This window comes from Echinimonas agarilytica (genome assembly GCF_023703465.1).
In the GTDB taxonomy this organism is placed as follows: Bacteria; Pseudomonadota; Gammaproteobacteria; order Enterobacterales; family Neiellaceae; genus Echinimonas; species Echinimonas agarilytica.
Map to the genome: position 1 here is coordinate 519,044 of NZ_JAMQGP010000002.1, position 115,343 is coordinate 634,386.

At 45.4% G+C, this 115,343-nt stretch carries 88 protein-coding genes and 1 riboswitch (2 of these 89 running past the window's edge); of the genes, 56 read left to right on the top strand and 32 right to left on the bottom strand.

Features of this window, described 5'->3' with window-relative positions; genetic code table 11:
- Together NAF29_RS06580 and NAF29_RS06585 are read right to left on the bottom strand one after the other, a co-directional pair.
- Window positions 1-774, bottom strand: the 5' portion of a protein-coding gene (locus NAF29_RS06580) for a sulfatase family protein (protein ID WP_251260685.1). The gene continues 657 nt to the left of window position 1, outside the view; only the first 774 of its 1,431 coding nucleotides appear in the window; the start codon lies at window positions 772-774; its stop codon lies beyond the left edge, outside the window.
- Between the two features lie 233 nt (window positions 775-1,007).
- Window positions 1,008-1,298 carry an ArsR/SmtB family transcription factor gene (locus NAF29_RS06585; protein WP_251260916.1) on the bottom strand — a complete coding sequence of 97 codons (291 nt, stop codon included), beginning with the start codon at window positions 1,296-1,298 and terminating at the stop codon, window positions 1,008-1,010.
- A gap of 154 nt (window positions 1,299-1,452) precedes the next feature.
- Between NAF29_RS06585 and NAF29_RS06590 the strand changes: the two genes are divergently transcribed.
- From NAF29_RS06590 to NAF29_RS06605, 4 genes are all read left to right on the top strand, one after another.
- Window positions 1,453-2,328 (top strand): permease, encoded by an 876-nt coding sequence (locus tag NAF29_RS06590; protein ID WP_251260918.1) that lies wholly within the window; start codon window positions 1,453-1,455, stop codon window positions 2,326-2,328.
- Window positions 2,329-2,473: 145 nt separating this feature from the next.
- Window positions 2,474-2,791 carry a hypothetical protein gene (locus NAF29_RS06595; RefSeq protein ID WP_251260686.1) on the top strand — a complete coding sequence of 106 codons (318 nt, stop codon included), beginning with the start codon at window positions 2,474-2,476 and terminating at the stop codon, window positions 2,789-2,791.
- 215 nt (window positions 2,792-3,006) lie between these two features.
- Window positions 3,007-4,413, top strand: coding sequence for an exonuclease domain-containing protein (locus tag NAF29_RS06600; protein ID WP_251260687.1), 1,407 nt, complete (start codon window positions 3,007-3,009; stop codon window positions 4,411-4,413).
- Window positions 4,414-4,562: 149 nt separating this feature from the next.
- Window positions 4,563-6,053, top strand: a complete 1,491-nt coding sequence (locus tag NAF29_RS06605; RefSeq protein ID WP_251260688.1) for a glycoside hydrolase family 27 protein — start codon at window positions 4,563-4,565, stop codon at window positions 6,051-6,053.
- Between the two features lie 38 nt (window positions 6,054-6,091).
- Here the strand turns inward: NAF29_RS06605 and NAF29_RS06610 are convergent, their stop codons facing one another.
- Together NAF29_RS06610 and NAF29_RS06615 are read right to left on the bottom strand one after the other, a co-directional pair.
- Complete coding sequence (locus NAF29_RS06610) at window positions 6,092-9,910, bottom strand: translocation/assembly module TamB domain-containing protein (protein ID WP_251260689.1); 3,819 nt, start codon at window positions 9,908-9,910, stop codon at window positions 6,092-6,094.
- Window positions 9,907-11,655, bottom strand: a complete 1,749-nt coding sequence (locus tag NAF29_RS06615; RefSeq protein ID WP_251260690.1) for an autotransporter assembly complex protein TamA — start codon at window positions 11,653-11,655, stop codon at window positions 9,907-9,909. The genes NAF29_RS06610 and NAF29_RS06615 overlap by 4 nt, the downstream gene beginning before the upstream one ends.
- A gap of 288 nt (window positions 11,656-11,943) precedes the next feature.
- Here NAF29_RS06615 and NAF29_RS06620 point away from each other — a divergent pair, with 288 nt between their 5' ends.
- The 3 genes from NAF29_RS06620 (at window position 11,944) to NAF29_RS06630 (ending at window position 14,961) form a co-directional block, all read left to right on the top strand.
- A complete protein-coding gene (locus NAF29_RS06620; protein ID WP_251260691.1) occupies window positions 11,944-12,537 on the top strand; it encodes an outer membrane protein in 594 nt (197 codons plus the stop codon).
- A gap of 403 nt (window positions 12,538-12,940) precedes the next feature.
- Complete coding sequence (locus tag NAF29_RS06625; protein WP_251260692.1) at window positions 12,941-13,609, top strand: response regulator; 669 nt, start codon at window positions 12,941-12,943, stop codon at window positions 13,607-13,609.
- Between the two features lie 41 nt (window positions 13,610-13,650).
- Window positions 13,651-14,961, top strand: coding sequence for an ATP-binding protein (locus tag NAF29_RS06630; RefSeq protein WP_251260693.1), 1,311 nt, complete (start codon window positions 13,651-13,653; stop codon window positions 14,959-14,961).
- Window positions 14,962-15,020: 59 nt separating this feature from the next.
- Here NAF29_RS06630 and NAF29_RS06635 read toward each other — a convergent pair whose 3' ends face one another.
- Window positions 15,021-18,275, bottom strand: coding sequence for an amidohydrolase family protein (locus tag NAF29_RS06635; RefSeq protein ID WP_251260694.1), 3,255 nt, complete (start codon window positions 18,273-18,275; stop codon window positions 15,021-15,023).
- A gap of 465 nt (window positions 18,276-18,740) precedes the next feature.
- Between NAF29_RS06635 and gyrA the strand changes: the two genes are divergently transcribed.
- The 10 genes from gyrA to pyrF all read left to right on the top strand — a co-directional run bounded on the left by gyrA (window position 18,741) and on the right by pyrF (window position 30,549).
- Window positions 18,741-21,434: a DNA topoisomerase (ATP-hydrolyzing) subunit A gene (gyrA, locus tag NAF29_RS06640; protein ID WP_251260695.1), complete on the top strand. Its 2,694-nt coding sequence runs from the start codon at window positions 18,741-18,743 to the stop codon at window positions 21,432-21,434.
- Window positions 21,435-21,442: 8 nt separating this feature from the next.
- On the top strand, window positions 21,443-22,534 hold the full coding sequence (serC, locus tag NAF29_RS06645) for a 3-phosphoserine/phosphohydroxythreonine transaminase (RefSeq protein ID WP_349665555.1): 1,092 nt from the start codon (window positions 21,443-21,445) through the stop codon (window positions 22,532-22,534).
- A gap of 28 nt (window positions 22,535-22,562) precedes the next feature.
- Window positions 22,563-23,669 carry a histidinol-phosphate transaminase gene (hisC, locus tag NAF29_RS06650; protein ID WP_251260696.1) on the top strand — a complete coding sequence of 369 codons (1,107 nt, stop codon included), beginning with the start codon at window positions 22,563-22,565 and terminating at the stop codon, window positions 23,667-23,669.
- 196 nt (window positions 23,670-23,865) lie between these two features.
- Window positions 23,866-25,146 (top strand): 3-phosphoshikimate 1-carboxyvinyltransferase, encoded by a 1,281-nt coding sequence (aroA, locus tag NAF29_RS06655; protein WP_251260697.1) that lies wholly within the window; start codon window positions 23,866-23,868, stop codon window positions 25,144-25,146.
- Between the two features lie 305 nt (window positions 25,147-25,451).
- Window positions 25,452-26,126, top strand: coding sequence for a (d)CMP kinase (cmk, locus tag NAF29_RS06660; RefSeq protein ID WP_251260921.1), 675 nt, complete (start codon window positions 25,452-25,454; stop codon window positions 26,124-26,126).
- Window positions 26,127-26,240: 114 nt separating this feature from the next.
- On the top strand, window positions 26,241-27,917 hold the full coding sequence (gene rpsA, locus NAF29_RS06665; protein ID WP_251260698.1) for a 30S ribosomal protein S1: 1,677 nt from the start codon (window positions 26,241-26,243) through the stop codon (window positions 27,915-27,917).
- Window positions 27,918-28,000: 83 nt separating this feature from the next.
- Complete coding sequence (gene ihfB, locus NAF29_RS06670; RefSeq protein WP_251260699.1) at window positions 28,001-28,285, top strand: integration host factor subunit beta; 285 nt, start codon at window positions 28,001-28,003, stop codon at window positions 28,283-28,285.
- 109 nt (window positions 28,286-28,394) lie between these two features.
- A complete protein-coding gene (locus NAF29_RS06675) occupies window positions 28,395-28,667 on the top strand; it encodes a LapA family protein (RefSeq protein ID WP_251260700.1) in 273 nt (90 codons plus the stop codon).
- 2 nt (window positions 28,668-28,669) lie between these two features.
- The gene (gene lapB, locus NAF29_RS06680; RefSeq protein WP_251260701.1) at window positions 28,670-29,830 is read left to right on the top strand and encodes a lipopolysaccharide assembly protein LapB; all 1,161 of its coding nucleotides are present in this window, start codon (window positions 28,670-28,672) and stop codon (window positions 29,828-29,830) included.
- A gap of 17 nt (window positions 29,831-29,847) precedes the next feature.
- The gene (gene pyrF / locus NAF29_RS06685; RefSeq protein WP_251260702.1) at window positions 29,848-30,549 is read left to right on the top strand and encodes an orotidine-5'-phosphate decarboxylase; all 702 of its coding nucleotides are present in this window, start codon (window positions 29,848-29,850) and stop codon (window positions 30,547-30,549) included.
- 8 nt (window positions 30,550-30,557) lie between these two features.
- Here the strand turns inward: pyrF and rrtA are convergent, their stop codons facing one another.
- A complete protein-coding gene (rrtA, locus tag NAF29_RS06690; protein ID WP_251260703.1) occupies window positions 30,558-31,160 on the bottom strand; it encodes a rhombosortase in 603 nt (200 codons plus the stop codon).
- A 23-nt stretch (window positions 31,161-31,183) separates the two neighbouring features.
- Here rrtA and NAF29_RS06695 point away from each other — a divergent pair, with 23 nt between their 5' ends.
- The 4 genes from NAF29_RS06695 to NAF29_RS06710 all read left to right on the top strand — a co-directional run bounded on the left by NAF29_RS06695 (window position 31,184) and on the right by NAF29_RS06710 (window position 34,557).
- Window positions 31,184-31,780: a tRNA-uridine aminocarboxypropyltransferase gene (locus NAF29_RS06695; protein WP_251260704.1), complete on the top strand. Its 597-nt coding sequence runs from the start codon at window positions 31,184-31,186 to the stop codon at window positions 31,778-31,780.
- 95 nt (window positions 31,781-31,875) lie between these two features.
- Window positions 31,876-32,100, top strand: coding sequence for a FeoA family protein (locus NAF29_RS06700; protein WP_251260705.1), 225 nt, complete (start codon window positions 31,876-31,878; stop codon window positions 32,098-32,100).
- Complete coding sequence (gene feoB, locus NAF29_RS06705; protein WP_251260706.1) at window positions 32,100-34,316, top strand: ferrous iron transport protein B; 2,217 nt, start codon at window positions 32,100-32,102, stop codon at window positions 34,314-34,316. The genes NAF29_RS06700 and feoB overlap by 1 nt, the downstream gene beginning before the upstream one ends.
- Window positions 34,306-34,557 carry a FeoC-like transcriptional regulator gene (locus tag NAF29_RS06710; RefSeq protein WP_251260707.1) on the top strand — a complete coding sequence of 84 codons (252 nt, stop codon included), beginning with the start codon at window positions 34,306-34,308 and terminating at the stop codon, window positions 34,555-34,557. The genes feoB and NAF29_RS06710 overlap by 11 nt, the downstream gene beginning before the upstream one ends.
- Here the strand turns inward: NAF29_RS06710 and queC are convergent.
- Window positions 34,545-35,204 (bottom strand): 7-cyano-7-deazaguanine synthase QueC, encoded by a 660-nt coding sequence (queC, locus tag NAF29_RS06715; protein WP_251260708.1) that lies wholly within the window; start codon window positions 35,202-35,204, stop codon window positions 34,545-34,547. The genes NAF29_RS06710 and queC overlap by 13 nt on opposite strands.
- A gap of 69 nt (window positions 35,205-35,273) precedes the next feature.
- On the opposite strand from queC, the gene queE reads away from it, so the two are divergent.
- Entirely contained in the window at window positions 35,274-35,948 is a 675-nt protein-coding gene (queE, locus tag NAF29_RS06720) for a 7-carboxy-7-deazaguanine synthase QueE (RefSeq protein WP_251260709.1), read from the top strand.
- A gap of 75 nt (window positions 35,949-36,023) precedes the next feature.
- A complete protein-coding gene (gene can, locus NAF29_RS06725; protein WP_251260710.1) occupies window positions 36,024-36,653 on the top strand; it encodes a carbonate dehydratase in 630 nt (209 codons plus the stop codon).
- Here can and NAF29_RS06730 read toward each other — a convergent pair.
- Window positions 36,650-37,654 (bottom strand): hydrolase, encoded by a 1,005-nt coding sequence (locus NAF29_RS06730; protein ID WP_251260711.1) that lies wholly within the window; start codon window positions 37,652-37,654, stop codon window positions 36,650-36,652. The two genes, can and NAF29_RS06730, sit on opposite strands and share 4 nt — an antisense overlap.
- 298 nt (window positions 37,655-37,952) lie before the next feature.
- Here NAF29_RS06730 and NAF29_RS06735 point away from each other — a divergent pair, with 298 nt between their 5' ends.
- The 6 genes from NAF29_RS06735 (at window position 37,953) to NAF29_RS06760 (ending at window position 47,039) form a co-directional block, all read left to right on the top strand.
- The gene (locus NAF29_RS06735) at window positions 37,953-38,729 is read left to right on the top strand and encodes a sulfite exporter TauE/SafE family protein (protein WP_251260712.1); all 777 of its coding nucleotides are present in this window, start codon (window positions 37,953-37,955) and stop codon (window positions 38,727-38,729) included.
- 489 nt (window positions 38,730-39,218) lie between these two features.
- Complete coding sequence (locus NAF29_RS06740) at window positions 39,219-42,236, top strand: TonB-dependent receptor (RefSeq protein ID WP_251260713.1); 3,018 nt, start codon at window positions 39,219-39,221, stop codon at window positions 42,234-42,236.
- A 201-nt stretch (window positions 42,237-42,437) separates the two neighbouring features.
- Entirely contained in the window at window positions 42,438-43,988 is a 1,551-nt protein-coding gene (locus tag NAF29_RS06745) for a tryptophan halogenase family protein (protein ID WP_251260714.1), read from the top strand.
- Between the two features lie 31 nt (window positions 43,989-44,019).
- Window positions 44,020-44,748, top strand: a complete 729-nt coding sequence (locus tag NAF29_RS06750; RefSeq protein ID WP_251260715.1) for a SapC family protein — start codon at window positions 44,020-44,022, stop codon at window positions 44,746-44,748.
- A gap of 17 nt (window positions 44,749-44,765) precedes the next feature.
- Window positions 44,766-46,307 (top strand): tryptophan halogenase family protein, encoded by a 1,542-nt coding sequence (locus NAF29_RS06755; RefSeq protein WP_251260716.1) that lies wholly within the window; start codon window positions 44,766-44,768, stop codon window positions 46,305-46,307.
- A gap of 15 nt (window positions 46,308-46,322) precedes the next feature.
- Window positions 46,323-47,039 carry a SapC family protein gene (locus tag NAF29_RS06760; protein WP_251260717.1) on the top strand — a complete coding sequence of 239 codons (717 nt, stop codon included), beginning with the start codon at window positions 46,323-46,325 and terminating at the stop codon, window positions 47,037-47,039.
- Between the two features lie 73 nt (window positions 47,040-47,112).
- On the opposite strand, the gene NAF29_RS06765 is transcribed toward NAF29_RS06760, so the two are convergent.
- Window positions 47,113-48,114, bottom strand: a complete 1,002-nt coding sequence (locus NAF29_RS06765) for a cupin-like domain-containing protein (RefSeq protein ID WP_251260718.1) — start codon at window positions 48,112-48,114, stop codon at window positions 47,113-47,115.
- Between the two features lie 411 nt (window positions 48,115-48,525).
- Here NAF29_RS06765 and NAF29_RS06770 point away from each other — a divergent pair, with 411 nt between their 5' ends.
- The 5 genes from NAF29_RS06770 (at window position 48,526) to NAF29_RS06795 (ending at window position 60,678) form a co-directional block, all read left to right on the top strand.
- Complete coding sequence (locus NAF29_RS06770; protein ID WP_251260719.1) at window positions 48,526-49,569, top strand: alkene reductase; 1,044 nt, start codon at window positions 48,526-48,528, stop codon at window positions 49,567-49,569.
- An 85-nt stretch (window positions 49,570-49,654) separates the two neighbouring features.
- Window positions 49,655-50,095, top strand: coding sequence for a DUF3859 domain-containing protein (locus NAF29_RS06775; protein ID WP_251260720.1), 441 nt, complete (start codon window positions 49,655-49,657; stop codon window positions 50,093-50,095).
- A gap of 469 nt (window positions 50,096-50,564) precedes the next feature.
- On the top strand, window positions 50,565-55,055 hold the full coding sequence (locus NAF29_RS18220; protein ID WP_285817619.1) for a di-heme oxidoredictase family protein: 4,491 nt from the start codon (window positions 50,565-50,567) through the stop codon (window positions 55,053-55,055).
- An 807-nt stretch (window positions 55,056-55,862) separates the two neighbouring features.
- Window positions 55,863-56,993, top strand: a complete 1,131-nt coding sequence (locus NAF29_RS06790) for a family 43 glycosylhydrolase (protein ID WP_251260721.1) — start codon at window positions 55,863-55,865, stop codon at window positions 56,991-56,993.
- 775 nt (window positions 56,994-57,768) lie between these two features.
- Entirely contained in the window at window positions 57,769-60,678 is a 2,910-nt protein-coding gene (locus NAF29_RS06795) for a TonB-dependent receptor (protein ID WP_251260722.1), read from the top strand.
- Window positions 60,679-60,801: 123 nt separating this feature from the next.
- On the opposite strand, the gene NAF29_RS06800 is transcribed toward NAF29_RS06795, so the two are convergent.
- On the bottom strand, window positions 60,802-62,247 hold the full coding sequence (locus NAF29_RS06800) for a sulfatase (protein ID WP_251260723.1): 1,446 nt from the start codon (window positions 62,245-62,247) through the stop codon (window positions 60,802-60,804).
- 647 nt (window positions 62,248-62,894) lie between these two features.
- Between NAF29_RS06800 and NAF29_RS06805 the strand changes: the two genes are divergently transcribed.
- On the top strand, window positions 62,895-64,049 hold the full coding sequence (locus tag NAF29_RS06805; RefSeq protein WP_251260724.1) for a family 43 glycosylhydrolase: 1,155 nt from the start codon (window positions 62,895-62,897) through the stop codon (window positions 64,047-64,049).
- A gap of 42 nt (window positions 64,050-64,091) precedes the next feature.
- On the opposite strand, the gene NAF29_RS06810 is transcribed toward NAF29_RS06805, so the two are convergent.
- Window positions 64,092-64,361 (bottom strand): hypothetical protein, encoded by a 270-nt coding sequence (locus NAF29_RS06810; protein WP_251260725.1) that lies wholly within the window; start codon window positions 64,359-64,361, stop codon window positions 64,092-64,094.
- Window positions 64,362-64,590: 229 nt separating this feature from the next.
- On the opposite strand from NAF29_RS06810, the gene NAF29_RS06815 reads away from it, so the two are divergent.
- The 6 genes from NAF29_RS06815 to NAF29_RS06840 all read left to right on the top strand — a co-directional run bounded on the left by NAF29_RS06815 (window position 64,591) and on the right by NAF29_RS06840 (window position 70,885).
- Window positions 64,591-66,162, top strand: a complete 1,572-nt coding sequence (locus NAF29_RS06815) for an ATP-binding protein (RefSeq protein WP_251260726.1) — start codon at window positions 64,591-64,593, stop codon at window positions 66,160-66,162.
- Window positions 66,163-66,176: 14 nt separating this feature from the next.
- Window positions 66,177-66,848, top strand: coding sequence for a response regulator (locus NAF29_RS06820; RefSeq protein WP_251260727.1), 672 nt, complete (start codon window positions 66,177-66,179; stop codon window positions 66,846-66,848).
- A gap of 117 nt (window positions 66,849-66,965) precedes the next feature.
- Window positions 66,966-67,724 (top strand): hypothetical protein, encoded by a 759-nt coding sequence (locus tag NAF29_RS06825; RefSeq protein ID WP_251260728.1) that lies wholly within the window; start codon window positions 66,966-66,968, stop codon window positions 67,722-67,724.
- A 166-nt stretch (window positions 67,725-67,890) separates the two neighbouring features.
- The gene (locus NAF29_RS06830) at window positions 67,891-68,751 is read left to right on the top strand and encodes a DMT family transporter (RefSeq protein WP_251260729.1); all 861 of its coding nucleotides are present in this window, start codon (window positions 67,891-67,893) and stop codon (window positions 68,749-68,751) included.
- Between the two features lie 43 nt (window positions 68,752-68,794).
- Complete coding sequence (locus NAF29_RS06835) at window positions 68,795-70,093, top strand: BamA/TamA family outer membrane protein (protein ID WP_251260730.1); 1,299 nt, start codon at window positions 68,795-68,797, stop codon at window positions 70,091-70,093.
- 335 nt (window positions 70,094-70,428) lie between these two features.
- Window positions 70,429-70,504, bottom strand: a riboswitch (cyclic di-GMP riboswitch).
- A 162-nt stretch (window positions 70,505-70,666) separates the two neighbouring features.
- A complete protein-coding gene (locus tag NAF29_RS06840) occupies window positions 70,667-70,885 on the top strand; it encodes a hypothetical protein (protein WP_251260731.1) in 219 nt (72 codons plus the stop codon).
- A gap of 12 nt (window positions 70,886-70,897) precedes the next feature.
- Here the strand turns inward: NAF29_RS06840 and NAF29_RS06845 are convergent, their stop codons facing one another.
- A complete protein-coding gene (locus NAF29_RS06845; protein ID WP_251260732.1) occupies window positions 70,898-73,102 on the bottom strand; it encodes a right-handed parallel beta-helix repeat-containing protein in 2,205 nt (734 codons plus the stop codon).
- A gap of 192 nt (window positions 73,103-73,294) precedes the next feature.
- Between NAF29_RS06845 and NAF29_RS06850 the strand changes: the two genes are divergently transcribed.
- From NAF29_RS06850 to NAF29_RS06865, 4 genes are all read left to right on the top strand, one after another.
- Window positions 73,295-73,924, top strand: a complete 630-nt coding sequence (locus tag NAF29_RS06850; protein WP_251260733.1) for a hypothetical protein — start codon at window positions 73,295-73,297, stop codon at window positions 73,922-73,924.
- A 239-nt stretch (window positions 73,925-74,163) separates the two neighbouring features.
- Entirely contained in the window at window positions 74,164-74,988 is an 825-nt protein-coding gene (locus NAF29_RS06855) for a PEP-CTERM/exosortase system-associated acyltransferase (protein ID WP_251260734.1), read from the top strand.
- Between the two features lie 262 nt (window positions 74,989-75,250).
- On the top strand, window positions 75,251-76,429 hold the full coding sequence (gene purT, locus NAF29_RS06860) for a formate-dependent phosphoribosylglycinamide formyltransferase (protein WP_251260735.1): 1,179 nt from the start codon (window positions 75,251-75,253) through the stop codon (window positions 76,427-76,429).
- A gap of 221 nt (window positions 76,430-76,650) precedes the next feature.
- On the top strand, window positions 76,651-78,741 hold the full coding sequence (locus NAF29_RS06865; RefSeq protein WP_251260736.1) for a hypothetical protein: 2,091 nt from the start codon (window positions 76,651-76,653) through the stop codon (window positions 78,739-78,741).
- A gap of 70 nt (window positions 78,742-78,811) precedes the next feature.
- Here the strand turns inward: NAF29_RS06865 and NAF29_RS06870 are convergent, their stop codons facing one another.
- Together NAF29_RS06870 and NAF29_RS06875 are read right to left on the bottom strand one after the other, a co-directional pair.
- Window positions 78,812-79,627, bottom strand: coding sequence for a hypothetical protein (locus NAF29_RS06870; protein ID WP_285817662.1), 816 nt, complete (start codon window positions 79,625-79,627; stop codon window positions 78,812-78,814).
- A 199-nt stretch (window positions 79,628-79,826) separates the two neighbouring features.
- Entirely contained in the window at window positions 79,827-80,813 is a 987-nt protein-coding gene (locus NAF29_RS06875; protein ID WP_251260738.1) for a TDT family transporter, read from the bottom strand.
- A 112-nt stretch (window positions 80,814-80,925) separates the two neighbouring features.
- Between NAF29_RS06875 and NAF29_RS06880 the strand changes: the two genes are divergently transcribed.
- Window positions 80,926-81,879 carry a LysR substrate-binding domain-containing protein gene (locus NAF29_RS06880; RefSeq protein ID WP_251260739.1) on the top strand — a complete coding sequence of 318 codons (954 nt, stop codon included), beginning with the start codon at window positions 80,926-80,928 and terminating at the stop codon, window positions 81,877-81,879.
- A 92-nt stretch (window positions 81,880-81,971) separates the two neighbouring features.
- Window positions 81,972-82,154, top strand: a complete 183-nt coding sequence (locus tag NAF29_RS06885) for a hypothetical protein (protein WP_251260740.1) — start codon at window positions 81,972-81,974, stop codon at window positions 82,152-82,154.
- A 101-nt stretch (window positions 82,155-82,255) separates the two neighbouring features.
- Here NAF29_RS06885 and NAF29_RS06890 read toward each other — a convergent pair whose 3' ends face one another.
- From NAF29_RS06890 to NAF29_RS06905, 4 genes are all read right to left on the bottom strand, one after another.
- Complete coding sequence (locus tag NAF29_RS06890; protein WP_251260741.1) at window positions 82,256-83,140, bottom strand: diguanylate cyclase; 885 nt, start codon at window positions 83,138-83,140, stop codon at window positions 82,256-82,258.
- Window positions 83,141-83,348: 208 nt separating this feature from the next.
- Window positions 83,349-83,822, bottom strand: a complete 474-nt coding sequence (locus tag NAF29_RS06895) for an NYN domain-containing protein (protein WP_251260742.1) — start codon at window positions 83,820-83,822, stop codon at window positions 83,349-83,351.
- A gap of 121 nt (window positions 83,823-83,943) precedes the next feature.
- Window positions 83,944-84,282, bottom strand: a complete 339-nt coding sequence (locus NAF29_RS06900) for a DUF3718 domain-containing protein (RefSeq protein WP_251260743.1) — start codon at window positions 84,280-84,282, stop codon at window positions 83,944-83,946.
- Between the two features lie 359 nt (window positions 84,283-84,641).
- Complete coding sequence (locus NAF29_RS06905; protein ID WP_251260744.1) at window positions 84,642-84,956, bottom strand: GIY-YIG nuclease family protein; 315 nt, start codon at window positions 84,954-84,956, stop codon at window positions 84,642-84,644.
- A 194-nt stretch (window positions 84,957-85,150) separates the two neighbouring features.
- On the opposite strand from NAF29_RS06905, the gene NAF29_RS06910 reads away from it, so the two are divergent.
- Entirely contained in the window at window positions 85,151-85,651 is a 501-nt protein-coding gene (locus tag NAF29_RS06910) for a glycine cleavage system transcriptional repressor (RefSeq protein WP_251260745.1), read from the top strand.
- Between the two features lie 58 nt (window positions 85,652-85,709).
- Here the strand turns inward: NAF29_RS06910 and NAF29_RS06915 are convergent, their stop codons facing one another.
- The 7 genes from NAF29_RS06915 to NAF29_RS06945 all read right to left on the bottom strand — a co-directional run bounded on the left by NAF29_RS06915 (window position 85,710) and on the right by NAF29_RS06945 (window position 93,302).
- A complete protein-coding gene (locus tag NAF29_RS06915; protein WP_251260747.1) occupies window positions 85,710-87,332 on the bottom strand; it encodes a hypothetical protein in 1,623 nt (540 codons plus the stop codon).
- A 40-nt stretch (window positions 87,333-87,372) separates the two neighbouring features.
- Window positions 87,373-87,807 carry a hypothetical protein gene (locus NAF29_RS06920; protein WP_251260748.1) on the bottom strand — a complete coding sequence of 145 codons (435 nt, stop codon included), beginning with the start codon at window positions 87,805-87,807 and terminating at the stop codon, window positions 87,373-87,375.
- Between the two features lie 191 nt (window positions 87,808-87,998).
- Window positions 87,999-88,361, bottom strand: a complete 363-nt coding sequence (locus NAF29_RS06925) for an MmcQ/YjbR family DNA-binding protein (protein WP_251260750.1) — start codon at window positions 88,359-88,361, stop codon at window positions 87,999-88,001.
- Between the two features lie 175 nt (window positions 88,362-88,536).
- Entirely contained in the window at window positions 88,537-90,471 is a 1,935-nt protein-coding gene (locus NAF29_RS06930) for a hypothetical protein (protein WP_251260751.1), read from the bottom strand.
- 152 nt (window positions 90,472-90,623) lie between these two features.
- A complete protein-coding gene (gene hisIE, locus NAF29_RS06935) occupies window positions 90,624-91,247 on the bottom strand; it encodes a bifunctional phosphoribosyl-AMP cyclohydrolase/phosphoribosyl-ATP diphosphatase HisIE (protein ID WP_251260753.1) in 624 nt (207 codons plus the stop codon).
- Between the two features lie 11 nt (window positions 91,248-91,258).
- The gene (hisF, locus tag NAF29_RS06940) at window positions 91,259-92,035 is read right to left on the bottom strand and encodes an imidazole glycerol phosphate synthase subunit HisF (protein ID WP_251260754.1); all 777 of its coding nucleotides are present in this window, start codon (window positions 92,033-92,035) and stop codon (window positions 91,259-91,261) included.
- 229 nt (window positions 92,036-92,264) lie between these two features.
- Window positions 92,265-93,302 carry a helix-turn-helix domain-containing protein gene (locus tag NAF29_RS06945; protein ID WP_251260756.1) on the bottom strand — a complete coding sequence of 346 codons (1,038 nt, stop codon included), beginning with the start codon at window positions 93,300-93,302 and terminating at the stop codon, window positions 92,265-92,267.
- A gap of 123 nt (window positions 93,303-93,425) precedes the next feature.
- Here NAF29_RS06945 and NAF29_RS06950 point away from each other — a divergent pair, with 123 nt between their 5' ends.
- The 4 genes from NAF29_RS06950 to NAF29_RS06965 are packed head-to-tail and all read left to right on the top strand — an operon-like array spanning window position 93,426 to window position 97,596.
- On the top strand, window positions 93,426-95,540 hold the full coding sequence (locus NAF29_RS06950) for a TonB-dependent receptor domain-containing protein (RefSeq protein ID WP_251260757.1): 2,115 nt from the start codon (window positions 93,426-93,428) through the stop codon (window positions 95,538-95,540).
- Window positions 95,540-96,214: a PepSY-associated TM helix domain-containing protein gene (locus NAF29_RS06955; protein WP_251260758.1), complete on the top strand. Its 675-nt coding sequence runs from the start codon at window positions 95,540-95,542 to the stop codon at window positions 96,212-96,214. The genes NAF29_RS06950 and NAF29_RS06955 overlap by 1 nt, the downstream gene beginning before the upstream one ends.
- Window positions 96,215-96,230: 16 nt before the next feature.
- Entirely contained in the window at window positions 96,231-96,719 is a 489-nt protein-coding gene (locus NAF29_RS06960; protein ID WP_251260759.1) for a DUF2271 domain-containing protein, read from the top strand.
- Window positions 96,720-96,729: 10 nt separating this feature from the next.
- A complete protein-coding gene (locus NAF29_RS06965; RefSeq protein WP_251260760.1) occupies window positions 96,730-97,596 on the top strand; it encodes a DUF4198 domain-containing protein in 867 nt (288 codons plus the stop codon).
- Between the two features lie 88 nt (window positions 97,597-97,684).
- Here NAF29_RS06965 and NAF29_RS06970 read toward each other — a convergent pair whose 3' ends face one another.
- Window positions 97,685-98,788, bottom strand: coding sequence for a phosphoribosylaminoimidazolesuccinocarboxamide synthase (locus NAF29_RS06970; RefSeq protein WP_251260762.1), 1,104 nt, complete (start codon window positions 98,786-98,788; stop codon window positions 97,685-97,687).
- A gap of 310 nt (window positions 98,789-99,098) precedes the next feature.
- On the opposite strand from NAF29_RS06970, the gene NAF29_RS06975 reads away from it, so the two are divergent.
- Window positions 99,099-99,860, top strand: a complete 762-nt coding sequence (locus tag NAF29_RS06975; RefSeq protein WP_251260764.1) for an NRDE family protein — start codon at window positions 99,099-99,101, stop codon at window positions 99,858-99,860.
- A gap of 22 nt (window positions 99,861-99,882) precedes the next feature.
- On the opposite strand, the gene NAF29_RS06980 is transcribed toward NAF29_RS06975, so the two are convergent.
- Window positions 99,883-101,913: a winged helix-turn-helix domain-containing protein gene (locus NAF29_RS06980; RefSeq protein WP_251260765.1), complete on the bottom strand. Its 2,031-nt coding sequence runs from the start codon at window positions 101,911-101,913 to the stop codon at window positions 99,883-99,885.
- Window positions 101,914-102,395: 482 nt separating this feature from the next.
- Here NAF29_RS06980 and NAF29_RS06985 point away from each other — a divergent pair, with 482 nt between their 5' ends.
- The 3 genes from NAF29_RS06985 (at window position 102,396) to NAF29_RS06995 (ending at window position 111,382) form a co-directional block, all read left to right on the top strand.
- A complete protein-coding gene (locus tag NAF29_RS06985; RefSeq protein ID WP_251260766.1) occupies window positions 102,396-105,764 on the top strand; it encodes a TonB-dependent receptor domain-containing protein in 3,369 nt (1,122 codons plus the stop codon).
- A gap of 34 nt (window positions 105,765-105,798) precedes the next feature.
- Window positions 105,799-108,546 carry a hypothetical protein gene (locus NAF29_RS06990; RefSeq protein ID WP_251260768.1) on the top strand — a complete coding sequence of 916 codons (2,748 nt, stop codon included), beginning with the start codon at window positions 105,799-105,801 and terminating at the stop codon, window positions 108,544-108,546.
- Between the two features lie 85 nt (window positions 108,547-108,631).
- A complete protein-coding gene (locus NAF29_RS06995) occupies window positions 108,632-111,382 on the top strand; it encodes a hypothetical protein (RefSeq protein WP_251260770.1) in 2,751 nt (916 codons plus the stop codon).
- Window positions 111,383-111,489: 107 nt separating this feature from the next.
- On the opposite strand, the gene NAF29_RS07000 is transcribed toward NAF29_RS06995, so the two are convergent.
- The 5 genes from NAF29_RS07000 to hisC (NAF29_RS07020) form a co-directional block, all read right to left on the bottom strand.
- Complete coding sequence (locus NAF29_RS07000; RefSeq protein WP_251260772.1) at window positions 111,490-112,221, bottom strand: carbonic anhydrase; 732 nt, start codon at window positions 112,219-112,221, stop codon at window positions 111,490-111,492.
- A gap of 194 nt (window positions 112,222-112,415) precedes the next feature.
- Window positions 112,416-113,153: a 1-(5-phosphoribosyl)-5-[(5-phosphoribosylamino)methylideneamino]imidazole-4-carboxamide isomerase gene (gene hisA, locus NAF29_RS07005; protein WP_251260774.1), complete on the bottom strand. Its 738-nt coding sequence runs from the start codon at window positions 113,151-113,153 to the stop codon at window positions 112,416-112,418.
- Window positions 113,150-113,749, bottom strand: coding sequence for an imidazole glycerol phosphate synthase subunit HisH (hisH, locus tag NAF29_RS07010; protein WP_251260775.1), 600 nt, complete (start codon window positions 113,747-113,749; stop codon window positions 113,150-113,152). The genes hisA and hisH overlap by 4 nt, the downstream gene beginning before the upstream one ends.
- On the bottom strand, window positions 113,749-114,819 hold the full coding sequence (gene hisB / locus NAF29_RS07015; protein WP_251260776.1) for a bifunctional histidinol-phosphatase/imidazoleglycerol-phosphate dehydratase HisB: 1,071 nt from the start codon (window positions 114,817-114,819) through the stop codon (window positions 113,749-113,751). Before hisB ends, hisH begins: the two co-directional genes overlap by 1 nt.
- Window positions 114,816-115,343 carry the 3' portion of a histidinol-phosphate transaminase gene (hisC, locus tag NAF29_RS07020; protein WP_251260777.1) on the bottom strand. It continues 552 nt past the right edge of the window, so 528 of the gene's 1,080 nt are visible here — the last part of the coding sequence; its start codon lies beyond the right edge, outside the window; it ends in the stop codon at window positions 114,816-114,818. The genes hisB and hisC (NAF29_RS07020) overlap by 4 nt, the downstream gene beginning before the upstream one ends.

A 115,343-nucleotide genomic window follows, 5' to 3' on the forward strand; every position in this document is an offset into this window, starting at 1 on the left:
TGGGACATGGGGCATAGATGGCGTCAGATAAACGAAAAAAGGCGAATCATTCGATTGGTTGATGAAGTCGATGGCTTTATCGACGTACCGCTTACTCAAACTAGCCTGTTCTGCCGGGTATTCAATAATCTGTTCATTCTCAAATATAGGCACTAGCTCTTTAATGCCTGATTTTTTGATAAAAGCCCGTTTTTTGCCCGCTTTTTTGACCAGAGCTTGGTCTGCTTTTGCCTTGGCCAGATCGTAGCCCTGATGAAAGGTGACGTCCTCAGCAAAGGAATGGCTATGCCCGATAAACATGTCATTGCTAAACGGAATGCCATAGTAGTAGTCGAATCCTTGACCGGTTGGCAGAGACTCTTTTTGATCGCCCAGGTGCCATTTTCCAATAGCTGCGGTGGCATAACCTGCTTCTTTTAATACTTCTGCCATGGTTATTTCTGAAGGTTTCATACCTTTGGTGTCTGGGAAATAGACACCTAATACACCATTATTAACAGGAGCTCGCCCAGTCAACAAGGCCGCTCTTGATGCTGAACACACCGAAGAGGCCACATAAAAATCGTTTAACTGAATACCGCTTTGCGCCAACTCATCTAAACGTGGCGTGGCAATCGTTGTGGAACCATAGCTACTTAAGTCTTCCCAGCCCTGATCGTCGGTAAATACAATGATTACATTAGGTTGCTTGGCTTGCGCTATTGTACTGATTAAGGCCAACGACAGGCCTAGCGCTGCGATTGATGATTTAAATATCATCTGTCGAAAGCTCATGTTGTACTCCTACTAACAATGAAGGTGAAATTAATGACTTGCAATTCAATTCAGGCTCCCTAAAAGCACACTCATTGATCAAACAAGGAAAATTCAATATGAGAGCTACTATAAGGAGATTTGCAACCAACGACATGGTTGTAAAGGCTTTGCCTGTGGGGGGATTAGGCTAATTATTTCTATTTGGGACAGGGGCTTGGTTTTGCATGCTGATGAACATGGAAGGTTTGTATTTAATGCTCATCTTGGCAGCACTCGTCTTGTAGAAATCCAATGACATCTTGAAGTTGTTCAAAGGAAGCCACGCAATAAAGGGTGCGGCTTTCTCGTCGTTGAGAGATCAATTGTGCAGAAGCGAGGCTAGAGATGTGGTGAGAAAGAGTTGAACTGGGGATCGACAAGGCTTCTTGGATCGCTCCCACTGCAATCCCACTATGGCCCGCTTTCACTACTTTTTTAAAGATTTGCAACCGTGTGGGATGCCCGAGTTCTTTCAATGCTTTCGCAGCTTGCTCTAAATTCATCATCAACTCCATTCATATTATATTTCGATAATACCGGAAATATGTTGACAAAGTCACTCCTTAATTCTATGTTTCGATTAATCCAGAATTATCGTTAGGTGGTAATGTGTCCAACTTCAATATTGACGCTACAGCGGTGGCAGATACTCTCAATATGTTTGCTTTTTTGGCAGTCGAACTGACGGCCCTATTTTTGCTCATCAGCTTTTTAGTGGGAGTCTTGCAAGATAAAATATCGCCCAATAAAATCAAACAAATACTCAGTGCTCAGCATGGCAAAGGCTATGTGATTGCTGCATTTCTGGGGGCGATAACGCCATTTTGTTCGTGCTCTACAATTCCTTTTCTAAAAGGGCTTTTAAGAGCGAAAGCGGGCTTCGGTACCATGATGGTGTTTTTGTTTGCTAGTCCGCTGCTTAATCCTATTATCATCGGCCTATTTGCTGTGACCTTTGGTCTTCAAGTGACTCTTTTTTATTTTGTCATGGCCATGGGGATTTCGCTGTTCGCAGGGTTTACATTAGAGAAATTAGGTTTTGAGAAATATGTAAAGCCTGATGCGTATGTTGAGCCTAAAGCCACTTGTGGCGGTGGTTCGTGCGGCTCACAAACGGTAGAAGTAAGCAAATACCGTCGTATTTGGAACGCCACTTGGTCTGACTTTAAATCGGTTTTGCCTTATTTGATTGGCGGAATCGCATTGGGTTCGTTGATTTACGGCTTTATGCCTTCGGAATTTGTTGCTCGTGTAGCGAACAGCGATAATCCCTTTGCGGTGCCGGTTGCAGCTATCATTGGCATTCCATTGTACATTCGTGCAGAAGCTGTCATTCCACTGAGCGCAGCGCTTGCCGCAAAGGGGATGAGTTTGGGAGCGGTAATGGCACTAATTATTGGTAGCGCTGGGGCAAGTTTAACGGAAGTCATTTTGCTCAAATCTATTTTTAAGAATGCGCTTATCGTCGCCTTTGTCGCGGTTATCGTGACCATGGCTATCAGTGCGGGCTATCTGTACAGCTTCATTTTTTAAGAAAAAGATGAACGTCTCGAAAACCGGTGAACTCATGGCATCGCCGATTATTACGAATGACTGATCCACTCGATTTTGCGTTAAGGCATTGCTCACGCAGTACAGCTCTCAAGACAACAAGCGATACCAAGAACTGAAGGGAATTATGAAGAAGGGACTCATTATTTTTGCGTGGATATCTATATTAGGCAGTGTTGGTGACGCTTTTATCGCCTTGTATGGGGGATTCTTGGTCGCGTTTGTTCCATCCGTAGAACTCAATATCAGTGTTGAGCAGCTGATCAAAAATCACATCTATCCCTTATATTGGGTCAAGCAAGTTGCTATTTATGTATTGCCAAGTACGGTTGTTGTTTGGTTGTTTGAGCTACCCGCTCTGGTTTACTTTCCTGTGAGGGTGGTTTCAAGCATTTTCATTGGCTGGTGGGTTCTGCGTATCGCAAACAAGATACCAGTAACATAAGTCATATAGCCGTTAATCCAAGCCATGCTTTGAGCTCTTGTCGATTACTTTGCGCTGAGCATTTTAGCTTTTTAAAGTGTTTCTTAGCTCGATTGGAATAGTGTCTATCGCGCCAAAAATTCCCATAGTTCATGGTCAATTCGCGCTACAATCATGCCTATTGATGAGCCTTGTGAAATCGGCATAGTTGTGGATAGTGCCCGATAGGAATTTTTGTGGATTTAGTTTTTGTTGATTTAGAAACAACCGGAGGGGTGGCACAGCGTGACCGCATTACCGAAATTGCAGTGGTCAGATACCGGGATGAGGCGGAAGTGAGCCGCTGGTCGACGTTGGTGAACCCAGAGCAAACATTAACTCCCTTTATTCAGCGACTAACGGGCATCACTGATGCAATGTTGGCCACGGCTCCTTTGTTTGCAAATGTTGCAGATGAAATTCGGGCGCAACTCGAAGGTGCTATTTTTGTGGCGCATAATGCTCGGTTTGATTACGGCTTTTTGAAATCTGAATTTCGCCGATTGGGTCAGCATTGGCAATCAAAAAATTTATGCACTGTTAAATTATCTCGGCACATATATCCTCAGTTTAAAAAGCATGGTCTTGATCAGCTCATAAAGCGTCATGGTTTAGCCTGTGATGCGCGGCATAGAGCTTTGGGCGATGCGCTTGCTACATTGATGTTTTACCAACATGCGTGTGATGAATTGGGGCTCGAAGTGATCGAGACAGCGGTGAATAAATTGATTCAGCGCCCTGCGTTGCCGCCCAATTTACCTGCGGACGAACTAGACAGTCTGCCCAATAGTGCCGGCGTTTATCGCTTCTGGGGAGAGGAGGGCGCGTTATTATATGTGGGTAAAAGTATCAATATTTATCAGCGGGTGATGAGTCATTTTCAAGACGACCACCGGTTACACAAATCTCAACGACTTTCACAACAACTATTCCATATCGACTTTACCCAAACGGCCGGTGATTTAGGGGCACAATTGCTCGAGCTGAAAGAAATAAAATCACTACAGCCCATTCATAACCGAAGAAGCCGAGCAGCGAAGGAGTTAAAGACCGTTCAGTTACTTGAAAATGATGATGGCTATTTAAAAGCCCACATTGTTTCGAGTATTGATAGCAGCAATTTGAACCAATTTTTTGGCATTTTTAAAACCGTCAAGGAAGCTGAAAAAGCGATAAAAGGGCTGTGTCAGTCCTATCAACTGTGCCCGCAGTTGTGCGGACTTGAGCAAGGGCAAGGCGCCTGTTTCAGCCGTCAACTGGATAAATGCAAAGGAGCCTGTGAATCACTCGAAGCTGCGGTAAATTATAATGTAAGAGCGCAACTAGCGTTTCAAGGATTAAAGTTAAAAAGTTGGCCGTGGGATGGCCCAATCGCGATTCATGAACATGACGATTTTACAAACATATCAGCCAGCTACGTGATTTGGAATTGGATACATATGACCACAGTGTCCAATGAACAAGACCTATTTGAATGGGTCGAAAATAATGCACACGATAGCCTTGAACATGTGTCATTTGATAAAGATTGCTATCAGTTGTTGCAACGATATTTATTCAGCGGGAAAAACAAGCCTCAGGTCACATTATTGAATGTACAATAAATCGCAGATATTCAGGCTTATGGACGATTGTGTCTACCTTCATTGAGAGTCTGGCCGATTTGCACTTAAGCAATTGATTTCATGGTTTAGCTCGTAGAATTTGGCGGTAACGCGCAGTAATTCCTGCTGAAAACACGAAAGAAAAATTCATGAAAATACTCCCACTTTGGAAACCCGTGGCAATCACCGCGGCGCTGGCCTTAAGCGCAAGCTATGGTCTTGTTGCATGCTCAAACGATCAACGCATTGCTGAGTTTGAATCTGCCCCAAAAACCACCCCCGTTGCAGAGCGGCCTCCTTTGGGCTGGAATAGTTTTGATGCCTATGACAGTCGAATTAACGAAGAGCAATTTAGAGCAACGGTTGATTTTATGTCGGATCACCTCGTTGATAAAGGCTGGGAATACGCAGTCATTGACTACATTTGGTGGAACCCTGAGCCGGGAGCTTACAACACCCCTGAGAATTACACGCGCCGGGTCGGTCATCCCAATGTACGGTTGGATGAGCATGGCAAAATGACGCACCCTGAATTGGTTACGATGGACGAGTTTGGACGATTATTACCTGCAGTTGAGCGCTTTCCTTCAGCGGCAAACGGAGCTGGCTTTAAGCCCTTAGCCGATTATGTTCATAGCAAAGGCATGAAGTTTGGGCTGCACATTATGCGCGGTATTCACCGCTTAGCGTATGAAAAGAATTTGCCAATTAAAGGTGCGTCAGTCACTGCTCAACAAATTTCAGATCCGAATGACCAAGCGGGTTGGCTCAACAATACCTTTGGTGTGGACGCTCGGAAAGAAGGCGCGCAGGCTTATTATGATTCAATTTTTGCGCTGTACGCTTCATGGGGTGTCGACTATGTGAAAGCCGATGACATGATGGGGTCATGCGGAGCACCATTTTATGGTTACGCCAAGGGCGAAATTGAAATGATGCATACCGCTATTAAGAACAGCGGCCGCGATATGATACTGAGTTTGTCATGTGGTGAAGCACCTATTAGTCAAGCTAATCACCTGAAGGAAAATGCCACCATGTGGCGTATTTCAGCAGACTTTTGGGATCGTTGGGATGATTTGAAACGCAGTTTTGAGCTGCTCGATAAATGGACGCCATATGCAGGCCCAGGTCACTGGCCCGATGGCGACATGATTCCTTTTGGACGCATCTCTTTAGACAATCGTCCACATGGGCCAGAACGCCTGTCTAACTTTACTGAAACCGAACATTATGCCCTCATGAGTTTGTTTTCGATCGCGCGTTCACCTTTGATTATTGGGTCGGATTTATTATCAACACCGATTGAAACCATTGAAACCTTCTTTGGCAATGAAGCTATCTTAGCGGTGAACCAGTATGGTGAAAACAGCCGCCAAGTTGTGCGTATAGATGATGATTACGCCGTTTGGATTTCAGAAGATAGTCTGAGTGATGACTATTACATTGCACTTTTCAACCTGTCTGAACAAACGCAAGAAGTCACGTTTGAGTACAAGCATGAAGCGCTTGAAGGACGTTTTCAAATCACTGAGTTGTGGGAAGGCAAAGAGTTGGGGCAGTTTAGTGAACGCTTTAGTCAGAGCTTGCGCTCGCACGAAGGGCGTGTGTATCGATTGAAGTCGGTCTCATCGCACTAGTCGGTGAGTTGGGAAAAGGAGCCTGCGGGCTCCTTTATTTAATTCCGAATGAGGAATGAGTAATATAAATCTAGCGATTGCTCTAAGCCAGAAACGGACTCTAACCAGAGTTGATTCAGAATATAGAGCCTCACGGTTACCTCATTCACGGGCTCGAACACACCGATTCCATATTTCAAAAAGATGCGTTTACCTATGTAACCACTAATGGTGACTTGGGTTTCGTCACCATCACCCTCAGTGTCGAGTGTGACATCAGAAATGCCGGGTAATTTTTCAAATGACTCCCCTAAGCCTAGCGATGATGCTGCCGATACACCCACCGCAGCGGCAGCGCCCAAGGTGCCATTGCCGCCTTCGCTGTCGAGACCTCGGCCTCTGACAATGTAAGACAAAACTTCTTGTTGCTCCATTGCCGGGTCTGAGTAGAAGGTGATTTTCGGGTGTTCAGCATTGCCCGTGACATGAAGACCCGCGGTGATACTCTCAGCTTTAATGTAACGGCTGGCTCGCACATCCAATTGTGCTGAATCAGGTGCGCCATTAAAGCGCACAATCGACTCAGGTTCGATGGTTAAACGCTGACCATACGCGGCAAATTTTCCGTCGACAAGAGACATATTTCCGAACATTTGGAGAGGGAGGCCGAGGCTTTGGCGAACTTCAATTTCGCCTTCAACTCTAGAACGGAGTCCAAAGGTATCAATTTTAATCTTTTTGCCGAGCACTATATTGATGCGCATATCGAGCTCAGAATCGATCTTGTCTCTATCTGCATCCGAAGAGTCGACAAATACAACGTCGTCACTGAGCTCAACGCCCGAGGATTCCAGCTTTGAAATAATAATTTCAGCTTGAGGAACGGTGACATCACCGCGCAACTTCGCCAAACCATTTTCATAGGTAAATGTCAGATCAGGAGAGACCCAAACGACCGATTCTGGTGGGATCAGTACTTCTAATTGGTCTCCCTTGATGGCGGCTTTCGCCTGCAGATCGTCTTGCCAGTTGGTCGATGCGTTGGACGTTGCACTGCCTCCTCCAATCTCAAATGTAGCATTCATCGCTGCATTCAGACCATTGAAGGTTAAGTTCAAATTGAGGTCTTCAAGGAGAGTTGGATTCGATAAAAGTTCGACCATCCCTGAGGAAATGTTGGCGCTGCCATTGATTTCTGGTTTGTTGAGCATTCCGCCCAGTTTGATGTCTGCGTTAAGCGTACCATTCATTTTGTCGACATCTGGGAACATATGTCGAAATTGTCCCAGTTGGTATTGAACTATTTTCAGTTGGCCGTCGAGCGTTTTGTCGTCGTTGTGCAACATTGATGCAGCCAACTGCAATTGTTTGTTGGCGTTGTCATCAACCGATAGTTCGATACGACTCACGTCTTCTTCAATAGATGCCTTGATGTGGAGCCGGTCTACTGATACTTCATGCGCCGTGTCGTCAATGAGGCTACTGTAGGTGACTGAAATATCATTCGAGTCTAATTCAAGCAAGGCTGTGGGCTCGTGCTCAGGGCTCCATTGAGCGGAAAGGTGGCCTGTAGCAATGCCCGATAAATCGTAGTCATCGTTCATCATGAATTGGGCTATGTCACCCGCTTCAATATTTAGACTTAAATCAAGATGCCCTTCTTCGCCAAGCTTTGTTGGTTTATCGAGGCAAATTTGACTTTCATTAGCTCGCCAACAGTGAGCGCTAATTGCGATGCTGGCCGGTGAAGTATCAACCGTTAAGTTGATGGGTATTGCAGCTTGCCATTGCCCAATGTCTGATCCCAAATGAGCGGTTGGAATTTGTCCTGTCCAGCGTTCCTGGGTGTCATGCCATTGACCATTTAACTCAATATTTGATTGAAGCTCACCACCATTGGTCAAAGTCAATTGGTGTTGCTTCGCATTGCCAGATAACTTGAGTTCAACATACTCCATATCGAGTTGCTGATAGGCCATATGAGGCACAGTGAGTGTTGCGTTAGATTGGTGCTGCAGCGTAGGCTGGTAATCGGCATGTAGCTGGGCTTGTTCTATCCATAGCCCTTCATAGGCAATATCTTTGACTAAGCCTGTGAGTTGTAAATTGGGGGTATCGTATTGGCCGTTAATTTTTAGAGTGAGATCGGCACTTCCCTCGAGATTGGCATCAATTTCCTCGAGATTTTGACTCTTGGCTTGAGCGATAACATTCCATTGGTCAGCCACTGCGCCATTAATCGCCACTTCACTACCAGCGTAATGAATTTCAAGGTCATCGATTTGTCCGCGCCAGTGGCTGTCTATATCGACCTTGCCTTGCGCAGAAAAGGGCTTCGATAAAAATTCGCCATTCACATCAAGTGGCAAGAAGCGCAAGCGCCATTGCTCATCACTGAAGTTTCCTTGATGTTTGACTTGGCCACTGAGCGTTGTGTGAGTGGCGAACCCGAATTTTGGCAGTAATAAATTGGTGAACTGTGTATCCACCACCCATTGAATGTTTTCGCCATAACTGACCTCGGCATGGCCTGTCGCTCCTCCAGAATGGTCTGGGTAGGCCAATGAAAAATGGTCTAGTGTTACGGTCTGGTTTTGATGTTGACCTTTGGCTTCTAGCTTCGACACGATGTTGAGATCATCCACACGCGTTGAAACTTCTGCGTTGAGCTCAAATCTTTGCTGGTGGAGAGTGCCCGAAGCATTGCCATTGACTTGCCGGTAATCAACAGGGGGCTCAATGCCTTCTGGCCAAATCATTTGGTCTCCGGCGAGCGATATCCGAAAGGGGACTGATGGGTCGGTTAATACTGCATCGCCATTAATCGTCCAGTGCAGGTTTTTCTGCTCATGAGCGGCAACAATCAATTCGTCGAGACTGCCATCAATCGTCACCTGCCATTCACTATCAGTGAGGACCTTAAATTCCGGTACATGCTGCGGTGCGAGGCTGATATCAAGCTGCGTAGGGTAGGGATGGCTCAGTGTTGAATGCCCAGATATTTGAGCGCGTCCGAACACCGAATGTGTCGCCGAGATTTGATTGACCTCGACTTGAATTTGTTGCCAGTTCGCATCGATGGAAATATTGCTAAAGTCATCGGGTTTTGCATCATCCATGGCAAATCGAAAGGTATTGGCTTGTACGTTTGGCAGCAATAAATTGAGCGGTAAATAGGTGTCAGGCACATGCGCCAGTAACCACTCATCATCTTTATCGGTGTTTGTCGATTCAACTATTTCAATGGTTTTGGGTGGGCTCGCTTTGTCTGATTGAATTGCGCCAAGGTGCACAAGCCCATCGTCAATAATTGCCCGTCGAATGTCGATAGTGTCATCGTGCAGGTAAGCTTCGACTTTGGCGTCAGTCCATTCGATTAATATGTCGTAAATCTCGAGGCGGCCTTGTTCTACATGGCCATTTTCAATTGAAATAACCAGTGGCAGTTCTAATAGATAGGGTTCGTCGCTGTTGTCTGCTAACGAAGCGTCGGGATTATTGTTTACGCCGATCGGTTCTGAGCTTTGATTGTCGTTATGCTCACTATTGTTATCGTCGTCAATCAGGAATAAATCGAGGCGTTGTGCTTGTACATCGTTTACGCAAATTTCGCCCTTTACAGAACACCATGGGTTCCAGTCGAGCATGACATCCTCGATATCAATGACTAAAAAACCAAGATCGAGATGAAAGTGATTGAGTTCCACGCGTTGGTTTAGTTTGCCACTTTTAAAGTCGATTTCGACCATTGGAACAACAGCATTGGCGATATTGGCTGCCAACCGACTGCCAAACTCGGTCGATACCAGAACCGCCAATAAAACGAGGGTACTGAATAACGGATAAAACAGAATTCTGCCCAGGGTGCGCCAACTCATAATTCGGCTCCCATGCTAATGTGCAAGCGCCAAGGAGGATCGTCTTCACTGATTCCGTATCCCACTTCTACTTTGATCGCGCCGACTGGCGACATCCAGTGCACACCGCCACCGACGGAATAGGCGGCCTCAATGTCGGTTTCAACGTCGTCGAAAGCATTACCAAAGTCACTGAATGTCACCACCCGCCATTTTTCGGTGACGTAATATTGATATTCTAGGCTCCCCACCGCGAGGTATCGGCCACCAATGGTGATCGTTTGGTCTTCGCCTTCAGCATCGACATAGTCAATACGAGGGCCGAGAGATTGATATGAAAAGCCACGAATACTTTCATCACCACCGGCATAAAAACGTAACGAAGGTGGCACATCGGATAATTCACGATCTTCGTTGTAAGAAGCACCGAAATTGGCGCGCGTGACCAGCCGATGTTTTTCTGCAAAGCGATTGACCCATTTAAATTGTGCTTGAGCTCGAACAATGGTGGCATCCGAACCGAGTTCTTCTCCGGCCATTTCCATCAAATAGATTTGGCGAAAACCATGCTCAGGATCTAACGGATTACCGCGACGGTGAAGCTTAGATAATGTAATGCCTGGCAATATGAATTCACCGCGGTTTCTGTCTTCGAGCACGTCCCAGCGTTCTTGTAGGTAACGTACATAATATTGCCGTACCCATCCGTCATTGACGGTATTGCGACCGATCAATGCAGTATACATAGTGCTGTCTAGATCAGCATATTCGTTACTTTCAACACCCAAGCCAAACTGTAAAACATCGTTTGTTGGGTGCTCTAGTGGCACATTGTAACGAAACCGCAGATAGGGGTTTACCTTGGAGTATTCGAGCTTGGTTTCTTGGGAGTGCCCATATTTATTAATTTTGGGCGTACGCCAAGTGGTTGAAACGCGGCCTTTTGAATCGGTAGAGTAACCCACACCCAAGTCGACTTTATGGCGTGGCGCTGGCGTGAGTTCGACCCTGACAGGAACTATGTTATCACTGCGTTCATCAATTAGAGGTAATACTTTTATACTAGAAAAATAACCACTTTCGGCAAGTTCGCTATTCAGTTTATTGAGTTTTCGGCTTCGGTAAGGAGAGCCTGGTTCAAAATCGACCATTTGATACAGTAGGTCGGACTCCAGATCGGTTCCCACAAATGTGACCTCTCCAAGACGATTTCGCGGGCCGCTGTCGTACTCTAGAAAGACCTTTGCAGTATTGTTGTTTCGATTGACTTCAATTCGGCTTTGAGTCAGTTTGCTGTCGAAAAAACCTAAATTTAAACCGCGACTTAGGAGCTGAGACTTTACTTCGTTGTACGCGCCATGATTAAGGCGTTTACCCACGATTAATCCAGACTCTTGTCCAATTTTTTTAAAGCCACGGTGGTCTTTGGCTTCACCCAGAACTCGAATCGACACTTCCGTCAAGGTGGTTTCAGGGCCCGGATGAACGTGCAAGGTTAGATGCCAAACCTTTTTAGATTTATCTAAATCTAACTTTACCGAAGAATGGTAGTAACCAATGGCTTGCATGGCTTTTTCACTGGCAGAGCGAGCATTGAATATAAAGCTTGCGCGTAATTGCTCGGTCTCTGGCACCTTCCCTAGATAAGCGCGGATATTGGCCGATTGCTGCTTGTCTGTCCCTTTGATACTAACGGTAAGAATTTCAGCGAATGCTGACGTTGATGCGACAAGGACGATGAAAAAAATGAAACCGCGAAGCAGCACTGCATCTCCAATCCATATTGATGATTTTTAGTATAAGCGCCGATTGTAGTTGCCCTCACCACAAATTCATATCTTTAGTTTATGGTTAGAGGATTGAATGTAAGCGTCGGAATGCGGAGCTCTAAGCACTACGAATTTAACTTTAGTTTAGTTTATATTGATTAAGGAATTGAATTCCTATGGATTATTAGTTAATTCGACAAAAATATTTAATGTTCAGCTTGGGTTCAGTATGCCGTTGTTAAGCTCTCTCTCGTCAAAATAACACAGCCAGAGAGGGCTAAAAACATGATGAAGAAAATCGCCTTAATCGCAGTACCAGCAACATTCTTACTTGGCGCAAATGTGGCGCAAGCTTCCGATAATAGCTGGTTTGTAGGTGGCGCTGCTCAGAAGCAGATGAGCAAAAGCGAACAGACTCCAATGGCTCAAAACCCAATGTTGGGGCAAGATTTTAGTTCAAAAGACCGCGACTGGGGTTTTGAACTCAAAGCAGGTAAATATTTAGGTGCAAATGATGAGCATCGTGTGACGATGACTTACACCAACACCGATGGCGGAAGCACGTATGGTGACTACGAGCAACAAAACTTTTTAGCATCGTACGACTACTTGTATAGCCTGAGTGCCGACAACCGCTGGCGTGCCTTCGCTGGTGTAACTGCGGGTATGGCTCATACCAAATTTGATGGCGCAGACAGCGCAAACGACTTTGTGTACGGTGCTCAAGTCGGTGTGAACTACCGCATCACTGACAACTGGGAAACTGAATTAGGCTATCGCTACTTGAAGCAAGACTTCAGTGCTACGGCGTCAAACGGCGACAAGTTTGAGTTGGACCGCACAGAACAAGTCTACTTAGGCGTGAATTACCGCTTCTAAATAAAGCGTTTCTAGTCTCAGAAAAACCTCGGCTTGTCCGAGGTTTTTTCGTTCTAAGAGTTTTAAATTAAACTTGTATTGAGGTCGCGAAGAGCAAACCCGAACAATTGCACTTTTTAGCGCTCTGATAAAATTGTGTTCGATTTATGCCAAATCATTGTATTCTTGTGTCAGTTGTTTGTTGATCAGGCTAACTGCAGATGAGCCAGCACTGCTGATACCTCACACATTATTTCGTGAGTTGGAATCGCATACTGAATTGGAATTCAGCTAATGTTCAGCCTTACTCCTGTACATTAGTCGTAACAGCAAGTTGATGTTTATTCATTCATTTGTAACTTTTCTTGAAATGGCGTTGGCATATGACTCAAGTGTATGTGCGAAAGTCGATTAGGGCCCCAATATGTTGATTCTAGTTGTTGAAGACGATCAAATTCTTAACCACCACCTCACCGTTCAACTGCAAGATGCAGGCAACCAAGTTCACTCAGTGGGCACAGCAAAAGAAGCGCTATTTTTTGCAGAACAATATCCAATCGAATTGGCCATTGTTGATTTGGGATTGCCGGATGGCGATGGTGTGCAATTGATTAAGAAGTTTCGCGATCAGAATATGCCGTTCCCAGTGCTTATTTTAACTGCTCGCACTGGGTGGCAAGATAAAGTTGACGGACTTAACGCGGGAGCCGATGATTATTTGGTAAAACCCTTCGAAATGCCTGAACTTTTGGCGCGTTTAAATGCGTTGGCGCGGCGCAGTGCTGGGTATGTGAAAGCGGAAGTTTTGTGTGCTGGATTAACCATGAACTTGCTGAGCAAACAGGTATTTGTGGGCGAAACACCGTTAGAGCTCACAGCGTTTGAATACCAAATTTTAGAGTACTTTGTGCGACATCAAGAACAAGTGATCTCGAAACAACGTTTAATTGATACACTTTACAAAGACGGTGAGGGCGACAGTAACACGATTGAGGTGTTGATTAGTCGGCTTCGCAAAAAGCTGGCGGCAGTATTACCCGAGCCTCCCATTCATACTATTCGCGGACAAGGTTACAGACTCACGAACCCATGATCATAAATCGCTCCCTATGGCTACGCACCTTCTTGGTGTCGATGGTAATTATCGCGGCAGTGACGCTGACGTTGGCGCACGTGTCTTATCGAGATAAAACACAAAGCTATGTTTTAGAGTATGGGAGTGATTTGCTTGAACGCTTGCCGATGGTGATTGAAACCATGGTTGGGCAGGGCGTGAGCTTTGAAGACCAATTACGCAACGTGATGCCACTCGAAGGCTACATGGGGGCGTTGTGTGATGAGCAAGGTAAAGTTATTTGGAAATCTGTACAAGCACGACCCTATGAGCTTGAGGGGCTGTGTGAGAAAGTGCGGGAGAATGGCGATCCCGGTCGTTTAGCTCTGCCGGTTGATTTGGACAACGGTAAGCTCTTTTTTGCTTATGTGTTGCCGGGAACATTTAATGGCGTCAAAGGAGATTTCATCGCATTACGTGACGGTGCCCAGTTTGAAAATTGGCAAAGTGCCGCTGTTGAACGCTCACTGATTGTGATTATCTTATTTTTATTTGGCGCTGGTTTCTTGTTATTTGCCACATTCAGATGGGCAATGAGACCGCTTAAAACACTAGAATCTGAATTACATCAACTGGATGAGCAAGAGAAACAAAAGCTCACCGAATCCTATCCTTGGGAACTGCAACCTGTGGTGTCTGCGCTCAACGCTATGGTGAGCGAGAACACGCATCGCTCCCAGCGCTACAAACACAGCCTAAATGATTTAGCGCATAGTCTGAAAACGCGTTTGGCGGCAATGAATGTGATCTGCCAAGAAGCCACTATGCCAGTGCAAATGAAAAAAGAAGTCCTGTCGAATTTAAGCCAAATGGATGCCATGGTGCAGTATCAGCTTCGCCGCGGTTTAGTGGGGCAAGCGGTACTGAGTAAACAAGCCACACCACTCGATGAAGTGGTTGAAAATTTGCAAGTTCTGTTGCAAAAAATCTACGCAGAAAAACAAATTAGCTTTGAAGCCCGAATTTCTAAGAGCGACGCAGTCCCCATGGCTAAAGACGACTTGATGGAAGTGATAGGTAACTTGTTGGATAACGCGTTTCGTTATGCAATATCCAAAGTTATTGTGTCGCAAGAGCCTTTGGAAAATGGCGGTGTACTCATTTCTGTTGAAGATGATGGGCCTGGTATTGAACAAGACCGCCGAGTTGATATTTTTCAACGTGGTGTTCGCTTAGATGAAAAGCCAAGTGGACAGGGGATCGGACTTGCAGTGTGTGCCGATATTATTGAAAGTTATGATGGCACAGTGAGGGTTGAAGAGTCTGAGTTAGAAGGTGCTCGATTTGTGATTGAGCTATTACCGCATGATAATTGGTGGCAAGAGCCTTAATCCAAAGCCGCATAAAAAACGCCGAATATACGGCGTTTTTTATGGGTGCAATGTAACGGTTAATGTGCCTCGTGCGCAGGACATGTTGGCATGTGCGTGTGTAGCTTGCTAATGCCCCAGGTCATGCCCGAAGGTGACATGTCGCTGCCTTCATGTTCAAAGTAAAAGTGGCCTCGCACACGATCTCTGTGGCCCACCTCATTCATGGTCTTGGTCTCGTAGATGCGACCATTAATCACCACCATTTCGACTGAATCTGTGTAGCGTACATCCTCAAGCGGGTTTTTAGATAAAATGACCAAGTCTGCGAGCTTGCCAGATTCGATTGAACCTAACTCATCACCCATGCCTAGGTATTCTGCGCCATTGAGGGTAGCTGCACGTAACATCTCCATGGGTGTGAAGCCACCTTGCGATAGCATCCACATTTCCCAGTGATAAGCCATGCCTTGCAACTGCCCATGAGAGCCAATATTGACTTTTACGCCGAGGTCGCTCAATTGCTTCGCAGCGGCGGCTACTTCTTGATAGTAAAAGTCAGTTTCGGGCAATTTAAGGCGGCGCATTGAACGGGCGCGTAATTCCGCTCCAGAGGTGTACTTCGACAGCAATGGATGTTCCCAAACATTGTCGTGTTGGTACCAATAGAATTCGCCATTAATACCCCCATAGTTCACTACCAGAGTTGGGGTGTAACCCACATCATTTGCAGCTGCCCAAAGTTGTTGCACATCGTTATATAGCGGTGCGATCGGAAGGTTGTGCTCGACGCCCGTTGAACCGTCGATGATCTGTGTGAGGTTGTTATAGAAAGTCGATCCACCTTCGGGGTATACCGCAATACCCAACTGCCTTGCCGCTTCAATAATTTGCTGGCGTTGATCGCGACGGGGTTGGTTATAGCTCTTAATAGAAAAGGCACCTTGAGCTTGTAATCGTTTGAGGTGCAGTAGCGCGTCATCAAGGCTATTAATTTCTACTTTGTAGTCGCCACCTGCACCATAGATAATGCCACCGGTTGAAAATATACGTGGCCCAACCATCAAGCCGGCTTTTACCAATTCAGCTTGGCTGAATACTGTTTCAGTATTTGCTGAAGGATCGTGAGTGGTGGTCACGCCAAACGCTAAGTTGGCGTAGTAAGCCGGATTTGTCTCGGCTAGCGGAGAACTTTTAAAGTGATTAACATGGGCGTGAGTGTCGACAAAACCGGGCACAATTGTTTTACCGTTTAAGTCGAATACAATGGCATCCGATGGAATTTCTATACCTTCACTTGCGCCTACACTGACGATACGGTTGCCGTCGGTGATAATAGTGCCTTGCTCGATTACATTGTCACCTTGCATGGTGATGATGCGAGCGTTGGTATAGGCAACGGAGCCCTCTGGTTTATCTTGTTTGGTTGTAAATTCAACAACACTTTCAGATGTTTCATGGTTTTCTAGGTTATAGCTATAAATCGTATTTCCGAGCCCCCAATGCAGTGCCTTGTTGGAAAAGTGCAGGTAGTTGCCTGCAGCGTTGTCCATTGCTGTGACTGCAATTGATTCAATTTTTGCATTTAAGTCGAGTTCAGTGCCTGTTTGAACGTAGGGTACCAAGTAAACTTTGAAGCCATCTTGAATGGCCATGTATTGCCCATCTAAGCTAAGCGCTACAAATTGAGTCGAACCTAAACTAAATGCATCTTGGGCATCTCCGCCCGTTATCGCGTAGCTGACTAACTTTTTATCTTTGTTGTGGCCTTGCATCACCCACACGCGTTCACCGTCGGGTGAAAACAGCGGTTGGCGACCTTGGCGCGTGACAAAGTGAGCGGTGCGATCACCTACATTTTGCCAATAAATTCCCGGCTCTGTGCCGTGGAAGTAACCGCGAAGATTATTACCCCCTGCACGTTGGTATACGACTTTTCGGCTATTTGCAGAAAATTTAGGGTTGAGGTAGTGACCCGGCTTTTCAGTCAGGCGAGCTGGTTTTGATATACCGCGTCGGCCTTTAAATGTCGCGACGTACACATGGCCATAATCATCATCGCTCCAACTGGTAAAAGTGATTTTTTTACCGTCGGGGCTGAATGAAGGTGCGTATTGAAAGCCATCTAAATTGGTGAGGCGCTTTACTTTTCCACCCTTGGTTGACTGAATGTACAGTTTGCCCAATGCATGGAAAACGCGATAAGAGCCGTTGGGGGAGGTGGTAATGTCACGGATCATTTTGACATCAAAGTTGTCAGAGTCGATCACCGGTTTTGCTTTTACGGCATGAGTGAGTGTCATGTCCACATCAGCTTCAAATGCGATATCAGCAACACGTTGACTATCAATATCAATGTGTTGAATTTTTCCGTCAGCCCAAAACACCAATGATTCGCTGTCTGGAGTCCATGCAAAATTGGCATACACACCAAAAATTGCCCAGGCCTCTTGCTGATCGTGATTGAGCTTGCTGTAGAGCGCTTTTTGCTCTCCGCTTTGGCGATCGTATAAATACAATACGGTTTCCATATCGACTCGTTTGACGAATGCGATGTATCGGCCATCAGGAGATACCGTTGGACGAGCAGCTCCGCCTGCGCCTGAAATCAAGGTAATCGTTTCACCCGTTTTTAAATCTTTGCGCTTAATGCTGTAAATGCCTTTATGCGGGTCTTTATTGTACTGAAAGTAAGGCCCAGCAGTGGTGTCCTGAGAATAGAATAAATAGCGCCCATCAGGGGAGACCGAGGGCTCATTGACATCTTGCTGTTCATTGGGTTGTTTTGTGAGTTGAATGCCTTTGCCTCCGTCTGTACGGTACAGCCACATTTCTCCGGTACCGAGCGAACGGGTACCTGTGAAATGTTTACGAGCAATCACCGACTTGCCATCTGGCGTCCAAGTAGGGTTGGTCAGCAACCTAAAATCTTCGGTGGTTAATGGGGTTTCTTCGCCGGTCTCAATATTCATTAACCAAACGTTGTGAGCACCGTCGCGGTCGCTGATATAAGTCAGCGTTTTTCCGTCTGGGGAAAACTTGGGCTGCACTTCCAAAGCGGTTGATGTGGTCAAACGTACGGCTTTGCCGCCATCAATAGGCAACAGGAACAAATCGCCCAGTAGGTCGAATACGATTTGCTCGCCGTCTGGGCTAATATCTAAATTTAACCAAGTCCCTTCGTTCGTCGAGAAATTGAGCTGATGGGTGGAACCGCTAAAGGGTGTAACGGATTCTTCTGCCGGAGCTTCTTCCGGCGCCGCAAAAACTGCGGGAGTGATGGTAAGCGTTATGAGCAACGCGCCTGTGGCTTTAGCCAGCAGAGACTTGAACATGGGTATTCCTTGGTAGTTTGGTGCCGCCTCTTAAATCAGTCATCATTTGGATTCAAATGTCATACCCACCCATAACGATGTCTATTGCTCGTTTTAAGGGCATAAGGAATGCGTGTTTCATTGATTTCAATATAAATGCTGTGAAGCGTCATTAGTGACTTCTCCAGCATAACATGTGACCGGCCGTAATTAACACTTGCCAAGGCGGTGAAACAAGAGCAATAGGCCAGACTTTTTGTCGCTTTTTTGAACCAAATAGTGGCAAGCACGCCAACGCAGGTTTATCTACGCAATAAATGATTAAAAATTAGTCTGTTTCTGGATGTGAAATGCACATTAAGTGTGACGGTTAACGCGCTTTAAACGATTCCTTTTTCTGCTCAAGACGAAGTCAAAATCGTGTGTTATGCTGTCCGACTTGTTTATCTGTCTATAGCTTCGATTTAGTATTGGAAAATAACGTATATGAGTGATCTGGCGAAAGAGATCAGCCCCGTCAATATTGAAGACGAACTCAAGAGTTCTTACCTTGATTATGCAATGAGTGTCATCGTTGGACGTGCCTTACCGGACGTTCGAGATGGCCTTAAGCCTGTTCACCGTCGCGTGCTGTTTGCGATGAATGAGCTGAGCAATGATTGGAATAAGCCTTTTAAGAAGTCTGCGCGTGTTGTTGGTGATGTTATTGGTAAATATCACCCACATGGTGATTCAGCCGTGTATGACACCATTGTTCGTATGGCTCAGCCATTCTCCCTGCGTTATATGCTGGTGGATGGCCAAGGTAACTTTGGTTCTGTTGATGGTGATTCTGCCGCAGCAATGCGTTATACCGAAGTGCGTATGTCGCGAATTGCTCACGAGCTATTGTCGGACCTCGACAAAGAAACCGTGAACTATGTGCCTAACTACGATGGCACAGAGCATATTCCTGAGGTCATGCCAACGCGTGTTCCTAATTTGCTGGTGAACGGTTCAAGTGGTATTGCGGTGGGTATGGCGACTAACTGTCCGCCTCACAACCTCACAGAAGTGATTAATGGCTGCTTAGAATTAATCAAGAATGAAGACATCACAATCCAAGAATTGATGGAATTCATTCCCGGCCCAGACTTTCCTACCTCGGGTATTATTAGTGGCCGAAAAGGTATTGTTGATGCTTACAATACTGGCCGCGGTAAAATTTATGTTCGAGCTCGCGCTGAAATTGAAGCCGATAGCAACGGACGTGAAACCATTATTGTGACCGAGTTGCCTTATCAAGTGAACAAAGCACGCTTGATCGAAAAAATGGCAGAGTTGGTTAAAGATAAAAAGATAGAAGGTATCAGTGGCCTGCGTGATGAGTCTGATAAAGACGGCATGCGTATGGTGATTGAATTGCGTCGTGGTGAAGTGGGCGAGGTTGTTTTGAACAACTTATACGCACAAACACAGATGCAAACTGTTTTCGGTATCAACATGGTTGCGTTGGATAAAAACCAGCCTCGTTTGTTCAACTTAAAGCAAGTCTTGGAAGCCTTTGTTCAGCATCGTCGTGAAGTTGTCACACGCCGCACCGTGTTTGAATTGCGTAAAGCGCGTGAGCGTGCCCATATCCTTGAAGGTTTGGCCATAGCACTTGCGAATATCGACCCAATTATAGAACTGATCCGCCACTCTCCAACCCCAGCAGAAGCTAAATTACAGCTTGTTGCTCGCGGCTGGAACTTAGGCAACGTTGCAGCCATGCTGCAAAGCGCCGGTCAAGACGCGGCTCGCCCTGAGTGGTTGGAAGCATCGTTTGGTATTCGTGATGATGGTGATTACTACCTCACCGAAGCACAAGCACAAGCCATTCTAGATTTACGCTTACATAAATTAACAGGTCTTGAGCACGAAAAAATTCTTGATGAATACAAAGAGTTACTCGAGCTGATCGCTGAATTGTTACATATTCTGGCAAGCCCTGAACGTTTAATGGAAGTGATTGTTGAAGAGCTTGAAGCTATTCGTGAACAATATGGTGATGAACGCCGTACTGAAATCACAGCAGCAAGCCATGATATCAGCATTGAAGACTTAATTGCCGAAGAAGACGTGGTTGTAACCTTGTCTCACGAGGGCTATGTAAAATATCAGCCTTTAGCTGATTACGAAGCTCAGCGTCGCGGCGGTAAAGGTAAAGCTGCAACCAAGATGAAGAATGAAGACTTCATTGAGCGATTGCTAGTGGCAAGTACGCATGATCAAATCTTGTGCTTCTCAAGCATAGGTAAAGTGTACTGGCTCAAAGTTTTCCAATTGCCACTTGCGAGTCGCCAAGCGCGGGGCAAGCCAATTGTGAATATCTTGCCGCTTAATGATGAAGAACGTATTACAGCGATTCTTCCGGTGAAAGAGTTTACTGATGATCAGTTTGTGTTGTTCGCAACAGCAGCCGGTACGGTGAAGAAAACGCCTTTGAGTGCGTACTCTCGTCCATTAAGTTCAGGTATCCGTGCCATTAACTTGGTTGAAGGTGATCACCTCATTGGTGTATCACTCACAACCGGTGAAGACGACATCATGTTGTTCTCAGATGAGGGTAAAGTTGTTCGTTTTAACGAAAAACTCCGTGATTCTGAAACGGGTGAAATCAAAATTGACCCTGAAACGGGTGAACAAATGCTAGCGCTACGCCCAATGGGCCGAACCGCTACAGGTGTCCGCGGCATTAAGTTGCAACCTGGGCAGCAGGTTGTTTCGTTGATTGTTCCGCACAGTGATGGACCCATCTTAACAGTGACTGAAAACGGCTACGGCAAACGGACCGGCATTGAGGAATACCCAGCGAAGAGTCGTGCGACTCAAGGCGTCGTATCCATCAAGGTGAGTGAGCGGAACGGCAAGGTCGTTGGTGCAGTTCAAGTCGATGAAACAGACCAAATTATGATGATCACCAATGGCGGTACGCTCGTTCGTACTAAGGTTGATGGTGTTTCTCAAGTTGGCCGTAATACTCAGGGTGTGACTTTGATTAAAACGGCGAAAGATGAGTTGGTTGTTGGTCTTCAGCGAATTGAAGAAGTCGAAGAAGACGAAAATGAATTGTTAGAAGGTGACGACTCTGTAGTCGCGGAAGGTGAGTCTGTTTCAACAGATGAATCTGATGCAGCAGAGGACACCACTGAGGAGTAAAAAACTTCGTGTCTGAGGTTTATAACTTTTGTGCAGGGCCGGCCATGTTGCCGGCCCCTGTTTTAGAAAAAGCCCAAAAAGAAATGCTAGATTGGCAGGGCTTAGGCACTTCCGTTATGGAAGTTTCGCACCGCGGAAAAGAATTTATTGCATTGGCTGACAAAGCTGAACGCGATCTCCGCTCTCTCCTAAATATTTCAGACTCATATAAAGTTCTATTCATGCATGGCGGTGGCCGAGGTCAATTTGCGGCAGTTCCGCAAAATTTGACGACTCAAGGCGACCGAGCCGCATTCGTAGATACAGGTGTGTGGTCTAAAAAAGCAGTTGAAGAAGCCAATCGTTTTATTGGTGCAGATGTAGTTGCGTCAAGCTATCAAGACCAATCAGGACTTTGGCATGTGCCTCAGGACAAGGTTGTTGAAGTGGCCAGCTCTGCGCGTTATTTGCATTACTGCCCGAACGAAACCATCGAAGGGCTCGAGTTTAACTTTGTTCCGAAGGCGAGCAACAATGCGCCAGTCATTGCGGATATGTCATCGACTATTTTATCGCGTCCCATTCAAGTTGATGATTTCGGCATTATTTACGCCGGAGCGCAAAAGAACATTGGCCCATCAGGGTTAGCTGTTGCCATTGTTCGTGAAGATTTGCTGGGACAAGCGCGCAAAGATACGCCTGCAATTTTGAATTACAGTCTGACCGATGAGTTCGACTCCATGTACAACACGCCGCCTACCTATTCATGGTATTTAGCTGGATTAGTGTTTGAATGGTTACTCGAACAGGGTGGTTTATCGGCCGTTGAAAAAATCAATCAACATAAAGCAGAATGTTTGTATCAGTGTATTGATAATAGTGATTTTTTTAATAGCCAAGTGGCTCAAGACAGCAGAAGTTGGATGAATGTGCCGTTTCAGCTGGGCGATTCAAGCCTTGACGCATTGTTTTTAAGTGAAGCCGAAAAACAGGGGTTACGTGCGTTAAAAGGCCACCGTATCGTCGGTGGAATGCGCGCAAGCATTTACAATGCAATGCCACTTTCTGGTGTGAAAACACTGATTGAATTTATGAATGAATTTGAACGTACACGCGGTTAATTGACATTAAATTGAGTTTGGAGCGGTTATGAGTTGTGATTATAAAGCGCTAGCCAACAAAGGCGTTCAAGGTTTACACCCTTATCAAGCAGGTAAACCCACTTCTGAATTAGAACGCGAGTTAGGTATCACTAATATTGTAAAGCTGGCGAGTAATGAAAACCCGTTAGGCGTTAGCACTAAGGTTAAAAAGGTGCTGGCCGGCGAGTTAGACGAATTGTCTCGCTACCCTGATTCCAATGGATACTACCTGAAGTCTGCGTTGGCCGAGCAAATGATGGTGAAACCGGAGCAAGTGACGCTTGGTAATGGGTCGAACGATATTTTGGAATTGCTGGCCCGAACGTTTGTGAATGACTCTCACGAAGTGATTTTTTCACAGCACGCATTTGTGGTGTATCCCATTGTTACTCAAGCCATTGGCGCAACCCCAGTAGCGGTTTCCGCTAAAAATTGGGGGCACGATTTGGATGCAATGGCTGATGCTATTACCGAGCGTACAAAACTCATATTTATCGCCAACCCGAATAACCCGACGGGTACGTTTTTAACCAGCAAAGCGTTGAGACATTTTTTAGAGCAGGTTCCTGAGCATGTCATCGTTGTGTTGGATGAAGCCTACTATGAATATGTTGCAAAAGACGAGCGAGCACCATCTGTTCAATGGTTGAGTCACTTCCCTAATTTGGTGGTATCTCGGACTTTTTCTAAAGCGTATGGTTTAGCCGGGTTACGCATAGGGTATGCGGTGACCAGTGAAGAAATTGCTGGCTTAATCAATCGTGTGCGCCAACCATTTAACTGCAATAGCTTGTCGTTGGCGGCAGCTGAAGCGGTATTGGACGACACAGATTATTTAACTGCATCCATTGAGATTAATCGCGTTGGAATGAAACAGCTAACAGAAGCATTTAATGCCATGGGGCTTGAATATATCCCATCTCACGGAAATTTTGTGACGGTTGATGTGCAAACAAACGGTGCCGAGGTATACGATGCACTCCTTCAAGAAGGTGTGATTGTGCGTCCGATTGGTGGGTATGGCTTGCCAAACCACTTACGGGTGAGCATTGGACTTGAAAGTGAAAACCAGCGATTTATCGATGCGTTAAAGAAAGTGCTGCAACTGCCTTAATTCTACATCGAAGCTTAAAATCAGCTGCGTTGGCATTTATAAGTGTCCGCAGCATATTTCAACAGGTCATATAACAAGCGCTAAGCATTCACTATTTAACGTATTTGTTATAAGCTCTTGCTCCAAATTTTTGTTGGATGAGCCGAGTACTCGGCTTGTTCGAGTCACACTTTCCATACAGGGGCCCGTTCAGTTCATGGACTCTCTTACCTTAGATCCTATTTCTTCGATTCATGGCACGGTCAATCTACCGGGCTCTAAAAGTGTATCTAACCGAGCGTTACTATTGGCAGCTTTAGCTAAAGGCCAAACGCGTCTGACCAACCTGCTTGATAGTGATGACATTCGTCATATGCTCAACGCATTGACTCAACTTGGCGTTCAGTTCGAGTTGTCGAGCTGTAAAACTAAATGTGTCGTGCAAGGAAATGGTGGTGCATTCGCACCGACTGAAGCATTGGATTTATTTTTAGGCAATGCCGGTACGGCGATGCGCCCTTTGTGCGCTGCTTTAACTTTAGGTTCAGGCGAGATTCTTCTCGGTGGCGAACCACGTATGGAGGAACGCCCAATTTTACATTTGGTAGATGCACTCAAGGCTCTGGGGGCCGATGTGACGTATCTTAAAAATGAAGGATTTCCACCCGTTAAAATTATCGGAACAGGCTTAAATGGCGGCCATGTAAAAATTGACGGCTCTATCTCAAGTCAGTTCTTAACAGCATTGCTGATGGCAGCTCCGTTGGCCAAAGCCGATCTTGATATTGAGATCATTGGTGAACTCGTCTCCAAGCCATACATCGACATTACACTACATCTGATGGCGCAATTTGGGATTGAAGTCAGCCATGACGATTATCAGGTGTTTCATGTCAAAGGCGGCCAGTCTTATGAGGGGGCAGGGGATTTGTTAGTTGAAGGCGACGCGTCATCCGCTTCTTATTTTCTCGCTGCTGCAGCCATTAAAGGTGGTGAAATCAAAGTGACGGGTATTGGTCGCAAGTCGATTCAAGGCGATATTCAATTTGCCGATGCCATTGAGAAAATGGGGGCTGAAATTGAGTGGGGTGATGATTACATTATCTCCCGTCGTGGCGACCTTAAAGCCGTTGATATGGACTTCAATCATATTCCAGATGCGGCCATGACCATTGCTACTGCGGCTTTATTCGCGCAAGGCACGACTGTCATTCGCAACGTGTACAATTGGCGTGTAAAAGAAACCGATCGTCTATCAGCCATGGCGACCGAGTTACGCAAAGTAGGAGCAGAGGTGATCGAAGGTGAAGACTATATTCAGATCACTCCGCCACAAACACTTAAGCATGCGGCCATCGATACCTATGATGACCACCGCATGGCCATGTGCTTTTCACTGGTGGCATTGTCAGATACACCGGTCACCATTAACGATCCGGGCTGTACCTCTAAAACATTTCCAGATTATTTTGACCGATTCAAAGGTTTATCCAGTTAATCGGCTCATCAATTTATCTACTTTTAAAAGCAGCTTCGGCTGCTTTTTTACATTTAGGATTGTTTGATAGAGCGGTTGTGAATGCCAATACCATCGCTGCATCCATCCTACCCCCTCAGAACTGGAGCGAAGCCTTTACAGAAAGCGAATACTTCTGAATGCCTAGACGCCGCAAATTCATCAATCTGACATTGAGCTGGGAGCTTAAACCACTATAATGTGCCGCCATATGAACGGGTATCAATCGTCTCGTTCGGTATTTGCTCAAGGAGTAGCACGTGGCACCGTCTCAGAATTCAATTCCTATGATTGCGGTCGATGGACCGAGTGGCTCTGGTAAAGGAACGTTATCTAAAAGATTGGCGAAACGTTTTGGTTGGCAATTGCTCGATAGCGGTGCCATCTATCGCGTATTAGCATTAGCAGCGATTCATCACGAAATTGCATTGGACGATGAAGAGGCATTGGCCGCACTGGCTGCGCATCTTGATGTGGCATTTGAAGCCCGTGAAGACAGTGAAGTTGTGAGCGTAATGCTCGAAGGCGAAGATGTTAGCTCTAGCATTCGCACCGAAGAGTGTGGTGCTGCAGCGTCAAAAGTTGCGCCATTTCCAGCGGTCAGAGAAGCATTGCTTCGACGCCAGCGTGGTTTTAGAACATCTCCAGGGCTGGTTGCCGACGGCCGAGACATGGGAACCGTGGTTTTCCCTGACGCCCCTGTTAAAGTGTTCTTGACAGCAAGTGCTGAGGAACGGGCCCAACGCAGGGTTTCTCAGTTGCAAAATCACGGTCAGAGTGTTAATATCGCGCAAATTTTAGCCGACATCAAAGCTCGTGATGATCGGGATATGAACCGAAGTGTAGCGCCATTGCGGCCTGCAGAAGACGCTTTAGTTCTTGATTCCACTGAGTTGAGCTTGGATGAGGTTGAAGCGAAGGTTGTCGAATACGCACAATCTCGCTTATCGAACATTGTGTAGACGATAGGTCTACGAATGGGTACCGCAAGTAAGGATGCAAGCGGTAATTTATAAGCAGCCCCAGCTAGCCGGATGCTAGGTGGTACTTTTTTATTTGTAAAAGTTAAATTAAACATGACTGAATCATTTGCTGATCTCTTTGAACAAAGCTTACAAGAAATTGAAACTCGTCCTGGTTCTATCGTAAAAGGCGAAATCGTTGCTATTGAAAACGGTGTCGTACTTGTCGATGCAGGTCTTAAATCTGAAAGCGCAATCCCAGTAGAGCAATTCAAAAACGCTGAAGGCGAAATTGAAGTTAGCTTGGGCGACGTTGTTGACGTTGCACTTGACGCGATTGAAGATGGTTTCGGTGAAACTCAGCTTTCTCGTGAGAAAGCTAAACGTCACGAAGCTTGGATCGTTCTCGAAAAAGCTTACGAAGGCGCAGAAACTGTTATCGGTGTTATCAACGGTAAAGTTAAAGGCGGTTTCACTGTTGATGTAGGTACTATCCGTGCATTCTTGCCTGGTTCATTGGTTGACGTTCGCCCAGTTCGCGATACAACTCACCTTGAAGGCAAAGAGCTAGAGTTCAAAGTTATCAAGCTAGACAAGCGCCGTAACAACGTTGTTGTTTCACGTCGTTCTGTTATTGAATCTGAGACAAGCCAAGAGCGCGAAAGCCTCCTTGAAAATCTTCAAGAAGGTCAAGAAGTTAAAGGTATCGTCAAGAACCTTACTGAATACGGCGCATTCGTTGACTTGGGTGGCGTTGATGGCCTCCTTCATATCACTGACATGGCTTGGAAACGCGTTAAGCACCCAAGCGAAATCGTCAACGTTGGTGATGAAATCAATGTTAAAGTCCTCAAGTTTGACCGTGAGCGCACACGCGTATCATTAGGTCTTAAGCAATTGGGCGAAGATCCATGGGTCGCAATCGCAGCTCGTTACCCAGAGAGCACTCGTTTGACGGGTCGTGTAACAAACTTAACTGATTACGGTTGCTTCGTAGAAATCGAAGAAGGCGTTGAAGGTTTGGTTCACGTTTCTGAAATGGATTGGACTAACAAAAACATCCACCCTGCGAAAGTTGTTCAGTTGGGTGATAGTGTTGAAGTTATGGTTCTTGAAATTGACGAAGAGCGTCGTCGTATTTCATTGGGTCTTAAGCAATGTAAAGCTAACCCATGGGATGAGTTCGCTGTTAACTGTAATAAAGGCGACCAAGTATCTGGTAAGATCAAGTCTATCACTGACTTCGGTATCTTTATCGGCTTGGAAGGCGGCATTGACGGTTTGGTTCACTTGTCTGACATTTCTTGGAACGCAACGGGTGAAGAAGCCGTTCGTGAATACAAGAAAGGCGACGAAGTTACTGCAATCGTTCTTCAAGTTGACCCAGAGCGCGAGCGCATCAGCTTGGGCGTGAAGCAACTTGCTGAAGATCCTTTCAACAAATACCTGAACGATAACAAGAAAGGTGCTATTGTTAATGGTACTGTTGCTGCAGTAGACGCGAAAGGCGCGACTATTGAATTGGCTGACAGCGTTGAAGGTTATGTTCGCGTAGCTGATATCTCTCGTGACCGTATCGAAGATGCTTCTTTGGTATTGAACGAAGGTGATGCAGTTGAAGCTCGCTTAATGGGTGTTGACCGTAAAAACCGCCAAATCAATCTGTCTATCCGTGCTAAGGATGAAGCAGAAGAGAAAGCGGCTATGGATAAAGTCAACAGCGATTCAAGCTCTAGCGATGCAGGCTTCTCTAACGCCATGGCTGAAGCGTTCAAAAACGCTAAAGGCTAAGCCTAATGAGGGAGTTTCGGCTCCCTTATTGCAGTGACAACTCACCAATTGGCAATGTTTTAACAGGACGGCAACGGTAAACTATGACCAAATCTGAACTGATTGAACGCTTGGCCAGCAAGCAGTTGCAGCTGTCAGCGAAAGATGTAGAAGTGGCAATCAAAGAGCTCATTGAGCAAATGGCCGGTACCCTTGAATCCGGAGAACGGATCGAGATTCGTGGTTTTGGCAGTTTCTCTTTGCACTATCGTGCTCCGAGAGTCGGTCGTAATCCGAAAACTGGTGATTCAGTTGAGCTAGAGGGCAAATATGTTCCTCACTTTAAGCCTGGCAAAGAGTTACGTGAACGCGTGAACAATGTTGGCTAAAAGTCATTCACATTGAATTCGTAAAAATAAGAACGGCATGCTCAATAGGCGTGCCGTTTTTTTTTTGCGATAATAAAGCTTACAAATCTAAAAGAGCCCACGGTTTAATATGAAATTATTTATAACCTGTGTGATCATTATTCTATTTGTCGTATTGGGCTTAAGCTTTGGTGCTCAAAACGATACGCAAATAGAGGTCAATTATCTCATCGCGAAAGATACATTCTCTTTTCCTGCTGTAGTGGCATGTGTTTTAGTCGCTGGATTTCTTCTTGGCTGGTTAGCAACGGCTTCTGGTTACTTTTCTGCACGGATGAAACATGGACGATTGCTTCGAAAATACAAGAAGCTTCAAAAGCAACTTGATTCGGCTGAACAGTAATTATGATTGAGCTGTTGTTTCTGCTACTTCCAATTGCCGCTGCTTATGGTTGGTACATGGGGCGGCGCAGTGCAACTCAAAATCAGCGTGATCAGAAACAACAACTGTCTGAGCAATATGTTGCCGGACTGAATTATCTATTATCAGATCAAGCTGACAAAGCAGTTGATCTCTTCATCGACATGATCGAAGTCGATAATGACACCATCGATACACACATGGCGCTCGGCAGCTTGTTTCGTCGACGGGGTGAAGTTGATCGAGCCATCAAAATTCATCAAAACATCCTTGAGCGTAGCCAGATCAGTCAAGAGCAATACAATATTGCCGCACTTGAGCTTGCTCGTGATTTTACCGCTGCGGGTTTGCTCGATAGAGCAGAAGATCTTTATAAATCCATCGCGGGCACTAAGAGTCACGGCGAGCAGGCCACTCAAGAACTTGTTTCAATTTATCAGCAGTTGAAAGATTGGAAGCAAGCCATCTTCTATGCTGAACGCTTATCTATTGATGCGAATACAGCCAGAATAATTGCCCAGTTTTATTGTGAGCTGGCAGAAGAGTCGAAGGGAGTTGGCAGCGACGTTAAAGTTAAGTTTCTTAAAAAAGCGTTGAAGGTCGATGCCTGCTGCGTGCGAGCCAGTATTATGCTTGGCCAATTGCATTCGGAACAGGGGCATTGGCAGCAGGCAATTGAACATTTTCAGCATGTTGTTGAGCAAGATATTGAATTGGTCACTGAGGTGATAAAGCCATTATCAGAATGCTATCAACGCTTAGATATGGAAGGGCAATTTCAACACTTTTTGATTCATGCAGTCGAGAAGGGCGCAGGCGCATCTGCTGTCATTGTGTTGGCTGAACTATTGAAAAAACAAGGCTTAGAAAAAGATGCAGAAACGCTAGAGCTTGGCCAACTCCGACGGTTTCCGTCGCTGAAAGGTTTTTTCCATTATATGGAATACCATGTAGCGCGAATAGTAGAGCCAGAAGCTCGCAGCAGCTTAGCGACACTGCAAAAACTTGTTGGCCAACAATTATCCATTAAACCTAAGTACCGTTGCCAAAGCTGCGGTTTCTCGAGCAATATATTGCAATGGCAATGCCCTTCCTGTAAAAGCTGGGGCGAAACCAAACCCGTCCGTGGTTTAGACGGCGAATAATTCACAAGAGGACTCTCATGACAGACTCAAAAGTAATCGTAGCGTTGGATTATGACGACCAAGATCGAGCGCTAAATTTCGTCGATAGTATTGAACCTGGCAGTTGCCGGTTGAAAGTCGGCAAAGAGATGTTTACTTACTTTGGGCCGTCATTTGTTAGAAGTTTGGTTGAGCGTAAATTCGATGTATTTCTCGACTTAAAATTTCACGACATTCCAAATACTGTGGCGAAAGCCGTTGCCGCTTCTGCTGATCTCGGTGTGTGGATGGTCAATGTGCACGCAAGTGGTGGGCGCGGCATGATGGAAGCTGCAAAAAAGTCACTGGAATCTTATGGTGCCGATGCCCCCCAGCTTATTGCTGTGACCGTGCTGACGAGTATGAGCAGCGACGACCTCAGAGACATTGGCTGGAAAGTCGAACCGTTTGAGCAAGTTCGTCGCTTGGCGTCATTAACTCAAGAAGCAGGGCTCGACGGTGTGGTTTGCTCGGCGCGAGAAGCGCGCATGCTCAAAAGCCGTCTAGGTAAAGATTTTGTCTTAGTCACTCCGGGTATCCGCCCGATTGGCGCAGATGCAGGAGATCAACACCGTATTGTGACGCCGGAAAAAGCGGTTGAAGATGGTGCAGATTACTTAGTGATTGGGCGTCCGATTACTCAAGCTCAAGATCCTTTACAGGTGCTTCAACAGATTAATCAATCGTTAGCAAACATTTAGTAAATTTATCACTGCTCGGGCAATACGTGATTGTCTGAGCGTTTTACATACCCGACACATAGCGCAGTAATAAGCCCACCTAATGCCCCTCCAACGTGGGCTTGTACTGCTACAGTCGCATCAATTAGATGCGCTGACACAGCGCTTCCTCCGTTGAATAATTCCCAACCTATCTTGATACAAATTCCCACCAATAACGTACTCATAATTAATGGCGCTGAACGAAATTCTCGTATCGCTAAATAGACCATACACCCGTGTAGCGCTCCAGACAGACCTACAAGGCTGGTTAGGCTATCATTTAAGCATGCAAAGTAGGCCGTAGAGACTGCCCCCATAAGCAATGTGACTGCAACAATGCGCCAGCCTTTTAAACTTCCTTCATTGAACGCGCACAAAAAAACATAGGCGGCTAAGTTCATGATGAGGTGATACAAGTTTGTATGTAACAATGGCGCAGAGAGCAGCACCCATAATTGAGAGACTAATGGTCGATCGGATTGATACGCCAGAGCACTGTCAATACTTTGAGGCCAACACATCAGTAGAGTGGTTGAAACCAAAGGTATGAGCAAGATGGGGAGCCAATGCACCAAACGATGAATTACCATAGCGGCCTATTGAGTGAGTTTTTGTGAAATTGAATAAGCGTCTGAATTGCAGCCAATGTTTGCGCCCTCAAACATTGTGCCACTGTCATCTAATCGAGCGTATCTCAAGCGATCTTCCGATAGTGATACTACAGCACCCTGATGAACAAAATCATCCTTTTAATACTGCTCGCATCGTTCGTGATTCAATTATTCAGTCAACCTTACTCACGGGTACCCAATGGTCGTTGTCAGAAGGGGCTTTGTCTGAGGCAATGCCAAAACGCGCTTGGCCATTTTTGTTGTATACAGGTGAGCCTATTGTTTCGGTATCAGGGATTAAATCTGAAATAAATGAACACGGTGGAACGCCTGTCGCGATTATACTTGACGGCACTTGGCGCAACACCCGCGAAATATTACTGAGCTCTCCACAATTGCAGTCGGTGCCACGAGTCGCGCTCTTATTGCCTAAAACTAGCACATATGCCATTCGAAAGAGTAATGTCCAAGGTGGCTTGGCAACAATAGAAGCAGCTTATCATTTGCTGACTCAATGGCATGAAAATGAGCAATATCAAGGTTTATTAACGCCGTTCGAGTATATGGTTGCGCAGCAAAGGCAATTTGTTCCCAGTTAAGTCAGCCGTACCACACAAGTATTGGGGATTGGGACAATTTGTATTATGATTTGTAATTGATAACTATTATTATTTATATTAACTTTTGGTTTCCAATGACATTAGATCGATTAAAGCCCCATCAAAAAGCTCTTATAAGGGCGATTCAATGCAAGCAACCTGCACGCGGTAAACTGATGGATCTCGGCTTAGTGCCTGGCGCAGCCGTAACCTACGTGCGTTCGGCACCTTACGGTGCTGGATGCCAAATTGAAGTGAAGCGCACGCAATTGATGTTGCGTGATGATGTTGCAAAAGAAATAGAGGTTCAACTCGCATAATGAAGTCTCCACGTATTGCTCTTGTAGGCAATCCTAATGCGGGTAAAACCACATTATTTAATGGTCTAACTGGCCTCAGTCAACGAGTGGGAAATTTTCCCGGTATTACGGTTGAGAAAAAATCAGGCAAGATGATGCAAGGCGAATATGAAGCCGAAATTGTCGATTTGCCAGGCGTATATTCCCTTATTCCACAACAACAAAGTTCAGCGGATGAGCGTGTCACACTGCGCTACCTGATAGAAAATCCGCCCGATTTGCTGATTAACGTACTAGACGCCACATGCATTGAACGCCACTTTTATCTCACAACGCAACTTGCAGAGTTAAATTTGCCATTTATTGTGGTGATTACGCGGGCTGATGTAGCCGCTAAGCAAGGCATTGAAATCGACATAGAAGCGCTGTCGGCCCGAGCTGGCGCGCCTGTTGTAGAGCTGAACGCAACGTCGCCTAACACCTATTTGCAAAAGATTGTCGCTTCACTTCAGATCGCTACAACTTCTAATTGTTTTCCAACATATGCGAGTGATATTGAGCAATGGCTGGAGTCGCAAACTGCATCGTCACGTCTGTCACGGCTTATCAACTTAATCGATCAACATTATCGAGGCGATGCGCCGGTTGCTGGAGATGTGGAGTTAGATATTGCTAGTCGTCGTTATGATTTGTGCAATGAAGTGTGCCAGGAGGTGCTAACTGACCCCACTGAACAAGCCGAGTTAGTCACCGCGAAAATTGACCGAGTGGTATTGAATCCCTGGTTCGCAATGCCTATTTTTCTCACCGCCATGTACCTCATGTTTATGTTCACGATTCATGTGGGCGGCGCTTTTATCGACTTTTTTGATATCGCTGTGGGCGCGGTTGTGGTGGATGGCTTTGGTTTGCTGCTTGAATCGATTGGGAGCCCTGCAATTGTCACGGCATTGCTTGCCGACGGCGTTGGGGCAGGTATTCAAACGGTCAGTACCTTTATTCCAATTATTGGTTGCTTGTACTTATTCCTAACGGTACTTGAGCAGTCCGGTTATTTAGCACGTGCGGCAGTAGTCGTGGATCGGTTAATGCACCGGTTGGGTCTGCCGGGACAAGCTTTTGTTCCCATGATCATGGGCTTTGGATGTTCCGTACCAGCTGTAATGGCAACAAGAACACTCAAGAATGAGTCAGAACGTGTTATTACCAGTGCTATGTCTCACTTTATGTCGTGTGGCGCGCGTCTGCCGGTTTACGCTTTATTTGCCGCGGCTTTCTTTCCGTCTACTGGACAGAATATAGTATTCCTGTTGTATATCATCGGCATTTTAATGGCAGTATTGACAGGCTTGGTATTACGTCACTCCTTGTTACTCGGAAGTAGTTCAAGTTTCGTGCTAGAACTGCCACATTATGAACGCCCTAAGCTCAAGGCTGTACTACTTAAAACTTGGCAAAAGCTCAAAGGCTTCGTGCTGGGGGCCGGAAAGATCATCGTGATCATGGTGACATGTATTGGCCTGCTCAATTCGTTGGGAACTGACGGTTCGTTAGGTAACCAAGACACCGAAAAATCATTATTGAGCCAAGTGAGCAAAACCATTACCCCAGTGTTTCATCCTATGGGGATTACGGATGACAATTGGCAAGCTACAGTGGGCATTTTCACCGGCGTATTTGCCAAGGAAGTTGTGGTTGGCACGCTGAATAACCTCTATCAAACAGAGTCGTCGGAAGACGAAGAGTTTTCATTGATGGGTCGCTTCGATGAAGCATTGAGTAGCGTTGCCGATAACTTTGTAGCGATTGGTGAAGCTTTGGCAGATCCTCTGGGTATCGACATTGGTAATGTAGCAGATCAAGATGAAGCATCAGAAGCGCAAGAGGTCAGCAAGTCGACTTTTGTTGAGATGCAAAAACGATTCGATGGCGCCATCGGCGCATTTGCTTATTTGCTATTTGTACTGATGTACATTCCATGTGCTAGTGCTACGGGTACCATTGCACGTGAATTAGGCACGCGTTGGGCTACATTTATAGGTGTGTGGACCACAGCGTTGGCGTACTGCTTTGCAACTGGTTTTTATCAAGTGGCGACTTGGTATGTTGGACGCGGTGGTTCATTGACTATTGGTGTTGTTTCTTTGTTAGTACCACTTGCTATCTTTTTAGCATTGCGAGTGACTTGGGTTCAACAACGTTTATTATCACGAAATGAGACATCTTATGCTCCCTAAGATAGAAACATTGGTGCAGCAAAAGGGGCCCATGACGCTGACCATGATTGCGCGGGAAATGAAATCCAGTGAGCAGGCCATAGAAGGTATGCTCCGTTTACTGGTAATGCGGGGGCGACTTAAAAAGTCGTCTCAAGGCGCCTGTGATGGTGGGTGTTGTGCTACTCATAGTGGCGTTGATTTATACCAATGGCAGGGCGAAGAAGCCCTGCCACTCAATGTGTTTCATCAAGCTTCGTAATCAATTGGATCGCTCACACCATTTTCTCTAAAAGCTTCTAGGCGTTCTACACATGCACCGCACTTACCACACGCTTTTTCTCGGCCGTTGTAGCAAGTCCAAGTGGTGGCGTAGTCAAGTCCCATGTTTAACCCGTCTGTTAATATCTCGATTTTAGAGCTATTTAAATACGGGGTCACGATGGAGACTGGCTCATAGTTGGCTAGTAAAGACACCTCATTCATCTTGTGTACAAACTCGGGACGGCAATCGGGATAAATTGCATGGTCACCATTGTGCGCGCCGTAGTGAACTGCGTTTGCTTTGATCGAAACTGCATACGCAATTGCAAGCGATAAAAGCACCATATTCCGGTTTGGAACCACTGTGGATTTCATGCTTTCTTCTTCGTAATGGCCTTCCGGGATATCAATGTCATCGGTTAGCGAGCTTCCCCCAAGCAATGCATTAATTTCTCGAATATCAATCACCTTGTGCTGAACTCCAAGTTGCTCGCAGACGTTGCGTGCGACTTCAATTTCTTTCACATGGCGTTGGCCATAGTTAAATGTGAGTGCGTAAACCTCATTGCCATCCCGAATGGCGCGGTTTAAAACGGTGAAAGAATCCATTCCACCTGAATAAATGACGACGACTTTGTTACCCATAATCTTGCCTGACCTGCTAGGATCCCGTATAAGACGGGCATTCTACCTAAATCTGAGGTAAACGGCAGCATGAAGTATCCAGTGAACGAGGTTTTCCAAACGATTCAAGGCGAGGGAGTGCATTCTGGCGTGCCTTCTTTGTTTGTGCGCCTGCAAGGTTGCCCTGTGGGTTGTTCATGGTGCGATACCAAGCACACATGGGATGTGCTCAAAGAAGATGAAGTGGACACCCATGTCATTATTTCCAAACGGTTGGACTCTCCACAATACACTCAATTGACAGGCTCTGAGCTTATCGCTTTGTTTCAAAAACAAAATTTCAAGGCAAGCCATGTGGTGATCACCGGTGGTGAACCCTGTATGTATGATCTGTCTGAATTAACCGATACCCTGATTGAAGCAGGTTATTCAATTCAGATTGAAACCAGCGGTACATATGAAGTTTTAGTCAACGATCGGGTGTGGGTGACTGTTTCGCCAAAAGTTGCCATGAAAGGCGGTATGGAAGTGCTTCGAGCAGCTATGCAACGCGCCGATGAAATTAAACACCCGGTTGCACGCGAGTCCGACATTGAGAATTTAGATGCGCTATTGGCTGAGTCTGAACTTGATGCGTCGGATGTATTTATTTGTTTGCAGCCCATCAGCCAAAAAGCGAGAGCGACCAAGCTCTGCATGGACACTTGTATTGAGCGAAACTGGCGATTATCGGTTCAAACTCATAAATATTTGGGGATAGCTTAGCTGACCTCTTACAAATACAGTGACAGTTCTTTCGCTTTGAATATAATGATCTGAATCAATAAAGAGGGGTTGTAAATGCCAGTAATCACGCAGCTTTTTAAGCAAAATCAGGAATGGGCCAAAACAAAAGTTGATGCGGAGCCTGATTTCTTCTCGAAATTGTCAGAGCAGCAGCGCCCAGAGTACCTTTGGATTGGCTGTTCAGATTCAAGGGTTCCTGCTAATCAGATCGTTGGATTACTACCCGGTGAAGTCTTTGTTCACCGTAACATTGCCAATGTGGTTGTTCATACCGACTTGAATTGCTTATCGGTGATTCAATATGCGGTTGAAGTGTTGAGAGTCAAACACATCATGGTGGTTGGGCATTATGGTTGCGGCGGCGTAAAAGCAGCGATGCATAACCAACCTCTTGGCTTAATCGATAATTGGTTACGCAATATCAAAGATGTGTATCGTATGCATCAACAGCGTATTGAACGTATTGAAGACGAGCAAAAACGCTTTGATGTGTTGTGTGAATTGAATGTCCGAGAGCAGGTAGCGAACGTATGCCACACGACGATTGTTCAACGCGCATGGCGTGACGGTCAAGAACTCACGGTTCATGGCTGGTGCTACGGACTGGAAGACGGCATTATCAATGACTTGAAGGTCTCTGTTTCAGGTTTGGATAATATTGCAGATCTGTACACTATGGATTAAGACGTTATAACGTCACAGAGCTGCGATTCAATCCAGTTCGGAACCGTGTGTTCTAGCCAGTAATAGGGTCGCCACGGCGACCCTTTAATAAATCCCACATGCCCACCGTAATCCTGCAATGAATATTCTATGCTTGCAGAGAGTTCCGACTTTAACGGAATTACATGTTCGTTCATGAAAGGATCGTCTTTGGCGTGAATAATTAAGCACGGTTTATGGATCGCCTTTAAAAATTGCTTTGCGCTGCTTTGTGTATAGTAGTCGTGTACATCATCAAAGCCATGCAATGGCGCGGTAATCGTATTGTCGAATTGCCAAAAGCTTTTCAATTTCAATATGTCGTTTGGGCTGGGCGGAGTAAACGTTTGCCATTCCACGCGTTTTAACTTATCGATGAGCTTTTGCTGCATCGAATCAATGAGGTGACTCTGATAAATCGATGCCGAGAACGTATTCATTTGAGCTGCACAGGCTGCTAAATCCAGTGGGGCAGAGACAATTGCTGCTGAACTTAAATGACATTGCTCACCCATTTCCCCTAAGTATTTCGCCAGCACATTACCGCCTAAACTATAGCCGATTGCGCTAATTGACTGAGTAGGGTGTTGGGCTCGAATAACCTCAATGACATGCGATAAGTCACTGGTTTCGCCAGAGTGGTATGCGCGCTCTTTTAAGTTTTGTGCAGATCCGCAGCCTCGAAATTCTAATACCATTGGTGTGAATTGATGTCGAATGAGTGCTTGAAACATGCCTTGAATGTAATCCGATTGTGCGGAGCCTTCCAAGCCATGCAAAAGAACCACAATACCTTTTGATTCAATAGGAAGGTTGTTGGCAATGCATAAATTAAGTTGTTCGCCATCGGAGCTAGGAATATGCCATGTTTTGAGCGAAACCAATTGCTTGCGAGGAAACAATCGAGACCAAATCGTTTGCAAGTGCCGATTACGCACCCAAATACTTGGATTAAAACGGGAAATGGGCATGTGATCTGACATGAAGGCCTTAGACGTTGAACAAGCAGTGAGATATTAGCAATTAGAGCATCATACCTGACACTGTTTACAGTTCACAGATAACACAAGCGTAAAGCTTTGTTCTTTATTTCATAGCGATACAATTGGTATGGTGCAGAATCTGTCGATCACGAATATTCCTACCTGATGGTTAAAACTGGTTAATTGAGTAATTGAATTGAAGCAAGCCCCATCTCCCCTGAGTTATAAAGCTATTGGATTATCTGTATTTATATTCATATGGATATTGGTTGTCTATGGCCTGCACACTGTTGAGCTTTTGCAATATTATTCATTTTCACTACTGGGTTTAGTGGGGGCTATTTTTGCCAACACCACAGGAGCGGGTGGGGGCGTTGTATTTATTCCAATGTTTCACCAGTTGGGTTTTTCTGAACAAGAGTCAGTTGCAACAAGCTTCGCTATACAAAGTTTTGGCATGACGGCAGGCGCAGTGACTTGGTTTCTCAACTATCGCAACCTTAAGGCAGAGCAGCTGAGTTGGCGGCCTTTGCCATCCGTGGTGTTACTCGCCTCTGTATGCTCAGTGATCGGGTTGAGCTTTAGTTATCAATCGAGTATTGGCGCTCCTGTCGCAATGCATCATGTGTTTAGTGCCTTTTCAGTCTTTTTAGGAATAGCGACCCTCTATATAACCTTGGTTGGAAAACCGCCGCAAGAGCATCAAAGTCATGCATATGTTGATTATGTTGCATTTGCTGTGATTGGCCTTGTAGGAGGGGTGATCACAGCATGGCTATCGGTTGGTGTGGGCGAATTGTTAGCGGTATACCTAATTCTGAGAGGCTATAAAGTGACCCTTGCCATTGCTGCTGCTGTGATTGTGTCTGCAATCACCGTTTGGAGCGGTCTTTATCATCATATATGGGAGCAGCCTCATGTAGTTTGGCCGGTGGTATTATTTGCTGGCCCTGCTGCCGTGTTAGGTGGCATTGCCGCTAAAACCATTGTGGGACTATTTCACGTTCGTACAGTCAAACTGTTTTTTGGTGGCTACGTTCTTATATCTGGTGTTTTTATTGCACTCTTGTCCTGATTCTAGGGGCACACCTATACACTTCTTAGTTTTATTTTCCTTTCAGTCTGCTGACATAGTCTTTTATGAGAGTGCTAGAACAACACGTGAGCTTTTGCTCTAATCAGATCTAAATCACATTTATGTATATTTCCTATGAGTCATTTTCTCATTGATTGTGATTATCATTTCGATGGTTGTGTTTGGGCGTCAGCCTTAAAAATTCGACATTTCACCAAGTTTTAAGGTTGCAAATGGTTGATATTGTGACCGGTACCACAATCTAAATTGTCGCATGTGGGGCTAGGCTGATCTAAAACAATGATTTGCTCATAATTCTCTACGTATAAAGTGATGTGTGATGGTGTTGCATAAACTTTATCGCTTTGTTAGCTTCGTCATCAACATCAGTGTTAGCGATAACATAATTTTATAGTCGAATTAACCGCGACAACGGCTGATGTACTAAAAATAACTCAATAAACAAAATCCAGGGGAAAGGGGAAAACAATGCAAAACGCAATGAAGCCCAAGTTATTATCACTAGCAGTTGCTTCAGTTTTGAGCGCAACAAGCTATAGCGCTTTGGCTCAAGAAGCTGAAGCGGTTGAGGCGGCACCGACTGATGAAACAACGGAAGTAATTCAGGTGACCGGTATTCGCGGGTCTTTGAATAAAGCTGCTGATATTAAGCGAAGCTCTGCTGGTGTTGTAGACGCTATCTCTTCAGAAGATATTGGTAAATTTCCAGACACTAACCTAGCTGAATCGTTGCAGCGTATTACGGGTGTCTCGATTGACCGTCAAAATAACGAAGGTAATCGAGTGACCGTTCGTGGTTTCGGCCCAGACTTCAACTTAGTTACGTTGAACGGGCGTACGATGCCTACGGCTGCAACCGACCGCAACGTGAATTCTTCACGAGCATTTAACTTCAACGAAATTGCTTCTGAATCAGTCAGTGGCGTTGAGGTTTATAAAACAGCGAAGGCACGCAATGCATCGGGCGGTATCGGTGCAACAATTAATATTCAAACGCGTAAACCCTTTGACTTTGATGAAACAAAATATAGCTTTTCTGCAAAAGGTGTTCATGACACAACAGTAGAAAAGGGTGACAACATCACTCCTGATATCTCAGGTATGTTCTCGACTAAATTTGCTGACGATACATTCGGTATTTTAGTGGCGGCTTCGTATCAAAAACGCGACAACCGCGAAGAAATTTCTGCGTCTGATGGTTGGTTACCAGAAAATCTCAATGCGATCCCAAGAGAAAACTTGAACTTTGCTAACCCAGCAACTGAGCACTATTGGATGCCGCAGAACTTCAACGTTGACGTGTCTGATCACGAGCGTGAACGTATCAATGGTCAAGTGGTATTGCAGTGGGCACCAATCGATTCAGTTGAGGTTGCACTAGACTACACAATGTCTCGCTTTGAGGACGAAATAGAACGCAACCAGCTGGGTGTATGGTTTAATGGTGGTGGTGGTATTACTGGTGATGTCGATGCCAACGGTACAGTTACTAAGTTCACTCAAACAGACTCCAACGTAGATTTTTTTGGTTATTCTGACAAGCGTGAAACCGAAAACGACTCGATTGGATTGAACATTAAGTGGCAAGTGAATGACGGCCTAGATTTAGTGTTCGATGCGCACAGCTCTACTTCTGAAGCTCAGCCAGACAAAAACGCCAACGAAACATTTGCAATCACAGGTGTGGGTAACGTAGGTGGCGTGACAATGGATTACGGCCTTGGTACTGATATTCCAGGCATGTCTATTGATTTACTGAATGCCGGGAATACCCACGGTTATACTGACAGTTTGTATGATCAAGAAAACATTGGTTCCTTGTTTGTTGCTTCGAACGGCACTTATCAAAAAACAGACGTAGACCAGTTTAAGCTTGCCGGTACTTGGTTAAATGACGGCAACAGTGATTTAAATGCAATTCGTTTTGGTGCTGATTACACTAAGTATGAAACCAACACTCAACGTCGTCAGTCCCAGCGCAGTACCGGCTATTATAATGCGAATTTCCCATTTGCTTCTCGCGGTAATGTTGACACTGATGGTTGGGAATTAATTCCATTAAATGGCCTGTTAAGTGACTTCAGCAAAGGCCCCCTGCCTGAATACCTATACCGATACGATGTTGATGCGCATATTAATCAACTTGAATCACTTTGGTATGACGATCACATCGGTGAATCTCACCCAGCTTATGGTGAGACAATCACTGAAGATTACTTGACGACATTCAATGATGGCAACCTCATTCAAAACCACTTTATCGAAGAAAAGACCTACGCTTTGTACACGTCTTTTGACTTCCAAAGTGAATTCAATGGCATGCCTCTTAATGTGTTGGCCGGTGTTCGCTATGAGCGCACAGAAGTCAATGGCAGCAGCTTAGCGCCAGAATACACGCACTTGCGTTGGAACTCAGGTAATGAGATGGCTGTGACGAACACTGGTGAAGAGTTCTTCACTGACCGTGACAGTAGCTACACTGAGTTTTTGCCAAGCTTAGACATGGACATCGAGATTGTTGAAGACGTCATCGCACGTTTCTCATACAGCAATTCTATGGCTCGCCCTGACTTGAATGCGATGCGTGAAACAGTGGCAATTGGAGAAACCAAAGCTTTTGGTAACTTAAATGCCAATGCCGGTAACTCAGCCCTGAAGCCTTACTTAGCGCAGAACTTCGACTTATCACTCGAATGGTATTATGACGAAGGAAGTTATGTTGCCGCGGGTTACTTTAAGAAAATCGTTGAAAACTTCATTGTTAATACATCGTCAGATCAAGAAATTGCAGGGTTAACAGACCCAGCATTCGGGCCTGATGCCGAAGCTGCAAAAGCGTCTGTTTCTGACCCTTCTGTCCAAGGCGACGTGTTGGCAGCTCTCCAAGGTATTCGTTTTGCTGCAGGTACTTGTGGTAACGCTGTACTTGGCCTAGACCCTGCTACTGGTGGCGCTGATTGTGCAATTATTGGCTTAGACAGTGATCCGCTTGCATCTTTCAATACGACAGCACCTCAAAATGGTGAAGACGCGAAAGTTGATGGTTGGGAAATCGCCCTTCAACATATGTTCTGGGATTCAGGTTTCGGTATTCAGACCAACGCAACGTTTGTGGATGGCGATGTTGATTATGATGTGACACAAGTTGGCGAGGCGTTCGCGTTAACCGGCTTAAGTGATTCAGCTAACTTTGTAGCTTTCTATGACAAAGACGGTATCCAAGTTCGTGCAGCCTACAATTGGCGTGACGAGTTCTTGGCGGGCATTGGTCAATTGCGTGTCTCTAACGAACCTGTATTTACAGAAGCCTATGGCCAGCTTGACTTGAATGCGAGTTACGATATCAATGAGAACCTCACAGTATTCTTTGAAGGTATCAACGTTCTTGAAGAAGAGTTCCGTCAACACGGTCGCTATGACAACCAACTTGTTCGAGCTGAACAGTATGGTGCTCGTTATGCGATTGGTATTCGCGGTACATACTAGTTGTTAAAATAAGTGTGTTCAAAGCCGCCTTCGGGTGGCTTTTTTTATGTGAAAAATAGTGTGATCTCGCTTGCATAGGCCCTTTGTTCTAACGATTTAAGTGAATGAATTACGCTATGATAGCGGTATCAATTGGTCGTTTTGTTCCAGTAAATACGACTGAAAAAATTTTCTTTAACGCTTCATTTTCGGTAGTGATTGATGAGCAACGATAGAGTTTTAAAGTTGGCGGTGGTGGGCGGAGGAAGTGCAGGTTGGCTAACCGCTGCGTTAGTTGCCGCACAACACGGGTTTGGAAAGGGCGTCTCGGTCACGCTTATTGAGTCTCCCGATGTGAAAACCATTGGAGTGGGCGAAGGCACTTGGCCAACTATGCGTGACACCTTACGAAAGATCGGAATTTCAGAGACCGACTTTATTCGTCAATGCGATGCATCGTTTAAGCAAGGCTCCAAATTCGTAAACTGGGTCAATGATACGCCCGGAGAGTTTTTCTATCAGCCATTTACAACCCCGGCTGGGTATTACGAAAAGTCGATTGTGCCGTATTGGAAGCCGCATGAGCAGCACGTATCATTTTCAAATGCGGTGTGTTTTCAAGAAGCTTTATGTGAACAGCAACGAGCGCCAAAGCTAATTACCACGCCAGAATACGAGGACATGGCCAATTATGGCTATCACCTTAATGCTGGAAAATTCTCAGAGTTATTGAAGCATCATTGCACTTCGGTTCTTGGCGTGTCCTATTTATCCGATCATGTCGATCACGTGAACTTCAACCACAGCGATGAAATTGAAAGCCTAACACTTCGAAATACAGGGTGTTTTAATGCGGATATCTTCATTGATTGCACCGGTTTTTCTTCGCTTTTATTGGGCCAATATATGGAGGTTCCGTTTGTTGATAAAAGTGATGTTCTGTTTATCGATGGTGCGCTTGCAACTCAAGTACCCTATGAGGAAGATGACGATCCAATTGCGTCCGCAACGCATTCAACCGCGCAAGAAGCAGGTTGGATATGGGATATTGGATTAGTTCATCGTAGAGGTGTTGGGCATGTGTTTAGTAGTAAATACATCACGCGCGAAAAGGCTGAGCTGCAATTGCGTGAGTACTTAAGAGCATCAATTGGCGATAAAGCAGATTCAATTGAAGTGCGATACATCCCCATTAAAAGTGGTCATCGAGAGGTTTTTTGGAAGAACAATTGCGTAGCAATTGGCTTGTCAGCAGGATTTTTGGAACCACTAGAGGCGTCTGCATTAGCGTTAGTTGAGTATGCTGCAACGCTATTAAGTGAACGTTTACCGCTATTCAAAGAAGCCATTCCAATCGTGGCCCAGAAGTTCAATCAAGACATGTCCTATCATTGGCAGAGGATTATCGACTTTCTCAAGCTGCATTATACATTGAGCCAAAGAAACGAACCGTTTTGGGTTGCAAACCGAGATGAGGCGACCATACCTGAAACGCTCAAAGAACAATTATTACAATGGAAATATCGTTTCCCTGAAAGTGATGAGTTTACTCATACCCGTGAAGTATTCCCTGCGGCTGGCTATCAATATGTACTTTACGGAATGGGCTTCAAAACTGAGGTGCCTGATTACATGCAATCGAAAGAAGGTGCGAGTCAAGCATTTGAATTGATGAAACAGAATCAAAGGATAACGGGGGAATTTTTGTCCCGTATGCCTACCAATCGAGAATTGTTAAATAAGATCCATGAATACGGTTTGCAGGTTCTATGAACTGCGCCTCAACATCAAGGTATTGAAGTAGATGTCTCAAATAGAAACAATTGATCCGGTTAAACATGCAATGCTAAAGATAGACCTGAATCGCAATGCTCACGGTCAAGATGAAGTGCATATTGTGGATGTTGTGCCCAATGAATTCAGGCATTTAATGGGCTATTTTCCGATTCTATTTACTAAAGATGCGACCACCGGTAGTTTTATTTTTGCCGCCATTATGGGATTTCAGGCGGGCGAAAATTTATTGCTTGAAGGTCACGGGTGGGATGTTCCTTATGTACCGTTAAATATTGCTCGACGCCCCTTTACCATTTCAGTTTCAGACAAGACCAATGATAAAGGCGAAACCGTTAGAGTGCCTAGCTTAGGCGTCGAGGTCGAAAACCCTCGAGTTGGAACGGGCAATGCCTTGTTTAGCAACGGTGAAGCAACGGATGCCCTGAAATTTGGGCACCAAAAAATATCGCAACTCATCACTGGATTAAATGTATCTCGCTCATACATTGAGCGCTTATCGACTCTGCAATTGATCACTCCACTCAATATCAAGATCACGCTAGTTGACGGTCACGTTCAAACATTTGATGGCTTATATACGATAGATGAAGACAAGTTCCGAGCGTTGCCCACAGATGAGATTGTAGCGATGCATAAATCCGGTTTGCTAGAGAGTGTTTATATGATGATTGGCTCGTTGAGCCAACTCGGTAATTTGGTAAAACGCAAGAACCAACGTCTTTCTACAGGTACGTAATGTACCGAGGTTGTAGTATGAAAAAAATAGAAAAGATCCTAATCGTTGGCGGCGGCACAGCCGGTTGGATGACCGCAGGAACAATAGCTGCTGCCCACGGTGAACGAGTATCAATCACATTGGTGGAGTCGCCCAACATCAAACCCATCGGAGTGGGCGAGGGAACTTGGCCGACGATGCGTTCAACGCTTGAGAAAATGGGTATCTCTGAAACAAATTTTATTCGAGAGTGTGATGTTTCGTTTAAGCAAGGAGCAAAGTTTGCTCAATGGGTCACTGGCGCAAAAGACGACGCTTACTACCACCCACTGGTGTTGCCGCAAGGCTTTTTTGAGGGCAATTTAGCTCCTTACTGGCTGCAACACGGCAAGGACAAATCCTTTTCTGCCGCCACTTGTTTTCAAGAACATCTCTGTGAGAAAAATTTAGCACCGAAGCAATTGAGTACGCCTGAATACAGCGCAGTTGCGAATTATGCATACCATTTGGACTCAGCAAAGTTTTCAGCTTTTTTGCAACGCCATTGCATTGAAAATCTGGGCATTCAACACGTGCTGGATGACGTGACCACAGTGAATGGTCTTGATGACGGCGATATTGCTTCGGTAGAAACACAGTCGAATGGTGCACTGGAAGCCGACTTGTTTATCGATTGTACAGGCTTCAAGTCACTGTTGCTCGGCGAACACTTAAATGTACCCTTCAAATCTTGTGCTGATGTATTGTTTATCGACCGCGCACTGGCAGTGCAAGTTCCTTATAAAAATGCAGATGATCCGATTGCGTCTCACACCATCTCAACGGCTCAAGAGTCAGGCTGGATTTGGGACATTGGTTTGCCCACGCGACGAGGTGTTGGGCATGTTTATTCAAGTCGGCACACAACTAAAGAGCGTGCGAGTGAAGAATTACGCCAGTATCTAACGGATACTGGGGTAGAAAATCCAAGCCAATATGAGTTTAGAGAGATTCCAATTAACTCAGGCCATCGAGAAAAATTTTGGCACCGAAATTGTGTCGCTGTGGGATTGTCGGCAGGTTTTCTGGAGCCGCTTGAGGCATCTGCACTTGTATTGGTTGAGCTATCAGCCTCAATGATTGCAGAGCAATTACCTGCGAATAGGCAGACGATGGATATTGTGGCTCGACGATTTAACGACACCTTCGATTATCGTTGGCAGCGCATTATCGACTTTCTCAAGCTGCACTACGTTCTTACTCAGCGCAAAGATACCGCATTTTGGCGAGACAATTGCGACCCTGCGACGATACCAGAAAGCTTAAAAGAGCTGATGACGCTTTGGAAATATCATCACCCTTGGAATCATGACTTTTCCAGAATCAATGAAGTGTTTCCCGCGGCGAGTTATCAGTATGTGTTGTATGGGATGGGCTTTGAGACAGAAGCGGGAGCTCACCCCTTAAGCGCGAAAGAGATTAAATTCGGCAATATGCAATTTCAACAGAATATGAAACATGCAGAGAAGTTAAGCAAGCACTTACCGACTAATCGAGATTTGCTCATGAAATTAAAGACACACGGCTTTCAAAAGGTTTAAGAAGGATAATAGGGTATGACAAAGTTAGTTTTAGTGGATGACATCAGTCATAAAAATACCAAAGTTCAGATTGAGAACTCTGCTCACTTAAACCCCGTGATTGATATGGTGCCAGTGGTGCCTAGCGAGATTGAGAAAATAGCATCATGCTTGCCTGTTTTTTTAATGAAAGAACGTGAAAACTCCAACTTTATATTTGTCACTATTTTTGGTTTTGAAGTGGGCGAGAACTTGTGCATTAAAGATAAAAATTGGCGAACCCCCGTACAGCCATTAAACATACTTAGGCAGCCGTTTTTCTTAGATTCACATGGCAATGACAAACTGGCCTCGCTTTGCATTGATATGGACAATCCACGGGTTCAAGAAGCAACGGGAGAGCCTTTGTTTATTGCTGGCAAGCGCAGTGACTATTTAGAATATATCGTGTCGCTGCTGGCAGAGTTAAAGCAGGGATACGAAGACACACAACTTTTTGTAGAGCTATTACTTGCGAACGACTTAGTCGAGCCGGTTAATTTGGACATTAGTTTTGATGATGGTTCTCGTCGCCAATTTGAAGGTCTGTACAGCATCAATATTGATGAACTTGACCAAGTGCCAGAGCAGGCAAAAACTGAGTTTGAAAAGGCAGGCTACGTACCTAAAATGCTCGCCATGATGAATTCAGTTAGCCATGTAAAACAATTGATTGCGGCTAAAAATGAGCAATTGGCCGAGCAAGCGCTGTAATACTTTAAACCTTATCGAAGGCCTTTCGCTTGGTCTTCGGTGGTGCTTGCTATGCTCACACAGTTATTCATCGCTATAAGCGATCTTTGATGAACTTCTTGGTATGTTGAATGACCGCTGGCGTCAATTCACCTGTGCATCCCCGAGCATGCTCTGGGATGTGAGCGTGATTGCCTTCGGACGCTTTAAATACATAGTGCTCGAATAGATCCTTCCAACTATTTCTTTGAGCCTCTGGCAAGTCTCTAATCGTCATCATAGCATGCATAAGCGCGTAAAGAGGATTGCCGCCATGAACCCCCGAACCATCCCACCAATAGTTGGCTAACACATTAAATTCAGACAATGACTCTACGTGATGCCACCACAATGGTGGTAAATACAAGGCGTCTCCTGGTTCCAAATCTGCAACTAGGGCGTGTTCCATCGCTTTGGAAAATTTTGGGTGTATCGACTGATCTGGTGACTTTAAATTAACGAGGCTTACAGGTTGGCCTGCCATATTAAATTCCAGTGGCCCAACATATAGGTTTTCAAGTTGTGACATAGGAATGAGCGTGAATTTACGCTTACCCGCAACACAGCAAGCGATATTGTCGACGGAGTCGTAATGAGTGGTGACCGTGGATTCATTGCCAATCCAGATTAATGGATCCACATCTTCATTCGTTGGGCTCAGTTGATTTTCCTCTGAGAATCCAGGAAACCATTGCTGTGACGATGTGGCTCCGACATAAATCGATTTGCTGTCGGCCCCTAAATCGCTCAACAGGCGTTGTAGTACCAATTTAAGATTGACCTGTTTCCGCTCAAAATTAAACCCTGTCATGGTCTCGTTGTAATAGAATCGTCCCTCAATACTCGACTCTCCCACCATAGCAACGACTGGTTTTCCCTGATAGAAATTCAACAAATAACGACACAGTGAATCTGCTGATTGTAAGCCATGCTGAACCGATGGCCACTGGCTCACAAGCCCCTTCAGTAGCAGTGGTTCATCAGACTTTGCCACTATTTCTTGAATGTTTTGCGCATCAACATTGGAGATGGTTTTTACATGTTTGGCACTTAGCATAGGGTCTATACTCTTACGTTATTGAGCGCTCAATGCGGCTGATAGCAACACGTCTTGCCGCAATTATTTGGCAACTATAGTGTTTATATATTCGAGCGTTTTTTGTTGTACTTCATGCAGTGATCATGTCTGCAAGGCGCAACCGGAGCATCAAAACCGAATATGAACCGGCTCAACGCTGCAATACCCGCTCATCTAAAAGTGTTAAAACTAGGCACGGTTATATGCAGGTGATTTCATCGCACTAAAGTTGAACTAGCATATGGTAGTGGTAGCGGTAACTCAAATTCGATTTGTATGCAGAGGGTGATTTGCTTCACATCTTGAAAGCGAACAAAACGCTCACACTCGACTCACTACGTTTACTTCATGTTTACGCTAGGCAATTTAAAAACGAAGGGACATTGATTCATGAGCACCGATATTTTATTTGAAAAGTACACACTCAACTCTGACATAACTTTAAAGAACCGGCTCATCATGGCGCCCATGACGCGTTGTATGGCGACAGACAAATTAGTGCCAACTCCTAATATGGCTGAGTATTATGCGCGACGTGCTGATTGCGGGTTGATTATCAGTGAAGCCACAATTATTAGTCCCGAAGGCCAAGGCTACATCAATACGCCTGGAATTTTTAGCGCTGAACAAATTGCGGGATGGAAATTAGTCACTCAAAAAGTGCACGAGCATCAAGGTAAGATATTCTGTCAGCTTTGGCATTGTGGCCGTGTCGCTCATTCACACTTTAGCGGCCATACCCCTTATGCACCTTCGCCGTTAGGGGTTGAAGGCTCTGTTCCAAGAATGCGTGAAGCCACCTATGAAGTCCCTGTTGAAGCGACAGATACGATTATTGAAGGGTGGATAGAGGCCTATGCTCAAGGAGCTAAGAACGCAGTCGAAGCGGGATTTGATGGCGTAGAAATTCATGGTGCCAATGGTTATTTAATTGATCAGTTTTTGCATTATGCAAGCAATGTTAGAGAAGACCTGTGGGGCGGCAGTGCAGAAAATATGGCTCGCTTTGCGTTGGCTGTGGTTGACCGTGTTGTTGACGCCGTTGGTGCGCATAAAGTGGGTTTGAGATTGTCTCCCGGTGCTTATTTCAATATGGACGGCGATGAGCGTGATCGTGCCGTTTTTGACTACTTATTGATGGAACTTGATAAGCGCAGTATTGCTTATCTGCATGTGGGCGTTTTTGATGACGCCATGACATTTGAATATTTAGGAGGTTCTATGTCGGCGTACATGCGATCACATTCGGCACATACCTTAGTTGGGGTGGGTAGCTACACAGCAGCAACGGGGCGTGAAGCGGTGCAGAACAATCAATTTGATTTGTTAGGGATTGGACGCCCGATGATCGCCAATCCGTATTACGCAACAAAGATCCAAAAGAGCGAGGCCATAGTTGACTATAATGAAGCAATGTTGGCTGAATTGAACTAACTTGGCTTGCGGCCATGAATCAAGTGCGTACGGGGAGTGTTTTGTTTAAAATGCTGCCTATCATTTTCTTCTCTTGAAAACTGCAATGGCTAAATCAAAATATAGTGCGCGTGTTGTTTGTGTTGGTATCTATGACGGATGGGACGAGACAAGTAAAAAACTTCCTCAAATTAAAGAATATACGCGCCATATTATTGCTGAAATTGATGTTGAATTTGGTTTAATTATCAATATTAAAAAAGCTAAAGGACGCTTGATTCAATGGTGTATTGACCATCCATCGATTCCTGATGAGGAAGGTGAGGTTATGGCGCCTTTTGAAGGAAGCGAGCATGTGACTGACAACGACTGGACGTTCTACTTAGGCGATACTATTTGGGCTCCGGTTGATAATAAAGGTGGCAATTGGCGAATGACTATTGAGCTTGACGGCGACGTGATTGCTGACGAAACCTTTGACGTCGAAGTGGATGAATATAATGTGTTACAAGACGATAGTTTTTGGCTGGGAAGACGTCGTCGCTAACGTTCCTAATTTGTTATTTTGACCATAAGTCCCGTTAATTTTATCGGATACCCTTCTAGACTCTTTGTTCCACTGTTGAATATTTAACTTATTGTTAGTTAAGTGTTTTAACAATTCTTTGAATTAGAGTTAAAGCGTAAATGTAGCGCTCTCTCACGTTTTTAAATCTTATATTGACGCATTTTCACATTTTAATGTGATCGATAACATTTTCTTGTTTATAGTGGGCTGGCTCGTATTAAGTTGAGGCTTGTTCCGGACCTTTTCTGAAACTTCATTGTGATCACTGTTGTTAGCTTTGAATAACAGAACGATAGAAAAGCAAAAATAAAAATGAATAGTCTTTCTATTGCTGTGGTCTGTGCCCGCCTTTTCAGAGCAAACAGAAAAAGCGAAATAAAACACAAACATCAATCGACAGTGGCCGGTTGTTGTTGTGATTTGTAAATCAGAGATTCAGGAGAGACTCATGGATATTCACAATCGCGTTTCAAGGCGCATGCTCGGCATGTGTGTTGGCGCGGCCTTAACCGCAATGTCAGCTTCTGCCATTGCAATTGAGGGTAAATTTGTTCCGGATAATGGAGTTTTATTTACCATTGGGCAAGACGCAGACAGTATTAACAACTATTCATCAAGCATGGGAATCGTCCCTGCTGGTGTCACTAATTATGTGGGCATTGTTGAATTAGATGGTTTACTGAGTAATGCAGACGCCGGCGCCGGCCGTAATAATATTGCCGAGATAGCCGAAAATTACCCCGACAGTGCGCTTGTAGTTGGCGTGTCGATGAACGGTAAGATCAATGAAGTTGCTGAGGGACAGCACAACCGTAATATCGACATATTACTCGACACGCTTGCGGGATATGACCGTCCCGTTTATTTGCGTTGGGCATACGAAGTAGATGGGCCTTGGAATGGGCATAACCCAACAGATCTAATTAAGTCGTTCCGCGATGTTTACGATCGTGTTCAGGAAAAAGGGTACGGCAATCGTATCGCCATGGTATGGCAGACAATGTCTTACTGTCCTGTCGATTCAGACATCCAACAATGGTATCCAGGCGATGCATATGTTGATTGGATTGGACTGTCATATTTTTCCCCGCAAGATTGTGGTTTCCGTGAGGTTAGAAAGACCGCTGATTTTGCCGTTCAACGCAATAAGCCTCTGATGATCAATGAATCGGCTCCTCAGCGTTACGCCATTGGTGAACTTAGTTATTCAGACGATGCCGCCACAGGAACCAATCGCCAAAGTCGAACGGCGGATCAAATCTGGAATGAATGGTTTGTAGGCTATTTCGATTTTATAGATAGTTACTCTGAACATTTAAAAGCGGTCACGTATATCAATGCAAATTGGAATGCACAATCTCGCTGGGCCTCTGGCAACGAAGGCTATTGGGGTGATAGTCGCGTAGAGTCAAACCAAGCAATCAAAGCGAATTGGCAAACAGAGATGGACAATGGTGACATCTCGAATGAAACTCTGATTTACCGTTCTTCTCCTGATCTTTTTACACAACTCGGGTATGGCCAAAGTGGCGACTCAGGTGGCGACTCAGGTGGCGATACAGGTGGTGATACAGGTGGCGATACCGGCGGAGGCGTAGATCCTATTGAATTTGAAGCGGAAGCGGGTCAAGTCTTGGGCGGCGCGAGCGTTTACTCCGATGGCTCTGCCTCTGGCGGTTCTGGTGTTGCGTATATTAGTAGCAATGGAGCAGGGTTCCGAATCACGAATGCTCCGGCTTCCGATAGCTTAGACATTGTTTATGCATCAGAGCAGTCAGGCCAAATCTCGGTTTATGTGAACGGTGCTGATAATAATGTGCCGTTTTCATCAACGGGTGCATGGGGCGGAAACTATTCGACCACCACAGCCAATGTGTCTATTCCTGAAGGCGCAACCGTAGAAGTGCGTTTTGACAATGGCGAATCAGCGATGAACGTTGATTACATTGTGTTCAACGGCACAACAGGTGGCGACACAGGTGGTGACTCTGGCGGTGACACAGGTGGTGGCGTTGGTTTCGTCTTCGGTTTAGAAGCTGACGGAACGCTTTATCACTACGACGGTGGTCAAACAGCAGGTTTCGTTTACCTTTGTGTGAATGGAGACTGCCGTATACCTGAGTTAAATGGTGAGCGCTATGAGCTTGAAACAGGCTTCACCTCAGGCAGCTACACCATTGAATTCAAAGTACAAGACAACTCAACTGGGCAATGTATTGCTACAGCCAATGACGTGAGCCCTGGAGCTGGCGTAGTTACGTCTGCGTGCACTGATCAAGTTGGTGGCGGTGATACAGGTGGTAATACTGGCGGCGACACAGGTGGCGATACTGGCGGTGACACAGGTGGTGATACTGGCGGTGACACAGGTGGTGATACTGGCGGTGACACAGGTGGCGATACTGGTGGTGACACAGGTGGCGATACTGGTGGTGACACAGGTGGCGATACTGGTGGTAACCCTGATGCGCCAACTGCAGTCGTTTCATCAAATGCTCAATTTGGTGACTTCTTAGTGGGTGGTGAGAACTCAAGCCTACCGGGTTACACGCTTTACACTTTCACCGTTGATGCTGGCGGTACTAGCCAATGTGATGGTGGCTGTGCGACAACTTGGCCTCCTCTCGTTGTTGACTCAGCAGACGACATCGTAGCTCCAGCGGGTGTAAACCTTGGTACGTTGGCGCGCAATGACGGTCGCTTGCAGGTGACATTGAATGGAGACAACTTGTACTTCTTTGCAAACGATAACCAAGCTGGCGACACCATAGGTGATGGCGTGAATGGCGTATGGTTTGTTGCAGAGCTAAGTGGCACAGGTGGTGATACTGGCGGTGGCACAGGTGGCGATACAGGTGGTGACACAGGCGGCGAAATTACGGATTACGGCGTAACGGCGTTGAACAACAACAGTGCAACCATCTGGTTCTTAGCTCAGCCAGATTGGCCAACAACGGGTACTTTCTACCTCTGTAAAGATGGTGAAGCGGATTGCTACCCTGCGGAATTCAATGGTGATCGTTGGGAATATGATCATACGAACTTCGCAAACGGCCAAACATACAACCCACAGTTGAAAGTTCCTGGCGTAGGTTCTAACGACTTCCCAACCTTCTCATTCTCTTGGGATGGCGGTAACGTTGGTGTTGGTGACACAGGTGGCGACACTGGTGGAAACGCTGGTTCATTCGCTCACTTAGACTGGGAGTTTAACTCGCACAACTCCACTGAAAACCAAGTGCCGCACAATGAGAATGCTGTTGGCCCTGCACCACATATGTCTCAACATCTCAAAACACCAGAAAATGGTTCTCAACCAACCATCTATGGTTTCGCGTTTGACTTGAATGGCAGCACGTTCACATGGACTTGGGGTCCAAGCATCATCAAACAAGCTGGTGATTCAGGCCTTGAAGTTTACTGTTCTGAAGATGACGGCATGACGTATGAAGGTGCAGCGTTCAATGGCGGTACTGCGACTGTTCAGTGTTCTGAACCTTACATTTACTTCTTCCGCTATGATCACCCAACTGCGTTGAACAACAACAATGCATCGGGCTACATTTACACAGGTAGTTTCACGACTGAAGGTGGACGCTTGCCAGTTGTGAATGGTCGCCCTCAGTATGAATCATTTAGCGATGGTTCTGCGAACTGGATGCGTTTCCGTCACCCAATTTCTGGTGATGGTACAACTGCAGCTGTGTTGGATGCACAACATAACAACGACTCACTTCGCTTCTTGGACCGTTACACCATTTGGGTTGACGATTCACCAGGTAACGTAAGCATGCAAGGCACTGTAACAGGAGACGTATTGCGTAACGAAGCGATGCGTAGCCATGGTGGTCCGAATGGTCAGCAGTTCTTCGCAGAAGTAACCAGCGGTAACCTAGGTTGGGGTGATGTGTTCAGCTACGGTCAGGTGATTCAATTCGAAATTAGTGCAATTGCCGGAGCAAGTGGTGCTCAAACTTATAATGACTTCTCTTACTACACAGTGGGTCAAGGTTGGGGGGCATACGGTGATGTTCGTTTGAACTCAGCAGGTAAAGCCGGTACCACAATGTGGTTCTCTGATTCAGGTGCTTACTCAGATCTTGAATACAACGCTACGTTCACTCAGCCTTTAGCCACTGTTCACAAAGAGCAAATGGTTGATGACTTCATCGTGGGGCACCACTTGTTCCATGGTGTGGACCCACGTAAGCAGCGTTCATCTACGTTCGATGATCCAGACGTCCAAATCGGTGGCCGTACTTGTGGTGGCTGTCACTTCCGCGATGGTCGTGGTTCAGAAGTGATTCAAACTGCTAAAGGTCCACGTTTGCCGATGCCTACGTACGGTGTGAAGCTTCTTGAAGCGATTGAAGGTCGACAAACTGGTTTCGCTTGGGATGGCTCTGCGCCAACTGTAAGAGATCAAATCATCAATGCGTTTGAGAATGACCACAATGTAGATTTCTCTGAAATCGATGCTGGTACGGACCACCCTGTGGTTGACTTGATAACGGCTTACACTGAGTTGCTAACCGTTCCAAACCGAGATCCAGGTGCATACGATGATCCGACAGTTGTTCAAGGTGACAAAGTGTTTAACGACATTGGTTGTGCGAGCTGTCACACACCGGTTCAGAAAACACGTGCTGATGTAGACACTCACTTACGCAACTTGACGATTCGTCCATATACCGACATGAAGTTGTGGGATTTGGGTGAAGGTGACTTCCGTACACCAGCACTTTGGGGCTTAGGCCACAACCTCAACATTCTTGAGCGCAACGGTCGCGATGTGTTGTGGATGCATGATGGTGCTTCAACGAGCTTAGAAGAAGCAATTCAACGCCATGGCGGTGACGCATCTGGCGTACGCTCTGCGTACAACGGACTTTCCAACTCAGATAAGAGTGCGGTCAAAGCGTTTGTTAAAACCCTTTAATACCTAGGGAATTTTCAAACCCACTTAAAAAAGCCGCTGCATCAATAGCGGCTTTTTAATGTCTCTAATTGTTGTCGATAACATTGCTTGGTTTTATGGTTCCATTTAATTTGGCTTAGATCGTGAGAGAACGATTGTTCAGGTTTTTTATTTGCTTAAATAGCCTTTATTTTCTTGCTGTGTCACATTAATTAAACCTTGTTAACATTGTGGTTACGATTTGTTGATCTGGATCAAAGGGACGGTGTGAGATGGGTTGTTTCCCTTAACATGACTTCGGTTGAACACCGACAAAACCATCATTTACTTTTAACTAATGGGGCTGGTTTCGACTCGTTTTTTTGCGGTATGCTCTTGAACTTGGTGTGTTTTGAGCTTTGATACCTAAAGTAATTAGAGATGCTTGTAGGCGGCAAGGGAGTTCAGCCCATGAGCTTAGTAAACTTAGTAATTGGGGTGAACGAGCGCAGCCAACACCCAAGCATCTTCAAGTAAGAAGGGTATGGAAACAGCAAACAAGCAAAAATAAAGGGGATAGGGATTTTTGAAACAAGCATCAGCCGGCATAGACGCCCCTGTTGACATCCTTGTGGTACTTTTGAAGAAAGAATTCCGGATCCTCTGAGTCAATTGAGCATTATTCGTCCTAATACCGCGTTTTTGATTGATTCGCGTACACTAGAGATCAACAGAATCAGGAGCTTTCATTAAAAATGTTGAAACTTTTTCTGAAGCCATACCTGAATGTTCTATTCATACTGCTACGTTACAGATCTCTGTAAGCTAGCAATTAAGTAGTGAGCAGCAATGTATAAAACTATCTTTCAAGCAATTTCTCTGGGCTTATTGGCAAGTTCGTTTTGTCTTCAAGCCCACATCCTGGCCGATCATATAAAACAGGATCAAAGTCTTTCTGAAAGCAATCTTCCTTATGGTCATGTGGACGTAAAAGCTCCCAACTTACAGGTGCCCGCGAGTACTAAGCCTCTGTTTGAACAGTGGATGCGAGATACCTTTGTCAAGCTGGGACACGATGGTTACTACTACCTGACCGGTACCTCTAAGATTGAGGGGAACCCTAATGCCAGAAACGATACTCCAGGCATTTTGCTTTGGCGCTCTAAGGATCTCAAGCAGTGGGAGTTTGTTGGTAATGTTTTTGATTTTAATAAAGTTGATAGCTGGCAAAAAAATTACGACGTTAAGCGTAAGCGCCGTACCATGTGGGCACCGGAAATTCATTACATTAAAAGCCTAAAGACCTACTTCATTATTGCGTGTACGCCCTACAATAGCGAAACGTCAAAGCGGGGCACTTATATTTTGCGCAGCACCAGCGGCAAAGCCGAAGGGCCTTACGTTAACATTAAGGCGAATGAAACTACGGCAATGAACTCGCGTATTGATGGCAGCTTGTTTGAAGATGAAGATGGCACCGTTTACCTGGTTAGCCTCGCTAAACATATCGCTAAAATGAAGCCTGATATGAGCGATATTGCTGAACCCTATCAGGTTATCAAACAAACACCATATGACAATGAGCCTTACATAGAGGGGGCTTATATGGTGAAAGAGGGCGGTAAATACCACCTGATCCATGCTATCTGGAGCTATAAATTACCAGACGGTAGCTATGCCTATGATGAAGACTATAAGAATAAGAACAGCGTACTGACCCAAAGCGAGCAAAAAGAGGCTCGCTATAGCTATGATGTAGTAATTGCGTCGGCGGACTCTCCCTATGGCCCGTTTGGGCCGCGTTATACGTCTGTTATTGGTGCAGGGCACAATAACCTCTTTAAAGATAAAGCGGGCAACTGGTGGGCGACTATGTTCGGTAATCCGCGCGAAAGTGGCCTGAAGAAAGCATTTGTCGCCCGGCCAGCTGTGTTTCAAATGGAGTATAAGGGGGAGCGTTTTTACGCTAAGCCTGATTAGCTTTTATGAAAAGGCGCACGGCATGCTAAGGGCTGTCTGTCTTTACTCGGCGTGGTTCGCCTATGGTAGACAATTCATCAGAAGTTTTTGGCTCACTAAGGCTGGAGCCTTATTAGAGTTCAGTGCGGCGCAATATACAGCGTTGAGAAGATCACCTTACCTTTACCGCAGCGCCCCCTTACTGTTGTATCTACACTGGGGGTAACGGGGGTAAGAGATCGACAACACAGTCATCTTTCCAACTCAGATAAGAGTACGGTCAAAGCGTTTGTTAAAACCCTTTAATACCTAGGGAAGTTTCAAACCCACTTACAAAAGCCGCTGCATCAATAGCGGCTTTTTAATGTCTCTAATTGTTATCGATAACATTGCTTGGTTTTATGGTTCCATTTAATTTGTCTTAGATCGTGAGAGAACGATTTTTCAGGTTTTTATTTGCTTAAATAGCCTTTATTTTATTGCTGTGTCACATTAATTAAACCTTGTTAACATTGTGGTTACTGTTTATTGATCTGGATCAAGGGGAGGGTGTGAGATTGGTTGTTACCGTTAACATGTCTTCGCAGGGGTGGTTGAGTTGATGTTGAAGTATTTATTGTAAAGTCCAAAAGGGTTCTAGTTTCTTATCATGAACGTTGGGACGTTTGGACAGAGCATTGTTGAAACCCATTGTTGAAGTCATTTTCTGCCCTAAAGCCTGTACTCACCTGTGCTTAGTTTTGCGCGAACGGGGCCGGCTTATAACAAACAAAATTCCAAAATAAGGAAGTAAAAGATGAACTCTAGGCAGCAATCTCTATTCCGTTTAGCAGCAATTCCCAGTGCAATTGCAGTGGTACTCGGTTCAGTCAGTATGTCGACTTATGCTCAAAATGAAGGAAAGCCGTCAGCAGGGCTGAACACCGACGAAGTTGAAGTCATTAATGTTACGGGAATTCGTGGTTCACAAATTAAGTCTCAAGACATCAAGCGCAGTTCTTCCGGGGTTGTTGATGCCATCTCCGCTGAGGATATTGGAAAGTTCCCAGATACAAACTTGGCTGAATCACTTCAGAGGATCACGGGTGTATCGATTGACCGGGTGAACAACGAAGGGAGTAAGGTTACGGTTCGTGGCTTTGGTCCCGAGTTTAACTTGGTGATGTTGAATAATCGTCAGATGCCAACAGCTCAGGTTGGAGCAGAGTCAACTCGCTCATATGACTTTGCAAATATCGCATCAGAGAGTGTTTCAGGTGTAGAAATTTATAAAACAGGTAAAGCGGACATATCGAGCGGCGGTATAGGCGCTACGATTAATATTAAAACCGCTCGACCATTCGACAAAGCAGGTTTCCATAGCAGTGTTGGCGTAAAGGCCGTGACCGACCGAAGCGTGGAGCAAGGAGATGATTGGACGCCAGAAATTTCAGGTTTAGTGAGCAATACCTTTGCTGATGATACGTTTGGGGTGGGTTTATCGTTTGCCTATCAAGAGCGTGATAGCACTGAAAAATATGCCAACGTGGATGGGTGGTTGTCGAATCCCGATCATTCTGCGTCTACTGGCCCGATTGTTGATAATAACCAAAATCCGTATGGTAACACTTGGTATGCGCGCAACATGGGCTTCGGTCAGTCTGAAAATGAGCGCACACGAACCAATGGTCAATTGGTGTTGCAGTGGGCGCCCGCAGATAACATTGAAGCAACGCTCGACTACACCTACTCGAAACTAGAGCTCGATTCTGAAATTACCGCTTGGGGGCAGTGGCTCAATGGTAGCGCTGCTAATTTCTTAGGCGGTGAAATTGATGAACATGGCACCTATGTTCTTGCAAAAGAAACCGGTGGTGATTACATGGCCCGAGTTGCCAATAATTCCATTGAGAATGAAAACAAGTCCCTGGGATTCAATCTTAAATGGCAAGTCACAGACACGCTCGATTTAACCTTCGATGCTCACAGCTCCAATGCAAAAGCGGAAGCGGTGGACAATGGTAGCTTTTCATTCATGATCTTGGGCGCTGCCGGGGCGTCATCCGACTTTACATTCGATGCGCGTGGCAATGAAATTCCCACATTAGCTATGAACTGGAATGATTCGAGTGGCCTTGAAGCATCGGACTACCGGCCCTTGTTCGCAATGAACAATGCAGGCATGAATGATACCGACGTTGATCAATTTCAACTGAGTGGTACTTGGGTCAATGATAGCAATGATTCACTCACCTCGATTGATTTTGGGATTGCTCGAACTGAATTCGAAACCACGGCTAAAAACTATTCCAACCAATTCCCAACAAGTTGGTACGGCGACAGCGGAGAAGAGTTTCACGGTGATATGGAGCGAGTTGAACTCGGGGGTAACTTCCTTAGTGACTTCAGTGGCGGCGGCAGCGATATTTTAACGCCTTATTATTATCGTTATGACTTTGGCAAGGTGCTTGCCACTGCAGGTGACAAATACGGCTTTGATCTAGCCGATTTTGGAACACCCATTTCAAACCATAGCATTGAAGAAAAAACCGATAGCGCTTTCATTCAATTGAACTTTGAAAGCGAATTCAACGATATGCCTTTAAATGTAACGGCTGGGTTCCGCTACGAATCGACCGATGTTACGTCGCGCAGTGAGGAGCGCCTTGCCGAATCAATGCAGTGGAATGGGCCCAATGAATGGCAAACCAACTTTGCTACCGATAGCTCATTCTCTAACGACAAAGGCGAATACAAAGTATTTTTACCGAATTTAGATTTGAGTTTGGAAGTCGTTGAAGATTTGTACACTCGGTTTTCGTACAGCAAAACAGTGACACGTTCGAGTTTAACGGCGATGCGCGGCACAACCTCATTAACCAATTCACCTAAAGTGGGTAGCCGAGTCGGAAGCAAGGGTAACCCCGATCTCGACCCTTATAGCTCTGAAAATCTAGACGTATCTATTGAGTACTACTATGACGATGCGAGCTACGTATCAGTGGGCTGGTTTAATAAAGATGTGAGTAACTTTATTGCGACTGTGTTCGACGAAGGAGTCACTTACGATGGCATTCGTGATCCATACAATGGCCCAAGAGCACAAGCAGCCAGAGACGCGTTAGCCAATGACGGTATAGCGGCAACAGAGGAAAACCTCGTTGCTAAAATTCGTGAGATGGAAGGTTTGGGAGCCACAGACCCAATACTTCAAACGCCCGATGATCCATTGACTGAGTGGCAAATATCACAGCCCAATAATGTGGAAAACTTAACTATGCATGGCTGGGAAATTGCCGCGCAGCATTGGTTTTGGGACACAGGGTTTGGTGTATCTGCAAATGCTACCTTTGTCAGCGGTGACGTTGACTACGATGTTGAGTCCATCGAAGAGCAATTTGCATTGCCAGGCATGAGTGATTCATACAATTTATCGGGATTCTACGACAAAGATGGCTTGCAAGCTCGGGTAGCTTATAACTGGCGAGATGATTTCTTATCGGCGTTGGGTCAACCCGAAGCAGGCACAGAGCCGCAGTACACTGAGTCGTATGGTCAACTTGATGTAAGCGTGAGCTACGACATCAATGACACTGTCAACGTTTTTGTGGAAGGGCTGAACGTGCTTGAGCAAGAGCAACGGATTTATGGCCGCTATGAAGAACAGCTGATTAAAGCCACTCAAAACAGTGCGCGCTACGCGGTAGGAGTCCGCGCGAAGTTTTAATTCACATGTTGTGACTTTCTCACATTTATTAGCTTATGAAACAACACCGATTAATAAAGAAGTAACAGTGCGAGTGCCCTTGGGCGCTCGCACTGTGGTTTAAGGAAGGGGGGTGTTTGGCATTTAATGAAATTGCTGCTTTTGAATGGCACCTTCATTAAATCGCCCTCCTAAAGAGGGATACCACTTTGTGGGTAAAGACCTTTTCAGGCGCTCTTTAACTTTGTCATAATCGGGTTTATTGGCCAGGTTTGTCCACTCGTGAGGGTCGTTGTCGTGATCATAAAGCTCTTCTGAACCATCGGGGTATTGGATATAGCGGAAGCGAATATCACGCACTGATACAACCCCTGAACCATAGGAACTAATGGCTGGGCGATCCCAACGAGCATTAGGATCTTTCAGCAATTCGACCATGCTTTTTCCATCAATAGGGTTAGCTGGCATCTCAAGCCCCGCTAACTCAACTAAGGTCGGATAGAAGTCCACATTGACCACGGGCTGCTGAACAACCTTACCTGCGTTTAGTCCATCAGGTAGGCGAATTGCCAGCGGTACTCGAGCTGCTTGCTCCCAAACCGTCGCTTTTTCATAATGGTGTTTTTCCCCTAGGTGGTAGCCGTTATCGGACCAGAACAACACAATGGTGTCTTTGGCATTGGGGCCTTTATCTAGGGCTTTCATCACCTGACCCACATTCCAGTCGGCAAAGCTGGTACAGGCATAATAGCCATGCAGAACCCGGCGCCAGTTGGCTTTTTGCTTGTCACCTCCCAAGTCCCAACGCCCTTTCCAAATTTTTGAAAAAACCTGACCGGCGGCGGGAATATCATCCAGATCATCTGCTTTATAGCCCGCAGGAAATTGAATGGACTCGGGATCATACATGTCAAAGAAGCGTCTTGGTGCGGTATAGGGAGAATGGGGACGCCACAACCCGTAAACTGCAAAGAAGGGCTTATCATGTTGCTGGCTCAGGAACTCTCGCATCTTATCTGCATTGCGAATATCCGGGAAGTCGCTGTCTGGCCCATCCCACTCTTCAACGGAAAAGAACTTATTACCTTTTTGTTTGGCTGTCTGAATGTAATTGCTCTTTTTCGGCCAGGGGCCAAAACCGCCACCGGAAGTCTTATTGCTCCAATTCTTCTTATTTCGCTCTTTGGTCATTTTTGAGTGATAGAGCTTGCCGTGGCCGTAAGTCATGTAACCATTTCGCATAAATAGCTCTGTCATGGTTTCAATGTTTTCTAGTGGCCCTTTTTTGCGCCAAAAGTCGGCTTTGTTGTAATAACCGCCCGTGGTGTGGGGGTACAGACCACTGAAAAATGCAGTGCGGGAAGGACCACAAACAGGAGAGGCGGTATAGGCGTGGTTAAACACTACGGACTGCTGTTTGAGTAGATCCAGATTGGGTGTTTTGATAGGCGACTGGTCACCGTAAAAGGACCAGTCATTTTGATCATCGGTCATGATCACTAAAATATTGGGGCCTTTAGCGCTAGCTGTTGTGGCGAAGAGCCACAGGCAGAGCAGGAAAGCCTGAAAGAATCGGTTTGTGAACTTCATTCTAATTTTCCGTTGGCGATAACAAACTATTTTAGTATCCCTTATTAAATCTGAAAAAATGTTTTGTATGGGTGAAGGTTTGTTAGGGTTTATTAGAGGCTGCATCATTCACTGATTGTTTTCTGAATGTTGGCTTTAAATCGATATAAAAAACAGTATGTTGGTGTTCTTTTGTGGTGGTGTTTGATAGCGACTTATGACCGCGAACAATCATGAGAGAGAATAGTCTATGATGGGCGTATGTTTTGCTGATGGAAAAAAGCAATACCTCTGAAAAACCTTTAGCAAGCATGCGAGAATCTCTATTTACCCATACCTTTGATTTCAATAGGCTGCTGCTAGTTCGCAAAAGTCACGGGGGTGGCTAGGAGCTTTTGTTTTTGTCGCTATCTGTTCTGGCTTGGTAATTGTGGCATTCACTATACCACTACATACCTCTTTTACTGCTGAAGCGCGCAAAGCCTATTACCTTTGCGCATGAACAAAGCAGAGCAGTAAGCGGTGGTAAATCGAAATTGGTTTCTGGTAACTCCATAGTGTGGGCTGTAATGCCTTTGTTGATGAATTGTTCCAAGAGCCAAGAGAGAGTAGGGCTCGCAAGCAAATTAACAAAAGATAATGCCTGAATTTGCAGGTATGGAGAATAAATGATGAAGATCTTTAAAACTATTTGGGCCATGGTATTGGTGGCCATTAGCTTGCAGATTACGGCAGCCCAAAACCCACCTATTCAACAAGAAGCCGAGCACTACGGCGATATCGATGTGTCTCGGCCTGATATTCAGGTGCCCAGATCGGTGAAGCCCCTTTTTGATACTTGGTTGCGTGACACCTACGCCACATTGGGGCCAGATGGTTACTATTACCTTACGGGCACCTACAAAATGCCAGATAGGCCCACTGCCTTTGATGACTCGCCGGGCATTCCTTTATGGCGATCTACGGATCTGAAAGAGTGGGAGTATCGTGGCTTAGTGTTGGATCTCTATACCACCGATTTCTGGCAAAAAGATCACTACTTCGATCAAAAGAGAAAGAAGAAGGTGGACCTAAATGGCAACCCGGTGAAGCAGAAGCGCCGCACTGCGTGGGCACCAGAGATCCACTACCTCAAGAGTCAGAAAAACTATTTTGTGGTGGCCTGTACGCCGGAAAATCCCAATGGCCGTGGAACCTATATTTTGCGCAGCACCTCGGGTAAACCAGAAGGGCCCTATGAGAATATTGAGGCTAATAAAGAGGGCCCAATGTTTAACAATATTGATGGTAGCCTGTTTGAAGATGAGGACGGCACAGTCTATTTTGTGGGCCACAATCACTATATTGCCAAAATGAAGCCAGACATGAGCGGCTTGGCTGAAAAGCTAAAGCGAATAGAGCAGTCCAAATACAAGGCGGAGCCCTATATTGAAGGAGCCTTTATGCTAAAAGCTTTTGGCAAATATCACCTGATACAGGCTATCTGGTCGTTGAAATTGCCCGACGGTAGCTTTATGTATCGTAACAAGCACAAGGCTGAAAGCTTTAAAGATGGCAAGAAGCAGCGAGTGAAACAGTATTCTTACGATCTGGTCATTGCCACGTCTGACTCACCCTATGGACCCTTTGGCAGGCGTTATACTTCTGCCATTGGCGCAGGGCATAACAACCTGTTTAAAGACAAAGAGGGACGCTGGTGGGCGACCATGTTTGGTAACCCTAAAGGGACGTTAGACAGACCATTTATCGCTCGGCCAGCCATTATTCCAATGCGAGTGGTGGAGAGTAAGTTCTACCCTGATCATGAGTATAAGTTGAAATAATTGAATAAATCACAGCAGATGCCCGAAGCACTCTATTTCGGGCTATTTCAATGAGGTACTGCAGTTCATATCGCTTTCGTGAGTAACAAAACACCTTGATTTGAGAAAGAGCTCTTTAGACCCCGCAATGCCGGGCTTTTTTGTCATCAGAACACTTTGCGACCAAACCTTTAAGGTTTGCATTGCGTTAGAAGGTGATGGCGCTTTTGTACGCGTTGGAGAACGGTGTGGGCGCATGAAATAGGGCGCAGTAAAGGCTCCCAAAACAGGCTGAGCAAGCTTGCATTCTTCTATCTTCAGTTCCATTTTCATTTCATGTTTCTCCAAGATAAGGGTAATAAACGGTAATGGGTGACCGAGTACTCATGCGTTTGTTGGGTGAAAGTACTTGTCTAGATTAGGAGGCCAATGTGCATCAAATGGTCAGTAAATGTGCAACAAATATGTAAGTTATCTCAGCGTTGACTGAAACCCCTGTGATTGGGTTTACCTTTGTGGATGGACAAGGTGTAATACTGACGAAATAACTGGAACCGTTCATATGCGCCTACAAACAAAATTATTTTTGGTATTACTGAGCACGAGCTTAATGTTGGTAGGAGCGTTGGTTTTTTTGGTGCAAAGAAGCATTGATGAAGGGGTGCTGGATTATATTAATAGCCAACAACATAGTGCCGTAGCGCCAGCTGTTGAAGAGCTGCAAGATGAGTACCGCAGCGACCAATGGCATTCGTTAAAATCTGACCCTGAACGTTTTTATCATACGTTGCACAGCCATTTGGAAAACGGCGGCATTAGTATTCCTCAAGTCCCTCGCAATGGGCCGAATGCCCGTGTGCAGAAGCGCCCACCACCGCCAAGACGATTGCCTCCGGACTCGGGGCGCTACGCAGAACAAAGCAGCCCAATAAATCAGAAAGCTGAACGCCCAGCGGCTGGGACTCGTGAAGCCAATCAAATGCGCCGGCCACCACCGAAAGCCAGCTTTGAAAGGCAACAAACTCCAACTCGGCGCTTGGAACGCTTGCCGGGCTTTCATGAATTTGTGGTGACTTATGCCTCAGGAGAGCCTGTGGTTGGGCGCGTCAAGGAAGGTTCATTTTACTCAGAATTGCCGATCAATGTTGATGAGGAGATCGTGGGATATTTGCACATCGTGCAACGCATGAACTTGTCAGATGTGCACGAACTTGACTTTGTAAAAGAGCAACATCAATACATGATCACCGCAGGGTTGGTGCTTCTGGTGGGCGTACTGGGCTGCAGTATTCCGCTTGGGCGTCATATGTTATCACCGGTCAAGCGTTTAACTCAGGGCTTACACCAATTGGCGCAAGGCCAGTATGATCTGCGAATGCCCACCCAACGATCCGATGAATTAGGACAGCTTGGTCGAGATTTTAATGAGCTAGCAATGACACTTGAGCAAAACGAAAGCGCCAGAAAAAGGTGGCTTGCAGATGCGGCACACGAGCTTCGTACGCCGGTTGCGGTGTTGCGCGGTGAACTTGAAGCCATGATTGATGGCATTCGGCCATTGTCTGAACAAAATGTTCAATCGGCGCATCAAGAGTTGTCGCACCTTCAAAAACTCATTGATGATTTACATGCCCTCACTCGTGCTGAAGCTGGTGCATTGCGATATCAAAAACAACAACTCAACCTGAACGATTTAATTCGCTGGCGAGAACAATCGTTGAGTTTGATGTTGGCTAATGCTGGCATTGAGCTGGTGATGTCGCTTGAAGCTAAAAAATGCATGGTGGAGGCCGATCCGACTCGGCTCAATCAGCTGTTCGATAATTTGGTTCAAAACACCATTCGTTATGCTCACGGCGCAACACAATTGGTGGTTTCGACTCGGCGTGAAAAACACAGTGTTGTGTGGCAAATAGAAGATGATGGTGAAGGTGTTGCTGCCGAGCACTTGCCCAAGTTATTTGATCATTTGTATCGCGTGGATGAAGCGCGAACTCGCTCTAAAGGAGGCAGTGGTTTGGGCTTAGCGATCTGCAAAAAAATTATTGTGGCGCATCAGGCAAGCGTTGAAGCCGAGACTTCTCAAGCGGGTGGGCTGGCAATTATCATGACTTTTCCAACTGTTAAATCATAAAGGTACATTGTGCAATGGCGTCTGTATTAATCGTAGAAGATGAGCCTAAATTGGCGTCTATATTGGTCGACTATTTGACGCAATCTGATTATCACACTCAATGGGTTGATCATGGCAATGCAGCGATTGAAGCTGTACATCGGTATCAGCCGGACGTCATCTTATTAGACGTGATGCTACCTGGCAAAGATGGCATGACGTTGTGCAAAGAAATTCGCCAGTTTTCAGATGTGCCTATTTTAATGCTCACTGCACGAGTGGAGGAGATTGACCGTTTGTTAGGGTTGGAGCTGGGTGCAGATGATTACATTTGTAAACCGTTTAGCCCAAGAGAGGTTGTTGCCCGAGTCAAAGCTATTTTAAGGCGAGTCGGCCCAAAGGACTCTGATGGCGTGTCTCATACTGGTTTTTCCCTTGATGAAACCAAGTTTATGGTGGCATACAACGGTGTTCAACTGGAATTGACGGTGGTTGAATTCCATATTCTAAAAATGTTACATCGCGAACCCGGTCGAGTGTTTTCAAGGGATCAGCTGATGAGTGGCATGTATCAAGACAATCGAATCGTCAGTGAGCGAACCATTGATAGCCACATTAAGAAGCTGCGTAAAAAATTACTAACCCTCGACGATTCACTAGAACTCATTCAGTCGGTGTACGGTGCAGGCTACCGTTTTATGACCTAATTCGAGTTTATGAACCTTGAGCTAAATACTCCATAGGGGGGGCTACAACGTCTATTAACGACTTCATATTAAGCGTGTAAATTTTTACTCTGTGGCTTTTTAATATGGACTAAGATAATGAAATTGTTACATTTTACTACATTAGCGCTGTGCAGCGCAGTTTTAATTGCATGTAAAACGACACCATCAGAAGAAGTCGAGCAGCAAGCAAAGGTATACATTAGCAACGTACTTACAGATACCACGTTATACAGCGTGGATAAAACCAACCGAGATGGCTCTTCAAAGTCGACATTTGGTATCACTTACAGTGACATTCAACCTTTACCTGTAGGGGCTGGAGCTTGGATCTCTGTTGCGCAAACCGGGGCAAATAGTGACAAGTTTGATTGGCGACTCGATTCTGCCAATGGACCACAAGTACTTCACCGAGATACCAATACTGAATTTGGCCGTGGTGTAGCATTTGTCATCAATAACACTGATCTTCAATTAACAGGAAATTCAATCTTTTCATTTGAATATTTCAGTAAAGATGCGGATCCGTCTACACCCAATAAACTGCCCATGTTGTCGTATCGAGTTTGGGGCGTGCCCAGTGAAAGTTGGGACGGAATCTTCCAAATGACAGCGGGTAATGGTGAATGGGCAGCAGCCGGTGCGAGCAAGGCAAATATTCCCAACGCTAAAGATTTGGTCAGCAAATCTAAGTTGGGCATTGCGGATGACTGGAAAAAAGTGGAAGTGACGGCTGACGTGACAGGCATGCAGTGGATTTTTGTGTCTTTTGGCCACACTTTTCGTGAAAAAACGGTGGATAAAAAGAAATTAGAACAATACCTTGGCATCCGGAATGTGTTTGTTCCTTCGCCTTAGGCTATTCACTGTTGAAGCAGTAAGTTTTCAGACTTTGTTAGGGATGACAAAGTCTTAGTGTTTTAAATGAGCTTTCCTTTTCAAAAAACGCCTCCCTTTTTCTCTGTTCGCCTGTACTAAAATTGCGTATGGTTTGTGCTCTGGCTCATTTTAAGTATTTGGCAATATGCCCAAAGCATTACAACCTATTGTTCTCACAACTATTGCATTGATTGCATTCGCAGCTAACTCTGTTTTGTGCCGAATGGCACTGAAAGATGAGGGCGTCGATCCGTCATTTTTTACCTTGGTGAGATTACTTTCTGCTGTTGGAACCTTGCTAATCATTGCTCTATTTACCAATCGAATGAAAGGGCTTTTATCGCAAGGAAGTTGGTTGGCAGGGTTTGCATTGTTTGCATACGCAGCAGCATTTTCTTTTGGCTATGTGTCGCTGAATACCGCCACTGGCGCACTTGTTTTATTTGCCGCTGTGCAATTGTCGATGCTGATCATTCATTCATTTTCAGGGCATCGAATTTCTAAATCTGAACTGTTTGGAGGTTGTTGCGCTGCCGGCGGCTTGGTGTATTGGTTGCTTCCCGAACTTCAACAGCCTACGGTTTTTGGCTTTTTATTGATGCTTTTGGCGGGTGTAAGCTGGGCCTTTTACACCGTACTTGGACGTTCTAGCACCGACTCAATGAGTGCAACGGCAGCCAATTTCCTACGAGCCTCTGTAATGGCCACGCCTTTGATACTTCTTATTCCTGAACAACACTCACTGGGCGATAAAGGAATTATTTTGGCGATCACATCGGGAGCAATTGCCTCTGGATTGGGCTATGTTATTTGGTACGTTGCATTAAAACATCTATCGGGTAACCGAGCGGGTCTTGTGCAATTATTGGTTCCGATGATTGCGGCCCTAGGCGGAATTATATGGGTTAACGAACCCATTACCCTGCGATTGCTAGTTGCTGGGCTGCTCGTTTTAGGGGGGGTCTATGTGGCGATGACTCCTTGGGGTCGTGTAGGCAAAAACTAATGCGTTGCAATCGTTGGGCGGTTTCTAGCCAAGGGGTTATTGAGTGAAATCGGTTCAGTACATTTTTATTGTTGTGAGTTTATTTGTTACGTCCGCGTCTCAAGCGATCAACCTTGTCAAAGTTCAGGGCAAAGAAGACTTACCTGTAGAAAAACAGCACGCGCTATTGCCTTACGCCTTTTACAATGACAGTACTGAATTTGCGGTGGCTGCTGCATTTTTTGGGATTGGTTATTTGCAACCGCAAACCGTGATGGTGGCCAATGCCTTTTATTCAAGCAATGATTCCTCTAGTTTCTTTCTTTACCTGCAAGACTATCGCTTGTCGAATCGATGGTTTGTGGATTTAAAACTGCTCACAAGTGACTGGGGAGAGTTCGATTCTTACCGCGCGGGAAACCCCAACTTTCCAGATGAAAGGGCTGGGAGCAACGACTCTGATAAAGATAATTTTATATTAAGCAAAGGTTCTGATAACTATCATCGTGTGAATTTTAGGTATTTGCTGCCCATTGGTGATGGGCGCGGTGATCCACTGCATACCTTTGTGGTCGATCAGCAAGGGTTGTTGGTTCCCGGGTATGAAGCCGGCGCGCGAGAATGGAATCCATTCACAAGTGGCCGAACACGATTTGATGTTGAGGCTTTTTATCGAGAGCAAGATCTAGAGGATGAGTTTGATAACCAAGCTGAATTTAAAACCAATGGGCTTACATTTTTCTTAGACTACGATAATACCGATTATTATCGAAACCCAACTCAGGGAAGCCGACAGTCACTTTCTGTCATACGAGATTGGGGAATGCAAGATGATGATGGCGCCTCTTGGACCGCTATTCAGTTTGAAGCTTCCAAATATTTTAGCTTTGGACAAACGCAAAGTGCACTGCAACGTGTTCTAGCGTTAAATTTATGGTATTCAGATTCGCCTACGTGGGACTCATTTGATAAGCGAGGTGAGGACAAGGTGTTTCATCGCCCACCCTCATTTGCAGGGTCGACGTTGGGCGGCCTTGATCGAATGAAAGCCTATAGCACCGCGCGTTTTAATGACCGGTCAGCCGTATATTATGCCGCCGAATATCGACATATGCCGGCATACAATCCATTTCCTAAAATTCCATTACTAAAATATCTGAATATCCCTTGGTGGCAGTGGGTTGGATTTGCTGAAGTAGGGCGTGTTCACGATGAGTGGGATTATTCTGAGTTACACAAAGATTTAAAGTGGGATGTTGGAGCAGGACTGCGCGTTGATGCAGAAGGTATTGTGGTACGCGTCGACATAGCACAAGGCGGCGAAGGCTCGAATGTTCAAATGTTCATCGGGCATACTTTTTAGCTGGGAGAAGTATTTGAGTCGCGCAGCCTGCTCATCTCTCCTCGGGGGAAGGAAATAAGAGTGTTTTGCACGCGGCTCAGTCTAGCCGAACCGCCAGCTCTATCGCCGCAAAAAACGGTTGAGGTTGCAGAGGGCGCAACGGACTAATGAGTGGAGCTATGAAGATTTTTTGAGCGGTTTGCTTTGTTCTCTCTACACTTGGGAATGCATTGAATAAAGCAACTGGATGAATGCTATGTTTAGAAGTCATTGGTAAATGCATTTGAGATGTGTCCTTTCGAAATTCAAATGCTGAGTCTGGCTGATAAACAGTGGACTTCTATCCTCACTGTTACGCTGGTAACCCCGCTATCTTTCTAGAGACCGGAAGTTTTGCGTCCCAATCTCGCGACTGGTTTGCCATTGTCAGCGGATATGAACAATTTTTGTTCATTGCTAAACTCATTGCATCATGAACGAAGTACTCTGCCAATGTAAACGTTGTGTTGTTAAATTGTTTACAAAATGGCGGTGGGTTCACAAAATTGTTGAGTTGCCGGTTTTTAACGAACAAAGAAACGAGGGAATTGAGAGATGAAAATAATCATCGGGCTAGTGGCAGTGATTGCGCTGAGTGGGTGTGCAGATCGGCAGGCGTATAATGCCATTAAACACAATAAAGAACAGCAGTGCCGACTTTTACAAGAGCCGGATTATAGTGACTGCATGAATGAAGTGAATGACAAAAGCTATGAAGAGTATGAGGACGATCTCAAGAGTTTGCATGAGGAGTCGCCCGTGCCCACCGAGTGACTCCTCAAGGTGTTAAAGGTTAGTATTTCTGATCGCGATGAGCGTTGTATTGGTGCCTCTATCTCGAACATAGATGTCATATAGGTCTGAGTTGAATTCGTCATGTATGTAATAGTTATCGCGAATATCAGTTTGGCCGAGCAAAGTATTGTTGATGTACACAATAAAATTGAGTGTGTACCAAGATTGGCTTCCGTCTTGTTCAAATAGCCCACAATTATCAAAGGTATTATTGGTGATGGTTAAGTCACTGATCTCACCTAAATAAAAATATATTGCAGCGGCTTCACATTGTTTGATGGTGTTGCCATCAATCACAACCGTTTCAAGAGCGGCTTTATCGGGTACATTTCCGGTATCGTTTGAGTAATTAAAGTTGTATCCGCCAATCGCGCCCGCATATTTGGAGTTATTTTGCTGCAGATATGAAAAACTTCCATTCATGTATTCAATGGTGTTGTTGGTGATTTCAATGCGATTTGCACCATTAAATTTGCTGCCGCTATAAAAGTAGATGCCTGTTCCAACTCGAACCGAAGGCGCTGTTGGGTTATAGTAAGGAAACTCATGCGGATACATATAGACCAAGTTGTTGTCCACTTTAGCGCCGTCTAATCCTAAAGGCGCATGAGTAGGTGCAATCCCTTCACTCCAAATTAAGATGCCACTGCGTGACACATGCATTTCGTTGTCCGACAACACAATGTCGTTCGCTTTTCCGCCCCGACTGATGCCAGCAAGGTTAAAACCTACTTGAGTTTTCTCAACGTAATTGTGTTTGATAAAACCCGAGCGAAAATGCGGTTCAAATGCCGTTCTAGGTGCGTGAAGCCAACTTTCTCCTACCACGCTTGAATGAGTGATTTCACCATAGTCGGTGTCGATATTGACAAACGATTGGTCATAATCAACGCCGTGGGTCGTACCGTTGAGCCATGTAACTTGATTCACAATGACACTCTCGGCGCGGCCTAAAATATCAGTGGGAGCGCTGTAGTAGCGGTTGTTGTAGATGCTAACGACAGAATCAGCATTCTTAATGGTTAAGCCTTGATACAGCAAGTCACCAAATCCAGTGGCTGAGGCATAGCTTGCGATTGACGAGCGCACGTCGGCGGGAATTAATGCGTCCTTCACATCGTATGATTCAAGTAAGCGATGTTGTGCGTTGTGGTCTATGGTGAAGTCGACAAACTCGGCACGGTCAGGATCGCCAGAGATGGCTAGAATGCCCCGATAATCAGAACTGATGTTGTCTGTGGTTGATGTGGGTGCGAGCGTAATACTTCCAGTGCCCAATACTATGAAGTCGGAACGATCAGGCAGTGTGATGGCATATAGGCCCTTGCCAACCGTATCAATCAAGTAATCGGCGCTCAGCTCGTACGCGATACATTGCTCGTGGACTGAGTCAAACTGGCTTTGCAAACCTGCACGCTGATCTGAGGGTGTTCCGAATTCGGGTTGAAGTGAAATGAGCGAGCGTGTTTGACCATTGATACAAGGCTCTAGATCGGCCACATTCAATGTGGGTAAGCACTCATCTCCTGAACAGGCGCGCCAGATTTCTAAATCGTCGAAACTCACAGTGCCATCGCCGTAGCCCGTGACTGTAGGCATCACTCGAATTTCATAGCGAGTCATATGGCTATTCGTGGGAAAGCTGACCAGCGTGATTAAATCGGTCCACATACGGTGTTGGGTTGCTTCGCCATAAGTTGCTGCAGACCAATTGCTTTGGCCTACTTCACGGTACTGCACAGCAATCTGGCTGCGCCAGTTTGCTAGACCTGCATTTGAATCGTTAACCTTCATGCGAATTAATAAGTGTTGTTGTTCAGGGGGCAAGTCGACAATGAAGTCTTTCTGCCAGCCGCTGACATGTTCCATACCGCTCATCTCATTGTTGATATCGACCTTCAAAGAGATGTTATGCGCGCTATAGGATGTTTCATCGATAGCAAACAAAGGGGTGCTATCGTCGAGAAAGTGATAACTCCAGCCATTAAAGCTTTGATTGCTAGCTGGAGTGTTGACGTCGATCTGTTCGGTCCAGGGCGCGTAGTCTTGCGCAGAGCCGATGGTATCAACTTCGGATGCTGCGACTAAAGAATGTTCTGAAATAAATAAGGATGTGGTGGCATCAATACTAGCAACGGCATTGATGCACCAAGTAATCGCGAGGATACCCACAAAAGAGTTGACCGTTTTCGACATTATGAAATTCCACAGTTATGAAAAATCGGCGAATGCTAACACATTGTTAACCCAAGTGTTATGGCCCATCCTGCTACTAACAAGGAGCCTTTGGAGCAATCTGGGTAGATAACAAGTCTTCAACATTGTCAGCCTCTATGTCCATTGCTATGGTTAGAGTTCATCTATGATTCATAGGGTTAAAGTGTATTTATGCCACGCCTCCTGCGCCATTTTGTTCCGCTTTTCATGATACTTTTTGTTCATTTTTCGAGTACAGCTTCCAATTGGGATGTGGCATTTTTAGCTGGCCCATCTGGGAGTGATAGCTTTGAAAGCAGCGATGAAGATGATTTTAAGCTTGATACCAAGAGTGGCAACCATGCTGCGATGGTGGTGAATTATTTACAGCGCTACAAAGGCTCTCACCGTTTGCAGTACGAGCTATATGTAGGACAGACCGACACAGATTTAACGTTGAAAGATCTTCATACGCTCGACACTCAGCGATACGACATGAATATTCGTTATTACCATATTGGCGGCACTTATGAGTTATCCGAGCCCGATCGGGCAATGATTCCATTCGTCGGAGCATCGTTAGGCATGAGCCAATTTGATGCTGAAAGCTTCGATACTGAGAATGAGTTTTCTATGGGTTTTTCAGGCGGTTTTAAGTGGCTTTACAAAGAGTCCGTGGGGGTTCGGGTTGATGGTCGCGTCTTTGCCACTTTTATGGACACCAACAGCGCTATTTTTTGCAGTGGCGGCTGTATTGGAGCGGTGCAAAGTGATGTGTGGTGGCAATATCAAATCACGGCAGGTTTGATGGCTCGCTTTTAATGAGAGTATGAGCTCAATCTATATTTTGAATGACACTGTATTATGCACTAAGTTGGTTAAGTTTTTATTATTTATTTTTTAACATAAATTTAACATTTTTATATATCAATCAATAAATTAACTCTCTTCTTGTTTTGCCTTGCGAGCTTGCCAATGCTCGACTAATTTCAAACTTCAGTATTGGGGAATGGTGTTACTCGCCAAGGCGTTTTTGATTCAAATAAGAAGAGGTTCATTTCATGAACTTGGGGTTAGTGCGTGCTTTTTTTGATGAATACCAAATAGTATTCGCAAATACGAAGCAACTTATTCATCAAGTGTTTTCAATTCGACATCAAGTGTATTGCGAAGAATATCATTACGAACGCGAAGCATGGCCGGGGATGGAAGTAGACGTTTTTGATGCCTATTCTCATCACTTCCTGATTAAGCATGTTGAAACCGATCAATATGTGGGTACGATTCGCACCGTACTGCCGCAGTATGAATCTGAGCAAGGTCTACCAATGCAGCAATATACTGCATTGAAATACCAACCGGAGCAGTGGAACCCAAACTTGTGGAGCAAGCCACAAGTGGCTGAAATATCTAGGTTAGCAGTGCTTAAACAATATCGCAGTATCGGGCTCAAAGCACGCTACTTGAGCCGCAGAATGCGTCAGTTACCGATTGTTGTTATCGCGCTATACGTTGCTGTCGCTGCTGAGTATCGATTGTCCAAGCAGCGCCAATTTCTTTACCTAACGGTACAAACGCGCCTAGCTCGTCATTTAAAAATGGTGGGAGTTTGTTTTGAGCAAATTGGTGATGAAATTGATTGTAGAGGCCCAAGAGCTCCCTTTGTATTACGTCGAGAGGTTTGGAATACCGGATTCCGCGGCGAAATAAATGACTTATTCACCACCGTTATCAATAAGTTGGAAGACGAAAATATTGCTCAGCAAGGGTTTGTTGAAGTATCTCAAAATGATGTCCAAGTAGAACTCGGCCATGAAAACCGTACAGAGCAAGAACCTTATATATCTCCAAAAGTATTGAAAGAAAATAGGGGGATAGCAACTTAGCATCGAACTCCAGCGGTGCTGTCAGGTAACTCTGCGAGTGTGATTCCTGAGTTCAGGGTGAGCTTTGAATTGTTGCCATTGATTGCATAATCTACGAGGTGAAAATGCACTTGAGCGCAGGCTAACTCTTGCAGATCACAGCTATGCCTCTCATCGCAGCGGAACTTGACGAGGGGATTGTTGATAAACCTTTGCATCGATCAAAAGTTTGGTGAAGCGATGGTTTATACTCAACGGCTGTTTAGTTAAGGAACTCAAATCGATGAAATTAGGTACACCATTGTCTGCTTCCGCGACCAAAGCCCTATTGCTTGGTGCCGGTGAGTTGGGGAAAGAAGTTGCTATTGAGTTGCAGCGCTTAGGCGTAGAAGTCATCGCTGCGGACCGTTATGCCGATGCCCCAGCAATGCAGGTCGCCCACCGACAGGCTCATCTCGATATGCTCGATGCGGAAGGCTTGCGAGCGCTGGTGGAACGAGAAAAACCTGATTTGATCATTCCTGAAATTGAAGCCATTGCAACCGATGAGCTGATCAAGCTCGAAGCTCAGGGAGTGAGCGTGGTTCCAAATGCTCGCACCACCTCCTTGACCATGGATCGCGAAGGTATTCGTCGCTTAGCTGCTGAAACCCTATCGATTCCAACATCGCCATTTTTGTTTGCAGATACACAAGCGGAGTTTGAGCGAGCCGTGGATAACATTGGTTGTCCGTGTGTGGTTAAACCGGTCATGAGCAGCTCTGGTAAAGGTCAGAGCGTGGTGAAACAAACGTCAGATATGCAAGCTTCTTGGGATTACTCTCAAGAGGGGGGGCGAAGCGGTGAAGGCCGAGTGATCGTTGAGGGGTTTGTTGATTTTGATTATGAAATTACCTTACTGACGGTGTTTGCTGTGGACGGTATTCACTTTTGTGATCCCATTGGACATCGCCAGCAAAATGGTGATTACCGAGAATCATGGCAGCCTCAAGTGATGACGCCCAAAGCTCTTGAACGTTCTCAGCAGATTGCTGAAAAAGTGGTGCGAGAGCTCGGCGGATTCGGGCTTTACGGTGTTGAATTGTTTATTAAAGGTGATGACGTTTACTTCAGTGAAGTGTCGCCACGCCCGCATGACACAGGAATGGTGACACTAATTTCACAAGACGTGTCGGAATTTGCACTGCATGTTCGAGCTATTTTAGGTCTTCCTGTGGTGGCTATTCAGCAATATGGGCCGTCCGCTTCGGCTGTAATTTTGCCTGAAGGTCACTCGTCTCAAACCCAGTTTGGCAACCTAGAACAAGCGCTGGCGGCCCCCAATACCCAGCTTCGCTTGTTCGGTAAACCTGAAATAGCCGGACAGCGGCGAATGGGAGTGGCACTTGCGCGTGGAGAATCAATTGATCAAGCGGTTGAAAAAGCAGTGAATGCTGCGAATGCGGTGCAGGTGACATTCTAGTTGTCTGCTTTTAACAAACACGGAGATCAATTTGTGTTTCTCCGTGTTTCTTTCCATGACTCATCGCCCAATCGTTTCGCTTTTAGTGCGAGCTTCATGACCGACTCACAGTTCGTATTATCAAGCCCTTTTGTGTAAGCATCTAGCGTAAAATTCCAGCCTGTTTTTCGTAAGCTTCTATCTCTTTGGTGATATAAAACGCACAGACTGAATAGAGTGTTATGAACACAAAATCTAATTTTCGTTGGTTTTTAAAGCAATCGATAGGTACGGCAATAGGACTCGTAATTGCTATATCCGTGGCACAAGCCGACACCATTGAACTCTCGCTAGACGCCCAAAATCGCACTGTTTTTTCCGTCAATGAACAACCCTATTTATCAGCTCCCAGTGAAGGGTTGTGGTCATTAGCGGTCAATTCGGACGACACTCAAGCTGTGCAATGGCTCAGTGCAAAACCCTCGTCAATTCGTCACGAAGTCAACGGCACTATTATTCGTGGTTATTTGGATTTAGCACAAGGTCGTTGGGAAATGACCGACAGTTGTAACCCTCAAAGCAACCGTTTGCGATGTGTAAGGCGCATGGAGTGGTTGGGTCAAGAAGAGTTGAAGGGTGTCATTTTATCCATTCGTTGGCAGGTACCACAGCGCCAAACATCGCCGTTTCAGCCTGGCTTGCTGTACTACGGAAATCCTGCTGGCAAAAAGAATTCGTTAGTTCGCTCGTCACATACCAATGCGCAAGAAGGTGAGTTTAGCCTTTTTGAAGAGCATCGGTTTTCAATGCCATTTACGAGTTTGGAGTGGCAACACGGGGGGCAATACAAAGGCGCTGCCCTGCATGTGATACCTAGCCCAGTGCCACGTGCCAATTTGCCCGACCAGTGGTGGTCTCTGGGGGTTGAATATTATGCGAATCATACCGAACTTAAGTCTTTATCAGGGCCTATTGGCTACAACCAAAAAAGAGCTGTAGCCAAGTTGTTTCAAAAACAATCTGCACCATACGCAGGAGCGACGATGACTGTTAAACCGGGGGATGTGATTGAAAAAATTTACTACCTAGAAGCTTATGATGTAGCTCGTGAAGGCGATGGATTTAGACGTCCTGTGCATACATCAATTGATATTTTTAAACCCATTTCATACGACGATTTTCCAACGGTCGAGGACATCATTGAATCTAAGTTAAGGTTTGCTGAATCCCGATATTATGAAGGGGATGATTTTGCCGGATTTAATATGTTTGATGCTAATTTTAGGCGTCAGATTGTTATGGGGTGGGCTGGTCAGTCGGATGCGCCAGGCTATTCATTTTTAGCTTTGTCGCAACGCTTGAATCGTCCAGATTTAGTTGATAAAGCACAGAAATCGATGGATTTTTTGACCACTTCTCCATTTGTGAAAGAGGGCTTTCAACTCAGGTTTGATAGTGACAAAAAGCAATGGTCACATCAAGATCAGGTGTCGCAAGGTCAAGCCATGTATATGTTTGCTAAAGCCATCGAGCACGGCCGCCAAATGGAGCATGTTGATACGTCTTTGTGGGAAGGTTTCTTACTCAAAGCTGCTATCTTTCACGCCAATCGTGTGTTGGATTCAGCATGGTACCCCGAATCAACCAACGAAGCTTTTCATGTTGCGCCCTTGGTATTGGCTTATGAGTTATTTGGCCAGCAATTGTTCAAAGAGGCAGCGATCAAAGCAGCAGAACACTACGCCAAGCGTCACTTGTCGATGCGAGAGCCTTATTGGGGCGGTACGCTTGATGCTACAGGTGAAGACAAGGAAGGGGCGTGGGCAGCGTTGCAGGCGTTTATGGCCGCCTATCAACTTACAGGTGAGAAAAAATATTTGGACTGGGCGCAGCATGCCGGTGATGCAGTTTTAAGTTATACCGTGGTTTGGGACATTCCCATGCCCGCTGGGCGCTTAGCCAATTTAGGCTTCAAGTCTAGAGGTTGGACAAGTGTGTCGCCGCAAAATCAGCATCTTGACGTATATGGCGTGTTGACGACACCCTGGTTGTATCAGTTGGGAGAACTGACCGGAAATGCAGACATGAAACGCCTAGCTGTGTTGATGTTTCGTTCGTGTGGACAGTTAATTGATGCGGCTGATTCTCAGGGCGAGCAAATTCAACAAACAAACTTTGTACAAAGTCGTCTATTAATTGACATGGCTGGAGAAAACGCGAGGCCTTGGGAATTTAGAGGTGGCTATTCAGAAGAGTGGACGGTGCTTTGGATCACGAGCCACTTTTTAACTGCCTATGCGCTATTTGAAGAAATGGGTGTTGAACTCGACTAAGCCTGGCAAACTTCGCTCTCACTCAATTCTCGCAATTTGGTTAGAGCGATGCTGCTGGTGCCCGCCCTACTTAATTGTTTGATTGGGGATACGTTAAGTTCAGTCCTGGCGTCATGTAAAGGTCATCATACTTTAAACCGCCATTGCCATACGGAGATGACATTGGACCCGTATTACAATTCATCATGAAGTGTGTGAGCGGAAGTTCTCGCTGCATGCGAAATGTAGCCTCGCTAAACACTTTTGTTTGTGTTGGAAATTCCTCGCCTCCTTTCAAATACACGTCGTAGCGCTGGCCACCTTGGGCTTTTGTTGCATTATTGACCACATACCAAGTCTCATACCAAGTGCCAGCGACTAAAGGCATTGCCGAACGATTAAGCTTTGGGTTGATGACGTTAGCGTACCCCTGCTCAACTTTAACCATCAGGGCACCATCATTTTTAAACCCATTCGACTCTATTTTGTCAGTGACTCTTAAGGTCGGTTCAAAGGCGTTGTAATCGTTTTTTTTAATTCCCAAACCATCCATATTGCTGATACCAAAGGCGTGGTTGTTTGGAAATGACTGCACATTGATACGCGTATAAAAGGTGTAGGTCGAGCCAACTGGTACAGACGTAGGGAGCCGCGAGTAGGTGAGGGCTTTTCGGTTTCCTATGACGCCCTCGGGCGCTGGTTTTTTAAGTAAATAATGATTGCTTACACCGTCAATTATTTCCAATTGCACTTGCGTGACTTGAGGCGTTTCAACCCGTGGCTGGGTTTCATTCTTAGTGTCTTCTTGGATCCACGACGAAAAGCGTTGTGGGGACTCAAAGTCGTCAATGAGCAACCAAGGTTCTGCGTGTGCAGTCAATGAACTCGTGACGAGCACTCCTAGCATTCCAAATTCAAGTGCAGCCTTAATCTGAATTTTCAAAGTCACAATCCTTTGTTCACCGGTATTGGTGATGACGACCAACCCTTAAAGTTTAAACTCAATTTATTGTAATGGTTGTTTTACACTTTGGTCAATCCAGTTGGTTATCTTTGGTTCTGTTTGTTGGTTGCGCCTGTTTGCCATTCTGGCGTTAAATTTAGGATCATAGTGATTGCTCGCCAGCTGACACTTTCAGTGTTTTCTGATTGAGGATTTGAGCGTAGTGACGTAAGTATCGAATCACAACATAGCCAACCATAGAGCTAGCTAAGGCAAGTTCAATTCGGGCTAGAACATAAACCATGTCACTTAACGCGACTGGTAACGCCGTGCCATATCGTTGTTCCAGCAATAGCAATGCAGACGCACCGATCACCATTGGAAAAGTAAATGCCGAATATGCCGGCGAGAACTCTAATCGAAGCAGTTTAAACATGGCCAAATAGATCAGTGCTGTCATCATGACGGCAAGGCCAGCAAGAACACACACCAATGCAATATTTGGCGACTGAAATAATGCTAAATAGCCAGCCAAGCATAGGCTTGCTGGAGCGCCTAGTACTGCGATAGTCGGCAACGTGTTGGGTAGTGGACGTGCAGCAAACAACAGACGATAAGCAACAACCGGCAGTAGAAACCAGTATGAGGCAAGTCCTAGCCAAAATAGTGCTTTAGCGAGCAGATCGAAGCCCATGCCTGGAGCCGTCACCGTAGCGACTACGATACCCACAGGTGGAATGAACCAACTCGGCATGACCTGACTAAGTTTGAATCCATGGATTTGGTGGTAGAAAAAACGCAACGCCAATGCCACATGAATGACAATGGACGATAGCCAAAGTACTTTGGCTAGGGCTGATGACAATGGTAGAAGTGCAGCTGCAACCACCATGGTTGCCATACATATAGTGGGCATGACACTGCCGACTATATGATGCTGAAGTTCTTCTTGGCGAACATGTGGAGCGAATAATAATTTACTCCAAAGCAGCAATAATGCCGCGCCTGCAATACCGCACAACACAGATTTCAGGATCATCGAATGGCTTGGAAGTAGCATACTCCACGCAGAAGAAAGGCTTGCTGTGGCGAGTGCTAATCCGCCCATCGGGGTGGGAACTGCATGAATATGGCGATTGATGCGGGTCATTGATGAGAACTCCTGAACCTTTGAAGACGGAGTGACTATAAGCGCAGCTTAGGTATAATTAAATCTGATATTACTTATAACTTAAATAAGTAAAACTTATATTTGGTGTTTCATGAAGATAACGCTCCGACAGGCACAAATTTTCGTGGGTATTGTGGACACAGGCTCTATTTCTGCAGCATCTGAACGAATACATATCTCTCAAGCTGCGGCAAGCATGGCGCTCAAGGCGTTTGAAGACGGGTTAGGGCAAGCGTTGTTCGAGCGACACCGAAAACGCCTGAATATCACCGATTACGGCATATGGTTGTTGCCAAAAGCACGACAGCTGTTGGAATTGTCGCAGTCGATTGAACAAGGGCCCAATGGCCAATTAACCGGCGCGCTTATGTTGGGAGTGAGTCAAACAATTGGAGAGCATGTGATAGGCGGATTCAATGCTGAGTTTTTGTCGAAGCACCCCAGGGTTAGTCTTCAGCTAGAGGTCATGAATTCTGATGACGTCTGCGAGCGAATCCTTAACCACAGAGCGCACATAGGCCTAATTGAAGGGGTTATCAATGCGCCTGGAATCAATGTTGAACCATGGATCACCGATGACTTAGTGGTGGTTACTGCGCCTGAAAATCCGATATTAAATTGTGAAAAAGTGTCTCAAAAAGAATTACTACAGCAGGCTTGGTTAGTACGTGAAAGTGGTTCGGGAACTCGAATGGTATTAGAACGAGCGCTTGGTGAAGCGTTCGAAAAGTTAGATATTGCTCATCAAGTTAATCATCCCGAAACTCTCATTGAACTGTGTATTCAAGGGCAAGGATTACTATGTGTTTCTAGACGAGCGGCACAACACTCACTACATTCTGGTCGTTTATGTGAAGTCGATACGGATTTAAAATTAATCCGTACTTTTTATGTGGTTACACGGTCGGGAGAGGCGCAGAGCCACATTTCACGCGTTTATTGTGAGAACTTACAACTTGCAGTTGGTGAAAATCGCAGTCATAGTGAATTCATAGCTATTCCAAATAGATACCTCATAAAGGTGCATCACAAGAGCTTTATTTAAAAATATTTACTGGCCCGAAGTACCTAAAAATTCGTGCTGGATTAAAGACTTTAATAACTTTTGGAGCGCTTTTAGCGCTATGGAGAACCGTCATGAGTGAAAATTACTTTAACTGGAGACAAGAAGTAAAGGATAAAACTCGCCATGTGACTGATCACAGTTCTGTCGTTCATCAAATGAACGACAAGCTACTGCAAGATCAATATTTCAAACAGCACATGAGTTCCGAAGAAGCCGCGCAAGCATTTTTGAAAGCCGTAGGTGACTTTAAGTAATCCCATGGGCGGATAGTTCTTATCCGCCCGTTTAACACAGTCTATGAGACTTACACTTCTGTATCATGTTGGCAACGAGCGCCGTATTGGCTGACTTTCCGTTAAGTATTTCCGTGGGTCTCCAACCAGAGCTCTTTGCGGTCTAGCGGTGTTGACTTGGGTAAGAACGGATTGTCGATCTGTATAATAGTGCGCTGTTGGAGATCGATTCGTGTCAGTGCATCTTGAATCAATGGATGGTTGTAAAACCAGCGATCAAACGAACCGTCGCTTATGGCGGCTTCAAATGCTACTTCCAAATCGTGTGCAAATGCTTCGTTGCCTTGAGCGGTGAATAGATACATAGGCAGTGGATACACCAACATCAAATTAGACTCTACGGTTAAGCTCAAATCAGGGCGCAGCTCAATTTCAGAATAAGGTTCGTGTACGGCTCTTGGAAAATAGTCAAACCGGCCGCCTTCGAGCATATTGAATAAGCTATTGTACTTGGGCGGCTTAACCATAGGCATTCCTGCATGTTCTAAAATAGGTGTGCTACCCCAGAACCGACCTTGCCCTGCTTTGAAAAACTTGAGTTGTTCTAGAGATGATATTTGAGTAAAGCGGTGTTGATCTCCCTCTTTGATGATGAATACCCGATGCCCCAATAGCCCTTTTAAAATAGGAAGACGAATCGGGCGTAACTCACGTTCCAATTCATCGTTTGTTGCAATGGCAGCAAACGACAGGCTGCCCGAATGAATCTCTGATATCTGGCGACTCAATGCCATCTGTTTTTCATTAATCGCCTCAAATTGGTATTTGTGCATTTGATCTTTCAGTAAAAATTGGATGAGTTCAAACGGATATTTATCTTTGGGTTGCTCGGTTGGAATATAGAAAATGGTTTGTGAGTGAGCCAATGCGGTAAACAACACTGTTACGATTGGAAAAACGCGGAGCACTAAACGCTGAATTGAAATGGGGTTGGTTAATTTGCACACAACTACACGCCTATAATTGATTTTTATTTTTTGGTATTACCTTTTAGGTTGTTTTGGTTTTAATGTTTGGTTTATTTTTTTACGAGCTGATGTATTTAGTTTAATGCGGTGAACACTGTATTTGTGATGGATATCGCCTTTTTGATTTTTTTGGTCATGCCAATTTTGTGCTGGCATGAGCCTGTGATTTTAGGTGTTCGCCAAGACCCTAGATCAACAGCGTTTGGTCGATCGGGTAGAAGTGACTGGTTGAATCGATGAGAGATTTAGCGGTGAGTTGAGGTACGCCATATACCCAAGTTTCACACTGTTGCTCTTGGCGGACATGTTGCAGCAGAAGATCGAAGTCTCCATCGCCTGAGAGCAATACCAGAGTGTCTACTTTTGGCGCGGCTTCCATCATATCAATGGTGATCCCTACATCCCAATCGCCTTTGGCTGAGCCATCGCTTCGTTGAATAAAGGGTTTTAATTTTATATTGAACCCGAGGTGCCGTAGCGCATCCTGAAATTTTCGTTGTCCGTCATTATCTCGGTAAATGGCGTATGCATTAGCAACAACAATGTCGCCTTGAACTTCAAGCTCTTGCCACAGTCGGCGGTAATTGAAAGAGCGCCCATACGCTTGTCGAGTGGTGTAATAAATATTTTGTACGTCTACAAAGACAGCGATACGTTTCACAAGGCAGCTCCGAGCAATAATGAGAACAGCACACTATACATGAGGACAGGCATAAAAAAGCCGCACTTTAAAAGGTGCGGCAAAAGAAATTTCTTGGGAGAAATTATACGATGTTAAAAACTTATGCTTGCGGTGGTAAAGCCGCAGGTGTTCCAGCTATTTCAGACACTTTTACGGTGCCGGCTTGATGTTCACGAATCAAGTTGGCGATGCTCGAAGCGCCGTTTTCAGCTGCAAACGTGCCAATGTCTTCCCCATTGCATACAATCTTGTTTGCAACGTCTTTCATGTCTAAACGATATGACTTCACTAGCTTTTTAAACGAAACCATCTGGTCGTTGGTACTTTGCTCGCAAATCTTGACGAGTGTGTTTTCAATGAACGGGTCCATCGCTGCGTTCGCATTCGCTACGTTAAGAACACCCACGGTCAAGATTGCTGTGATAATTGATAATTTCATAGTCCATTCCTCCGGATAATTGGGACAATGAGCACTTAAGCAAGTTGTTGCTTAAATGTATGGGTGTATTTGTAGACTAATTTTCAAGAGAAATAATAGGGGTTTGCATCACTTTTCGAAGTCTTTTTTTGGATAGGTTAGGTTCATTGATCTAGATTAACCTTTACATCTTGTTATCAATAATATAACTAATGCTATAGGTTAGATTTTTTTGGTTTTTTAGTCAGTGTTATGATTCTTTATCGCCTTTAATAGTGGGAATTTGGGGTTTTGGTGTGATTTTTTTTGGGGTTATTAAAACTAATCTATATGCTTTTGGGGGAAAGCCTTAAGATGTGCCATAAAAATGGCATGTGCCATCATTTTGAATCAATCAGCCGAAGTTTTTTCGCCCGTGTCATTTGCTTAATCTTATATTCGGCTTTACTTGCCTGTGAACGATCAACAAGAGCTTCTTGATAGACAATTTTACATGGCTTGTTGGTTCTAAAATATTTTGCTCCTTTGGCATTTGCAATACCGAGGCTCACCTCTAAGTGCTCTTTGAAGCGTCGTTCTACATCTTTGGTGATGCCGGTATACAGGGCGCCTTTGTGGGTCTGAATGATGTAGACGTACCAAGCCGTTTGGGTTTTATTCATAAATCGAAGGGTGCGTGTTGAAAAAGAAACCATGGTAACGTGCCTATTGTTGTGTCTCCACCGTTGATTTTTTGCCCAAGTGATTCGATTTATAGCGCTACATCAATCTGCTTCGCATTAACTTTTGATATAGCTGGCTCTAGCGCGATGAAAATACTATATGTTTAACAGGTATAAGGACTCGCCCATAAATCGCAATTCGGACAACAATAGTGGAGTAAAAGGATATGAGTGGATTATTTATTGTGTCATTAGCCGGTAAGGATCGCCCTGGCTTATTGCAACATCTGGCTCATCAAACACACAGTTGTGATGGTAAATGGCTGACAAGTCGTGTGAGTTACCTTGAGGGGCATCTAGCGGCCACAATTAAAGTGGAAGTGCCGCTTGAGCGTGAAACCGCAGTCAAGGATATGTTTAGTCATCAAGAAGGTCTCGTCTGCTGTTTTGATGATATTTCACAAGAGGCAACAGTGTGCCCAATGCCTTTGGATTTGTCCATTGAAGCCAATGATCGCCCCGGTATTGTCAATGACATTACCAACCTGCTGGATCAAAATGGTGTGAGAATATTGAATATGGAAAATCATCGCTTTCACGTTACGGCCGTGGGTATGAATATGTTTTCAGCAAAGCTTAAGTTGTCTTTGCCTGATCATCTATCTGAGGATAGCTTGATCGAAAAATTGGCTGAGTTAAAAGGCGGCTTAAGAGTGGGTAGAGCTTAACTCTCGGGTAGTCCAAATAGTCAGCGAAGGGACACGCAAGGCATCCCTTCGCCATCACTTATGCTGAATGTTTGTTGCGTCGCCGCCGGAGTCTTAAGCCACAAAGTGATAGCAACAACAGCGGCGTAAATGTGCCCATGTTACCGCCTCCGGATGATGTCTTATTAGGGGAGTTTTCTTCCTGCGGAGGTTGCACTTCAGTGGGAGGCTGTTCGCATTCGGGAACCAACACCGACAGCACATTAGAAACCACACTACCGGCTTCATTCGTCACCTTTAGTGAGTAATCATAACGAGATCCGTCGGTGACATTGTTGTCTAAGAAACGTGTGATGGAGGTAGTTGGGCTCGAAATGACGGATGCGCTCGAACCCGACAGGCCTCGAGAGAGACTTTGTGTATCAACATTACCTTGCTCCCCAACCCAACTGACCTCCACTTGTGAGCAGGTTAATGAGGCCGCGCTCAAAACCGGCACTTGTGGTAGCACTATTTCTGGAACCTCTGGAACCTCTGGAACTTCCGGGTTTTCAGGCAAAGAAGGGCAGTGGCTAAAACGAATATCTTTTGAAGTATCTGGATCAACGTCGATGTAGTTGGAAATTGTTGCGGAGCTGAGGCAAGTATTGCCGACCGAAACGTTGTTGAATTCAACGTTTTGGATCCAGTAAATGGCATCACCATCGTTTGCTGCATCTTTGTCTCCGCGAATAACCCCTTTTAAAAACTGATCGTTCACGCTGATGTTCGACAATATGAGATCTCCCAAGTAACCCACATCACTTAAAGGCACTTGCACTGCAATATTTTCGCCGCCGCTAGAGCGAGGTTTTAAATTGGTGATCCCTGGAATTGAGCCTTCAATAGTAATGTTTTCGATGCGAGTTGTAGTGTCTTCAACTTGTCCATCATATGGATAACCAAAGGGTTTATAGTCCAACCCTGTTTGCGCCATAATCAAGCCGTTATTGTTACCCATACCAACCCATTCAGGATGAATGATTTGTACGTCTTCCATTACTGAACCACCGGAATTGTAAGTATTGCTACCAGCTTCGCCTCCCCAACCGTAGGTCATGATCGCGCCGTTGTGGCCTGCCCAAAGCACCATGTCATGAACATGAATATTGAAGTTATAGAAAAAGTCATCCACCGCTCGCATAAAGGAATGGCTTACTTCTGACAAGTGACCCACTCTTACGCCGTCATTATTGGCATGCCAGCCCAAAAATTTAATGTTTTTAATCTCGTTTTTATTGCCCCCGACAATGCCATGAAAAGGAGCTTCTATGTAGCTAATACCTGTGACCTTCGACTTAGTGCCCAGTTCAATCAGCTCATGAACATCATAGTCATTTGATTTCCATTCATACTGACGACCGGTAAGAATGCCTCGTCCACGAATTTCAATGCTGCCTTCAGTTGCAGCAATATGTCCTTCAACAACTGCCCCTCCGGCAATATAAACGGTTTGGTTGGGGGTGACGTTAAGCTTGCCAAGCTCCGTGATCACATCACCATGATTGTCAAAATCTCTTAAATTGTAATGACCCGGAGCAAAATAAATGGTCTGTGAGTTTTCGAGATCTTGGATCGGTGTACTATTGGAATACGTCACCACGTTTGCGTCCTCAGCATTGACGGGAGAGGACTCCACTGGATCAATCCATATGCTCAGCATATGTTTGATCCAACCATGTTTGCTGGTTTGATTGTCGGCATCATTCAAAATGAACGGAAAAATACTGCTGGTTCTGATCTACTGAAAAGGCTACTTCACTGTGCTCCTCGTTGGCTACGGGCGTTATTCCGTATGACTTTGGAGCAATATGAACGGCATCTGATTCACCGTTGGTCCGTACCACTCTAAAATTCAAAGGACCATTGTCATTTTCGTATGAGACGTTGACATAAGAAAAACTTCGACCTTCGAGTTCATTCCCTTGCCAGTCTTTTTCATGATCTCGAGGCGTTGACAGCAACACTTGCAACTCTTGTTCAGGTCCCCCATTTTCAGAGACATAAATTTTGTAATGGGGAGACAGCTCAGAGGCTCCGCTGGATACATCCCATTGGTAGGTGTCTAATTGTGCATAAACGGGATGTATGGTGAAAAGAGTGAGCAGAGCCGCAGCACTTTTTTTGAAAATCATCATCAAGCCTTAAATCGTATGGTCATGGATTTAAAACTTATTTTGGAAGCCTGTAGCCAGAATAAGCATGGCTTTAGCCGATGTATGTGAGGCTTTATTTGGCTAAATTAATTGAAGTTCGACACTGCGCATCAATGCCTACCATTTTATGAAAACCAATGTGACTGTCATGCAGTGGAGGTATCAATGGTTGCTTATGAGGTCTGTAATTCGAGTGATATGCGATCTTTTTTGGGGAGCTTGCTGACGACTAATGCATAAGAATTATCAATAAGTCTGAGCACTTCATTGTTTGGCACTGAGCCATCGAAATAAATCGTGATCCAGTGCTTTTTATTCATATGATAGCCCGGAAGTATACCTTCAAAAACATCACAAAGGGCTGCGGCTTCGTCTGGGTTGCACTTCAGATTGAGAGTCATCATGTCGCCTCGATGACCGAGCAAAGCGAACATTTTCCCTTTGACTTTATACACATAAACATCTTTGCCAAACGGAAAGTCTAGTGAAGATTTGGGCGCTTCTAGTAAGTATTCGTTGAGTGCATTAAATTCCATTTTGACTCCTTTATCGGGGCGAGCAGAAGATTTAGATTCATCCGTTCAAGTGATACTTATCAGTATAGCTCGCTCTGCAGACCTTTGAAGGAGCGTTTATTTTTCGTGACGTAGTTATTGATAAGTGACTGAAAGACGAGAGTAAGAAGCCCCGTAGGGCTTCTGTCGTTTTAATTCAATCTTGATATAGATCGAGTACACCTGGTGTATTGACGAGGCTCCACGCTGTGAGGTTCGATAGTAAGTTCACTTCGGTCGCCGTCAATTCAGTTTGCTGAATCGTTTGGTAGTGTGGGAAGTGAGGCGTGTTGCTAACCAGGTCTTGCACGTCTGGACTGAGCTTGTCATACCAACTTTGCACTGAGTTCATGTAAACCCAGAGTACCGTCACAGTGTCGCTGCGTTTCACGCCAAACCACGCATTGGGCAGGATAGATAAAGTTTGTTGGAATGAAGCTGCATTTTGCCCTCCTTTGCTGGCTCTTGCCAGTCCATAAAGTAACTTGCCAAATTCGTTGGATGCAAAAATTTGGCTGTTCTTAAACTGAGGGTTTGTTGGGTTGCTGTCACCTGCGTACAACTTGTATTGGCCATGATCAAATGCTTGATAGCCAAATAGTGGGGGCAGCTGGCTGTCTACTTCAATGGTCGTTGCTAGGGTCTGATCTGGGTCTGTCTCTGGGGGCTCTACGCTGCTGTCACATGATAGTGGTGTGATTGAATTAACAAAGGAGATCACCGACTTTATGTCACTGTATGTGAGCATTGCAGCGACTCCGGTATTTTCCAAACTGCCACCATCGGCAAAACGAGTTGGCTTTACGGCGGGCTGAGGCAGCATAGACGGAGCAATTGGCCAGTACTGATATTGGGGCACAATTGCATCCAAAGGTGACGATGACAGCCTTACGTGCATAGCTCTTAAATCTGCGACTGTGCCTTTGAGTTCGGAGGTAAAATCATGGCTGTTTTGTGTGGCGTTTTTAGCCCAGAGTAAATGATGATACAAATCTTCTAAGTCGTGCTCGGTGACGCTTTTCAGTTCATTCCATATGGATTCATCAGCATGATAAATCGCATGGCACATGGCACTGAAATCTTCCTTCCAATCGCTAAATAAATTGAAGACTTGTTCGGCAAATGCGGCGCTACTGGTGCCAACAATATCCAGCAACGAAAAGGCACGTTGATTACTGATTTGTACCAGCTGGCTATCACCGGCCAGATTAACTTGGGGCAGATTCGAGTTAAACGCGAACGAATCAACGCCTCCTGATCCGACGTTTTTGCCGTTAGCATCAACTCCGGTTGGTGTGCCCACAATACCTGTGAAAAACGGGGTGCATTGAACCGGTGCCAAGTATTCAAAATCAGAACTAGACGATACGCTTTGTTGCACGAACATTGCGGTATTGCAGATTAAAAATGGGCGCTCTTCGTCTGCTACTGTATGGCCGATGATTTCGCTAAGGTTATGATTTTGTTGGGGTAGTGTTTCAAGCTGTGCAACAGTGCTGTCATTAAACGAGAAATAGGATGTTGGCTTTTGATCGTCGCCAGCAGTATATAAACCGTAGGGCTTTAAAAAGTGAATGCCAATCACTGTTTGCCATAGCATTGAAGCAGGAGTGTCGTGAAACAACCAAAGAGCAAGGGCCTTGAGGGCGATATCTGTGACTGAAAACGAACTCCCAATATTTTGTCCTACATTACCCTGAGGAAGTTGGTCCAGAGTTTCAGCTAAGCTGGCGCCTTGAGTTTGAGAGGGGACTAATTGGTTCGGGTCGGAAACGTAGGTGTTCAAATAGTTATTGGTGGTGCAATTTTGCAAATAAGTAAAAGGGACCCCCAGCCAAGAACCGCCAGATACGGTAGAGATAGCTTTGGTTTGTTCGAGTAGCGATTTACCATTTGCAGTTTTAAGATACTGGAGCGCTCTGAGTTGCCCCATGCCAGCAGACATCGCTCTAGAGCCGCCACCACACATGCAAATCCCTACATTACCTGGAGTTTCGCTACTGGCTCTTTGAGTCAGTGAAGAAATGCTAAACCCCTGTGTAGGAGTTGGAAAAGTAGTTGCACTAAAAGTGCTTTCAATTGAAAAGGTCATGAACAACATCCTGTTGAAATTATGATCATCGATGATCGTGGCTTAATTTAAAAATTATAGCTATTACCCGCCATTACACACCCACGTGTAATGCCTCAAGCTCCTTATAAAAAAGGCCGCTAATAAGCGGCCTTAGATATTATAAAATTAGATTATTTTTTACCGTGCCGCGCTTTCAGTACGTCAACCACTTGAGACAAACTCAAGCCTTGATGCTGAAGCAACACAAGCAAGTGATACATTAAGTCTGCCGATTCATTGAGCGTTTCTTCATCATCATTCACCGTGGCTGCGAGGGCTGTTTCTACGCCTTCTTCTCCTACTTTTTGGGCAATGCGCTTAGTACCACTTGCGAATAAGCTGGCGGTATAGCTACTATCGGCCGATGCACCTTTGCGTGACGCAATGACTTGCTCTAAATCTGAGATAAAGGCGATAGGAGCTTCGGCTGCATCGTTACCCCAGCAGGTTTCAGTGCCTGTGTGGCATGTTGGGCCAATAGGGTTGGCTTGAACTAATAGCGTGTCTTGATCACAGTCGGCTTGGATTGCTACTAAGTTGAGCGTGTTCCCTGATGTCTCGCCTTTGGTCCAAAGGCGTTGTTTGGAGCGGCTAAAAAAGGTGACATGGCCTGACTCAAGCGTGTGCTTCAATGCGTCTTGATTCATGTATCCCATCATCAACACTTTGCCGCTTTGCGCATTCTGCACAATTGCGGGCATCATTCCGTCAACTTTATCCCACGCCAATTGGGCGACATCTAATTCGTTAAACATGTTCAGATCCTTTATTCTGCGCGAATCGCGATGTTGTGTTGGCGCAAGAAGCTCTTTAATTCCTGCATATCGATAATTGCTTTGTGAAATACGCTGGCTGCTAATGCGCCGTCTACATCCGCGTCAGCAAAAGCGTCATTAAAGTGTTGCATGGTGCCTGCGCCGCCTGATGCGATAAGCGGCACGTTGCAGCGCTCGCGGACCAACTTCAGCTGTTCTAGATCGTAGCCATCTCGAACGCCATCTTTATTCATGCAATTCAGCACAATTTCGCCAGCGCCGCGTTTTTGCACTTCTTCAACCCAATCTAATGTGTTCCATTGAGTCGTGACAGTGCGGCTTTCATCACCGGTGTATTGTTTGACTTGATAACTGTTGGTTTGAGCGTTGAAAAAACTGTCGATTCCAACAACAACGCATTGCTTGCCAAAGGCTTGCTCCATTTCTGTAATAAGCTCTGGATTTGCAAGTGCGGGGCTGTTAATCGAAATCTTATCAGCACCATTGAGCAGAATTCGCCGTGCATCTTCAACGGTTTTAATACCACCGGCAACGCAAAATGGAATATCGATGACTTCGGCAACACGGCTGACCCAGCTTTTATCGACTACACGTGCGTCAGACGAGGCTGTGATGTCATAAAATACTAATTCGTCTGCGCCTACTTCAGCATATCGCTTTGCCAAAGGAACGATATCACCAATAATTTCATGGTTACGAAATTGTACGCCTTTTACTACTTTGCCATCGCGGACGTCGAGGCAAGGTATGATGCGCTTTGCTAACATAGTGCAAAAGCCTATATAAATTATTTACGGAACAAAGGGTTGTAGATTTTACTACGATTCAAATAGGAGCGACCCAGAGCGCAATAGTCAACAACTTCTATCTTTGTTATGAAGTGCGCGTAATTATGCAGATTAGGGCTTGTTTATGCAATCCGATTTATGCAGCACGCCCCGAACAATCTCACATCTCATGAATTCAAAGCAGTGCCACGAAATCGACGGCTTGCGTTTATGCTTTGTTGCTCGAAGGATTCGGAAAAGCATGATTGCGTTTCAGCTCAGACGGTGTCATTAAAAAATATTTTTTGAACGCTGTTACAAAATTAGAGACGTGATTATACCCCGCCAAATAAGCAGCTTCGCCGATGGTTTTTTGCTCCAACAAAATAGCGCGCCGAGCTAACTCCAAGCGTTGATTCCGCATGTATTCAAACACGGTGCATTGATGATGTGTTTTGAAGTAGCGTTGAAGTGTGCTGATACTCGCACCGAGTTGTTTCTCTATTTGTTTTAAAGTGAGCTGTTGGTGGAGCAGTTGAGCCAGCGATGATTCATACTCTTTATCGTGAGTAGTACGCTGCGCGTGAGTTAAATGCACGCGTGCTGGTTGGGCATGCCGTTCTAGAGAGAGCAATAGGGGGTAACAGTGGCTTATCAGTTCGAGTGTGAGTGCTTCAATCATGAGCTGATTTGTTAAGTTCTCTTGGCTATTTAGAGCGATTATTTTTTCTGCGCGAGTGATGAGTTGATTAGGGCAGGGCCAATGGTGAACGGTGCAGGACTCTGCAAAAATGGTCGCGGTTGTTTGGCGATCTATTTCCGACATACATCGTTCCATGAGCCATTTCCTATGAATAGAAATACTGATTTTTCGAACGTGTTGGCCTTTGCTAAAGTGCCGAGTGAATACCTGCGAGCCATCAATAATATTGGCAAACATCGTCGGGCATTCAGTTGCATCGAAGTGGTACTGGTGTTGATTGAGAGCATAATTGACCTTGCCTTCGAGCAAGATGTTGAAACTAATCATATCTTCAATATGGCTGGAGCTAGCACCGTCTTCTACTTCAAATGCATCAGTACAATGAATCATAGGGCCGGAGGCAAGTTGAACGAAGCTAATGTGGCCCGTTATGACATCTGATTGAGTGTTGCGACAAAACTGCATATTGGCTGGCTGATAGCCACAATCGGTTATCTTGCGCTCTAACTGAAGTTTCGAGAGGCTTGTTGGAGAAGGCTTGCTGGTTTGGGGCGTTATATCCATGACTATTCCGCATAACTATTTGACGATTTGGCACACTCTTTAAAGTAAACGATATCCTAACACAGTGGTAACATAATGATAATCATTCGCATTATTAATTATATTTGATGTTAGAGGTATTTCATGTCAACGTTGCGCTTACACCCTTGCGCCATTGCTGTGGCTGTTTCTGCTGCTGTATTTACTCAGTTGTCTTATGCGCAAGATGAGCAATCATCTGAATCAGTCGAACGTATTTCGGTATGGAGCACGGCCATTAAGGCGTCTTCCATGTATATGAGTGGCGAAGATTTAGCCAATAAGCAAGCCGATCATATCAGCGATCTTTTACGCTCTATTCCTGGTGTGGATGTGGGCGGTGCGCACTCACTCAACCAACGCATTACCATTCGGAGTATGGACGACAAAGATCTCGATATCTCGATTGATGGTGCCAAGCAAAATACTTACATGTACCACCATATGGGGAATCTGCAAATTCATGCTGACATTCTTAAATCGGTCGATATTGATGTGGGAACCAATTCAGTCATTAACGGTGGTTTAGGCGGCTCAGTAAAATTTGAGACTAAGCAAGCTCGTGAGCTTCTCAACGAAGGGCAGGATTTTGGTGGTCGGGTTCAGTTGTCCGCTGGTGATAACTCCGGTACGAACTATTCAGCATCGGGTTATGGTGTATTCAGTGAAAATTTCGACTTCTTAGCATATTACAACCACGTTGACCGTGATAACTACGATGTAGGCGGCGGTAAAATCAAAGGCGCTGATGGCCAAGTGATTGATGGCACTGACGGCAAGGTTCGTGGTTTGGAAGGCGAGTTGGATGATGCCTTAATCAAGTTTGGTTGGAACTTAGCGAGCAATCAACGTATTCAGCTCAGCTATGAAAAATACAAAGATGAAGGTGACTATAGTTATCGTCCCGACATGGGATTAGCAACCGATCAGGCAATTACTGATTCGTTGCAAATTCCTTTGTTGTGGCCGACTGAGTTGACCCGCGATACGATCACTCTAAATTACGAATTAACCACCGACGCCACATTGCTAAAAGCGGCCGTTTATTCGAATACTAGCGAGCTTTGGCGTGACGAAACCGGTTATGCCCAAAATCCTGACTATGCCGCTTGGGCTGGCATCATTACCGGTGAAGCTAAAAATACAGGTATCAATGCCATTGCTGAGACAGCATTTGACGGCAATATTGAACACGATGTGACATATGGTTTTGACTACGTGAAGCATGAAACTGACTATCGTGGAAAATACCCAGCATCCACTGACACATCGGATGAAGAAGCGACCAACTTGGCTTTCTTTGTTCAAGATCGAATCACCCTTAACCAATATTTTGCTGTGATCCCAGGGCTACGTTACGACCGCTACGATATTGATTCAGTGGTTGTTGACAATGACTTTAATGATACGTCTTTGGCGTTGGCTTTGGAGTATCAAGCCGCTGATAACTTACTGGTTAAATTAAGTGCAACGGAGCTGTTTAAAGGCCCGGAAATTGGTGAAGTGTTTGTTGGCGCGGGTCTATTTGACACAGCAAATCCAGGCATTGATGCAGAAACAGGTGTTAACTACGAATTTTCGTTTGCTTATCGCTCCGAAGCGTTGATCACCGGCACGCTGTCACTTGGCGCGACGGTCTTTAAAACCGACATTAATGATTACATTTATGATTATGCCACACCGCCTGAAGGCGTTGATGCGCGCTCGTGGAAAGACAACATTGGTGATATGGAGGTCGACGGTTTTGAAGCGTATGCAACCTATTCACTGGGTGGATTTGACGGGACTGTGACCTTCTCGCGCGCTGAAAGTGAATTAGATGCATTTGATGCCTATGCCGACTTGGATGGTGCGCGTTTAGATCGTCAACAAGGCGACACTGTCAGTGCCAATATCAACTATTCGTTTGATTCAATTGCTGCATCAGTGTTCTGGGAAGTGCTTTACGTTGATGATGTAGACCCAGAACTGGATCTCGATGGAGCAACATTAGACAACAGTAAAGATGGCTACACAGTCCATAACGTATCGGCTCGCTGGGAGCCAGAAACAGTGGAAGGACTGACCATCATTGCGGGTGTTGATAACGTCTTTGACGAGTTTTATGCATCGCAGTCATCACGAACCGGTGTGTCGTTCCATCCACGTTTTGGTGAGTTATACCTGCAAGACTTTGAACCAGGTAGAAACATCAAAGCAACGGTTTCTTATCAGTTCTAATGCGTAAGAGCATTGATAAGCAGAGGGTTGCCGGGCGTTCGGCAGCCTTAAATCGCCGCCGCAATAAGCGCTTTGCTTCACCGAAAGCAAAGCGCTTGTTCAGTATTTGCCGATGGCTACATGTGTATGTGTCGTGCTTGTTACTGGGCTTGTTGGTGTTTTTTTCGATCACTGGGCTCACGCTGAATCATGTCAGCTGGTTGCCTTCACCCAACGTGAACTTGAGCCAATTGCCTTGGCCTGACGCTCAAGTTGTGCCTGAGACAGACGATATTCCCGTCAAAAAATTTCAGTCGTACATTGAACAACGCACGGGCTTAGTTGCGCCGCGAAGTGTTGACGTGGATTTGGATTTCGGCGAACTCACTTATGATTACTCGCTGCCGTCTGGTTATGCGTTTGTGACCGTTCAATTGTCTGAACAAACCATTGAAATTGAACACCAAAGTGGTGGGTTCGTGTCACTGATGAACGATTTGCATAAAGGCCGACATAGCGGTGTTTTATGGGGGTGGTTGATTGACATATCCGCGGCGCTAATGGCTCTTTTTGGGCTTACCGGCATGGTGATTCTGTTTCAGAACTCAAAGTATCGACAGCAGGGTGTTTGGTTGCTTGTTTTGGGAGTTGCGACTCCGGTGATTTTATATTTATTGACAGTGCCGCGTTTATAGCGGTTAAGGACCTTGAGTGAAACAGTACATGTTACTTGTGATTGCCATGATGTTTTCGTTGGGCATTCAGGCACAAACAATCGAAGTTTCAGTAGAAATACCCAACATTGATGCATCGCCTTATCACCGACCCTATGTGGCTATATGGGTGGAAACTCCACAACGAAAAGGCGTGCATACATTGGCATTTTGGGCTGAACAAAAAGACTGGTTTAAAGATCTTCGTCAGTGGTGGCGCAAGATTGGGCGCAGTCAAACCCCTTCATACGATGCAGCAACTGGCGCTACACGCAAACCGGGCACCTATCAATTGAAGTGGGATGGCTTGCTGTCCAGTGGTCAATCGATCGAACCGGGCTCTTATGTCATGCATATAGAGTCTGTGCGAGAACAAGGAAGCCGAGAATACCTTCGTCAGTCGTTTGTCGTTGGTGAAACCCAACCTCAACATTACGAGTTGAACGGTCAGACTGAACTCGGAAACATTGTTATTTCAATTCATTAGGATTCATAAAATGCACTCTATTAAATACATGATGCGCGCAGCGGCAGGCTTACTTTGTTCTGCAGCCCTAGTTTCAACGGTAACGGCGCATGAGCGCTTTGTTGTGCCCACACATACATTGCTGTCAGGAGATGCTCCACAATCAGTCAATGTTGTTGGTAGTATCTCGAACGATATTTTTCACCCAGACAAACCTCTAGGTGATACCAGTAATGGCGACCATGTACCTCGGTTGAAAGCCTTGTTTGAGATGCTGGACTATTGGGTGGTTCAACCCGATGGTAGAGTAACAGACACTACCCGTTGGGAGGCCTTCTCTCGACTCTCGGTGGCCGATGTTGAACTGCTCAAATCGGGAACCCACAGGGTTAGTTTAAGCCAGCCGGAAACGCGTATGACGACGTTTGTGAAGGCCGATGGTACCCCTTCAAGAGTGTTTGGCGATAAACCAGAGATACCTGAAGGCGCAACCGACATCGTGCGTCGAGAATCTCAATCGAGAGTTGAAACTTTTGTGACTCTGAACGAGCCAACCACTGGCGCAGTTAAGCCTATGGGAATTGGTATTGAGATCGGTGGCGAACAACATCCAAATGATTTGTTTGTGGGGGAAACCGCGACGTTTCAATTGTTCTTTGAAGGGAAACCATTGGTTGGGGAGGCTAAAGCCACACTTATCAAAGGAGGCACTCGTCATCGTAATGACCGTAACGAACAAGTACTTGTGGTTGGTAAAGACGGCTCATTTAGCTTTACAGCGACGGAAGCGGGCTTCTATTTCTTGAATCTCACCACTCAAATCGATGTGACGCAGCCTGCAGATGTGGATGTGAAGCACGCAACGCTATATTTGACGTTGGAAGTCTTTCCTCAATAAATTTTTCGCTTCACGTGACTGACGTGTTACCCATCAAAAAGGCCGCTCTATAGAGCGGCCTTTTTGGTGTTTTGATCTGATGTGGAACTTAGTCGATGAGTTGATATTCATTGCGTAATACATCGATAATTTCAGCTTTTGGATTCTCAGAGATATCCAATGGCTGACCGATAATCTTTTCAGCGATGCCGACATAAGTTTGTGAAATACTCATGAGCACTTCGCTCGGAAGGGCGTTGTCTCGGGCCAACGCTTCTCGCTCATCCATCCGATCTTTGTTGAGCAGAATATCGGGGTCAGGGAAGTTATTGAGCAGCCACTGGCGGAAGCCTTCTTTTGATTTTTCAACAATATTACCTTGGCGATATTGTTCGCCATCCCAAATGCGGGAGGAATCTGGTGTACCTACTTCATCCATATAAATCAGCTTTTCTTGGCCACTCGCATCATGCACATAACCAAATTCAAATTTGGTATCTACAAACACCTGGTCGTTGGCTGCAAGTGCTTCACTAATCACACCAAAGCCTTCTTTTAACAGGCGTTCGTATTGTGCAATATCCGATGCCTGAGAGAAGTTAAAAGCGCTGAAATTGGTTTCAATATCTTGACGGCTGATGTTCACATCATCAACTTCTGCTACGTTGGGAATGCCCTTTAGAACGCCTTTGGTTGAAGGTGTGATCAGTACATCATCGAGTTTTTGATCTTTAGTTAATCCATCGGGCAATTGAATACCGCAAAAGCTGCGTTCCCCTTTGGAATAAGAGCGCCACATTGAACCGGTAATGTACTGACGGCAAATCGCCTCGATCATGACGGGTTTTGCTTTTTGCACAATCCAAACAAATGGATGAGGGATGTCCAAAATATGGCTGTCGGCAAGACCATTGTCTTTAAACAGCTGAAACCAATGATTTGAAATGGCATTGAGAGCAGCGCCTTTGCCGGGCACTCCTTTTAATCCGCCTTCGCCATGCCAGATGCAATCAAATGCTGAAATTCGATCACTAATAACCATGATGGCCAAGGGCGCATCGGGCGCTACGTCGTAGCCTTTTTGTTGTATTAAACGACGACTGTCGGCTTCGGTTAGCCAATACACCGAACGGACTTTGCCACTGTGAACAGGGCGTTCGGTACGAATTGGAAGGTCATTATTTACGGCTAGAACTTTGTCAGCGAGGCTCATCTCAAATGGTCCTTAAATCAAACTCAGGTAACAAACATTTTGATTCTTAGGTGTTGCTACCGTGCAAGTGATCTGATGGTGGTCGGTTCCATCAAATGAATGGCGCGAATGATACCAGAAATATAGCGCTGCGCCATGCTATACGCGCCTGTAGCGATGCTTTTATAAAAGCTGGTTGACAGGGTTTTGAGTGCCGCAGTGGTTCAAGCGCACAGCGTACTCTTCATTAATAACCAATGTATTATGGTTTTTTTGCGTTCTTTTAGTTGCCAACTAAGCTGATTTAAACACAAAGCTAGGATGGCAAACTATGTGCACAATGACTTGGAACATAGAGCAGGGAAGTTACCATGTTTTTTTCAATCGAGATGAATTTAAAACGCGAAGTAAAGCTATTCCCCCTAAGCAATACTCTGTAGATGGCATGCAGGTGATCATGCCTTTGGATCCGGACGGTGGGGGCACTTGGTTTGCGGTAAATCATTTTGGCTGTACGTTTGCTTTGTTGAATTATTATCAAGGAAACCTACCCAAAGGCGATTTGGTGAGTCGCGGAAGTATTGTTAAACATTGCGTGGGTTTTTCAGCGTTCTGCGAGGTATACCGTTACTTGCAGAGTGCCAACCTCCATCATTTTGCGCCTTTTTCTTTCGTATGTTTTATGCCCGAGGGACAAAAGGGGTGGAGTGTTCGGCTCTTTCAGTGGGATGGAGTGGCTCTATCAATATACACGCCTAGGCCACCGATATCGTCGTGTGCATTTGATATTGAACAGGTCATCGAGGCCAGAAAGCTCGCTTTTGAGCAGATGATTCGCGCTTTGCCGGAAGGGGTCAACACTTCGCTCGATTTTGCGCAGTTGCATCAAAGCCATCATGCTCACGCTCCTACCTTATCCTATTGCTTACATCGTCATGACTCCGAAACGGTAAGCTTCACGCAGCTGACCGTGGATCACCTTGCGATTCACCTGAGCTATTGCGATGGCCCACCGTGCCAAACCACTATGTCTGAACGAGTCTCGATGATGCGTTCAATGCCGCCAGAGCATCATTTAGATCGAGCGGTGTAATCCAATTTGTGTATGGTTTCGGCTACTTAATTTGTTGCATCTGTACGTGTCGCTTTTCGGGCAAGCTGTCTTCATACAACGTGTCGAATGTATTCGAGATGGAGGTCACCTTTCCGCGATAGGAGTTTCTTTCCTTAAATATTGAACGCTCGCCGCTAATAATATTGTATTGCCAGATAACATTCCTAATTCCGCGCTCTTGTATAAAGTAAAATATATGAGTTGCATTTGAGCCCAAGATCCGAAAGTTTTCAACTTCCTTGGAAATTTCTAGATCTGTGCCGTTTTCATGATAGAGGTTGAGCGTTCTGTGGTATTTATCGGTGTAATAGAGACGGCCATTCGATGCTGTAATGTCAGTAATGTTCTTGATATCAAGATTGGTCTTTGTGGAATCCTTGATATTAATTTTCCATACTTTGTGCTTGGGCTTGTTGTGGTTGATGTAAAAGAATTCTCGGTTGTCTTCAGAAAAGCCAATGGGTCGAACGTATAATTCATCAGTGACCAGCGATTTACTGTTTTTCATGATGACTGAGTAAGTGTAAATATCGTTATTTTTCTTATAGCTGATCCATTCATCATCATTGGACCAAACAATTTCTCCTAAATCATATTCAGTATTGTAGTGTGTGGCCTGCCGGCTTTGGCCATGTTGATGAATCCAAAGTTGCGGGATACCTGAACGATCTGATATGAAGGCGATTGCTTGTCCGTCATGACTGTATTGAGCCGATGTGTTCCGGCCAGCACCTCCGATGATTTTTTCTGAGCAACATGATGAATGCTTCTGCTCCCAAACCTCGGGTAGCTCTTGGTAGTTGACTGCGTATAGCGTTTGGTCATCAAAAGATGAACTGAGTGAGTCTATTTGGCCTTGATAAGGGTAAAAAATAGCGGTGACGTTGCCATCAAGAGAAAGTTTTTTAGCACCGTGGTTAGTCATATATATCACACTGTTTTGGTGACGCATCCATGTAATGTTGTTCACCAAATCTGCGGTCGTGATGGTGTGTATGTTTTGTTTTTTTCGAGTGTCATACAGTCGAACATGACTTTGACCCATATCTCTTTGAGTAAGGGCTAGAATGCCATTCTTTATCTTTGCTGATTTTACATATTCATGTGGTGAAAGAGAAGAGATGATGCCATCATCAATACTGATGTTAATGACTTTGTGGTTGTAGTCATCTCGGGGCGTACGAATGCCTATTACATTGCTTTCGTCTGCAAATGAAGCATCAACGTAACGGTGGTCTGCGTCGACTAGCACCTCATTCACGTGGCTGACCGTTTTATCATCTAAATTAATATCAAAGACATTGATATAAGTTTCAGGGTAATACCACATGACCAACAATTGATCACCGCTTGGTGACCAGTCAACGGCCATAGCACCATAGGATTTGGGGATGTTAAAAATAACCCACCGCTCAGATTCTCTGTCTCCTATCGATAACTCATAGCCAATCTCTTTCTTTTCAATGTATGCATTAATGTCACGTTTAGGATGAGCCGATACATAATAATCAGATTGATCCGCTGGAGTGATGATCTCAGGCACAGGTTGACTGAGTGATTGTGAAGACAACAGATAGAAAAGGGCGCACAACACTAATCCAATAGTAACGATGCATGATATTTGTATAATTCTCTTTTTCTTTTCTTCTTTTGCAAGGTATACAGGCTTAACTCGAAGTTGGTACCCTTTTTTGGAAAAGGTAGATATGTAATTCTTATCTTCAGTACACTTTTTAAATACGCTTCTTAATATAGATATGCACCGTTGTGCAGAAATAGGAGTAACAACCGTATTTGCCCATAGCTTTTCTAACAATTCCTCTGTTGCAATAATTCTATCGCTATTTTCAGCCAAATAAACCAGGACCTGCATTACTTTAGGTTCAATTTTCTCAACCGTATTGTTGTATATTACTTCATCATTACTTGGAATAATTAAGAAGCCGTTCAATTTAAATGCTTGTTCTTCTGAGGATGAGGTCATTCTTTCGATCCCGTCGGTACTTTCCCTACCTAAAATTAGAGCTGACATTTTTCATATGTCAGCTCTTAGGAAGGTTTTAAGCGTTTTCAGCAGGCTTTCAGTTCAAATAAATTTTATTTTCTAGATTGACTAATTTTTGATGTTCAATTTTTAGCATCTTTTCTTGAACTTCTTATATTGGTTTTTCGCTCATTTTTCTGATGCTCTGCTCCATATTAACCCCCTAATGCTATCTTGGGTTGGGTAGGAATATCTTTCATTTCTCATGGATTAATGAGCTTTTTTGGGGGCTTTAAAGGGTTTGGTTTTTCTGATGGTTGGCTTTTTTAACACTATTCCAAACTTCTCGTAATAACTGGTTTTGTGCATTAAACTCTATTTAATCAATAGGTTAAAAAAGTCATAAAATAAAATGGGAGCCTTAAGTTTTTTTACTTTTTTTACAAATCGAACAGCTTCACATTGGAAGGATCCCCTAGTGTGTGTAATGGCGCCAATATTTGCACTAACTAGACACACAAAGGAAGCATATGTTCCAGAAGCACATACTGGCCAATTCGATACAAAAATGTCTTTGGTCATCGCTTGCGCTGAGTTTAATGACCAGTGCGGTTGCGGCAGAGCAGACTGATAATAGCAAGGAAACTTCATCAGAACCGGTAGAAGTAATTAGCGTAAAGGGCGTTCGAAGCTCGCTAAAAGAGGCTGCATACTTAAAGAAAAGCGCTGATCAAATAATGGATGCCATATCCGCAGAAGATATTGGCCAACTTCCCGATAATAATATTGCCGAAGCGCTTCAGCGTGTGACCGGTGTTCAAATTGGACGAGATGACACTGGCGCAGGTTCTGGCTTTCAAGTTCGTGGCTTGAGCCAAAACCGAGTAGAAGTTAATGGTCAAAGTATGGCCGGATCTGGCGGTTCTCGTTCAAATGACTTTGGTAATATTGATACCGCACTGTTTAAGGCGATTGAGGTTTATAAATCTCCAACTGCAGACATGGTTGAAGGTGCCATTGGTGCAACTATTCGCTTAAAGACTTTTACTCCACTGGAACGAAACGGAGGTTTCGTGAATGTTAGTGGACAAGGCTCCAAAGATGAATTGGCTGACGATACCGGCAATAAATTCTCGTTGGCAATGTCTGATCGATGGGATTGGGGGAAGGCAGGAGAATTTGGTGCCTTGGTGAACGTTTCTACAGAAAAGCGGTTTGCCGAAACCCATGAAATGAAAACGGCTTGGTCACCTGCAATTGAAAATCAGCTGAAGAACAACAAGTATCTAAATGGCAGTTTACGTGAAACGTCTGTGGGTACAGACGGGAACTTTGTCCCTCGTTCACCGGGCGATGTTAATGTGCCGTATGCTGTGTTTCGACCGGAAGACATCGAGTTTAAACGCAGTATGGTTGAGCAAAGCAACTTATCGCTCGATAGCACATTGCAGTGGCGGCCGACTGATAATTTAGAATTTTCTCTATTTGGTCAAAAATCCGATTTCGAACGCATTGCTATCGATCAAGTGATGAAATACGGCACGCGGCACGAAAGCAATCAAATTATGGATTACGATTTGATTGGCACTGAACGTGATGATTCGCCAATTATTTTGGGCGAATGGAATCGGTCACCTAACGCAGATGAATACTTCTTAACACAAGACTTCAGAAATCGTCGCGCGAGCGATAGTTTACTCCAGCCTACAGATGCAGATTTTGTGCAATCTAACGGTATGTTAGAGCGCTACATCGTGCAGTCTGCGACCGTGACACCGACCGGCAGTGCTTACCATGCTCCGGTTGCTAGTCAGTACGGTTCCGGTGTGAGTACAACAGACAGCAGCACTTGGAGTTTCACCACTAAATACGATATTAACGACGCTTGGAGAGTTGAGGCGAAGTACGCCTATGCGCGTTCCAAAAACGAAAACGACAGTATCGCACAGCGCTTTAGCCCCGGTACAAATGCCGCTGACGCAGAGTCAAATGCGCTAACTAACGCCTATGTGTACTACGACTTTGATCCGAGTAAAGACATTCCAAACGTTGGCGTGCTGAATGTTTCGTCTGACGGCTTATCGTCCACTCCTTTATCGGAAGAATTGCAAGACCCAAACCTGTATGCACTTCACAACGGGTGGGGCTTTTTAACCACTGATGAAAATGAAAAAGATGAATTTTCATTAGATTTCGATTGGGCTGTGGATGGCGATGTGATTACGTCCATCGAGTTTGGTGGGCGCTATGCAAATAACGACATGAAACGCCACAAGCAAAAGATGGAATTCAGTAATGCCGGTGAGAATTCGCGTTTTTCCACCAACTGGCTGGCTTATGATCGAGACTTGAGCACTCGCCCAGAAGGCGAAAAAGTGACTGGTAACGATAAAGTGTCCATCGGATTTGCTGACCAAGTGATGTTCGAACAAACGGGCATTGAGGATTACTACTCGCGTCATATGGTGTCTAGCCCAAGCATGTTTCCGAATGCGAGCGGTGTGAATGTCGATCCGTGGTTAACGCTCGATATGAGTCACGATAGTTTCAAAGAGTTAATACTCGGAGCATTCCCAGGACGCGAAGGTGACTGCCTGATTTATGACAAATCAGAGGGGCTGTGTAGCGACAAGCTTTGGGAAAACCCTGAAGCCATTGAAAACAATGATAAAGGCTACCAAGAATGGGATCATGTGTTGACCATCCCCAAAGCCCAATACGTTGTTGATGGTACCTATCCGTACTTGATTACAGAAAAAACAAAAGCGGTTTATCTGAAATTTAATTTCAATACCGAAGTGATGAATTACATTGTGACGGGTAACCTAGGTGCGCGCTACGTCGAAACAGAAACAACTTCTTTGGGGGTGAAAACCACGCGCTTCCGCAATGATGAAGGCCAAGAGCTTAAAGATCTGAACGGGCTTAAGGTTGAGCAATATGATCCTGTTTCAGAAAGCAGTGATTACAGTAACTTCCTACCGTCATTGAACGTGAATGTATTGTTGACCGACGACATGTTCGTACGTTTAGCTGCGGCAAAAACCATGGCTCGAGCGAACCCGAAAGACTTATCACCGTCGCTGGATTTACCAAATTATTCTTGGACGGCAAACCTAGGTAATCCGAATCTCCGCCCTGAAGAAGCCATTAACTACGATGTGTCTTGGGAATGGTATATCAATGAAATTAATAGCCTGAGTGCGGCTGTATTTTTCAAAGATCTATCAAATTTCCATACCAACCGTTTCTACACCATTGCGTCTCCAGCAGACCGAAACGGTGATGGAGACTATACCAATGACCCGGTGACCGTGAAGCAGCCGATTAATGGCGGCGATGGCACCATTAAAGGTATTGAACTGGCAGCGCTTCATACCTTTGATTATTTGCCTGGTTTCTTAAGCGGTTTTGGTGTGCAAGCGAATTATACCTACACCGATAGCTCGCAAGATTCAGGTACCAGTGAGCTCGATGGATCTGAACTTCCGGTCTACAACCTTTCAGAAGAAAGCTACAACTTTATTCTTTTTTACGACAAAGCAGGCTTTAACTTCAGGGCTGCATATAACTACCGCACGGAGAACCTGCAAGGTACTTCTACGGCAGGCACAGACCCATATATCTATACACGCTACGACGATTACCAAGGTGTAGAGGGTGACACTCAGTATTCACCGACTGGTATTCAATTGCCTGAGTGGAACGATGACTTTGCCACTTTGGATCTATCCGCCAGTTATCGCTACAAGCAAGCCACTGTGTTCGTTCAAGCACGCAATGTGTTGGGTGAATCGGGGCGTCGCTACGTGGGTGACGAAACCTCTACAAAACACTTACTCACTCGCTATCAAGACACCGGAACAGACTATGTTGCGGGCGTTCGCGTGAGCTTTTAAGTCGGATTGAAGAATAAAGAATTTAGGAAATTTTATGAACACAACGCTATTTAAATTAACTGCATTAGCAGTTGCTATCGGGTTATCCGGCTGTAAAGCGGACTTAGAATCAACCGATATTCAAGAGGGTGAAAAGCTCACTCCCAATGAAATCTTGCACAAAAGCTCGGGCTCTTTGTTCTCTCGTTCTCAGCGCGTGATTGAGAAAGGCGGTAATGATGAAGGTAGTGACAATAACGTCAGCGAAGTGACCTATTACTATGTGATCGACAAGGCCACAGCCGATTCAGAACACGCCGCTCTAACCTATCCAGTCACGGGGTTGTCACTCGGTGGACAAGCGCCGATATCGGTAACGTTTGTACAAGAGGTGACGAACACGTGTTATGACGATACTGTCATTGAATACTTTGATTCTTATAACGAATGTGTGGCGGCAGGTGAATACATCAATGACGTTGGTGAAGTGATCACCATCAGCGCTGAACCGACCGATGTAACGGGGCAAGGTAAATTTCAATATCAATTGTTTGAAACCTTTTCTGAAGACAGCAACAGCAATATTGGAATGAATGCGCCGTTGTCAGAACAGCCGGGCATTTTCATTAATGGTACTGAGATCCGCCCAACATTCACCTTAAGTGACCAAGATTGGGTGAAAAAATTCAGAGCAGTACTCAATGTTGGTGGTCTTGAATATGAATATGTGGCCAGCACCGTTGCTAGAAACCCTGTGATTGAGAACGTACCAGATTTTCTCGGGCGTGATGTATTGAATCGTCGTCCTGGTCGGACAGTTCAAAAAATCATGACATTCTCTGGATTTAACACGCAGGCTCCGGTTCAAATTATCAAGAGCACCGGTGATGAGTATCGCGTTGACTACCAAATTGGGCGAGACGGGGAGCTGATTGAGTACACCGGGCAGCCGGTTTCCATTCGACAAGGGGTGGAGTTTTCATTGTTCTTCACTACGCCAGAAGATGCCTACGATGTGACCTATGAAACGCAAGTCATCGTAGGGGAAATTACGCCGGCGTTGGATGAACACGGTAACCCCATCAAAGACGACGATACAACCACAGACAACACGCAACAAGATACTTTGGTGCTTCACAACTACGCATCCGATTATGTACCAGGCGCAACAGATCAAGCTCTGTTTCCACCGGTTAAGTCAGTGACATCTGCAGACTCAATCACGGTGCGCGGCATGAGCTACATCAATATGGACCAAGCTGAGTTCAGTACTCAAGAGGAAATTAACCTGACCGAAGTCGTGTTGGAGCTGGTTGATTCCGATGGTGAACCGATTAGCGGTATTGATGCCATTGTGTTGAGTGGTGACGACTTGGTGGAATCACCTGATGACTTCCGAACGGTTGAGATTGAGGGCCAAGAAATGGTGTTAAAAGCCTATCGCTGGCAAACACCTGTGCCGCTTATTCAAGCTCGAAATGACTACTCAATCCGGTCTAAAACTGACTTACAAGGCCCGAAAGAGAGTATTTCAGAACCCAGTTACCTTACCGTGGATAAATTAGCGGATATTCCGTTCTACCCTGCAACATCGGCAGTGTCGTACTTTAAAAATCTGAACGACATTACGGTGGATAATCGCACACCCGAAAACCCAATTCTGTTGATGTCAGATGTGTCTGACCTATCGGGCAAGGGCCAAGGAATTGTATGGAAATTTCCATTGACTGCATCTGGCCGATTGAGTTGCGCTGCGAATGTTGCAAGCGACATTCATGGCATTCAGTTTAACCATCAATTGCCGCAAATCGGTGGCGTGTTTGTCGCAGGACGGACGTGGAAGTTAGGCCATTTTGATGACTCGGAATTGAATGGCAACTTAACGGCTATTGAACCTAAGATATCGAACTCCCATGTTGCGTCTCGATACCCAAGTCATATGGCGTTCGATGCGACAGGACAACTGTTGTATATATCCAACCAGTCGAAGTGGGATTTCTCTCTAAAAGACCAGAAATTTGTAGGTTCTCAACTCTTTAAATTTCCTTCTGATGGCGCCTATTCTCGTAGCAATGGTGGGCACCATGTGAACAACTCCTCGCGTGGTTCATGGAATGGAGGGGTCGCAAAAGAAACCAACAGTACGGGTGATGCCAATAAAGAGCTCAACAATGGTTTTTCTTTAGATGTATATACCATTGGTCGTGTTGACGAAGAAGGCAATGATCAGGTTGAAGAGTTTATTTTATCGCTTGACGGTAAGGAAAACGGCTTCCAAGGTGGCGACCAAAATCGAGGGAACACCGGTGAAGTGTTATTGAGAAGTATTCAGTTGCCCGAAGGCATTGAAAACCCAGACAACGTGGTCATGAGCTCACTTGATCCTGAAAAAACGCATATTCAAATCACGTTGGTTGATGCTGACAACGGCAATGCTCCGATTGCTTTGCACCGAGCGAACTCAATTGCTGTGGATGATGCCCGAGGTTACGCCTACATCGGCGTGCCGGAATCTTCTGACGACAACAAGGCCGATGTGATTTGGAAGATCGACCTTGCACACATCCAAGATCGCAGTGTACGCGAATGGCCTGCAACTCAACTGGCCTCGAACGAGGGCCTAGACGCAGAGTCGCCCATGTTGATGGGACGAATTTCATCCTTTGCGATGGAAGGTGGGTTGGATTACATCCTCGCGACAGATAAAGAACAAGGTGGCGTATTTGCAATTGATCCCATCTCAGGTGACCGAGTGTGGGTATTCAAAACACCACGGGTAGAACCTGCAAGCGTTTGCCAATAGAAACAACTAAAACGTCAAGCGCTACACAGGATGTGGCGCTTGGTGAACCATTTGAAATTTAGTGAAAAGAATTCTGGAGTAATGAATGAATACTCAAATCACCAAGCTGAAGCCATTATCAGCGATGATTGCGACCATCATGCTGAGCGCATGTGGTTCTGATAGCCCACAACGTCCTGAGCATATGGACGATACTATCCCTGATGCTTTACTCGCATCTAACTTTGTTGCGCAAGAAAATATTGATGTTCCAAATTGGTCTGAAGAGGGTGCGCAAGTACCAAGCGGCCAAGCGTATATTTGGAGTGTACTTGATTCTGACGGGAACCCCTTGCCGGTCACAGGTCTTTCTAAATTTGCTAATCACAAATTTACGGTGACCTCGACAACGGGCGAAAACGGTGCAGCAGACGCTGGCGATGGCACCGTATTAGTTCCGAATGAGCTGCGCTGTCCGGGCGATGAAGATTTCATGATTCCTGAGACCGTACCTTATAACATCGCTCAACTTCGAGTGGATGGTTTTAAAACCCGTCAGTCAGTCAACAACACTGACACCCTCGATTTTGCATTTGAGATTCCAGAAAACCGATATGGCGTGGAGTACCAAGCTCAGCTTGAATATGCTGGCGATACGTTTGATTTTGCAATTAAAACGCAGGATTTGGAAAATATCGTACCCGACTATTTGCTGTTTAATCGCTTTGTTGCGGAATACTACCCAGAAAAATCACTGGATGACACTGTTCCCACCGACATTAAGTTGTCGAATGTGGCTCAAGGTCAGCTGGTGAAAATTCGTTTGAATTCACAGTATGACAATGACAATCCGGACTTTCCTATTGGTGTTGACGGACTTGATCCATTTTATAAAGTGAACTTTCAGTTCAACAGTATCACTGAGCAAACCTTTGTTTATGATGAACAAGAAGAATTAGCGAACGATTTCCCAGGCCCAGACATGGAGTTTGAAGTTGGCCAAGAATATCCTTCAATTTGGTATGTAAATCGCCAAACATCATCAGCAACCTCTGCATTAAATCCTTATGGCGCCTGCGCCAAATTGGGGGATTTCATCGAGGTCTTGGTCATGATTCCTGAGCAAGCCTTTGCAGAAACATACCAAGCCAAACTGCAGTGGCCTAATGCCGCAGGTGACATGGACCAATACAGCTTTACCATCTCAACTGCAGCAGAAGACGCTTTGGTCGATGAGTCTAAGCTGGATATTGGCAAAGTCTACGATTTGCCGCTTGGCGAAGACCACTTGGTACCTGTTACAGTTGAAGGGTTCAATACTAGCCTTCCAATTTCGATTGCAGGTACAGGGGTTAGCTATTCAATTGACGGGGGCGAGTTTACAACAGAGCCTGGTGTGATTGTACCGGGGCAAACCTTAGAGCTGAAATACGATATCTCTAACCTTTCAGCTGAAAACCAATATTACGCGGTATTTGAACCTGTTCTAACGTTGGGTGAATTGAGTTTCACGGGATACGCTCGCACTATTCCTGATCCAGCATGGCCTGTGTTGAAAAATACGCTTGAGTTTCCGATGAGTGGAGTTGCAACTGACGGCGCAACAGCAACCTTACGCGGCATTGCTAGTGTTGCTGTGAGTGAAGCGGCAACAGCAAGTACACCGACGCTAGATACATCAAACATTCAAGTTTCGGTGAATGGCGGCGAGTTCGAGAACGTTGAATCGATAGATGCCAATGGCGCTTGGCAAATTTCTATCACGCTTGCTGAGGGTGAAAATAGCGTGGTGTATAAAGATGAGCCGCCTAAGGGACTTGCCGGTGGCATTAGTCATGAGCTTAAGATCACTAAACTTGCTTCTGCTGATGCAACATTCCCTGCGGATTTTACTCTGCCCGACGGTGTTGATGCCTTAGGGCTGTTACAAGACATGACGGTTGATACGAAAGCAGCGAATCCGGTTTTCTATATTGTTGATCAGAATGAAACTCTCCGAGATGATTTGTTTAACAATGACAATAAAAGAGACGACCAAGTGCTCATCTTCACGCCGAGTAAATCTGGTGAACTCACAAACCTTTACAGCTCGCTGATTACAACGGCTGAATATGTATTTGATATCAGCCTGAGCAATAACAGAGCCGTGGGCTCAACACCGTTTTTGTTCCATTCTGAGCATTGGGCATCGGCACGCACATACGACTTGTCGTCGGAAACGCCGTTGGATGTGACCTTGCCAGCTTCTGAAGTGAAAGGTGGCACAACTACGGGTAAAAGTACTGTAAAATCAACATTTTCATTCGATGATGATAAGGTTTATGTAGCAGGGAATAGTGGATTAGGTGTGCATACTTTCGACCCCGTTACAGGTGCATTAGGGGATATTGAGTATCTCAACAGCATTGGTTCAGTCCGTACTATTGCGATCTATCAAGATGCTTCCGGCACTGAGTTCGTGTTTGTATCATCGCGTAACAATGCGAATACTTGGGTTGTTGAAGTGGATGCCAATGATTTGTCGAACTCAGTGACCACACCGCTTACATTAGAGGTGCCTGATGGGTTTGCATTTGACGGCGGCAAAATGGAAGACATGGCAATCAATCCAGTCACGGGTCAAGGCTTTGTTGCCGACGGCACCAGTTTATTGACGTTTGATGCGACTAATATAGCGGCGAATAAAACCATCACACTCACTCATACGCCATCCAGTGGCGAGTATGGAGAGCTCATGACGGTGCTAAGTGAACCGGGGCTTTCACCATTGCTTCTGCTCGATAACAGCGACAAAGCTATTTATGTGGTGGATCAAATGACCGGAGAGCGTATGACGGTATTGAAGTTCGTCGAATAACAATGTGAGATGACTTCACGCAAAAGGCCGAACTTTTTGGAGTTCGGCCTTTTTTTACCAAAGCTAAAACAACTTTTATTTGCTCCATGGCGTCGGTTGAGCCAGTATTATTGCATCACAACACGTGCATTGAGTGGCTGAATTGGGCGATTGTTCGGCTCATGCAATGTACTTTGAAATGATGAAATTTGCGCCTTTGAAGCGGTCAATGGTTGTTTCATCACTAACCAGCGCACACCTTCTGAGCAAGGAGGGGTGGTCAACGAACCATTGAATCGATAGTAGTCCTGGCTTTTTGGCAACAAATCAAACGCAGACACTGGTGTGCTCAATGAATGTTTGTCACCTGCGTGTTTGGGAAGCGATGCCCATGCCTTAGCCAAACCTTCATTTTCAGCGCCTTCATCAAACATCACTGCTACAACGGCTAAGGCGCCGTCAGCATCGGCATGTACCATGTGTACTTCTAATGGATATGATTTGCCGTTGATGTGGTTTTCACTTGGGGAGTGGAAATGATATTGAACGAGGTTAAATTGATGTTGGTCGAGCTTTATTTGGCTGCCGGTCTCAAAATTAACTTGAACCGTATGCCCGTTGTTGATGATTTCGTGGCCTTGAGCCTGGTAACTAAAGTCAATTGCAGAAAGGGTCGATTCAACGAAGCCAGAAAGGTCGATGGGGGATTGATTTTGTCCCTCGCATGAGGCATTCGCTTCGCTTAAATTATACCAATTTTGTGGACCGGTTTTGCCAGAGTAGCCCCAGTGTGGATCTGATCCTGCGGTAACATTAAAAGCGAACATCGCGACTGCTAAAGTGATGAGGTTCCGTTTCATAGTGTGATGAATCCTGTTCTCTCGGTATTCTAAAAATGCCACACAATGTGGGGCAAAATGTAAAGTGAACAAAGGATAGTTCAAGACCGCGAAGTCGAGACTCTATTGACGTCATTTCTAAAGCCATTCCGACAAGCAGTCACAAAAAAACCGCAACAAGTGCGGCTTTCAAACTCATGCAAATGGATGACTGCTTACGCGGTTTGCCAACTCTCGATGGCTTGCTCGGCTGTAAATTTGCCTTCAAGTAATGCGCGTCCAACAATCACGCCAGAAACACCGGTGGGGCGTAGATCTGCAATATCAGCTAATCCCCCAATTCCGCCTGAGCTTTGCCAAGCGATATTCGGGTATTTGCTCGCCATCTCAGTGTAGAGCTCTACATTGGAGCCTTGGAGTGTGCCGTCACGACTAATATCTGTGCACAATACGTGTTTTAAACCGGCGGCTTGATAGTGCTCAATGAGTTGCTCAAGCGTCATGGATGAGCTTTCTTGCCAACCCGAGATAGCAACATGCTTATTTCCGTTTTCGTCGATATTAATATCGAGCGCAAGCACAATGTGCTCTGGCCCGTATTTACGCATCCATTCCGCAACAAGCTCTGGCTGCTTAACTGCTAGGGAACCTATGACCACGCGTTGCGCGCCAATATCCAGCAATTGCTTCACGTCTTCTTCAGAGCGGATGCCGCCACCCACTTGGATTTTTGCATCGGTCTTATCAATCAATTCTGCAATTGTTGTCAGCTGGCGAGCGCTGGTGTCTTTAGCACCATCTAAATCCACTAAATGCAGCCATTCTGCTCCGGCTGCACGGTACAGCTGAAATTGCTCAACGGGGTTGAAGCTGTAAGTGGTTTGTTGGGCGTAATCGCCTTGGTATAGGCGAACAACTTCACCACCAATGAGATCAAGAGCAGGAATGATCATTCAGTTAACTCCAAGAAGTTCTTTAACAACAATGCGCCAGCACTTGCTGAGCGCTCAGGGTGAAATTGCACCCCATAAAAATTTTCTTTGCATACGGCAGCACTAAAAATATCGCCATATTCGCAACTCGCAGCGGTGACATTATCAGTAACAGGCAAACAAAAGCTGTGCACAAAATAGAAATAGGTACCGGTCGGAATGCCTTTGAAAAGTGGGTTGATTCCCACTGGAGTAATGCTATTCCAGCCCATGTGAGGCAAGCGTAAGCCGTCTTCGCCATGCATGGCTTTAACGGTGCCAGGAATCACTTGCAACATATCAACGTGGCTTTCATCAGACCATTCCGCCAACAGTTGCATGCCTAAACAAATACCTAGAACGGGCTGAGTTAGTGTAGGGATGAACGAAATTAAATCGCGCTCAGCCAAGTTCTTCATGGCTTCGCCAGCACTGCCTACACCGGGCAATAGCACTTTGTCTGCAGCTCGAATTACGTCATGCTCAGCACTGACCGTGGGCTCGTATCCCAAGCGTTGAATGGCGTACTTAACCGATGCGACATTGGCGCAGCCGGTATCTACAATCACCACGTTCATTACAAAACTCCTTTACTGCTCGGTAGAGCGTCACCTTTTATTTCAATGGCTTGGCGTAAAGTTCGACCAAACACTTTGAATAGACCTTCAACCTGGTGATGTGCGTTGCCCGGACCTGCATTGAGGTGCAGTGTTGCGCCTAATGTGTCGGCCATACTGCGGAAGAAGTGAGGCACCATCTCAGTAGCCAGTTCACCTACATTATCGCGACTGAAGTCGGCATTGAACACTAGGTATGGGCGGCCCGACAAATCCAATGAACAGCTGGCTTCGAGTTCATCCATTGGTAAGGTGAAGCCAAAACGGCCAATACCACGTTTGTTTCCGAGCGCTTTTTTCAATGCTGCGCCAATAGCGAGCGCACAATCTTCTACACTGTGGTGATCGTCGATGTGCAGATCACCATCGCAGGTAAGTTGCAACTGAAAGCCTCCGTGAGTACAGATTTGCTCCAGCATATGATCAAAGAAACCGATACCCGTGGCAAGAACGTTACCGCCTTGTTTGTCGAGGTTTACTTTGACTTTAATGTTGGTTTCACGAGTCGTACGAACCACCTCAGCAGTGCGTTCTTGATGCAGCAATCCGTCGACAATGTGATCCCAATTTTTGTTGTCACGATCGTACTGAAGGCCAACAATGCCCATGCTTTGTGCAAGTTGCATGTCCGTGGCGCGATCGCCAATTACATACGAGTTTTCAAAGTCCACTTTGCCTTCGCTCAAGTAAGTTTGTACCAACCCAAGCTTAGGCTTCCGGCAGGAGCAATTGTCTTCGTCAAAGTGTGGGCAAATCAGTACGTCATCCCAAACCACGCCTTGCGATTCGAACAATTGCATCATTTTATCGTGAGGTGCATCAAAGTCGGCTTGCGGAAAACTGTCGGTACCAAGGCCGTCTTGATTAGACACCATGACTAAGCGGAATCCGGCTTTTTGCAGTTGCAACAATGCAGGGATGACCAAGGGCTCAAAAACAAGCTTTTCGAGGCTATCGAGTTGGTAATCTACTGGCGGCTCTTCGACAAGAGTGCCGTCCCGGTCGATAAATAATATCGCTTGCTTGCTCATGAAGACTCCTTCAAATACTGGCTTAACGCTGCGATTGTGCGCGTCATTTCTTGCTCTGTGCCGATGGTGACACGAATGCAATTTTGTAAGGTGATTTGTTTGCTTTGATTACGCAAAATAATGCCGGCATGGGCCATGGCTGTCATACACTTAAGTGCATCTGGAACACGGCACAATACATAGTTGCCACTGCTCGGGTAAACCTGAGTCAGAGGGGTGAATACATCGGCAAACTTGGCGCGTAATGTATTGAGGGTTGCAACTTCTTGTTGAACCTTGCTGATGTTGTCTTTTGACAGTGCTTCGGTGGCTACCTGCGCAACAGGTTCCGGCACGGGATACGGAGCAATGACTTTTGCAAGCTGTTGAATTACAGGAGCATTGGCGAGCGTAAACCCGCAGCGAATACCGGCTAATGCAAATGCTTTAGAAAGTGTCCGTAACACCACTAAATTAGGGTATTGCGACAGTAAATTCAGTACCGATGCTTGCGCTGAAAATTCGATGTAAGCTTCATCAACCAC

Excerpts from the sequence above, each read along its gene's own strand:
- NAF29_RS06585 (WP_251260916.1), bottom strand. The coding sequence starts at position 1,298 with ATGAATTTAGAGCAAGCTGCGAAAGCATTGAAAGAACTCGGGCATCCC.
- NAF29_RS06590 (WP_251260918.1), top strand. The coding sequence starts at position 1,453 with ATGTTTGCTTTTTTGGCAGTCGAACTGACGGCCCTATTTTTGCTCATC.
- NAF29_RS06595 (WP_251260686.1), top strand. The coding sequence starts at position 2,474 with ATGAAGAAGGGACTCATTATTTTTGCGTGGATATCTATATTAGGCAGT.
- NAF29_RS06605 (WP_251260688.1), top strand. The coding sequence starts at position 4,563 with ATGAAAATACTCCCACTTTGGAAACCCGTGGCAATCACCGCGGCGCTG.
- NAF29_RS06610 (WP_251260689.1), bottom strand. The coding sequence starts at position 9,910 with ATGAGTTGGCGCACCCTGGGCAGAATTCTGTTTTATCCGTTATTCAGT.
- NAF29_RS06620 (WP_251260691.1), top strand. The coding sequence starts at position 11,944 with ATGATGAAGAAAATCGCCTTAATCGCAGTACCAGCAACATTCTTACTT.
- NAF29_RS06625 (WP_251260692.1), top strand. The coding sequence starts at position 12,941 with ATGTTGATTCTAGTTGTTGAAGACGATCAAATTCTTAACCACCACCTC.
- NAF29_RS06630 (WP_251260693.1), top strand. The coding sequence starts at position 13,651 with ATGGTAATTATCGCGGCAGTGACGCTGACGTTGGCGCACGTGTCTTAT.
- NAF29_RS06635 (WP_251260694.1), bottom strand. The coding sequence starts at position 18,275 with ATGTTCAAGTCTCTGCTGGCTAAAGCCACAGGCGCGTTGCTCATAACG.
- gyrA (WP_251260695.1), top strand. The coding sequence starts at position 18,741 with ATGAGTGATCTGGCGAAAGAGATCAGCCCCGTCAATATTGAAGACGAA.
- hisC (WP_251260696.1), top strand. The coding sequence starts at position 22,563 with ATGAGTTGTGATTATAAAGCGCTAGCCAACAAAGGCGTTCAAGGTTTA.
- aroA (WP_251260697.1), top strand. The coding sequence starts at position 23,866 with ATGGACTCTCTTACCTTAGATCCTATTTCTTCGATTCATGGCACGGTC.
- cmk (WP_251260921.1), top strand. The coding sequence starts at position 25,452 with ATGATTGCGGTCGATGGACCGAGTGGCTCTGGTAAAGGAACGTTATCT.
- rpsA (WP_251260698.1), top strand. The coding sequence starts at position 26,241 with ATGACTGAATCATTTGCTGATCTCTTTGAACAAAGCTTACAAGAAATT.
- ihfB (WP_251260699.1), top strand. The coding sequence starts at position 28,001 with ATGACCAAATCTGAACTGATTGAACGCTTGGCCAGCAAGCAGTTGCAG.
- NAF29_RS06675 (WP_251260700.1), top strand. The coding sequence starts at position 28,395 with ATGAAATTATTTATAACCTGTGTGATCATTATTCTATTTGTCGTATTG.
- lapB (WP_251260701.1), top strand. The coding sequence starts at position 28,670 with ATGATTGAGCTGTTGTTTCTGCTACTTCCAATTGCCGCTGCTTATGGT.
- pyrF (WP_251260702.1), top strand. The coding sequence starts at position 29,848 with ATGACAGACTCAAAAGTAATCGTAGCGTTGGATTATGACGACCAAGAT.
- rrtA (WP_251260703.1), bottom strand. The coding sequence starts at position 31,160 with ATGGTAATTCATCGTTTGGTGCATTGGCTCCCCATCTTGCTCATACCT.
- NAF29_RS06700 (WP_251260705.1), top strand. The coding sequence starts at position 31,876 with ATGACATTAGATCGATTAAAGCCCCATCAAAAAGCTCTTATAAGGGCG.
- feoB (WP_251260706.1), top strand. The coding sequence starts at position 32,100 with ATGAAGTCTCCACGTATTGCTCTTGTAGGCAATCCTAATGCGGGTAAA.
- NAF29_RS06710 (WP_251260707.1), top strand. The coding sequence starts at position 34,306 with ATGCTCCCTAAGATAGAAACATTGGTGCAGCAAAAGGGGCCCATGACG.
- queC (WP_251260708.1), bottom strand. The coding sequence starts at position 35,204 with ATGGGTAACAAAGTCGTCGTCATTTATTCAGGTGGAATGGATTCTTTC.
- queE (WP_251260709.1), top strand. The coding sequence starts at position 35,274 with ATGAAGTATCCAGTGAACGAGGTTTTCCAAACGATTCAAGGCGAGGGA.
- can (WP_251260710.1), top strand. The coding sequence starts at position 36,024 with ATGCCAGTAATCACGCAGCTTTTTAAGCAAAATCAGGAATGGGCCAAA.
- NAF29_RS06730 (WP_251260711.1), bottom strand. The coding sequence starts at position 37,654 with ATGTCAGATCACATGCCCATTTCCCGTTTTAATCCAAGTATTTGGGTG.
- NAF29_RS06740 (WP_251260713.1), top strand. The coding sequence starts at position 39,219 with ATGCAAAACGCAATGAAGCCCAAGTTATTATCACTAGCAGTTGCTTCA.
- NAF29_RS06745 (WP_251260714.1), top strand. The coding sequence starts at position 42,438 with ATGAGCAACGATAGAGTTTTAAAGTTGGCGGTGGTGGGCGGAGGAAGT.
- NAF29_RS06750 (WP_251260715.1), top strand. The coding sequence starts at position 44,020 with ATGTCTCAAATAGAAACAATTGATCCGGTTAAACATGCAATGCTAAAG.
- NAF29_RS06755 (WP_251260716.1), top strand. The coding sequence starts at position 44,766 with ATGAAAAAAATAGAAAAGATCCTAATCGTTGGCGGCGGCACAGCCGGT.
- NAF29_RS06760 (WP_251260717.1), top strand. The coding sequence starts at position 46,323 with ATGACAAAGTTAGTTTTAGTGGATGACATCAGTCATAAAAATACCAAA.
- NAF29_RS06765 (WP_251260718.1), bottom strand. The coding sequence starts at position 48,114 with ATGCTAAGTGCCAAACATGTAAAAACCATCTCCAATGTTGATGCGCAA.
- NAF29_RS06770 (WP_251260719.1), top strand. The coding sequence starts at position 48,526 with ATGAGCACCGATATTTTATTTGAAAAGTACACACTCAACTCTGACATA.
- NAF29_RS06775 (WP_251260720.1), top strand. The coding sequence starts at position 49,655 with ATGGCTAAATCAAAATATAGTGCGCGTGTTGTTTGTGTTGGTATCTAT.
- NAF29_RS18220 (WP_285817619.1), top strand. The coding sequence starts at position 50,565 with ATGGATATTCACAATCGCGTTTCAAGGCGCATGCTCGGCATGTGTGTT.
- NAF29_RS06790 (WP_251260721.1), top strand. The coding sequence starts at position 55,863 with ATGTATAAAACTATCTTTCAAGCAATTTCTCTGGGCTTATTGGCAAGT.
- NAF29_RS06795 (WP_251260722.1), top strand. The coding sequence starts at position 57,769 with ATGAACTCTAGGCAGCAATCTCTATTCCGTTTAGCAGCAATTCCCAGT.
- NAF29_RS06800 (WP_251260723.1), bottom strand. The coding sequence starts at position 62,247 with ATGAAGTTCACAAACCGATTCTTTCAGGCTTTCCTGCTCTGCCTGTGG.
- NAF29_RS06805 (WP_251260724.1), top strand. The coding sequence starts at position 62,895 with ATGATGAAGATCTTTAAAACTATTTGGGCCATGGTATTGGTGGCCATT.
- NAF29_RS06810 (WP_251260725.1), bottom strand. The coding sequence starts at position 64,361 with ATGAAAATGGAACTGAAGATAGAAGAATGCAAGCTTGCTCAGCCTGTT.
- NAF29_RS06815 (WP_251260726.1), top strand. The coding sequence starts at position 64,591 with ATGCGCCTACAAACAAAATTATTTTTGGTATTACTGAGCACGAGCTTA.
- NAF29_RS06820 (WP_251260727.1), top strand. The coding sequence starts at position 66,177 with ATGGCGTCTGTATTAATCGTAGAAGATGAGCCTAAATTGGCGTCTATA.
- NAF29_RS06825 (WP_251260728.1), top strand. The coding sequence starts at position 66,966 with ATGAAATTGTTACATTTTACTACATTAGCGCTGTGCAGCGCAGTTTTA.
- NAF29_RS06830 (WP_251260729.1), top strand. The coding sequence starts at position 67,891 with ATGCCCAAAGCATTACAACCTATTGTTCTCACAACTATTGCATTGATT.
- NAF29_RS06840 (WP_251260731.1), top strand. The coding sequence starts at position 70,667 with ATGAAAATAATCATCGGGCTAGTGGCAGTGATTGCGCTGAGTGGGTGT.
- NAF29_RS06845 (WP_251260732.1), bottom strand. The coding sequence starts at position 73,102 with ATGTCGAAAACGGTCAACTCTTTTGTGGGTATCCTCGCGATTACTTGG.
- NAF29_RS06850 (WP_251260733.1), top strand. The coding sequence starts at position 73,295 with ATGCCACGCCTCCTGCGCCATTTTGTTCCGCTTTTCATGATACTTTTT.
- NAF29_RS06855 (WP_251260734.1), top strand. The coding sequence starts at position 74,164 with ATGAACTTGGGGTTAGTGCGTGCTTTTTTTGATGAATACCAAATAGTA.
- purT (WP_251260735.1), top strand. The coding sequence starts at position 75,251 with ATGAAATTAGGTACACCATTGTCTGCTTCCGCGACCAAAGCCCTATTG.
- NAF29_RS06865 (WP_251260736.1), top strand. The coding sequence starts at position 76,651 with ATGAACACAAAATCTAATTTTCGTTGGTTTTTAAAGCAATCGATAGGT.
- NAF29_RS06870 (WP_285817662.1), bottom strand. The coding sequence starts at position 79,627 with ATGCTAGGAGTGCTCGTCACGAGTTCATTGACTGCACACGCAGAACCT.
- NAF29_RS06875 (WP_251260738.1), bottom strand. The coding sequence starts at position 80,813 with ATGACCCGCATCAATCGCCATATTCATGCAGTTCCCACCCCGATGGGC.
- NAF29_RS06880 (WP_251260739.1), top strand. The coding sequence starts at position 80,926 with ATGAAGATAACGCTCCGACAGGCACAAATTTTCGTGGGTATTGTGGAC.
- NAF29_RS06885 (WP_251260740.1), top strand. The coding sequence starts at position 81,972 with ATGAGTGAAAATTACTTTAACTGGAGACAAGAAGTAAAGGATAAAACT.
- NAF29_RS06900 (WP_251260743.1), bottom strand. The coding sequence starts at position 84,282 with ATGAAATTATCAATTATCACAGCAATCTTGACCGTGGGTGTTCTTAAC.
- NAF29_RS06905 (WP_251260744.1), bottom strand. The coding sequence starts at position 84,956 with ATGGTTTCTTTTTCAACACGCACCCTTCGATTTATGAATAAAACCCAA.
- NAF29_RS06910 (WP_251260745.1), top strand. The coding sequence starts at position 85,151 with ATGAGTGGATTATTTATTGTGTCATTAGCCGGTAAGGATCGCCCTGGC.
- NAF29_RS06915 (WP_251260747.1), bottom strand. The coding sequence starts at position 87,332 with ATGCTGAGCATATGGATTGATCCAGTGGAGTCCTCTCCCGTCAATGCT.
- NAF29_RS06920 (WP_251260748.1), bottom strand. The coding sequence starts at position 87,807 with ATGATGATTTTCAAAAAAAGTGCTGCGGCTCTGCTCACTCTTTTCACC.
- NAF29_RS06925 (WP_251260750.1), bottom strand. The coding sequence starts at position 88,361 with ATGGAATTTAATGCACTCAACGAATACTTACTAGAAGCGCCCAAATCT.
- NAF29_RS06930 (WP_251260751.1), bottom strand. The coding sequence starts at position 90,471 with ATGACCTTTTCAATTGAAAGCACTTTTAGTGCAACTACTTTTCCAACT.
- hisIE (WP_251260753.1), bottom strand. The coding sequence starts at position 91,247 with ATGTTTAACGAATTAGATGTCGCCCAATTGGCGTGGGATAAAGTTGAC.
- hisF (WP_251260754.1), bottom strand. The coding sequence starts at position 92,035 with ATGTTAGCAAAGCGCATCATACCTTGCCTCGACGTCCGCGATGGCAAA.
- NAF29_RS06945 (WP_251260756.1), bottom strand. The coding sequence starts at position 93,302 with ATGGATATAACGCCCCAAACCAGCAAGCCTTCTCCAACAAGCCTCTCG.
- NAF29_RS06950 (WP_251260757.1), top strand. The coding sequence starts at position 93,426 with ATGTCAACGTTGCGCTTACACCCTTGCGCCATTGCTGTGGCTGTTTCT.
- NAF29_RS06955 (WP_251260758.1), top strand. The coding sequence starts at position 95,540 with ATGCGTAAGAGCATTGATAAGCAGAGGGTTGCCGGGCGTTCGGCAGCC.
- NAF29_RS06965 (WP_251260760.1), top strand. The coding sequence starts at position 96,730 with ATGCACTCTATTAAATACATGATGCGCGCAGCGGCAGGCTTACTTTGT.
- NAF29_RS06970 (WP_251260762.1), bottom strand. The coding sequence starts at position 98,788 with ATGAGCCTCGCTGACAAAGTTCTAGCCGTAAATAATGACCTTCCAATT.
- NAF29_RS06975 (WP_251260764.1), top strand. The coding sequence starts at position 99,099 with ATGTGCACAATGACTTGGAACATAGAGCAGGGAAGTTACCATGTTTTT.
- NAF29_RS06980 (WP_251260765.1), bottom strand. The coding sequence starts at position 101,913 with ATGTCAGCTCTAATTTTAGGTAGGGAAAGTACCGACGGGATCGAAAGA.
- NAF29_RS06985 (WP_251260766.1), top strand. The coding sequence starts at position 102,396 with ATGTTCCAGAAGCACATACTGGCCAATTCGATACAAAAATGTCTTTGG.
- NAF29_RS06990 (WP_251260768.1), top strand. The coding sequence starts at position 105,799 with ATGAACACAACGCTATTTAAATTAACTGCATTAGCAGTTGCTATCGGG.
- NAF29_RS06995 (WP_251260770.1), top strand. The coding sequence starts at position 108,632 with ATGAATACTCAAATCACCAAGCTGAAGCCATTATCAGCGATGATTGCG.
- NAF29_RS07000 (WP_251260772.1), bottom strand. The coding sequence starts at position 112,221 with ATGAAACGGAACCTCATCACTTTAGCAGTCGCGATGTTCGCTTTTAAT.
- hisA (WP_251260774.1), bottom strand. The coding sequence starts at position 113,153 with ATGATCATTCCTGCTCTTGATCTCATTGGTGGTGAAGTTGTTCGCCTA.
- hisH (WP_251260775.1), bottom strand. The coding sequence starts at position 113,749 with ATGAACGTGGTGATTGTAGATACCGGCTGCGCCAATGTCGCATCGGTT.
- hisB (WP_251260776.1), bottom strand. The coding sequence starts at position 114,819 with ATGAGCAAGCAAGCGATATTATTTATCGACCGGGACGGCACTCTTGTC.